Source organism: Lysobacter sp. KACC 24251, from assembly GCF_057747755.1.
The window spans coordinates 2,040,920-2,148,337 of the sequence record NZ_CM173222.1 but is presented as its reverse complement, the minus strand read 5'-3'; the positions used below and the strand labels follow the sequence as shown (position 1 = coordinate 2,148,337).

Sequence of the window (107,418 nt, the reverse complement as noted above, 5' to 3'; positions counted from 1 at the left end):
CCCAACGACGGTAGCTCCCCCTGTTCACTGAGGGCATCGACGGCGTCGGGCAGCATCGCGGCCGCCAGCTCGCCGACGGTCTGCACTGGCAGGCCTACCCGGGTGGCGATGCCCTGGATCGCATCGGCACCCAAGGCGGTCTCCAGTTCGTGGGCGGTGATGGGCCGGTTCTCGCCATGCCCCAGCCAGGAGCTGACGATATCGCCCAGGCCCACCTCCCGGAAAGCCTGCAGGAACCCCTCGGGCCCGCCGTGCTTGGGGTTGAAGGCCAGTCCGATGACCTCGCCGAGGACCTTCTTGACCTGATGCCGGTCCACGCCGAAGTCCGTGGCGCCCTGTTCGACGATCTTCTCGTACATGAGGCAAGTCCTTGACGACTAAGGGATTTGTGCGCGCGAGAGGAGGCTCCCGGCGTTCCGGGTCACTGCTCAGGTGAACGCTGCCCCGTGTCACGGGCGGTCACCACGGGGCGGGGGTGCGCAGTAGTTGCCGTAACCCGCTGAAACCCCTACAATTCCGCTTCTGTCCGCCCACGAAGGCGGCGCAGGCGACCAAAATAACTACAGAGGAATCTGGTCAATGTACGCAGTAATCGTCACTGGCGGTAAACAGTACCGCGTGATGCAGGGTGAGACCCTGCGCGTCGAGCTGCTCGAGGCCGAAGTCGGCAGCGAGTTGAAGCTGGACAACGTCCTGATGTTGGGCGGCAGCGATGGCGTGAAGGTCGGCGACGCCCTGAAGGGTGCCGTTGTCTCCGCCAAGGTGGTTGGCCACGGCCGCGCCGACAAGGTGCGCATCGTCAAGTTCCGCCGTCGCAAGCACCATCGCAAGCAGATGGGCCACCGTCAGCATTTCACCGAAATCGAGATCACCGGCATCGCCGGTGGCAACAAGTAAGGAGAAGCCGCCATGGCACAGAAAAAGGCTGGTGGTTCTACCCGCAACGGCCGCGACTCCAACCCGAAGTACCTGGGCGTCAAGATGTACGGCGGCCAGGCCATCGAGGCCGGCAACATCATCGTGCGTCAGCGCGGCACCCAGTTCCATCCGGGCGCCGGCGTCGGCCTCGGCCGCGATCACACCCTGTTCGCGCTGGTTGATGGCAAGGTCGAGTTCACGACCAAGGGCCCGAAGAAGCGCCGCACCGTCAGCGTCGTCAGCGAGTAATCGCGACGCACTGGCTGCGAAGGGCCCCGCTTCCTGCGGGGCCTTTTGCTTTCTGGAACACTGAAAGAGGTTTGCATGAAGCTGGTTGATGAGGCCGAAATCCTGGTCACCGCGGGCGATGGCGGCAACGGCTGCATCGGGTTCCGTCGCGAGAAGTTCATTCCCCTGGGCGGCCCCGACGGCGGTGACGGCGGCGCGGGCGGCAGCGTGTGGCTGGTTGCCGACGAGAACCTCAACACCCTGGTCGACTTCCGTCACGAGACCAGGTTCAAGGCACAGCGCGGCGAGAACGGCATGGGCCGGCAGGCCTATGGCAAGGGCGGTGCCGACCTGACCATCACCGTGCCGGTCGGCACCGTGGTCATCAACGTCGACACCGACGAGGTGATCGGCGACCTGACCCGCCACGGCGAGCGCCTGCTGGTCGCCAAGGGCGGCAAGGGCGGCCTGGGCAACATGCACTTCAAGAGTTCGATCAACCGCTCGCCGCGCAAGGCGTTGCCGGGCCTGCCGGGCGAGGAGCGCACGCTCAAGCTGGAGCTCAAGCTGCTGGCCGATGTCGGCCTGCTCGGCTTCCCCAATGCTGGCAAGAGCACCTTGATCCGTGCCGTTTCGGCGGCTACGCCCAAGGTGGCCGACTATCCGTTCACCACGCTGTATCCCAACCTGGGAGTGGTCAGCGTGGAGCCCCATCGCAGCTTCGTGATCGCCGATATCCCGGGCCTGATCGAGGGCGCGGCGGAAGGCGCGGGACTTGGCACCCAGTTCCTCAAGCACCTGCAGCGCACCCGCCTGCTCTTGCACCTGGTCGACATCGTGCCGATGGAGGGTGGGGTGGAGATGAGTCCGGCCGATCAGGTGCGTGCCATCGAGCGCGAGCTGGAGCGACACGACCCCGAGCTGTTGAAGAAGCCGCGCTGGCTGGTGCTGAACAAGGCCGACCTGCTGCTGGAGGAAGAGCAGAAGGAAGTCGCCGAAGCCATCGTCGCCCAGCTGGGCTGGACCGACCGCTGGTACCTGGTCTCGGCCATCAGCCGCGAGGGCACGTGGCCGATCATGAAGGACATCATGGCGTTCTTCGACCGGCAGCGTGAGGACGCGCTTGAGGCCGAGGCCAATGGCGGCGATCACTCGCCCACCTGATCCCGAATTGCGCAACCTGACGGGATTGGGCTGAATCTGGGGCCGGCGGAAGCTGGCCCCATTGTTTTGGTAGGGCACCGGATCAGGAATGGCAATGAAGGGGGCGGGAGGCGACGTGTGCCAAGCAGGACGAGGCACAAAAAAACCCGGCCGGAGCCGGGTTTCTTCGTGTCGCATGCAACCGAACGATCAGGCGGCCTTGAGGGCCTTGATGCGAGCGGTCAGGCGGCTCTTGTGACGGGCAGCCTTGTTCTTGTGGATCAGGCCGCGCGAGCTCAGGCGGTCCAGGACCGGCTGGGCCACGGCGAAGGCGGTTTCGGCGCCGGCGGCGTCGTTCTCGCCCAGGGCCTTCAGCACCTTCTTCACGGCGGTGCGCAGCATCGAACGCTGGCTGGCGTTACGGGCATTGCGCACGACTGCCTGCTTGGCGCGCTTCTTGGCGGACTTGATGTTTGCCACGGCAAATTCCTGAAATTTTGAAGTTGAAGCTGGGTAAAATGGGGAAACGTAAAATCAGACGGGAAAGTATGGCCGTTTCAGCAGCTTGCGTCAACTCTGGCGGGTTCGGGAATCCTTCGCTGGCCGCCGGGGCGGAGCGATGACGGCCCCCCTGGGAACGGGAGGCCCAACAGACCCGCCGTCCACGTCCCGGATCAGTGTTCCCGGCCCGGGAATGCCAGCCCCGCAAGTGCCAGGGCCCAAACGGCAGTCGGGCATGCTGCGTTCGACCGCCGTGTTCAGCGCCATGACGCTGATTTCGCGGGTCGCAGGCTACCTGCGCGACTGGCTTCAGGCCAGCATGTTTGGCGCCGGACCGGCCGTCAGCGCGTTCGTGGTGGCCTACCGCATTCCCAACTACCTGCGCAGGATCTTTGCGGAGGGCTCGTTTTCGTCAGCCTTCGTCCCCGTCCTGTCCGAGCTCAAGCAGAAGGGTGACGAGAAGGCCCTGCAGGACTTCCTAGACCATGTCGCCGGTGCGCTGCTGGCCGTGGTGGTGGTTGTCAGCGGGCTGGGCATGTTGGCGGCGCCGTGGATCGCCAAGCTGTTCCTTGCGTTCGCCGACGAGGGAGCCGGCACCGTGCCGCTGGCGGCGGAGATGCTTCGGATCACATTCCCGTACCTGGTGTTTATTTCCATGACCGCCCTGGCCGGGTCGGTGCTCAACAGCTTCAAGCAGTTTGGCCTGCCTGCGCTGGCGCCGGTGCTGCACAACCTGATGGTGATCGCCGCGATGCTCCTGCTGGCCAGCCACCTGGCGGTGCCGGAGAAGGCGCTGGCGTGGGGCGTGCTGGCGGCGGGCATCGCGCAGATGTTGCTGCTCTGGCCTGCCATGGGGCGGCTAGGGGTGCGTCCACGCCTCCGCTTCAACCTTCGCCACGAGGGTGTGCGGCGGGTGTTCAAGTTGATGCTGCCCACGATCTTCTCGTCGTCGGTCGCGCAGGTGAACCTGCTGGTCGGCACGGTTTTCGCCTCGCTGCTGGTGCCTGCGGCGCAATCGTGGCTGTACTACTCGGATCGCTTGACCGAACTGCCGCTGGGGCTGTTCGGGGTGGCCATCGGCACGGTGATCCTGCCGCAACTGTCCCGCCACCATGCCGATGCCGACGCGGAGGGGTATTCGCGGTCGCTGGACTGGGGCCTGAGGGTGGTGATGCTGGTGGGGACGCCCGCGGCGTTGGGGCTGGCGCTGCTCGCCGAGCCGCTGACCGCCTCGCTGTTCCGTTATGGTGAGTTCACCGTCGAGGACACGCGCATGGTGGGCTATGCGCTGACTGCGATGAGCCTGGGAATTCCCACGTTCATGCTCAGCAAGGTGCTGCTCCCGGCGTTCTATGCCAGACAGGACACGCGGACGCCGATGCGTGCAGCGGTGATCACGGTGGTGGCCAACGTGGTGCTGACCGTGGCGCTGGTGACGCCGCTCTGGGCTTCGGGGATTGCCTTCGCCCACGTGGGTATTGCCGCGGCAACGGCGTTGGCCGGCGTGCTGAATGCCGGGCTGTTGTGGCGCTACCTCCGTCGCCAAGGGCTGTATGTCGCCCGTCCCGGCTGGGGCGTTTGGCTGTTGCGCATCGCCGTGGGCCTGGTTGCCATGGCGGTGGCGGTGCTGGTCGTGCGCGAACATGTGGGCGAATGGGCCGGCCTGACGGTCCTCTGGCGGTGGGTCTGGTTGCTGGCCGCGGTGGGCGCCGGTGCGCTGGCCTATGGCGCGGCGCTGCTGGCCATGGGATTGCGTCCACGCCATCTCCGCCATTGAGTGTGCACGCGCCGGCTATACTTTGAATAATGAGCAGGCTGTTCCGTGACGTCGAGGGTGGGCCCCGGTGCCCGCGCGGCAGTGTGGTCTGCATCGGCGCCTTCGACGGCCTCCACCTGGGGCATCAGGCACTGGTGCGCCACGCTGTGGCCCGCGCACGCCTGTTGGGCGTGCCCGCCGTGGCGCTGACCTTCGAGCCGCTGCCACGGGAATTCTTCGCCCGGAGCGCGCCTCCGCCGCGCCTGTTGTTGGCGCGAGCCAAGGTCGAAGGCCTATGTGGCCTGGGTATCGATCAGGTCGGCCTGCTGCGCTTCAACTCGGCGCTGACCGCATTGCCCGGCGCGGAATTCATCCGCAAGGTGCTGGTGGAGCGCGTTGGCGCGCGCGAGGTGTGGGTCGGTCCCGAATTCGGCTTCGGCAAGGGGCGCGATGGCAACCTGGCGCTGCTGCAGGCGTTGGGTGCGGAATGCGGATTCACTGCCGGTGAGATCGCGCCCGTGCTGCAGGATGGCGAGCGGGTTTCCGCCTCGCGCATCCGCGTGCTGCTGCAGGCGGGCGATTTCGAGGGCGTTGCGCGCCTGCTCGGCCGCCCCTATGCGATTGGCGGCCGCGTGGTGCGCGGCAAGCAGCTCGGCCGCACGCTTGGGTTCCCGACCGCCAACCTGCGTTTTGCCGGCAAGGTACCAGCGCTGCAGGGCATCTACGCGACGCGTGTGCATGGACTGGAAGGTATGCCGGGCGTGGACGCGGCAAGGGCCGCCGCAGGCTGGCCATCCGTGTCCAGTTTCGGCACCCGGCCCACGGTGGATGGCGTGGAGCCGTTGCTGGAAGCCCACCTGTTCGACTTCGCCGGCGACCTGTATGGGCGCCGTATCGAAGTCGAGTTTGTCGCCAAGCTGCGCGATGAAGAAAAGTTTTCCGATCTGGCGGCACTGACCGCACAGATGCAACGCGACGCCGTGCAGGCGCGTGCCCTCCTTGAACAAGACCAACAACGAGCCTTCGCGTGACTGCTGACGCCAATCCCTACAAGAGCACGCTGCACCTGCCGGCGACCGACTTCCCCATGCGCGGCGACCTGCCCAAGCGTGAGCCGATCGCACTGGCGAAGTGGGAGCAGGACGGGCTGTACCAGCGCGTCCGCGAGAAGACCAGGGGCCGCGACCGCAGTTTCGTGCTGCACGACGGACCGCCGTATGCCAATGGCGCGATCCACATCGGCCACGCGGTCAACAAGGTGCTCAAGGACATCATCGTCAAATCGCGGCTGATGGACGGCTATGACGCGCCGTATGTGCCGGGTTGGGACTGCCACGGCCTGCCGATCGAGATCGCCATCGAGAAGAAGTTCGGCAAGGTGGGCGAGAAGCTCAACGCCGCCGAGTTCCGGCAGAAGTGCCGCGAATACGCTGCCGAGCAGATCGACCTGCAGCGCAATGATTTCAAGCGCCTGGGCGTGCTGGGCGACTGGGACAACCCGTACCGCACCATGGACTTCCGCTTCGAGGCGGATATGTTGCGCTCGCTGGCGAAGATCGTGGAACGTGGGCACCTGTCGCGCGGTGCCAAGCCGGTGTACTGGTGCTTTGACTGCGGCTCGGCGCTGGCCGAGGCCGAGATTGAATACGCCGACAAACTCTCCCCTGCGGTGGACGTGGCCTACAGCGCGCAGGACGCCGCCAAGCTGGCTGCGCTGTTCGGCATGGCGCTGGAGGCGGGCGTGGAAGTGGCGGTGCCGATCTGGACAACCACACCGTGGACGTTGCCCGCCAGCCTCGCGGTGAGCATTGGCCCTGAACTGGAATACGCGCTGGTCGAAGGTCCCAAGCGCGCTGACGGTGGGCGCCGCCTGCTTGTGCTGGCCGAGGCGCTGGCGACCAAGGCATTGGCGCGCTATGGCATGGACGACGTCGTGGTGCACGGCACCACGATGGGCAGCGAGCTGGAGGGCGAACTGCTGCGCCACCCGTTCTATGCCGAGCGTGACATCCCGCTGATCGTGGGCGACCACGTGTCGGCCGAGGACGGCACCGGCGCCGTGCACACCGCGCCCGGCCACGGCCAGGAAGACTTCGTGGTCAGCCAGAAGTACGACCTGATCGATCGCTACACCGCGGCACAGATGAACCCGGTCGATGGCCGCGGCGTGTACTTGCCCAGCACCCCGCCTGCCGAAGGCGTGGAGTTGGCCGGCCTGCACATCTGGAAGGCCAACGACGCCATCGTCGAGCTGCTGCGCGGCAACGGCCACCTGCTGGCGTTGGCCAAGCTCAACCACAGCTACCCGCACTGCTGGCGCCACAAGACGCCGGTGGTGTTCCGCGCCACGCCGCAGTGGTTCATCTCGATGGAGCAGGCCCACCTACGCCGCGACGCGCTGGCCGCCATCGGCAAGGTGGCATGGGTGCCGGAGTGGGGCGAGGCGCGCATCTACGGCATGATCGAAGGACGTCCGGATTGGACCATCTCGCGCCAGCGCACCTGGGGCGTACCGATCGCGTTGTTCATCCATCGCGAGACCGGCTCGCCGCATCCGCGTTCGCCCGAGCTGATGCGACAAGTCGCCGAGCGCGTGGAGCAGGCCGGCGTCGACGTGTGGTACGACCTGGACGCCGCCGAGCTGCTGGGCGACGAGGCGGCGCAGTACGACAAGGTCACCGACATCCTCGACGTGTGGTTCGACTCCGGCGTCACCCACGAATGCGTGCTGGCGCAACGTCCGCAGGACGGGCTGCGCAAGCCCGCCGACCTGTACTTGGAAGGTTCCGACCAGCACCGCGGCTGGTTCCACAGTTCGCTGCTGACTGCGGTGGCGATGGACGGTGTGGCGCCGTACCGCCAAGTGCTGACCCATGGCTTCACCGTCGATGCCGACGGCCGCAAGATGTCCAAGTCGCTGGGTAATGTCATCGCCCCGCAGAAGGTGATGGATGCGATGGGTGCGGACGTGCTGCGCCTCTGGATTGCCTCCACCGACTACCGCTACGAGATGGCGGTGAGCGATGAGATCCTCAAGCGCAGCGGCGACGTCTACCGCCGTGTGCGCAACACCGCGCGCTTCCTGCTGGCCAACCTGCACGGCTTCGAACCAACGCAGCACCTGCTTCCACTGCAGGACATGGTCGCGCTGGACCGCTGGATCGTGCATCGCGCGCACGAGCTGCAGGAGAAGATCCAGGCGGCGTACGAGCGCTACGACTTCGCCGAGATCGTGCAGTCGCTGGCCAACTTCTGCAGCGTCGACCTGGGTTCGCTGTATCTGGACGTGACCAAGGACCGCCTGTACACGATGCAGGAGGATTCGCGCGGCCGCCGTTCGGCACAGAGTGCGATGTACCGCATCGCCGAGGCGTTCGTGCGCTGGGTGGCGCCGATTCTGACGTTCACCGCGCAGGAGATGTGGGCATACCTGCCGGGGAAGCGCGACGAGCACGTGCTGTTCGCCACATGGTACGACGGGCTGGCGCCGCTGATCGGCGACGCCGACCTGTCGGCCGAGGACTTCGAGCGGCTGGTGGCGCTGCGCGAGCAGGTCAGCAAGACCCTGGAGCCGCTACGTGCCGCCGGAACGATTGGCGCGGCGCTGGAAGCGGAGATCGGCTTGCGCTGCGGCGTGGCGGACCAGAACTGGCTGTCGCCGCTGGCCGATGAACTGCGCTTCCTGTTCATCAGCGGTGACGTACGGTTGATCGCGGATGACACGGTGAAGGACATTGCGGTGGAGGCCTCGGCAACCACCAAGTCCAAGTGCGTGCGCTGCTGGCACCACCGCGTGGACGTCGGCAGCGTGCTCGCCCACCCACAGCTGTGCGGCCGCTGCGCGGACAACGTGGATGGCGAAGGCGAGAACCGTCGCTGGTTCTGAGCCCGTTGCCGTTCCCAACCCCCCCCATACAACCGGAAACATACCTTGACCGTTCCCCGTCCCAAGCCCAATGCCCTTGTCTGGCTCGTTCTGTCCGTGCTGGTACTCGTGCTGGACCAGGCCACCAAGGCATGGGTGCTGGCCGACCTGCCGGAATACACCGCGATCCCCGTGATCGAGGGCTTCTGGAACTGGTACCGCACCTACAATACCGGCGCCGCGTTCAGCTTCCTGAGTGATGCGGGGGGCTGGCAGAAGTACTTCTTCGTGGTGCTGGGCATAGGCATCAGCGGCATGTTGGGCTGGTGGCTGAGCCGCACCGCGCGCCGTGACTGGAAGTCGGCCCTGCCGTATTCGCTGGTGATCGGCGGTGCGATCGGCAACGTGATCGACCGACTGCTGCACGGGCACGTGGTCGATTTCATCCAGTGGCACTGGCAGGACTACTACTGGCCCGCGTTCAACGTGGCCGACATGGCCATCGTCGGCGGCGCCATCGGCATCGGCCTGTTCGGCCTGCTCGGCGGCCACGACGGCAAGACCGACCCGGGCCGCAGGGGGTAAAATCGGCGAATGGACGTACTGCTCGCCAATCCCCGCGGTTTCTGTGCCGGCGTTGATCGCGCCATCGAGATCGTCAAGCGTGCCATCGAGACCCTCGGCGCACCGATCTACGTGCGCCACGAGGTCGTGCACAACCGCTTCGTGGTCGATGACCTCAAGCACCGCGGCGCCATCTTCGTCGAGGAGTTGGACGAGGTGCCCGATGGCGCCACCGTGATCTTCAGTGCGCATGGCGTGTCCAAGGCGGTGCGCGCCGAAGCCGACCGCCGTGGGTTGAAGGTGTTCGACGCCACCTGTCCGCTGGTGACCAAGGTGCACCTGGAAGTGTCGCGCCACTGCCGCGCCGGCAGGGACGTGATCCTGATCGGCCACGAGGGTCATCCCGAGGTGGAAGGCACCATGGGCCAGTGGCAGCGCGAAGCGGGCACCGGGAAGATCTACCTGGTGGAGGACGTCGCCGATGTCGAGGCGCTGCTGGTCGACCAGCCGGAGAACCTGGCCTACACCACCCAGACCACGCTGTCGGTGGACGACACCAAGGCGGTGATCCAGGCGATGCGGGCCAGGTTCCCCGCGATTCTGGGACCCCGACACGACGACATCTGCTACGCCACCCAGAACCGCCAGGACGCCGTGCGCGAGCTCGCCAAGGCCTGCGACCTGGTGCTGGTGGTGGGGTCAGTCAACAGTTCCAACTCCAACCGCCTGCGCGAGCTGGCCGAGCGCGAGGGGGTGGAGGCGCACCTGATCGACGGGGCCCCCGAGATCAACCCGTCCTGGGTTCAGGGCAAGCGACATATCGGCATCACCGCGGGCGCCTCGGCGCCGGAAGTGCTGGTGCGCGGCGTGATCGAGCGCCTGCACGAGTTGGGTGTCAAGCAGGTGCGCGAGCTGGACGGGGAGCCCGAGGACATGGTTTTCGCCCTGCCCAAGGAGCTCCGCCTGCAGTTGGTCGATTGACCCCCGCGGGAGCGATCCTTACAATTGCCGGTCTTCGCCGGAATAGCTCAGTTGGTAGAGCGGCGCATTCGTAATGCGTAGGTCGTAGGTTCGATTCCTATTTCCGGCACCATCTTCAAAGTCCCGCTCCGGCGGGATTTTGTCGTTATGGGCATCGGCGCAAGGTTGGTTCGCTGCAGGCTACTGCCAGCGCAGTGAAAATCGGCCGCCTGCACGCATCTCCACGCCGTTTCCAAAGCGCCGGCATTCGCGATGCAGTCGCTCCTGCAGCCAGCGGCGATCGGCCTCCCCGGCCAGGTTGACCCGGAACCGCTGCAGGCGCGTCGGGGTCATGATCAGTTCCACCAGGCGGCCGCTGCCGCGGGCCAGCACCGGGAAGAACATCAGGCCCAGTTCGCCGCGGAATTCCTCGTGGCCTTCGATGCCCTCGTAGTCGTTGATGAAGTCGCCGCAGCCGTAGAGGATCAAACGGTCGTGATGGACTTCGATGGCCTTGGGATGGTGCGAGGAGTGGCCGTGGATCACGTCCACGCCGGCTTCGTCGATCAGCGCATGGGCAAACTCGCGCTGCTCGGGCGGGATGGCGTAGCCCCAGTTGCCGCCCCAATGCAGCGAGAACACCACGCAGTCGCCCTTGCGCCTGTGGTGTCGGACCAAGGCTGCAATCTGGCCCACGGTCGACGCGGACAGATCTGGCAGCCGGTTCACGCCAGATCGCGCCGCATTGGCCGACCAGGCCGCAGGCACCCCGGAATCGCCGGTTGCGGCGGCGAACACCAGCATGCGCGAGTTGTCGTCCAGCGGCAGGATTGCCGGTGCCTGCGCGGCGGCCAGGTCAGCACCCGCGCCGGCGGGGGCGATCCGGCCGCGGTGCAGGGTCGCCAGCGTCTCGCGCAGGCCGTCGCGGTCCCAGTCCAGCACGTGGTTGTTGGAGAGCACGCAGCAATCGATCCCGGCCGCGGTCAGGCAGGGCAGGTTGTCCGGATGCATGCGGTAGTTGATGCCTTTGGGCCAGTTGCGGTCGCTGCGGGTGATCGCGGTTTCCAGGTTGACGATACGGACATCCGGGTGCCGCCGTTCCAGCTCGGTCAGGGCATCGCCCCACACGTAAAGGTAGGAAACGGGGCGTGGAATCTCGCCGTTGCGCCACTCGGCCAATGCCACGTACCGACGCGCATTGCGGACGTGGGCTTCGTGCAGGGTCGGGTCCGACGGGTGCGGCAGGATCTGGTCGATGCCACGGCCGAGCATGACGTCGCCGCACAGGAACAGGCGGATCGAGCGTGAGGCGCGCACACCTCCGAATGATGGGCGCGATGGAGTCGCCGCCAGCAACGCGGCCGCCGGCCCCCGCGTCGCCACGCCCAGCGCCAGGCCGGTCGAAAGCTGCAGGAAGTGTCGTCGGCCACGCATGCGAGGTACCCGCGTCGAGGTTGCAGCGTAGGGGCTTCCTATCGCGCGAGATCCCCGGACGGCGCAAGTTCATTGATGCAGCGGTAGACGCAGACAATGCCGCCGGTGTCGCAGAAGCTCTCGTCCATGTCGAGCAGGCAGAACCTTCCCGGTTGAATGTCGAACGTGTCGCACTCGTTGTCGATCTCCTCGGGGGTCGGTGTGCCGCTGCATGTGCCCGAACCGCTGTTGTTCATGCGTGCCACCGAAATGCGGGAGTGATCGCCTGAGGGGTTGAACGCACCGACATCCGACGCGAGGCGCTCGAAGGCCTGGCGCTGTGCCGCGCTCACCTTGTCCGTTTTGCTGATTTCGTCCTGCAACGCCCGGGAGCGCGCCACGAGTTCGGCTTGGACGCCATTGGGTGGCTGGGGTTCGCGTGGGCCGGCGGCGCAGCCGAGGACCAGCATGACCGGCAACAGCATGAACACTTTCGACTGCGGATTCCATTTCATATCCGACCCTCCAAAGGGTGGCTTCCAGGAACTGTTCACCTGATGCTGCCAACGGCAACGGGGGCTGCGAACAGGCCAACCCGGAAGGAGAGCGGGTCTCGCGTCAGGTCGCCGACGCTTCGGAAGGGATCGACGACCCTTCGATTGAGGTCGCCGCTGCCGCCGGAAGGGTCCACAAGCCCTCGTTGGAGGTCGCTGGCGCTTCCGAAGCGGTGCTCGATTCCTCACACGCAGTCGCCGTCCGCAGATTGGTTCTCGCCCCTTGCGACAGCGGCCGGCTACAGTGACGACATCCCTCCGCCGCGATCCGTCCACGCCCCATGGCCAAGCCCGCCACCAAGTCCCGCACCGCCTATGTCTGCTCGGAATGCGGCGCCGACCACACCAAGTGGCAGGGCCAGTGCGCCGAGTGCGGGGCGTGGAACACGCTGAGCGAGTTCGTGGTTCAGCCGGCCAATCCGGCGGCCAAGGCCGGGGTCGCGGCCTCGCGCCGCAGCAGTTGGGCGGGCAAGGCCGACGCGCCTGCCGTGACGCCGCTGAAGGACGTGCGCCACGCCGAGGACAACCGGGTCAGCACCGGCATCGGCGAACTGGACCGGGTGCTGGGTGGCGGGCTGGTGCACGGCGCGGTGGTGCTGGTCGGCGGTGACCCGGGTATCGGCAAGTCCACGCTGCTGTTGCAGGCGGTGGTGAAGATGGCGGGCGAGCTGCCGGCTCTGTACGTCACGGGTGAGGAGTCGCTCGCTCAGGTTGCCGGGCGGGGCGCCCGCCTGGGCCTGCCGCTCGACGGCGTGCACGCGTTGGCCGAAACCGGCATCGAACGCATCCTCGAGCACGCGGCGGCGATGCAGCCCCGCCTGATCGTGGCCGACTCGGTGCAGACGCTGTGGACCGAGGAGTTGAGTGCCGCGCCCGGTTCGGTCAGCCAGGTGCGCGAGAGCGCGGCGCGGCTGGTGCGCTACGCCAAGGAGACCGGTACGGCGGTGTTCCTGGTGGGCCATGTGACCAAGGAAGGCGGCATCGCCGGCCCGCGCGTGCTGGAGCACATGGTCGATGCGGTGCTGTATTTCGAAGGCGAGAGCGGCAGCCGCTTCCGCGTGCTGCGCGCGTTCAAGAACCGCTTCGGCGCGGTCAATGAGCTGGGCGTGTTCGCGATGGGTGACAAGGGCCTGCGCGAGGTGCCCAATCCGTCGGCGATCTTCCTGTCGGGCAGCGAGCGCCCGCAGCCGGGCAGTTGCGTGATGGTTACTCGCGAGGGCACGCGCCCGCTGCTGGTGGAAGTGCAGGCGCTGGTGGATGCCTCGCCATTGTCCAACCCGCGCCGGGTGGCGGTGGGCATGGAGGGCAACCGCCTGGCCATGCTGCTGGCGGTGCTGCACCGCCACGGTGGGGTGGGGGTGGGCGACCAGGACGTGTTCGTGAACATCGTGGGTGGCATCCGCGTGCAGGAAACCGCGGCCGACTTGCCGGTGCTGCTGTCGGTGCTGTCAAGCCTGCGTGACCGGCCGCTGGCCGAGCGCACCATCGCGTTTGGCGAGGTGGGCCTGTCCGGGGAGATCCGCCCCGTGCCCAATGGCGAGGATCGCCTGAAGGAGGCGGCCACCCACGGCTTCAAGCGCGCCATCGTGCCCAAGGCCAATGCGCCCAAGTCCGGGCGGATTGGCGATCTGGAAGTGGTCGCCGTCGAACGGTTGGCCGAAGCGCTGGAAGCCGCGCGGGACGCGTAACGGCCGCGCGCGCGCCGGCCAGGTCAGCGACGGGCGCCGTGGGCTGGCGGCTGAACCGACGGCTCAGCGCCTGAGTACCAACTCCAGCATGAACTTGCTGCCGAAGAACGCCAGCACCAGCAGCACCATGGCGGTCAGGGTCCAACGCACTGCCGTGGCCCCGCGCCAGCCGTAGCGCCAGCGTCCGACCAGCAGCGCGCCGAAGGTCAGCCACGACAGCAGGCTGAGCACCGTCTTGTGCACCAGATGCTGGGCCAGCAGGTTCTCCACGAACAGGATGCCGGTCAGCAGCGTTGCGCTCAGCAGCACGAAACCCGCGCTGATGGTGCGGAACAACAAGGTCTCCAGCTCGACCAGCGGCGGCAGCGCGCGTAGCCAGCGATGGAACTCGCGGCGGCGCAGGGCGCGTTCCTGCAGCCACAGCATGATCGCCAGCAGCGCGGAGACGGCCAGCGTCGCGTAGGCCAGCAGTGCCAGCCACGCGTGCAATTGCAGGCGCCAATCCAATGGCGCCGAAGTGGCCGCGCCATGGCCCTTGGCGGCACAGAGCAGCAGCATGGTCGAGGCCAGCGGGTAGACCACCACGCCCAGCGCGGCCATGCGGCCACCCAGGCCCACCAGCGTGGTCAGCAATGCCATCCCCAGGCCGACGAGTGACAGCGCGGCGAAGAAGTGCATGTCGGCGCCGCCGCTGTCCTGCCAGGCGTGCGCATGCACCAGTGCATGGGCCACGAGTGCGACCACGGCCGGCCCAGCCCAGTATCGTGACCGGGAGCGGTTGCCTTGAAGGCCGGTGACAAGCAGGCCCGTGGCCAGCAGGTAGAACAGGACGGAAACGAGAACGAGTGTCATCGTCGAAGTGTCGCATAGCCACGCGACGGCCGGTGGGGCCGGGGGGCGCGGAGGGGCGTTGATGCGGTGCTATGCTCGATGCCACCTACCGTCTGGAGGCACAGGCCATGCACGCATCGCATGCGACGCATTCGTCCGACCAGAGCCCGCTGTGGAAGGTGTTCTGGCTCTACGGCGTGATTCCCAGCAATCTGCTGTGGATTGCCGCGCTCTGGTTGATGTCGCGCGGCGGACTGCCCGGCGCCACCCTGGGCCTGCTGGTTTTCCTGCTGGTCTACACGGCGTGGATCGTGGTGGCCGTGTGGCGCGCGGCGCCCAATGCCAAGGACCCCCGCTATGGGGTGCTCGCCCGCGCGCTGACCGTGGCGTGGGCCATCAACACCGTATTGCTGGTGTTCTTCCTCGGATTGCCGCTGCTGCGCTGAGCGTCAGCCGAACTGCAGGACTTCGCCGGTGCGGTCGAATGCGGCGAACTCCGAAACCCGGCCGTTGTTGATTGCGTTGACCATGAAGCGCAGTGGCTGCGCCGCCTCATCGGCGTTCGGGGCGATGCCGGCGCGTCCGGCCAGGCTGCCGACGAAGACGATGTCCCAGGCCTGTCCGGTGGTGGCCGACTCGGCGGCGAGCGCCTCGAAGTTGGCGATCTCCGCCGGGGCCTTGTCCACGCACAGGCAGGGGGAAAGCGTTCCGCCTTCGCGCTGCTCATAGCGCTGGCGCTGGTCTTCACGGGCGTTCTCGGGCAGGTCCACCCGCGCGAACACGAACAGCAGCCGTTGCGGCTCGGGCTGGCGGCGGGCTGCTTCGAGAAGGTCCTGGAAACTGGCGAGGCTCATGCTGGGAGGCGGTCTTGGGCGTTGGCGCGACGCTACCATGCCCGTAGACGCCGACGGCATTGCGGCCGCCGGTTTCACAGGCACAAACCGGCCGGTCTTGACGCCAATCAAGCGCCGGCCCTTCACATGGGACTAAGCTACTCTGCAAGCAGGGGTTCGCCCCTGTGACACCTCCAAGCCCGGCCGCCTGCGTCCACATGGATATGGCAACCGGGCCGTGGCACCCGATTCCACCGGGTGCCACCGGGTCGGACGGGAAACGGTCCGGCTTCCCTGTACCGGACTGGAGCGAAAACATGCAGACCCTCGTCGACGGCTTCGGGCGGGCGTTTCCGTACCTGCGTCTTTCCTTGACGGAGGCCTGCAACTACCGGTGCAGCTATTGCCTGCCGGACGGCTACCACGCGGACGGACGGCCGACGTTCCTCGCCCTGGACGAGATCCAGCGACTGGTGCGCGGTTTTGCGGCGCTGGGCATGAGCAAGATCCGCCTCACGGGTGGCGAGCCCAGCCTGCGCAAGGACCTGCCGTCAATCATCGCGGCGGTGTCGGCCGTGCCCGGCGTCCGCAAGGTGGCCATCACCACCAACGGCTGCCTGCTGCCACGCCACGTACGCATCTGGCGCGAGGCTGGGCTGACCGCACTCAACGTCAGCCTGGACAGCCTGGACCGGGCGCGCTTCCACGCGATCACGGGCCACGATCGTTTCGACGAGGTCACCGAGGGTGTCGAGATCGCACTCGGCCTGGGGTTCGACTCGGTCAAGCTCAACGCCGTGCTGCTGCGGGGGCTCAACGACGATGAGTTGCCGGCCTGGTTCGACTACCTGCGCGAGCGGGATGTCGCCATCCGCTTCATCGAGCTGATGCGCACCGGCGACAACGGTGCCTACTTCGAGCGCCACCACGTGCGTGCGGAAACGCTGGAGGAGCAGCTGGCGGTGGCCGGCTGGTCACTGCGCCCGCGCGCGCCCGATGCGGGACCGGCGCGTGAGTACACCCACCCCGATTACCGTGGGCGGATTGGCGTCATCGCCCCGTACTCGAAGGATTTCTGCGCCGGCTGCAACCGGCTGCGTGTCACCGCACGCGGCGACCTGCGCCTGTGCCTGTTTGGCGATTTCGGCATCGCGCTGCGGCCACTGCTGCAGTCCGACGCCGACCATGACGCATTGGTGGCGCGCATCGCCACGCAACTGGGACTCAAGGCGGCCGGCCACGGCCTGCACCAGGGGCAGACGGGGATCACCCCGCACCTGGCATCGATTGGAGGATGAGCAAGCTATGACGACGGACCGTACCGCGGCCTTTTACATGGCCGACATCCGCAACAAGCGCCCGACGCGGCGGCGCGCGGTGGCGGTGGGCGAGTTGAAGGCGGGCCCGGTGGCCTACCCGCTGATCGTGGAGCGGCGCTTGCCCAAGGGCGACGCACTGGTGATGGCCGAAGTGGCGGGGCTGCAGGGCGCGAAAATGGCGTCGGCGCTGATGCCGCTGTGCCACCCGCTGCCCCTGGAGCTGGTGCGGGTGCGCTGCGAACCGGTGCCCGAGCGGCACGCGATCCGCGTGTACTGCGAATGCGCCACCGAAGCCCGCACCGGCGTGGAGATGGAGGCGCTGGCGGGCGTGAATGCGGCGTTGCTGACGCTGTATGACCTGAGCAAGCCGGTGGAGCCGGCCTTGGGCATCGACGCAATGCGCCTGTTGTTCAAGGAAGGCGGCAAGAGCGGGTTGTGGCTGCATCCTGAAGGCATGAGCGATGCGGAGCGCGAGCACTACCGGCCGCGTGACGTGCTTCGGCTGACTGACGTCGCCTGCGCGGTAGTCACGCTCAGCGACCGCGCCAGCCGCGGCGAGTACGAGGACCGCTCGGGCCCGGTGCTGGTGGAGGGCCTGCGCCGCCTCGGGGCTCGCGTGGACCACATCGAGGTGCTGCCCGACGGCATCGACCCGTTGGCCGAGCGGCTGCGTTCGCTCGCGGCGCATGGCGTTCGGATCTGTCTGTGCACCGGTGGCACTGGCCTGGGGCCGCACGATGTCACGCCCGAGGCATTGCGACTGGTCGCCGACCGCCGCGTCGACGGTCTGGCCGAGATGTTCCGCAGCGAGAGCGCCAAGCACACGCCGCTGGCATGGCTGAGCCGCGCCGACGTCGTGCAGGTCGGGCGCATGCTGGTTTTCGCGCTGCCCGGCAGTCCTCGCGCCGCGCAGCAGGGCATGGACATTCTGGCGCCCCTGCTGGCGCATGCGCTGGCGATGGTGGATGGCGAGGCCCACGCATGATCGGCTACGACGAGGCGCTGGCGGTCATCCTGCGCGAAGCCGCGCGGCTTGAGGTGCGTCGTTGTTCACCGGAGCAGGCGTTGGGCCACGTGCTGGCCGAGCCGGTGACGAGCGACGAGCACCTGCCGCCATTCGACAACTCGGCGATGGATGGCTTTGCACTTCACGTGGGCGGGGCAACGCTGCGCACCGGCACGGAATTCGATGTGGCCGGTGCCCAGGCCGCGGGCGATGCCCGCGTGGAGGCGGCCCACGGTGCGTGGGAGATCATGACCGGGGCACGCCTTCCGGAAGGGTTGGATGCCGTCGTGCCGGTGGAGCAGGTGGAAGTCCTGGATCGGGACGCCGACGGCCGGCCGTTGCGCATCCGTCTCTCTGCTGAAGTGGAGGCGGGGCAGCACGTGCGCCTGCGTGGCGAGGACGTGATGCGGGGTAGGCAGGTGGTGGAGGCAGGTACGCGCATTGAAGCGCGACACCTGATGGTGATGGCGGCGCTGGGCGTGCAGGCGGTCAGTGTGGCGAGACGCCCGCGCATCGCGATCATCACCACGGGGCGCGAGCTGGTGGACGACCCGGCCCAGCCGCTGGAATCCGGTGAGATCCGCAACAGCAATGGCCCGTTCCTTGCCGCCCGCGCAATCGAGGCGGGCGCCGACGTAGTGTTCCGTGAAACGGTGAGCGACGAGCCATCGACATTCCTGGTGGCGCTGGAGCATGCACTGGGCGCTGGGGCCGACGTGGTGCTGAGTACCGGCGCGGTGTCGATGGGCCGCTACGATTTCGTCCCCGACACGCTGCGCGGCATCGGCGCGACGATCCATTTCCACAAGGTGCGCATTCGCCCCGGCAAGCCGTTGTTGTTCGCGCGGCTGGCGGGCGGGCAGCTGTATTTCGGTCTGCCGGGCAATCCGGTATCGAGCGCGGTGGGCTTGCGCTTCTTCGTTGAGCCAGCGTTGCGCGCCCTGACCGGAATGACGCCCGAGCGGCCGATTCGCGTGCCGCTGGCTGCCGCATACCGCAAGCGGGCCGCGCTGCGTTTTCATCTCAAGGGCCGGCTGGAAGTGGACGGGACCGGGCGCCTGCAGGCGCGCGTGTTGCCGGGGCAGGAGTCGTTTCGCATCCTGCCGCTGCTGGCCGCCAATGCATGGATCGTGGTGCCGGAGGACGCCCCGCCACCGGAGGCCGGAGACTTGGTTGACGTATACGGACTGGGGCATCGCGAGGCGCCACTCATGAGTGAGGTGCAGGCATGAAGGTAAAGGTGAGCCTGTTTGGCGCCTTCCGCAGTTTTGATCCGGGCGCCCTGGTGGAGCTCGAAATGGCGGAGGGCGCGCGCGTCGCCGACTTGCGTCAGGCGCTGGAAGAGTACGGCGCCGCCCACTGGCAGGGCTTCGTTCCCGCGCTGTTGCGCCGGTCGGCGTTCGCCAGTGAAACCACGGTGTTGCGCGAGGCGGATGCATTGCCATCGGACGGACGGATGGCAGTGCTCCCACCGGTGAGTGGAGGTTGAGCATGGACAGGCATCTTTGCGCCGTTGTTGACATCGCTTCAGGACCGCTGGACCCGGCGGCTGCGTTGGACTTCGTGTCAGACCCGGGCTTCGGTGGCATCACGATGTTCGTCGGCCGGGTACGGGACCTGAACCACGGGCGGGCGGTGACCGGCGTCAGCTACGACATGTTCGAGCCGCTGGCCCTGAACGGATTTCGCGAAATCGCGGCGCGCGCCGAAAGTGACTTCGGCCCCAGGCTCAAGCTCTACATTGCCCATGCGAAAGGACGGCTGTCGGTAGGGGACCTGGCGGTGGTGGTCGCGGCAGGCACGCCGCATCGCGATGAGGCGTTCCGCGCCTGTCGACAGGTGATCGAGGCGGTGAAGCACACCAGCCCTATCTGGAAGCAGGAGCATTACGAGGACGGCGACAGCGTGTGGAGCGAAGGCTGTTCGTTGTGTGGCGGTGCAGGTGCCGCCGATACCGCCGTGAACGATGCCGTCCCCGAGACGGCCCAAGGCCACGAATCTTGCGACCACCCGCATGGGCATCACGGACACTGAGCCCACCCCATGGGTCGGCGTGGTCCTGGCCGGCGGGCGCTCCTCCCGCATGGGCCGCGACAAGGCCCGACTGGCGTGGCGCGACCAGTCCCTGCTGGCGCATGCGTGCGCCACGCTGCAGGCGGCAGGGGCCTGCAAGGTCGTCGTCAGTGGCGATTACCCCGAGTACGCGGGCATTCCCGACGCGTTGCCCGCCCTGGGCCCGCTGGGCGGGTTGGCCAGCGTAGTCGACGCGCTGCCTGACGGCGTGCTGCTGCTGGTGCCGGTGGACATGCCCCTGCTGACGCCCGAGCTGCTGGACCGACTCGCACGCCATCAGGCCACGCCGTGCGTCACTTACCGCGACCACGTCCTGCCGATGCGGCTGGTCGTGGATGCCAGCACCCGCGGCGTCATCACCCGGTTGCTTACGGATACCGCCGCGCGACGGTCACTGCGGGCCTTGCACGCCGTTTTGGGCGGCGAAATCATCGAGGCCAGGACCGGGCAACTGGCTGAACTGGTCAATTGCAACACGCCGGAACAATGGCAGGCGGTGGCGCCATGAAAGTGCAGATGCAGGGGCAGGTCCTGCGCATTCGAATCGACGAGGCGGAACTGGCGCGGCTGCAGGCCGGGGAGACCATCGAGAACCTGACCCGGCTGCCGGGAGGCGAGAGCGCCCGGCACGTTGTGAGTGTCGCGCCAGGTGGTCCTTCCCTGAGTGTCACCCGCGACGGATGGACTTTCGTCCTGCCCGGCGCGCTGCTGGAGCCCTACGTGGCCCGTCTGCCGTGCCGGGACGGTCTATTGGTCCGGCTGCCGGTGGCAGGGGGTATCGAACTGGAGGTCGATTTCGAGGTGGATGTGCGGGACAGCGTCCGCAGCAGAGGCACGGGCAAGCGCGGGGCGCAATCCCCCGCCGAACCTGACCGGGAATCTGGTTGATCTGCGTCAAGAGGGTGTGAAGGCCGCACCTGAATTTGATCCTGATCAATCTGGGGTCGCGGGATAGGGAGCACGCTGGCGCCGTCGTGAAGACGCCGCGCTTCTGCAGCGGCGGCGTCGGCACATCCGGCTTTCCCTACCGCAGGTACGTCCCATGAACGCCCGACTGGCACACAAGCCACGCAGCGTTGGTTCCCTGATTCACGATTGGAAACCGGAGGACGCCGCGTTCTGGGCGCGCACCGGCAACCGCATCGCCAACCGCAACCTCGCCATCTCCATCCCCGCGCTGCTGCTGGCATTCGCGATCTGGATGATGTTTTCCGCGGTGACCGTGAGCCTGCCGCAGGTCGGCTTCACCTTCACCACCGACCAGCTGTTCTGGCTGGCCGCGCTGCCGGGCCTGTCCGGCGCCACCTTGCGCATTTTCTATTCGTTCGTGGTGCCGCTGTTCGGTGGCCGCCGTTGGACCGCCATCGCCACCGGCTCGCTGCTGATCCCGGCGGTCTGGCTGGGCGTCGCCGTGCAGGATTCCACAACGCCGTACTGGCAGTTCGTCGCCATCGCCATCCTGTGCGGATTGGGCGGCGGCAACTTCGCCTCGTCGATGTCCAACATTTCGTTCTTCTACCCGAAGGCCAAGCAGGGCTTCGCGTTGGGGATGAACGCGGGACTCGGCAACCTCGGCGTGTCAGTGACCCAGTTCGTCATCCCACTGGTCATTACATTTGGCCTGTTTGGCACGCTGGTGGGTGCACCGCAGGTAACGGCTGACGGCAAGCTGCTGTTCCTGCAGAACGCGGGCTTCGTATGGGTGCCGTTCCTGGTGGTTTGTGCCATCGCCGCCTGGTTCGGGATGAACGACCTGACCGCCGCGCGCTCGTCCTTTGCCGAGCAGGCGGTGATTTTCAAGCGCAAGCACAACTGGCTGATGTGCTGGCTGTACATCGGTACGTTTGGATCGTTCATCGGGTTCTCGGCCGGTTTCCCGATGCTGATCAAGACCCAGTTCCCCGACGTCAACCCGATGACGTACGCCTTCCTCGGGCCGCTGGTGGGTGCGCTGATGCGCTCGGTGGGTGGTTGGCTTTCGGACAAGCTGGGCGGCGCGCTGCTGACTTTCTGGGTGTTTGCGCTGATGGTGGTCGGCGTGTTCGCGGTGCTGCATTTCCTGCCGAGCGGCGGGCAAGGCGGCAACTTCCACGGCTTCCTGGCCAGCTTCATGGCGCTGTTCGTGCTGACCGGCATCGGCAATGCGTCGACGTTCCGCATGATCCCGGTGATCTTCCGCACGCTGCATGAGCGCTGGTCGGCCAATGCCGACGCCGACGGCAAGACCGCGGCCACGCGTCAGGCCGGCATCGAATCCGCCGCGGTGATTGGTTTCAGCTCGGCCATCGGTGCCTATGGCGGGTTCTTCATCCCGAAAAGCTACGGCTCCTCGATCGCGATGACCGGCGGCCCCGAAATGGCCCTGTATGGCTTCATCGCCTTCTACATCAGCTGCCTCGTGGTCACGTGGTGGTGGTACTTCCGCCGCGGTGCCGAGACGCCCTGCTGACCGCCAACAACTCAATACGGGCTGGAGCTTCCAGCCGTGCAACAGGATGCGTGACACCGCGATGCAATCGATTGCCAAGAGGGTCTTCCCATGAGTTATTTCCTTGACCGGCTGCAGTTCTTCAAGCGCAGCCCGGACACATTCTCCGACGGCCACGGCGTTACCAAGACCGAGAGTCGGGAGTGGGAAAACAGCTACCGCGCCCGCTGGCAGTACGACAAGATCGTGCGCTCCACCCACGGCGTGAATTGCACCGGCTCGTGCAGCTGGAAGATCTATGTCAAGAACGGGCTGGTCACCTGGGAAACCCAGCAGACCGACTACCCGCGCACGCGGCCCGACCTGCCCAACCATGAGCCGCGCGGTTGCCCGCGCGGCGCCAGCTATTCCTGGTACCTCTACAGCGCCAACCGCCTGAAGTATCCGCTGGTGCGGGGCGCGCTGCTGCGGATGTGGCGCGAAGCGCGCAAGACCCAATCGCCAGTGGACGCGTGGGCGAGCATCGTCAGCGACCCGGCCAAGGCCAAGGACTACAAGTCCCGCCGCGGCATGGGCGGCTTCGCCCGCGTGCGCTGGGACGAAGCCAATGAAATGATTGCCGCAGCCAACCTGTACACGGTGAAGCAATACGGCCCCGACCGCGTGGTTGGCTTCTCGCCGATTCCGGCGATGTCGATGGTGTCGTATGCGGCCGGTGCGCGTTACCTGTCGCTGCTGGGTGGCGCATGTCTGTCGTTCTATGACTGGTACTGCGACCTGCCGCCGGCCTCGCCGCAGGTGTGGGGCGAGCAGACCGACGTGCCCGAATCCGCGGACTGGTACAACAGCCGCTACATCATCGCGTGGGGCTCCAACGTCCCGCAGACGCGCACGCCGGACGCGCATTTCTTCACCGAGGCGCGCTACAACGGCACCAAGACCGTTGCCATCACCCCGGACTACTCCGAGGTGGCCAAGCTCACCGATCACTGGCTGCACCCCAAGCAGGGCACCGACGCGGCGCTGGCGTTCGCGATGGGCCACGTGATCCTCAAGGAGTTCCACGTCGACAATCCGTCGGAGTACTTCACCGACTATTGCCGCCAGTACTCCGACATGCCGCTGCTCGTACGCCTGGAGAAGCGGGAGGACGGTCGCCTGGTGCCTGAGCGCTTCCTGCGCGCCAGTGACCTGGGCGGGCTCAATGAGACCAACAACCCCGAGTGGAAGACGTTGGCTTACGACGAGTCCACTGGCGAGATGGTCGTGCCCAACGGCTCGGTGGGCTTCCGCTGGGGCGAGAAGGGCAAATGGAACATCGAGGAGAAGGAAAGCGCCGGCCGCGAGACCCGGTTGCGGCTGACCCTGAAGGAGGCGAACGACGGCATCGAGCCGGTCAGCTTCCCGTACTTCGGCGGCATCGAGCACGAGAAGTGGACTGCCTCCAAGTTCGACGAGGTGCTGGAACGCAACCTCCCCGTGCGCCGCATGACCCTCGCCGATGGCAAGGAATGGGCGGTGGCCACCGTCTATGACCTGCTCCTGGCGCAGTACGGCGTGGACCGCGGCTTCGGCGGCGGCAACGTGGCGACCAGCTTCGATGACAACGTGCCGGGCACCCCGGCATGGCAGGAAACGATCACCGGCGTGCCGCGGCATGACGTGATCGAGATCGCCCGTGAATTCGCGCGCACCGCAGACAAGACCCGTGGTCGCAGCATGATCATCGTCGGCGCGGCTATGAACCACTGGTTCCACAACGACATGAATTACCGCGGCCTGATCAACATGCTGGTCATGTGCGGCTGCATCGGACAGACCGGCGGTGGCTGGGCGCACTACGTGGGCCAGGAGAAGCTGCGTCCCCAGACGGGCTGGCAACCGCTGGCGTTCGCGCTGGACTGGAACCGCCCGCCGCGCCACATGAACGGCACGTCGTTCTTCTACTTCAACTCCGACCAGTGGCGTTACGAGAAGCTGGACGTCAAGGAGATCCTGTCGCCGCTGGCCGATGCCAGCAAGTACAGCGGCAGTCTGGTCGACTTCAACCTGCGCGCGGTGCGCATGGGCTGGCTGCCCAGTGCGCCGCAGTTGGATCGCAACCCGATCGAGGTGGTGCGAGACGCCGAGAAGGCCGGAATGGCGCCTGCCGAGTACGCCGTCGCGCAGTTGAAGCAGGGCACGCTGGATTTTGCGTTCTCCGATCCAGACGCGCCGCAGAACTTTCCGCGCAACATGTTCATCTGGCGCTCCAACCTGCTGGGTTCGTCCGGCAAGGGCCATGAGTACATGCTGCGACACCTCCTCGGCACGCGCCACGGCCTGCAGGGCAAGGACCTGGGCGAGCGCGGTGCGATCAAGCCCGAGGACGTGGTCTGGCGTGACGAGGCGCCGGAAGGCAAGCTCGACCTGCTGGTCACGCTCGACTTCCGCATGTGCACCACCGCGCTGTACTCGGACATCGTGCTGCCGACGGCCACCTGGTACGAGAAGAACGACCTCAACACCTCCGACATGCACCCCTTCATCCACCCGCTGTCGAAGGCGGTGGACCCGGCGTGGGAGTCGCGCAGCGACTGGGACATCTTCAAGGGCATCGCGCGCACCGTCAGTGACCTGGCGCCTGGCGTGCTGGGCGTGGAAAAAGACCTGGTGCTGGTGCCGACGCTGCACGACACCCCCAACGAGCTGGCCATGCCGTTCGGCGTGGCTGACTGGAAGAAGGGCGAGTGCGAGCCGGTACCGGGCAAGACCATGCCGTCGATGGTGGTGGTCGAGCGCGATTACCCCAACCTGTACAAGAAGTTCACCTCGCTCGGTCCGCTGATGGACAAGCTGGGCAACGGCGGCAAGGGCATGAGCTGGAACACGCAGGATGAGGTCGAGTTCCTCGGCGACCTCAACCACCGCGTGCGTGAGGAAGGCGTCAGCCAGGGCCGTCCGGCCATCGAAAGCGCCATCGACGCCTGCGAGGTCATCCTGCACCTGGCGCCGGAAACCAACGGCCACGTGGCGGTCAAGGCCTGGGAATCGCTGGGCGAGTTCACCGGCCGCGACCACACGCACCTGGCGGTCGGCAAGGAACACGAGGCGATCCGCTTCCGCGACATCCAGGCCCAGCCGCGCAAGATCATTTCTTCGCCGATCTGGTCAGGTCTGGAAGACGAGCACGTCAGCTACAACGCTGGCTATACCAACGTCCACGAGCTGATTCCGTGGCGCACGCTCACCGGTCGCCAGCAGTTCTACCAGGACCACGAGTGGATGGTGGCGTTCGGCGAAGGCTTCATGGGCTACCGCCCGCCGGTCAACACCAAGACCATCGCGCCGATCCTTGGCAAGAAGCCCAATGGCCACAAGGAAATCGTGTTGAACTGGATCACCCCCCACCAGAAGTGGGGCATCCACAGTACCTACAGCGACAACCTGATCATGCAGACGCTGTCGCGCGGCGGCCCGATCGTGTGGCTGAGCGAGACGGATGCGCGCGAAGCGGGCATCGAGGACAACGACTGGATTGAGCTGTTCAACGTCAACGGTGCCATCGCGGCCCGCGCGGTGGTGAGCCAGCGCGTGATGTCTGGCATGGCGATGATGTATCACGCGCAGGAACGCATCATCAACACCCCGGGCTCCGAGATCACCGGCACGCGCGGTGGCATCCACAACTCGGTCACCCGCGTGGTGGTCAAGCCGACGCACATGATCGGCGGCTACGCGCAGTTGGCATACGGCTTCAATTACTACGGCACCACGGGCACAAACCGTGACGAGTTCGTGATCGTACGCAAGATGGACAAGATCGATTGGCTGGATGGCGAGCCGGTGCCGGCGAACGCCCAGGAGGTGGTGTGATGAAGGTCCGTGCACAGATCGCGATGGTGCTCAACCTGGACAAGTGCATCGGGTGCCACACCTGCTCGATCACCTGCAAGAACGTCTGGACCAGCCGTGAGGGCGTGGAATACGCGTGGTTCAACAACGTCGAGACCAAGCCCGGCGTGGGCTATCCCAAGGAGTGGGAGAACCAGGACAAGTGGAACGGTGGCTGGGTGCGCACCCAGGCCGGCAAGCTGGTGCCCCGTGCCGGCGGCCGCTGGCGCATGCTGGCCAAGATCTTCGCCAACCCCGACCTGCCGCAGATCGACGACTACTACGAGCCGTTCGACTTCGACTACCAGCACCTGCACGAGGCGCCTGACGGCAAGCACCAGCCGACCGCGCGTCCGCGCTCGCTGATCAGTGGCGAACGCATGCAGAAGATCCATTGGGGCCCGAACTGGGAGGAGATCCTCGGCACTGAGTTTGCCAAGCGCTCCAAGGACCGCAACTTCGACAACGTGCAGAAGGAGATCTACGGCGCGTTCGAGAAGACCTTCATGATGTACCTGCCGCGCCTGTGCGAACACTGCCTCAACCCGGCGTGCGTGTCGGCGTGCCCGTCCGGCGCGATCTACAAGCGTGAGGAGGACGGCATCGTCCTGATCGACCAGGACAAGTGCCGCGGCTGGCGCATGTGCGTCTCGGCCTGCCCGTACAAGAAGATCTACTACAACTGGAAGAGCGGCAAATCCGAGAAGTGCATCTTCTGCTACCCGCGCATCGAGATGGGTGAGCCAACGGTGTGCTCCGAGACCTGCGTGGGCCGCATCCGTTACCTCGGCGTGATGCTGTACGACGCCGACCGCATCGAGGCAGCCGCATCGGTGCCCGCGGAAAAGGATCTGTACCAGGCGCACCTCGACATCTTCCTCGACCCATTCGACCCGAAGGTGATCGAAGCAGCGCGTGCGGAAGGTATTCCGGATAGCTGGCTTGAGGCCGCCAAGGCATCGCCGGTCTACAAGCTCGCCATCGATTGGAAGCTGGCGCTGCCGCTGCACCCGGAATACCGCACGCTGCCGATGGTTTGGTACGTGCCGCCGCTCTCGCCGATCCAGTCGGCGGCCGAGCGTGGCCGGGTGGGCATGAACGGTGAGCTGCCGGACGTGGCATCGCTGCGCATCCCGGTGCGTTACCTGGCGAACATGCTCACGGCGGGCGACGAGGCCCCGGTGGTGCGCGCGCTGGAGCGGATGATGGCCATGCGCGCCTGGCGCCGCGCCATGAACGTCGATGGCGTGGAGGACCTCGCGGTGCTCAAGCAGGCCGGCCTCACCGTGGCGCAGGCGGAGGACATGTACCGGTACCTCGCCATTGCCAACTACGAGGACCGCTTCGTCATCCCGTCGGCGCACCGCGAGTATGCCAACGACGCCTTCGGCGAGCGTGGCGGTTGCGGCTTCACCTTCGGCAATGGCTGCAGCAGCGACAGCCCGGCGGACCTGTTCGGGCAACGCAAGGGCACCAGCTACGCGGTGCACCCCAACCGCCAGGAAAAACACGAGGTGGTGGAATGAGCCTGCTCAAACTGGTGGGAGTGTTGCTGGACTACCCACAGGACGAACTGTGGCGTCATGGCGAGGAGTTGCTCGCGGCCGCGGATGATCCTGGACTGCCCAAACACCGGCGTGCGGATCTCGCGCGCTTCGTCCGTGGCCTGCTAGACACCGACCCGCTGGTGGCGCAGGACCAGTGGCTGTCCACCTTCGACCGCGGCCGCGCCATGAGCTTGCTGCTGTTCGAGCACATCCATGGCGAGTCCCGCGATCGCGGCCAGGCCATGGTCGACCTGATCGAGGCATACCGCAAGAACGGCTTCGAACTGTCGGCCAAGGAGCTGCCGGATTATCTGCCGCTGCTGCTCGAATACCTTGCCCAGCGACCGACGGCCGAAGCCCGCGAATGGCTTCACCACGTGAGCCACATCGTGGGGCTGCTGGCGGCAAGGTCAGGCGAGCGGAAGAGCCCGCAAGCGGTGCTGTTCGAGATCCTGGTGGAGTTCGCCGACGGCAAGCTAGACCTGGGCGCCCTGCGCCAGCGTGCCAGTGAGGAGCCGCGCGACGACACGCCCGAGGTCATGGACCGGCTATGGGAAGAGGAGGCGGTGCGCTTCGGGCCCGATGCGCCCGGTGAAGACTGTGACCCACCGCGCCGCCTGCCCGATGGTGCGCGCGCAGTGAACGCGAAGATGGAGGCTGCCCGATGATTTCCCTGTCCAATATTGAGCTGGCCGTGCCTGCCGACGTGCCGGCGGCCGCCGAGCCGCTGGTCGCGCCCCTGCTGGATGTGTTCCTGTTCCAGGTCTACCCCTATATGGCGCTCGTGGTGTTCCTCGTGGGCTCATGGGCCCGCTTCGACCATGCGGCCTACAGCTGGCGCGCCAGTTCCAGCCAGCTGGTCTCCGGCGGCAAGTGGCAGCGGGTGGGAAGCAACCTGTTCCACGTCGGCATCATCGCCATCCTGCTGGGCCATATGGTTGGCTTGCTGACCCCGCATGGCTGGTACGAGTGGTTCCTGAAGCCGGGCGACAAGCAGCTGATGGCGATGGTGATAGGCGGCATTTTTGGCGTGCTGTGCTTCATCGGTCTCACGATCCTCATCGTGCGCCGATTGTTCGACCCCCGCGTGCGCGCGACCGGAACGTGGCGCGATACGGCATTGCTGTTCTTGCTGCTGGCGCAGTTGTTGCTGGGGATGTGGTCGATCAACATCTCGCGTACCCACCTGGACGGTGAGCAGATGATCCGACTCTCGCACTGGGCGCAGGCCATCGTATCGATGCGACCGGATGCCACGCAGTACATCTGGGATGCGCACTGGGTATACAAGGCGCACGTATTCCTGGGGCTGACGCTGTTCCTGATCGCGCCCTTCACCCGCCTCGTGCATGTGTGGAGCGTGCCTGTCAGCTACCTCTGGCGGCCGTACCAGGTGGTGCGCCGTCGCCAGCCCGCGTTGCGCTACGGGCCGAGGGCCTGAGCCATGAGCGAAGCCAAGGCTGGGCTGCGCGCCCTACCGATCACCGTCATCGACTCGCAGAAGCCGGTGGCGGAAGAGGCCCACGCCCACCACCATGACCACGCCGAGGAGGGCCCCAGGTCGTTGGGCAGGCCGGCACCATGCCTGCTGTTCGTGGCCGATACGGCCATCAGCGAGTCTGACATCGCACGCGAGATGCAGTTCCACCGGTCGATGAAACCCGAACAGTCGCGCGCCGCCGCCGCCCGGGCGCTGGTGGTTCGCGAGTTGCTGCGTCGCGAGGTGCAACGGTTGGGACTGGACGATGAGGTGCAACCGATGGGCAACGAGCCCATCGAAGAGGCGCGCATCCGGGCGCTGCTGGAGCGCGAGGTGGAGAACCAGGTTCCGACCGAGGACGACTGCCGTCGCTACTACGAGCAGAACCGGGAGCGTTTCCACTCCCCGGACCGCATTCGCGTTCGCCACATCCTGCTGGGCGCATCGGCCGACGATGTCACGGGCCGCTTCAACGCACGCAGTGAAGGCGAACGCCTGATCGGCGAACTCAAGTCCCACCCGGTGCTGTTCGCCGACTTTGCCATCCGCCATTCCGATTGCCCATCCAAGGACCAGGGCGGTGAGCTGGGCTGGCTGGAGCGCGGGCAGACCACGCCGGAGTTTGACCGTCAGGTGTTCCGCTTGCGCGAGGGTTTGGCCGGCTTCCCGGTGGAGTCGCGGTGGGGCTATCACGTGGTCAGCGTGGACGAGATCGCTGCGGGTGAGCCACTTGCGTTTGATCAAGTCCGCGAGCGGATTTCGGACTACCTTGAGTTGCAGGTCCGGCAGCGCGAGCTGCAGCACTACCTGCTCGAGTTGCAGGATCGATACGAAGTACGCGGGTTGGATGCGATCGAGGCCGAAGCGGCTTGAGTCCAGCCCATTGATGCGCCGGCGTCGTCGCCGGTCGCACGCCGCGGCGCCTTGGCCGGCGACGGACGTGCATCCGGTGGCGGAGTCCGCCTTCCGCGTGGGGCGCGGCAGGCATGGCAACGATTCCCAATCCCGACCGGAAGCACGTCCATGCAGGACCTTTCCCAGATAAGCGGAGCCCGCCAGCAGCGCGCGCTTTGGCTCAGTACCTTCGCATTCACCACCTGCTTTGCGGTGTGGATGATCTTTTCGATCATCGGCATCCAGATCAAGCAGGACCTCGGACTGAACGACACCCAGTTCGGCCTGCTAATCGCCACCCCCGTCCTGACGGGCTCACTCATACGCCTGTTCCTCGGCGTGTGGTCCGACCAGTTCGGCGGCCGTCGCGTGCTCTTGCTGGTCATGCTTGCGGCTGCCGCGGCGACATGGGGGCTGACCTGGGCGCGGACCTATCCGCAATTCCTGTTCGGGGCGCTGCTGGTGGGTATTGCCGGTGGCTCGTTCTCGGTCGGCGTTGCGTATGTGTCGAAGTGGTTCCCGCTGGAGCGGCAAGGCACGGCACTGGGCATCTTTGGAGCCGGCAACATTGGTTCGGCGGTGACCAAGCTGCTCGCGCCGATGGTGATGGTGGCCTACGGGTGGATGACCGTGGCCAAGGTCTGGGCCGTGGGCCTGGCCGTGGTCGGCATCCTCTTCTACCTGCTCAGCGAGGACGATCCGTCCCTGGCGGAGCGCCGACGCACTGGCGTCAAACCCATTCCGTTCCGCCAGCAGATGGAGCCGCTGCGCAACCTGCAGGTCTGGCGGTTCTCGCTGTACTACTTCTTCGTGTTCGGCGCGTTCGTGGCGTTGGCGCTGTGGCTGCCGCGCTACCTGATCGGTGCGTACGGCATGGACGTGGCCACCGCGGGCATGATCGCCGCGGCGTACTCCATCCCCGCCAGCCTGTTCCGGGTGGTGGGTGGGTGGTTGTCCGACCGCTGGGGCGCTCGCAAGGTGATGTACTGGACGTTCAGCGTGTCGGTGTTGTGCACCTTCCTTCTGTCCTACCCGGATACCACCTACACCATCCGCGGCATCGAAGGTGACAAGACGTTCCATCTCGCCATTGGACTGGTGCCGTTTACCGTGCTGGTCTTCGTGCTCGGCTTCTTCATGTCGCTGGGCAAGGCGGCCGTGTACAAGCACATTCCGGTGTACTACCCGCAGCACGTGGGGGCTGTGGGCGGCGTGGTGGGCATGATCGGTGGCCTGGGCGGCTTCGTCCTGCCGATTGCCTTCGGCGCCATGAATGACCTGGTGGGCGTGTGGACCAGCTGCTTCATGTTGCTGTTCGTGCTCGTGTCCATCGCGCTGGTCTGGATGCACTTCGCCATCCGTCGCATGGAACGCCGCGAGTTCCCGCAGATCGATCGTGAAACCGACCTGCCCGAGATCATCAACGCGCAGCGGCCGATCGCCGGCTCCCGCTGACGCTGGCTCGTCGGGGGCGCGGCACTGGTCGCCGCGCCCATGGGGGTCACACCAGCAGGGCCACCGCCTTGATCTGGGCCCAGAGGGCCAGGCCCGGACGCAGGGCCAGGCGCTCAACCGAACGGTGCGAGACCCGGGCCAGCAATGGGACGCCCGAAGCATCGAGTCGTGCCTGCACCTGCCCGCCGGGAACATCCCTCAGCTCCACCAGCGTTGCGGGCACCAGGTTGAGCAGGCTGGAATCGTCGTGCCGTTGCAGTGCCAGGCTTACATCGCGCGCTTGTACGCGCACGCGCAGGGAGGTACCCGGGGCGTGGTCGTGGCCGTGCGCATGCAAGGGTCCAGCCCGGGTTTCCAAGGTCAGCAGCCCGTGGATATCCCGTTCCCGCACGCGGGCTTCCAGCACCACGCCTGCGTCGTCGCGCAGCACCAGCGGCAGGTCAGGGCGGTTCAGCACTTCCAGCGCCGGGCCCGCGGCGGTGACCGTCCCTGCTTCCAGAAGTACCAGGTGGTCGGCCAGCCGCGCCACTTCTTCCACCGAGTGGGTGACGTAGAGCATCGGCACCCCCGCATCGCGCCGGACGGCCTCGAGGAAGGGGAGGATTTCCGCGCGCCGTTGGGCGTCCAGCGCGCTGAGCGGCTCGTCCAGCAACAACCAGCGGGGCTGGGTGACCAACGCGCGTGCCAGGGCAACACGCTGGCGCTCCCCTCCCGACAGCGACTCGGGGCGCCTGCCGAGCAGCGGCGACAAGGCCAGCCGCCCGATCCACATCTCCAGCAGCTCCGGTGGCGATCCGGCCCGACGCCAACCGTAGCGCAGGTTGCCCTCCACGCTGAGGTGCGGAAGGAGCGCCGTCTGCTGGAATACCACGCCGGTCTGGCGTCGGTGCGCCGGAAGCCAGGTGTGGTCGTTCTGCCAAACCTGGCCTTGGACCCGAACCGTGCCCACGGCCTCGCGGACAAGCCCGGCAACAGCGCGTAACAGGGTGCTCTTTCCGCTGCCCGAGGGGCCGAATACAGCAGTCGTGCCCTGACCGGGCAGCGTCACGTCCACATCCAGCCGAAAATCGCGTCGCGGCACGTGGAGACGCACCAGGATGTCATTGAGCCCCTCAGGCATCGGCCACCGCCGTGCGTCGTCCCAGCCACTGCATCACCAGCAGCAGGGCGAACGAGAACAACAGCAGCCCGGCCGCCAGTTTGTGTGCATCGACATAGGCCATGCCTTCGACCTGGTCGTAAAGCAGCACCGACAGCACCCGCGTTTCGCCCTCGATGTTGCCGCCCACCATCAGCACCACTCCGAACTCACCGACGGTGTGGGCGAAGCCGAGCAGGGTGGCCGTCACCAGGGCGGGACGAGACAGCGGCAATGCCACGCTGAAGAATCGGTCGAACGGCGACGCGCGTAGCGTGGCCGCCGCTTCCAGTATCGCGGGCTGCACGGCGGCAAAGCCTGCCTGCAGCGGATGCACCACGAACGGCAGTGAATACAGTACGGACGCCAGCAGCAGCCCCTCGAAGGTGAAGGCGAGTGTGCCCAAGCCCAGCGTATCCGTCAGTTGCCCGAGCGGCCCGTCCGGCGCCAGCCCCAACAGGAGGTAGAAGCCCAGCACGGTAGGGGGCAGCACCATCGGCAACGCCACGACGGCGCCTATCGGTACCCGCCACGCCGAACGCGTAAGCGCCAGCCACCATGCCAGCGGCATGCCCAGCAGCAGCAGGATGAGCGTGGTGAGTCCTGCCAGCTTCACCGTGACCCACGTGGCTGCAATCCACGGGGTTGCGTGCCAGGCAGGGGCGGCGAGCGTGGGGTCCATCACGGTCGGTCAGTCGTAGCCAAACGCGCGGATCCGCGCGCGTGGGCCCGCGGTGCGAAGGTATTGCAGGAAACCGCGGGCGGCGGCATTGTCGCGGCCCCGGTTGAGAAGCACGGCGCTTTGCAGGATCGGCGAATGCCATGCCGCGGGGATCTCCCACCCGGAGCCGGGCGTGGTCCTGCGCGCCTCAAGCACCAGCGAGCGCGGCAGCAGGCCAAGCGGAGCGGCGCCACTGGTCACGAACTGCGCGGTCTGGCCGACATTCTCGCCAATCACCAGCCGGGGCTGCAGCGCATCCCAGCGGCCGACCTTTTGCAGCACCTCCCGCGCTGCGGCGCCGTAAGGGGCGAGGGCGGGATTGGCGATGGCCAACCGGTCGATCCGGCCTCGGCGGAGCAGGGCCTCGCCGTGCCTCACCGTGGCGGGGTTACTGCTCCACAGCACCAGCCGGCCGACGGCATAGTCATGCAGGGACGCACCGTCGGCCCTGCCTTCGGCCACCAGCTTGCGGGGGGTGGCGGCGTCGGCCGACAGCAGCACGTCGAACGGTGCGCCGTTGCGGATCTGGGCATACAGCTTGCCCGTGGAGGCAGCGCTGACATCGATGCGGTGGCCGGTCTGGCGGCCGTAGTCGCCAGCCAGTTCGCGTGCGGCGTCGGCGAAGTTGGCGGCCACGGCCACGCGGGCTTGGCCCGCCAGGCCGGCCGTGGGGGCCAGTCCGGCCAGTGCCACGAGGACGACCAGGACCCGTGTGAAACGCATGTCGCTTCATCCCTCCGTGCGGTCGCGGCGAGTCTAGCGCGTTTGCCCGCCAGCCCGGCTGACAGAGGTCAACCGCTATACTGCGCAGTCTGCTGTTCCCCTTGCTCCCCGCACCCAGGTCCCGCCCCCATGTTCGAATCCCTCACCCAGCGACTCTCCGGCACCATCGAGCGCCTGCGCGGCCGCGGGCGGCTGACCGAGGAGAACATCCGTGAATCGCTGCGCGAGGTGCGCATCGCCCTGCTGGAGGCCGACGTGGCCCTGCCGGTGGTGCAGGCCCTGATCGAGCGCATCAAGGTCCGCGCGGTCGGCCAGGAAGTGCTCAAGTCGCTGACTCCGGGCCAGGCCCTGATCAAGATCGTCCGCGACGAAATGACCGCGGTCATGGGGTCGCAGGCCGCCGACCTGAACCTCAACGTGCCGGCGCCCGCCGTCATCCTGATGGCCGGTCTGCAGGGCGCGGGCAAGACGACCACCGTCGCCAAGCTTGCCAAGCACCTCAAGGAGAAGCGCAAGAAGAAGGTCATGGTGGTGTCGGCCGACGTGTACCGCCCGGCCGCCATTGAACAGCTGAAGACGCTGGCGCAGCAGGTGGACGTGCTGTTCTTCCCGTCGACGGCCGACCAGAAGCCGGAAGCCATCGTCAAGGCGGCGATCGACGATGCCCGCAAGTCCTACGTCGACGTGCTGCTGGTCGACACCGCCGGCCGCACCAGCATCGATGACGCGATGATGGCCGAGATCAAGGCTCTGCATGCCGCCGTGAACCCGGTCGAGACCCTGTTCGTGGTCGACTCGATGACCGGCCAGGACGCCGCCGTTACCGCCAAGCACTTTGGCGAGGCGCTGCCGCTGACCGGCGTGGTGCTGACCAAGACCGACGGTGACGCCCGCGGCGGCGCCGCGCTATCGGTGCGCTACATCACCCAGCGCCCGATCAAGTTCATCGGCGTGGGCGAGAAGCCCGATGGCCTGGACGTGTTCCACCCCGACCGCATCGCCAGCCGCATCCTCGACATGGGCGACGTGCTGTCGCTGGTCGAGCAGGTGGAGCAGCAGGTCGACAAGGACAAGGCGCAGAAGCTCGCCGAGAAGGTCGCCAAGGGCAAGAAATTCGACCTCAACGACATGCGCGACCAGCTCGAGCAGATGCAGAACATGGGCGGCATCAGCGGCCTGATGGACAAGCTGCCGGGCATGGGCAAGATCCCCGACGAGGTGAAGAACCAGGTCACCGGCAAGGAAGTGCCGCGCATGATCGCCATCATCAACTCGATGACCAAGAAGGAGCGCCGCAACCCGGGCCTCCTCAATGGCAGTCGCCGTGCGCGCATCGCCAAGGGCTCCGGCATGACTCCGGCCGACGTCAACAAGCTCATGAAGCAGTTCCAGCAGATGGAAAAGATGATGAGCAAGCTGTCCGGAGGCGGCATGAAGGGGCTCATGCGCGGCATGAAAGGCATGATGGGCGGCCGCGGGCCGATGCCGTTCCGCTGAGGGCTGACAGCCTCCCCCTGATCGCGTAAGGTCGGTGTCAATGCCGGGCTGGGGAGCCGGGCAGAAGGTGCTGTACTTCAGGGAGTGAACGCCGACCCGGTCGGCTTCCAGGGGGATTTCATGCTTGACACCATTCCGGCCGCACCGGCCGGTGATTTCTTTGCGCCTGCGGAGGCGCCCACCATCGAGCGACATACCGCCCAGTTCAGCGGTCGCGCTGGCGAGTATTTCGGGATCTGGTTCGTCAACCTGCTGCTCAGCATCATCACGCTGGGCATCTATTCGGCGTGGGCAAAAGTGCGCACGGAGCGCTATTTCTACGCCAACACTTCGTTGGCAGGTGCGACATTCGAATACCTTGCGTCACCCATCGCCATCCTCAAGGGCCGGCTGATCGCCTACGCGGTAGTCATCGCACTCGTCCTCAGTTCGCGGTTTTCCCCAGGTTTGTACCTGCTGCTCATCGTGGGTGTTGGCGCCCTTATGCCGGCGCTCATCACGTGGAGCCTGCGGTTCCGCGCGCGCAACTCGGCATGGCGGGGATTGATGTTCCGTTTCGACAACGGCGCCCCCGAGGCCTATGGCCCCTTCATGCTGTGGGCCTGGATCAGCGGCCTGACGCTCTCGTTGCTCTACCCGGCCATGAAGCGCCGCCAGCATGAATTCGTGGTGGAGGGTCACCGCTACGGCGTCAAGCGCTTCAGCTTTCAAGGCACGACGGGGCAGTACTACGGTCCCTATCTGGTGGTGGCCGGTTTCGTGGTTGGCGGCGCGATCCTGATGACGGTCGTCACAGGCATGCTTTCCGATAGTGGCCTGGTGGGCAAACAGGCCATGGGCATGGGTTTCGTAGCGGCCCTGCTGGGGTTCTACCTGGCCTTCTTCGCCCTCATCGTCTCGATGCGCGTGCGCTATACCAACCTCATGTGGAACAACACCCGCTTGGGGCCGCACAAGTTCGTCAGCACGCTTCGCGTGCGCGATCTGCTGTGGATCTACGCCTCCAACCTGTTCGTGATCCTGTTCACCGTCGGCCTGGCAGTGCCGTGGGCGATGGTGCGGTTGGCCCGTTACCGTGCCGACCACTTCACGCTGGTGGCCAGCGGTGAAATGGATGAGTTCGTCGCGGCCTCCGAGAGTCGTGCGGGCGCTGCCGGTGCGGAACTGGTCGACGCTCTCGACGCCGGGTTGGATCTGGGCCTGTGAGCGAAGTGGAAGGGCGCTGGTCCGACGGCCGCTCCAGCCGGATCCGGCCCGTCCGGGTCCGGCTGGTCGATGCAATGCTGCAAGTTGAGCTGGCCGATGGCGATTCGATGTTGTGGCCGGTCTCGGAGACATCCATCTCGCCACGGCTGGGGCGCACGCCGCGGGTGTTGCGTCGTGTTGGGCATGGGCAGGTTGAATGCCCAGATTCCCCCTTGCTGGACCAATGGTTTCCAGGCGGTAGTGGCTGGATCGAGGGCTTTGCCGACTGGCTTGAACGTCGTCGTGCGGCCATCGTGGTCGCGGCCACGGTGGTGCTGGCGCTCACCGTGGGTTTTGTCCAGTTCGGTTTGCCCGCAGTCGCCAAGGTAGCCGCGGTGCGGATGCCACGTGCCGTGGAACGGCACGCAAGTGACCAAGTCGTGGCGCTGCTGGAGCGAATGCACCTGGAGCCCTCCCGATTACCCGAAGCGCGGCAGCGCGAGCTCCGGGCGGCGTTCTCGCGACTGGTCGCTCGCGAACCGCGCGCTGGCGAAATGGGGCTTCATTTTGCCCACGCTCCGGGAATTGGCCCGAACGCGTTCGCCCTGCCGGATGGACGCATCTACATGACCGATGCCCTCGTGGCGTTGGCTGGCAATGATGCCGAGGTGATGGCGGTGCTGGCGCACGAGGCCGGCCACCACGTCCATCGCCATGGGATGCGCGCGGCGCTTGAGAGCTCGTCGGTCTTCCTGTTGGCGGGCGTACTGTTTGGGGACGCCTCCGGCTCTTCACTGGCGGTTTCGATACCCGCCACCCTGCTGAGCAATGGATTCTCACGGTCGCATGAGCGGGAGGCCGATACCTATGCCTTCTCCCTGCTCAAGCGTAGGGGCCAGTCGCCGCAGGCCTTCGCGGACGTCATGCGCAGGCTGAGCAAAGACGTGGCGAAGGATCTGGAGCATGGCGCGATCGGTTACCTATCCAGCCATCCACCTAGCCCCGAGCGCATCGCGGCAGCCGAATCAGCGGCCCACTAACCGGGGGAGGCTCGGTCGGTCCCCTGATGGGGGCACAGCGGCGCGTTGCCGCACTGCCGCAAATTCCACTATAATCGCCGGCTTACCCTGCCATCCCGGCAGCTGGGCAACACAGAGAGCAACCTCATGGTCAAGATTCGACTGACCCGCGGCGGCGCCAAGAAGCGTCCGTTCTACCACATCATCGTTACCGACAGCCGCAGCGCCCGTGATGGCCGCAACATCGAGCGCGTCGGTTTCTACAACCCCGTTGCCCTGGGCAACGAGAAGCGCGTCGAGCTGAACGTCGAGCGCGTCAAGCATTGGATCGCCAACGGCGCGCAGCTGACCGACAAGGTCGCCGTGCTGTACAAGGAAGCGGCCAAGGCCGCGGCCTCGGCCTGATCCCCTGGCTGCGCCCGAGCGCGTAGCCATGGCGATGAAAGAACCCGGGCGCCACATCCTGCTGGGCAGGATGATTGGCGCCCTTGGTTTACGTGGGGACGTGAAAATCGAGTCCTGGACCGAGCCCCGCGACACCATCTTCCGCTACCAGCCCTGGATCCTGCGCTCTCCGCAGGGCACACAGGATGTCGTGTCCGGCATCCGTGGCCGTGACACGGGCAAGCATGTGCTGGCCCAGGTCCCGGGCGTGGCCGACCGCGACGCCGCCGAGGCGCTGCGCGGCACCGAGATCTATGCTCCTCGCTCCGCGTTGCCCCCGCCCAAGCCGGGCGAGTACTACTGGGTCGATCTGGAAGGCCTGCGGGTGGTCAACGCCGAGGGTGTCGAACTGGGCACCGTCTCGCACTTGTTTGCGACAGGGGCCAACGACGTGCTTGTCGTTCGCGACGACGAGCGCGAACGCATGATTCCGTTCGTACAGCCGCGGTACGTCACCGGCATCGATTTCGATGCAGGCGTGATCAGCGTCGACTGGGATCCGGATTTCTGAAGCCATGCGCTTCGACATCATCAGCCTGTTTCCCGAGTTCGTCGCCCAGTGCGCCGCCGTTGGCGTGGTCGGGCGGGCAGGGGAGCGTGGCCTGCTGTCGGTGCATGGCTGGAACCCGCGCGATTACGCCGAGGGCAACTACCGCCGGGTGGACGACCGCCCCTTCGGCGGCGGCCCCGGCATGGTGATGATGATCGAGCCGCTGCGCGCCTGCCTGGCAGACGTGCGCGCGGCCGATCCCGCGCCCGCTCGCGTCGTCTACATGAGCCCGCAGGGCGCGCCGCTGACCCAGGCGAAGGTCCGCGAACTGGCCGCGCAGCCGCGGCTGGTGCTGGTCTGCGGGCGCTACGAAGGCGTGGACGAGCGCTTCCTGCAGGCCGAAGTCGACGAGGAGATCTCGATCGGCGACTACGTGCTTTCCGGCGGGGAGCTGGCGGCGGCGGTGGTGCTGGACGCGGTGGCCCGGCTGCAGGAGGGCGCCCTGAACGACGCCGAGTCGGCGGTGCAGGACAGCTTCGAGGACGGCCTGCTGGACTGCCCGCATTACACCCGCCCGGTGGAGCATCCGCTGGGCAACGTGCCGCCGGTCCTGCTCTCGGGCAACCACGCCGAGATAGCCAAGTGGCGCCGCCAGCAGTCGCTGGGGCGGACCTGGTTGCGCCGCCCGGACCTGCTGGACCAGACCACCCTGTCCAAAGCGGACCGCAAGCTGCTGGAGGCCTTCCGCGTGGCCCATCGAGCGGGCGCGGAAGGTGTCTCGAACGCTGCTGAGACTGGGGTTGGGGCAGACGCTGCTTCCGGCACCGCTTCGCTCGCCACGCCCAGTCCAACTCCAGATACGCCGCCCGCCGGCTAACTACTAGCCAGCAAAAGGAAAACGCCGCTATAATGCGCGGCTTAGCTACACCCTTGCTCCATCCAAAAGCTCCATCCACATGCCAGACGCGGGTCCACGTGCACTCGCGCTACAACGAATCCAACAGGCCGGACCATGAACAAGCCCTCGATCCACACGCTGCTGCAGACCTTTGAAGCCGAACAGATCCAGCGCAAGCTGCCCGACTTCGCCCAGGGCGACACCGTTGTCGTCAACGTCAAGGTGAAGGAAGGCAACCGTGAGCGCGTGCAGGCTTACGAGGGCGTGGTCATCGCCATCAAGAACGCCGGCCTGAACTCGTCGTTCACCGTGCGCAAGATCTCGCACGGCTTCGGCGTCGAGCGCGTGTTCCAGACCCACAGCCCGACCATCGACTCGGTCGAGGTCAAGCGCCGTGGTAAGGTCCGCGCCGGCAAGCTGTACTACCTGCGTGGCCTGGAAGGCAAGAAGGCGCGCATCAAGGAAGACCTGGCCGGCAACGCCAAGGCCAAGGCCGCTGCTGCCGCCGCTGCCGCCAAGTAATCCGCGCGTTCCATCGCGCAGCGAACGGCCGCCCCAGGGCGGCCGTTTTCGTTTCGTTTCCCCGATCCCGCTGGGAGGGTGAACGGACGCTTTGCGCGCTAGCTGCAACGGTTTGATACTGGCGCCATCGTCACCATCTCGTGCCCGTGAACCACGACATCGCTTCCGCCGCCGACACCGTCCGCCTGGACCTCTGGTTGTGGGCGGCACGCTTCTTCAAGACGCGCGCGCTTGCCAAGCACGCCATCGAGACCGGCAAGGTCGAGGTTGGCGGACAGCGGGCCAAGCCTTCGCGCGCCGTACGCGTGGGTGACGCGCTCAGGGTCAGTCGCGGGGAGGAAGTATTCATCGTCGAGGTTCGCGATCTTAGCGATACGCGCGGCCCGGCCAGCGCGGCCCAGCTGCTGTTTGCGGAAACCGAGGCCTCGCGCCTGCAGCGTGAGCAGGCGCGCGCATTGCGCATCGCCGAGCGTAATGGTTACCGCGCACCGGAGTCGAAGCCGGACAAGCGCGCACGGCGTCTGATCCGCGCGCTCGGCGACATCGACGCGATGTGAGCGGGCGAGGCGGCCAACCGACCGCCCGGTGGAGCATCGCCGCTCAGCGCTTGCCGCCCAGCATGCCGCCGCCGAGCTTGAGCAGGTCGCCCAAGCCCAACTGGCCGTCGCCATCCTGGTCCAGGACCGCGCCGAGCAGGCCGCCGCCCACGCCGCCTTGCTGGCGAATCTGCTGCTCTTCCTCTCCCAGGATGCTCCCCAGGCCCTGCGGCGATCGGGTGGCGGCCTGACCCTGGCCGAGCATGCGCTTGGCGAGGTACGCCATGACGATCGGCGCCAGGACCTTCAGCAACATGTTGGCCTTGTCGCCCTGCAGTCCGGTCGCGGCGCCAAGACCCTGGGCCGCGCCCTGCTGGCGGGCTCCGAAGATGTGGCCGAGGATCTGGTCCCCCTGTCCGCCGCCGCCCAGCACCGAGCCCAGTAGACCGCCCAGGTCGCTGCTGCCCGCATGGTCGCGCTCCAACGCGCCGAACAGGGATTCGGCTCCCGCGGGCTGGCTGGCGTTCCGGCCCAGCGCGCCCAGCAGCAGTGGGAGCGCTGCGGCGACCGCGCCCGAGGCCTGCGCCTGCGGAAGGCCCAGTTGCTGGCCGATCTGCTCGATCGGCTGGCCCTGTAGTTGGCTGAGAAGGTCGTTGGCGAGAGAGGTGCTCATCGTGGTCTTCCTTGGGGGTGAAACCCCATCCTAGCCCTTGGGCGCTGCGGTCATCGTGACGGCTGTCGGCGCCGCCGCTCGGGGGCTGTTGGCCGCCCGGATGACAGTTTGGCGTCGCTGTTATCAAGGTTTACGACTACCGGATGCCCGGATTGGCAGTCAACAACAACGGTGGCCCCATGGCAGATTGCGGTCCGCTCGGGATGTTGCAGCAGATGGCCGGTGGCTACTGTGTGGCGCGCTGCCTCCACGTTGTAGCGGAGTTGGGTGTGGCGGACGCGCTTGGTGAGCAGCCCAGGGATGCCGGTACGCTGGCAACGGCGGTTGGCGCCCATCGCGACGCCTTGGGCCGAGTGCTGCGCCTGCTCGCGGCCCACGGTGTGTTCGAGCTGCACCAAGGCCGCTTCCGGCACACGGCCGCGTCGCGCCTGTTGCGGGAGGACCATCCGGATTCGATGCGCGCGTTCGTGCGCCTGTTCGGCCTGCCGCTGTTCTGGGACGCATATGGGGTCTTCGGGCATTCGGTGCGCACCGGAGAGCCGTCAACTGAGTTGTTGTACCCCGAAGGCCTGTGGAGCTGGTTGTCGCATACGCCGGAGGCTGCGGCCATCTTCAATGCCGCGATGGCGGCCAAGGCCCGCGGGCAGGTGGCGGCCGTGCTGGCCGCCTATGACTTCCGGGCATTCGCATTGATCGGCGACATCGGTGGAGGCAGCGGTCACCTGTTGCGCGCGGTGTTGCAGGCCTGCCCCGAGGCCAAGGGCATCCTGTTTGACCTGCCGCATGTGGTGGCCACGGTTGAGCCCGCACCCCGCATGGCCTGCCAAGGGGGCGACTTCTTCATCGATCCGCTGCCCAGTTGCGATGCCTACCTGCTGATGGAGGTGGTCCATGACTGGGACGAGGACGAGGCGCTGGCGATCCTGAAGTCGGTGCGGCGCGCGGCCCCGCCGGCGGCGAAGCTGCTGCTGATCGAGGCGCTGATCCCCGACGTGCCGGGCCCGGATCCGGCGCGCATGCTGGACATTCACATGCTCGCCCTGGTGGGCGGCCGCCAACGAACCGCAAACGAGTATGCCTACCTGCTGCGCAGCGCGGGCTTCCAACTGCTGCGGACCGTGGACACCCACGGTGGCGTGTCGATCCTGGAGGCGGTGGCACGATGAGTGTGCCTCACCTCCATCGCGGCGGGGAGTCTGGGCTCCGGACTCGCGGCCAACGCTTCTGACCGTGGCGGCGTCAGCACACCTCAGGCCAGCGCTTTCAACCGGTACAACGCTTCCAGCGCCTGTTTCGGTGTCAGGTCGTCCGGGTCAATGGACGCCAGTGCATCCAGCGCTGCGGAATTCGGTGCGAACAGGCCAAACTGCTGCGGCTGGTCCAGTGCGGGCGCGCTCATGGACGGCGCCGGGGCATCCCGGTTCTGCCGCTCCAGTTCGGCCAGCCGGCCGCGCGCCTGCTTCACCACCGCCTTAGGCAGGCCGGCGAGGGCGGCCACCTGCAGGCCGAAACTGCGGTCGGCGGGTCCTTCCTTCACGGCATGCATGAACACCAGCTGGTCACCGTGTTCCACGGCATCCAGGTGCACGTTGGCGATGCCACTGCCCGGCTCCGCCAGGGTGGTCAGCTCGAAGTAGTGCGTGGCGAACAGCGTGTAAGCGCGATTGGCCTGCGCGAGGTGGCGCGCACAGGCCTCCGCCAGGGCCAGACCATCGTAGGTGGAAGTACCGCGGCCGATCTCATCCATCAGCACCAACGACTGGTCGGTGGCGTGATGCAGGATGTAGCTGGTCTCGCTCATCTCCACCATGAAGGTGGACTGGCCGCGGGCGAGGTCGTCGCCGGCACCGATGCGGGTCAGGATGCGGTCGATCGGGCCGATTTCGGCACGCGATGCCGGCACGAAGCTGCCGATGTGCGCCAGCAGCACGATCAGCGCGTTCTGGCGCATGTAGGTGCTCTTGCCGCCCATGTTCGGGCCGGTGATGACCAGCATGCGCCGACGACCAAGGGCGTCGCTGTCGCCCAACACCAGGTCGTTGGGCTCGAAGGGGTCCTTGCGCACGGCCTCGACCACCGGGTGGCGCCCGCGTTCGATGCGCAACCCGGGGTCGGTGCTGAGCTGCGGTTGCGACCAGTCCAGCGACTGCGCGCGCTGGGCAAAGCACACCAGCACGTCGAGCTCCGCCAACGCGCCGGCACAGCGCTTGAGGGGCTCAAGGCAGGCGTTGAGCACGTCGAGGATGCCTTCGTACAGCAGCCGTTCGCGCGCCAGCGAGCGCTCCCGCGCGGACAGCACCTTGTCCTCGAACTGCTTGAGCTCCTCGGTGATGTAGCGTTCGGCATTGGCCAGGGTCTGGCGACGCGTGTAATGCGTCGGCGCCCTTTCCGCCTGCGCCTTGCTGATCTCGATGTAGTAGCCGTGGACACGGTTGTAGCCCACCTTGAGGGTGGGAATGCCGCTGGCCTCGCGCTCGCGCGCCTCCAGGTCCACCAGGAACTGGTCGGCGTGGGTGGAGAGACGCCGAAGTTCGTCCAGTTCGTGGTCGTAGCCCTCGGCAAACACGCCGCCGTCGCGGGCAAGCACGGGGGGGTGCGGCACGATGGCGCCGCGCAGCAGGTAGGCCTGCTCGTCGTGTTCGCCCAGTTCGGTGGCAAGAGCGGCCAGAAGCGGAGAATCAAGAGGTGCCAGTTGCGCGCGCAGAGCCGGCAGCATGGCCAGGCCATCACGCAGGGTGGAGAGGTCACGCGGCCGCGCGCTGCGTAACGCGATGCGCGAGAGGATGCGTTCAAGGTCGCCGATGGCGCGGAATTCGTCGCGCAGCGTGTCGCCCGCCCGTGACTCCACGAGCGTGGCCACCGCGTGGTGGCGCTGGCGCAGCAGCGACTGTTCGCGCAACGGCCGGTGCAGCCAACGCCGCAGCAGGCGCCCGCCCATGGGCGTGATGGTGGTGTCCAGCACGCCCAGCAGCGTGTGCTTGCTGTCGCCGTCCACGCGGCTGTCCAACTCGAGGTGGCGGCGGGTGGCGGCATTCATCGCGATGGCGCCGTCTCCCGACTCCACCGCAATGGAGGTCAGGTGCGGCAGGCGCTGTTTCTGCGTCTCCTCGACGTAGCCCAACAGTGCGGCGGCAGCCGCGACCGACAGCGGCTTGTCCTCCAGCCCGAAGCCGGTCAAATCGTGCAGGTTGAAGAATCGCAGGAGCTGCCGGCGGCCGCTGTCGGAATCGAACAGCCACGGCGGCCGGCGGCGCATGCCCAGTCGGGTCTCGACGAAGTCCGGCCAGCCCTCCTCATCCGCCACCAGCGTTTCGGCCGGTTCCAGTCGTGCCAGCTCGGCTTCCAGTGCGTCCTCGCTGGCTACTTCGTTGACGAGGAACCGGCCGCCGGCAAGGTCGGCCCAGGCCAGGCCGTAACCAGTCTTTCCACGCGCGATCGCCAGCAGCAGGGTGTCGCGCCGCTCGTTGAGCAGGGCCTCGTCGGTCACCGTGCCGGGCGTGACGATGCGCACCACCTTGCGCTCGACGATGCCCTTGGCCAGCGCCGGATCCCCGATCTGCTCGCAGATCGCCACCGATTCACCCAACGCCACCAGCCGCGCGAGGTAACCCTCCGCCGCATGGTGCGGCACGCCGGCCATTGGTATCGGCTGCCCCGCGGAACTGCCGCGCTGGGTCAGGGTGATGTCCAGCAGCCGCGCGGCCTTGCGTGCATCGTCGTAGAACAGTTCGTAGAAGTCGCCCATACGGAAGAACAGGAGCACGTCGGGGTGCTCGGACTTCGCCGCGAAGAACTGTTTCATCAGCGGGGTATGCTCAGTGGCTCCCTTGGAAGCGCTTGAAGTTGCTGGTGTGTCTGACATTAAGGCGAGTTCTTCTCAGTAAAACGGCTATTTAGAGTGTTCGTGACAAGAAAGAAGCAGGAAAACTAGGGGTTTAAACGCATTTAGGTGAATCACTTCGGGCGGCAGTGGTGCTTGAAATCCTGCCTCTTGGCGTGGCAGAGTGTCCATATGGCGTCCACAAAGTCCCGAGGCTTATGCGGGTGGGTGTCCATAAGGCCATAGAGGGCTGCGATATGGGCACCAAAGAACAGAAGTATCGCCTGACCCAAGCGCAGTTGCGCGAACTCGACGTGGGCAGGCGCCCGAGCCATAGCGAAAGCGGCAAGGCGATCTTGGTCGAGAACAAGGACGGGAAGCCTTACCGCTTCCGCGACGGCACTCCTGGAGCGCCGATTGGGTTCGGTTTCTATGTCGGGCCCCAGGGGGCTTTCTACGAGGTCCGGATTAAGCACAACAAGGCCGCGAAGAGGATCAGCCTCGGGTCGGTCAATGATCTTTCCCTGGCGACGGCCCACGCGCTTGCCAGCGCCCAGCGGGCCCACATTCGCCAGACGGGCGAGGATCCGCGCGAACGCGTAAGGATCACCAGCGCCCAGCAGGCCATGAAGCGCAAGACCGTCAGGGAAGCGATGAAGGACTACATCGCCGATCTGGAAGACAAGCGCGTTGAAGGCAAGGTCAAGGCAAGCAGCGTCCGAGCGGTCGAACTGTCCTTGGAGCGGCTGGCCCGGGAAAAGGTCAAGTTGGCCGACAAGGAGATTGCCACTCTTCGCGATAAGGACGTGGTGGACGCCTGGTATGCCCTTCGCCACTCCTCAATGATGCTCTCCAACCGGCTATCTCCGCAGATCAAGACGCTGCTGGAGGGTCAGAAGGAGTGGTGGAAGCTCGACTTGGCAGCACTGGTCAAACTGGGGCTGCCGGCCAAGCAGGCCGCGCTGGCTAAGAGCGCGGGTCTGGCCGCGACGGAATACACCATGGGCGATGCCCGTCGAGCGGTGGATATGGCACTCAGTCAAGCCCGCAAACTTGCTGCGCAAACCGACCGTCAGCCCGCACTGGTCTACAACCCGTTCGAAGTCCTGAACGAGAAGGAGATGTTTCGTAGCAACTCAGAGCTCAATAAACACTACGAGCAGGCCAAGGTGCGAAACCCCCTGGGCATGGACGACGCCCAAACGGGCCAGCAGACCTTGCCGGCCGTGCTCAAAGCCCTCGTGGGGCGGCGAGCGCTTCAAGGTGGCAACAACGCAACCGGCGTGGACTATCTCTTACTCACGCTGCTTTGGGGCGCTCGACGAGGCGAAAGCTCCGCGGTCCGGTGGTTCGAAAATTGTTCCAAGGACGAGCTTGAACTCAACCTCGCGTCCTGGGTGTGGCTCACCCCGGAAAAGGAGGGTGTTGTCAACGACCAGGCCATCAACCCGGTTACCGGTTTTCGGGGCTCGCAAGTCTTCTTCCACGACACCAAATCGGGGGAGTTCCAGCTGTTGCCCGTCTCCTACTTCGCCGAGAGGATTTTGCGCTGGCGCTGGAAGACACGCGAACTGGAAATGAAAGACCTTCCGTTGCGGATCAACGCGGCCAAGAAGACCCTAGCCGACCAAAAGCGCCGACAGGCCGGCCCATACCCTATCGCTCGAACCGAGAAAGACATCGCGCAGATGGAATACCTCCTGGCGGCAACCGCCCGCTGGGTCTTTCCGGCACGTAATCAAAGCTCCAAGAGCGGGCACCACACCGACAGCAAAGCCATGCTTGAAAACATCCGGCTCGATGCCGGGCTGTTCAACCCTGAGAAGGGGGTCGACATCAACCTGACGCCTCACGATCTACGGCGGACCCTGGCCCGCGTGGCGGCTAAGCTCCTGCCGGGGCATAAGGTCAGTCAGCTACTCAACCACCACCCCGATACGGTGGACGATAAGGACAATGGCAAGCGTATCGCGAAGGTTACCGAGCGCTACAGCCAGCAGGACTGGCCGGAACTTCGGCGGATGATGGCGGTGTGCGAGGACGAAATCATTGGCAGTAGCCCTCGCGTCTGGAATAGTCTCAGGGGACCTGACCGGCCAGCCTTGGACGAGAAGGACGATCCGCCCTTGGAACTGCCAACGATCCGGCCCGGGAATGTCCGTCGCACGAAATACGCGCAAACCTGAGACAGTCAAAGCCGACCTGGCCGAGCGCCGGGCGGCTGCCGAGAAGCGCGCCAAAGCTCAGATCGCAGTCCTACACGCTGAAACGCTCCTGCGCCGTTGCCGGGACACTGCCGAGGCGCTGGAACGCCTGCAGATGCGCATGCCGCTCACTTTTGCAACGCTGGCCGACCTCATGGCTCCTCAGCCCTGGGCCGTTGCCGAAGGGGTGGTTCTCGGGCACCTGCTCACAATGGAGGAGGGTGCCTATCGCGCGGCGATCGACGCAGATGCTTATGACGTGTTCAGTCTGGATGGGGCCTTGCGCATGGATTGGGCCATTGCGGACGAATACGAGGCCTGGGCGCGGATCTACGCCGACACGCTGCGCACGCTCGTCGAGGAGACCGAGACGCTCGTCGAGACGTTCCGGCAGCGCGACCTGCTGCGGGAAACGACGGGCGAGGTGGGCGGAGGAGAGAAGGGGAGCGGCGGCAGGCTATGACGACCAATCGTTCGCTCGCCATGGAGGCAGGCTTTGAACAAGCGGTAAAGACCTACTTCGATGCAGCCATAAAGGCGGCAACCGCAGGGCACGCGACGCGGGCCCTCGAAGTCCAGCGAAGCGCCATGCTGACGACCAAGCGAGGGATGGGCGACATGCTCGCGATCCTCGACGAGCAGGACGCCGACTACGTGATGACGATTGGCATCGCGCAGTTCTACACCGGATGGGGTCCGGACACTTGGAAGCCCCGATCCAAGCACCCCCTCTATCCGTTTAAGGACAAGGTCAAGCAAGCCAGAAAGGGCTCAATCGATCAGTGGGTGCTCGCCTGCATTGAAAAGAAACACCCCGAAGAGTTCAAGGCGATGCGGGATCCGGACTGGGGGCGGGATCCGAGCACCTGGCATCCCTATCTGATGGATAAGGCAACGGGCGTTGTCGTGTGCGATGGACTGGTGTGCGGTATATCGAAAGACCACGTGGCCGCCGTTGCTGAGTCGGGCGGTGAGATCCGCATCCTTCGGCTTGATGACGCCCTATCTCAGCCTTGGCAAAGCGAGCCCATGCGCGCGATCTGGGCCAAGCACTACCGCCGCTACTTGGTCCGAATGACCAAGCTCGCTGAGAAGCAACTGGCAGCCTTTGACAAGAACCAAGTCGCGGCCGACTTGCAGCGAAAGACCGGCGCGGCCATCGGTAAGGGCGAGCCCATCCGCTTCTGATCCGTCGCCGGATCACACCTTTTCCAACCTGTCAAAGGGGCTCCCCCGGTATGTCCGGGTAGGGGGCGCGAGACCCTACGCTCGAAATCTGCCGCGGTGGTGGATATCGGAGATGACAGTGAAAGAGTTCACCAAGACGCATGTGGCTCGGCTGATTTCCGTGCTCTCAACCGCGCAAGCGGCCTAGTTCACGGGTGGACGTGAAAGCCCGTGAAGGGAGCGCTCACGAAAAATCTAGCCGTATCAGTGAGTTGTTTCCACTTCACGCCCTTTCACGACTTAACGGCCAGTTTGAACAATTTTCATAGCTTGAGTAATACGGGGGGCATCGAAGGCCCAGTCCTCCGGAAATTCAATTCTCGCGCGTAGGTTTCTTTATTTAGCCCGTTAAGTCGTGAAAGCCCGTGAAGTTCATACGTATCAACGCTTTAGCTTTCACGGGCTTTCACGTCTGCCCGTGAAGTGAAATGAGATCAAGAAAATCGATGTTTGGACGTTGACGGGTGGCGATCTTTTGCTTTGCTGGAAGTGTTCCTCAACAACGCAGGAAGACTTCATGAATACCGAGCAGCATGAGCAGAAGAACAACACCGCGAAAGAGACGAAAGAGAAGTTCTTCCAGTTCGCATGCGACGAAGCGTTTCTGGAACTTCTAGCTGCGCTGGCGAAGAAGCACCGTGCGAGTAAGGCGCATGTGGCGCGTCACGCCATCTTCCAGTTGGCAGAGAAAGAAGCGGTATCGATCTAAAAGAAAACCCCACCTGGCAGGGTGGGGTCTGGGGCACATCATTCTAGGGAGACGCGACATGGGGCACATGTCTACAACTACCATCGGGCAAAAATCGGCAACTGTCAACGTGGATCCGTTGGATCAGGTTGTAGAGATGCGACGTGCGTTCCGGCCTGTGATCAACGGGCAGGAATACCTGCATACGTCCTCTCCGGTCTACACCGAGAGTGCGACGCGGGCGGAGGTCAAGAAAGCGCTCAAGGCTGGTTTCGTGCTCGTGGTCGAGGCTGAGGCCAAGCAGAGCGAAGAGCTCCTGTATCAGTGGGAGCTTGAGGCCGACGACGACTTGCGCATTGGTGGCGAGGTCGAGAACGGGTTTGACAACTCGTTTTACCGCTGGACCCAAGACAAGAAGGGCGCCTGCTTTTGGCAGCCCCAGCCGGACGAGCGTTCGATCCATCACGCACTCGGCTGGCTCCGTGAGCATCGCCCTGAAAAATACAGCAAGGACAAGGCCGAGAAGATGGTCGATACCTCCCGCGCCGGCATGCTGCTCGATTACAACAAGACCCTGATCCAGTCGCCTATCGCGGAGGCGGTGGTGCTGGGTGTGCAAGGCGCTTATCTTTCCATCGATACCAAGACGGGCACTATCACCGCCAAGAGGCCGAACAAGGAGGACGGGCTGACGAGCTGCATCCCGGCCGACTTCGATTGGGATCGGGTGAAGCAGGATGGCACCTACACTCCGCGCCCGTTGGATCCGGAGAGCTACTTCGGACGCTACATCCTGACTTTTTTCCCCGATCCTGCTGTCCGCGCGCTGGCGCAGGAATGCTTGGCCTCGACCTTCCTCCCGGTCTGCTACGAGAAGATTTTCGTTCTCTATGGCGACGGGTCCAACGGCAAATCGACTTTCAACCACCTGTTGAGGGCGCTGCATCCGGGTCCGCGCACGGCCTCATTCAACATGTCCGAGCTCTCGGATCAATACGGCATTTCGAACTTTCTCGGAGCTCGGATCGCCACCTGCTCGGAATGCCCGAAGCACATCGACGACAACACGGCCAACCGCTTGAAGGCCCTCTCGTCGTGGGATCCGGTGCCGCTTAACCGCAAATACAAGGATCGCGTGACCATCGTTGCCCGGATTACCGCATGGCTTCTGACCAACCACGTCATCACTTTCCAGGACCACACCTACGGCATGCAGCGCCGTCTCCTGTATATCCCTTTTCAGTTCCGCATGCCGGACGGAGATCCGCGCCGCATTACCGATTACCACTTGCTCATCACCGGCAACCCGGCGGAAATGTCGGGTTTGATGGATTGGATGCTTGAAGGGGCAGTTCGGCTGGTGCAGCGTGGCGCGCTGCCTCCGGCACCGGATGCGGTCAAGGCGCTTGCGGCGAAGGTCGCTTTGCAGACCAATCCCGTGTTGGCGTTCCTTGATGAAGAGGAAGCGACAGTCACCGAGACCCACTGGACGAAGAAGGACGATGTCTACGAGGCCTTCGTTAAGTTCTGCGTAAAGCGTGGCAACAAGCAGTGCTCGGATCAGAAGTTCTGGGAGCAGGTCAAGGCGAAGTTCCAAAACACGCCCTACGACACGAGGCAAATGACCTGCGACAAGGAAAAGAAGGTGCGGCGCTTCGTTTCCATGAGGTTCAATGATGTTCCTGGGGTTACGGCGATGCAGGCTGCCAAGGTCCAGGCCAAGCAGAAGCGTGTGGAGAAGGAAATCGAGCAGGTCTTCAACAATCAGGTGCCCGATCCCGTTACTGCCAGCTGGGAGGCTGCATGATCAACGATGAGACTCCCGACTACCCCAGCCTCGAAACCCAGCTGTTCCATGCCATTGCTATCGACGATTGTTGTCGCGCCTTCGACCTCATTCGGGCGGGTGCCGATCTGTCAGCCTTCGATTGGTTCGGATGGACGCCGCTCCAATGTGCCGAGACCTACGAGATGGTCGAGCTCCTGATCCAAAATGGGGCCGACCCCGATCAGCTGGACAACAAGGGGAGAACTGCTTGGAAAACCGCTTCGCCGAAGGTGCGGGACTTCATCTTTAAAGCTCAGTTCAATGTCGCTTTCGACGCTCTGGCCGCGGCAACACTCGATTTATCTCGCACTGCCACTTCTCGCAGGCTCTAAAACGTTGACGCGCACGGCTTCGGTGGTAATTGTGGTGTATCTCCATCCGTTTCTCCGTCATGCACACAACCGCGCTCCATCAAGCGCCAAACCACACTTATTAGTGATCCTGAAACCATGACGAAGCGCTTTCCGACTAATGATGAAATCCACCGCTGGTTATCCGATACCGCCAGCGGCGATTTGCAGGCGGTGGAAGCCTTCCTCGACCGTGGGTTCAATGTGGACTCAACTCCAAATGAAACCTGCGAGACAGCGTTGATTGTCGCGTCGGGTAGAGGGCACGAGCAGATCGTTGATCTGCTGATTGCACGTGGGGCAAATGTAAATCTGTCCAACGAACATGACGCTTCGGCACTTCATTTTGCCGCATTCAACAACCAAGCCACGATTGCCCAAAAGTTGATCGACGCTGGCGCAACGGTGGATGCCGTGGATGATTTCGGCCGATCGGCGCTTCATTACTCTGCGGAGAGCCGACAACGCGACGACACGACCCGTTTGCTTATCCAGAATGGCGCGGATCCGTCGATTCGGGACCTTGAAGGCGTTACGCCGTGGAACGTCGCCAAGGGGCGGACGACGGAGGACGTGATGCGCGCGGAAGTTCAGGCGCGAAAGCTCTCCGAAGCAACGCCAGACATCCTCTCCCGCGACCCTCGCTCCATGCTCGCCGGCATGAACCACGATCAAGCTCCAGTCGCATCCAAGGCGCGCCGCCTATAACGTTGACGCGCGCGGCCCGGGCCTTAGCCTATCGTTAGATCAATGTTCAACGCCTATTTGGCGGTTTCCTAAGCCATTTATGGAGGTTGAGCTATGTTCCATTTTGTTCGAAAAATCGATGACGATCTATTCCAGGCAGCGAGGCGTGGCGAAGTCGGAGAATGTCGATCCCTGATCTCGAACGGAGCCGATCCGAGGGGGCAAATGCTGCATGAGTTGGTTCATGAGCTGATGCTCAACGGTGGGAACGAGCAGACCGTTGAAGTATTTCAGGCCCTTGTAGATGGCGGCGCCGATCCAAATGCACGGGATTACTACGGGCGAACGCCCTTGTATGCGTCAGTCGAAAATGAGAATAGTGAAGCGGTCTATGCCCTGGCATGTATAGGAGCGGATCCTGAGGCTACCTCTAAGGTGTATGTTCGAGAAACATACGATGGCGAATACCGAGATCAATATTGGTCCCTGGAACCAACAGGGTCTGACGGCGAAGTTGAAAAGGATCTATCCACGCCGCGGGAGCTCGCTTACAAAGCCGGTCAATCAGATTGGTTTGAAGCGAATATGGCGGCGGGTCAAGCCCGAAGGCTCTCCGAGGCTACGCCCTCCATCCTCTCCCGCGACCCTCGCTCCATGCTCGCCGGCATGAACCACGATCAAGCTCCCGTCGCCTCCAAAGCGCGCCGCCTCTGACGTTGACGCGAGAGGATCTCCAACTACACGTTGGAGATGTCGAGAGAGAAATACACCCCCCGCAAGCGCTACCTCTACGCCTTGATGTTCGACCACAAGCGGGTCTACATCGGCCAGTCGATCGATCTTCGGCGTCGCAATCGAGAGCACGAACGCGATTGGTCCTGGCCGTTCAAGATGGTGCCGCTCGGCTCCTTGATCGGAACCCGCGCTGACGCTGAGGAATACGAATACGCCTGGCGTTACCGTGCTGGGCGGGAGGGCTTCCGGGTCCTCTGTAAGGCCCAGGACGGCCACGACATCTTCGAGATTGATCCGAGGCAGCGCATGGACCGCCATAGACTGCGGATTGCCTCAACGCTCAAATGGCCCGCCGAGCACAAGCGCAAGCTCCGGTGGTGGCCGTGGCTGGCGGGCGCAGCACTCTTGCTCCTGCTGCACCTGATCCGCTGATATCAGGTGATATCACTTGCCACGTCTCATACCCTGCGATCCATTATTGCCAGCGTTGACGCACCGCCATTCCTGCCGATACTGATCCCATGAAGCTCCTCCAAGTTCCCTTCGACGAGAAAGACCAAGCCAAGGCCCTCGGGGCCAAATGGGACGCAGCCGCGCGGCAATGGTTCGTGCCCGATGGGCTCGACGAGTCAGCTTTCGCGCAGTGGTTCCCCGCCGATCTGCCTCTGGCCTCTGGCGGGGAGGGCACGCTAAGGGCCGAGCGCTTCGCACTGCTGACCGGCACCGTTGCCTGCTGGAAGTGCAAGAAGCAGACCCGTGCCTCCACGCTGCTCCTGCGTGGCTACACCGAAGAGGACGAGGACGGCAACGAGCTCGACGAGCGCCAAGACGCCGTTCTGTCCGCCATCCTGGCGCTGGATCCGGCCACGCGAAAGGTGTTTACAGATGCGGCGCCGTGGATGCGCCCCGGCCATAGCAAGACCCGCGATCAGGTCTATCTCGCGGCCCACTGCGAGCACTGCAATGCCTTGCAGGGCGCATGGTTCCTCTCCGAGCCCGGTAGCGCCTTCTTCCCCCAGTCGCCGCAGGAAGCCGCGCGTCTTTCGGTTCAGTGGTTCCATCAGCCTGTCACCGCGGAAGGCAGCCCCAGCTGGTCCAGTTGGACGGATTGGGTCGAGGGCCCCTAAGTCGCAAGCCCAATTCTCCCGTGGCGCCGGGCGCTCTCGTCGGGGGAGCGTGCGGGCCTGTCTGTGGCTGCAACCCAAGGGGTTTTCCAATCGGCTCGCCGTTAGACCCTGCGGGCCACTGGCCTCATTCCAACCTGCGGTGCATCCCATCCCGAGCGGCCCTGCCATTCCACCCCACGAGCGCCACGGCGGCGCGATTGGGAGAAAGCGATGGGCTACGCACGCGACAACCAGGGCGTCTATCGCCTGAGCAATCCGATGACCGAGGAAGACCTGCTGGCGGCTGCCGCCGATGTCTTGAAGCGTCGGCTGCTCGATGGACCGAAGATCTCTGACCCGCAGGACGCCGGTAAGCTCTTCCAGGTGCGGCTGGCGGGCCTCGATCACGAGCGCTTCGAGGTGGCCTACCTCAGTTCGCGCCATCAAGTAATCGCAGTGGAAACGCATTCGATTGGCTCGCTCGACGGCGCAGAGATTCATCCGAGGGAAATTTTGAAGGCCGCATTGAAGCACGGCGCAGCTGCCTGCATCCTGGCCCACAACCACCCGTCGCATAACACCGAGCCGAGTGCGGCGGACAGGGCGGTAACGGCACGCTTGAAGCAAGCTTTGGCACTGATCGATTGCCGAGTGCTCGACCACTTCGTTGTCGGTGCTGACGGCTGGACGTCGATGGCGGCGAGGGGATGGGTCTAGCCCATCCTTACGTTGACACGAGCCGTTCCTTGGCTACTGTCAATGTGCAGTCCATTTTCCACTCCGTTAGGTGGACAGCATGAAGCTCGGCGCGTGGAGCCCGCCGGGCTTCGCCTTTTTCTGCACTCTGATTACGTCGTTGTAAGCACTACATCTTTCGTGCCACTGGTGCCGCAGGCACCGATGACATCGGCAGGCACGCTAGTCTTTGTAAGCGAAGTAGCGCCAACCACAACCGTGTCGAAGTTCGACAGCACGCCGGGAATGAGCTTCTGGCAGATATCGAAGGGCATCGCCTCATAGGTGAGCGCGAACGCCGTGCCGCCACCTCCACCTGCAACGGTTTCAAGCGCAACGCCACCACCCCACGAACTGGTGATGACGGCCGTGCCTGAAAAGTCCCCACCGTTCATTGAGTTTGGGATGCCGCGAGCCTGGTTGACGATCGGAAGCAGGTCGGTGCCTGCCGCCCCATAGCGCCCCTGGTAGAGGTTCTTGGTCGCAGCGGTGATGCTCATGATGTTCGATTGCTCCGTGTTAGCCCGAGAGCTCGACATGACTTGCGGATAGATGATGAAGGCAGCAATAGCAAGGATCGCGATGATCCCGAGCACCAGCAGCACTTCGACGAGGGAGAAGCCCCTCTGTTGATAGGTTTTCATGACAACTCCAAATGGCGGAAAGAAATCGCCGCTCGGCCTGCTGGTCAGGCAAGGGAGTGCATGAACTCCAAGTTTCCGAACTGCCTACCGACGTTATGGAGGTAATCCACGCTGTCAAGCAAAACGGCTACGTTGACGCGAGCGGCTGGCGAGGTAGACGTGGTGTATCCCCCACGGAAATCCACTCATGAGATACACCTGCATCGCGATCGCCGCGCTTCTATTTGCCTCACCGGCCATCGCTGACGAGGCCGTTTATGACCTGGGCACCATGAAGCTTGCTTCCAAGCAAGCCTTCCTCATGGCGAACTCGGCGCGCGTCTGGGCCAAGGCCACGGGGAGCAAGGAATGCATGGCAACTGCGCACGAAGCTATGACCCGCGCCGCCGATGCGGCTCTGTTTACCATCCAGGCCATTGATAGCGACGATCAGGAGGTAGAGGACAGGGCCATACGGAACGGCAGGATTAACGCCAACCGTTCAGTGAAGCTTTCCGCAAGTTGCCTGCAACCCAACTACAAGTTGCCCGTCCAAGTCGTTATCCCTTACGGGGTGCACGAGGTCGAAGAGGTGCGCCCATGAGCCCCTCCACCCTCTTCGCCGTATGGCCCGACCGCAACCACCCTTGGGAAAGCCTTCTCGTCTCAGCCGAAGAAGGCCAGGTCGGCATCGACGCCATCCACACGTTCTTCCCTGATCTCATGCTCGCCGCAAATGGCCGCGAGCTAATGGTTAGCATCCAACGGTTCAGGACCGCGAGGCGCCTCTACCACTGGTCCGCGATGCAGCGGCACGGCAAGCAGTATCTCTTCGTTGTCATCGAAGACGGAAAGCCGGTGGGCCTGGTCAATGTGCGCTCGGAGAAGGCAGCCGATGCGCTCACCGTTGCAAGCCGGGCCTACCCCGGCGCCAAGTTTCAGCCGCTCGGAGATCTGGCCCAGTATGTGGAGTTGGCGGCGCGGATGGCGAATGTAATGGAGGGCAGGGGCAGCGTCGATTGGGATCTGGTATCCAGCTCAGGGGCTTATGGACAACGCATCCACACGGTTTAGCTAGACGGTTGCGTCATGACGCGTGTTCCTGAAAAATCCCGGGCAGGAACCCCGTTTGATTGAAAGACGTTGATCCATGGCCTACTTGCCGCTTGAACACAAGTATCTAATCCAATCTTCCTATGTCCGGTATCGGGAGCTTGCCAAGGAGATTCCGGATATCGATCGGCAAGTGCTGCTCTTGCAATGGGTGCACTGGGGCAGCGTGGCGGGCTTGATCTGGGGGTTGGTCCGGGAGGTGCTGGACAAGCCAGGCCTGCCCAATGCCGTCGGTGGGCTGTTGCTCCTAGGGCTTATTTTTGGCTGGGCAGCTAAATCTGACGCCAAGAAGAAGCAGAGGAAGCTTTTTACGGAGAAGCACGAGATCTGGAAGGCGATGGACGACCTTGGTGTGCATTTCCCCCTCTCGAGTGTCAGCACCCACGTGTATGCGGGAAGCATTGCCGACGAGAACATTGTCTCCCCGCTTCACGACAGCTCCTATCGCTGACCGCTTCCCGCCGCAGAGGTGGGAAAAAACCCTACTAACGCGCCCCCCTCAAGCCAACGTCCCTGCGGCATAATCGGGGGGTCTAAGGGGGTGCCTGATGCCGTGGTTGGAGTGGCTGGATCGCAAGCAGGATGTAGGGAAGGCGGGGCAGGCCCCGTATCGATTGCTCGAGCCGGTCCACAAGCTGGACGCCGGTGCCGAAGACGCCCCGAACATGCTTATCGAGGGCGACAACCTGGACGCCTTGAAGGCGCTGTTGCCCTACTATGGGGGGCAGGTCAAGTGTATCTTCATCGATCCGCCTTACAACACCAAAAGTGCGTTCGAGCAATATGACGACAACTTGGAGCACGCTCAGTGGTTGTCGTTGTTGTATCCGCGCTTGGAGTTGCTGCGGAACCTGATGCGTCAGGACGGCTCGATTTGGATCACGATAGACGACAATGAAGCCCATTACCTGAAAGTCATTTGCGATGAGGTCTTTGGACGCAAGAACTTCATTGCCAATGTCATATGGCGCAAGAACTACGCCCCGAAATCTTCGGCGCGGCATTTCTCGGTTGATCATGACCACATCCTGGTCTACGCCAAGGACGCTGATCAGTGGGTGCCGAACTTGGTCAAGCGCAGCGCCGCGCAGGACAAGATCTACAAGAACCCCGACAACGATGCGCGGGGCCTTTGGCGACCGGACAATCTGACAGCTCGCAACGCATACAGCCTAGGCACCTACGGGTTGACCACACCCGGCGGGCGTGTCATCGCGGGCCCGCCGAAAGGTCGCTACTGGGCCATATCCAAAGCGAAGATGGACGAGTTGGATCGAGACGGCAGGATCTGGTGGGGCAGCGACGGGAACAATGTTCCCGCCCTTAAACGCTTTCTTTCGGAGGTCAAGCAAGGTCGGGTTCCCCAGACCTATTGGTCATGGGAGGAGGTCGGGCACACCCAGGATGCCAAGAAAGAAAGCGTGCTGCTATTCGGTAGCGCACCCTTTGGCACTCCAAAACCCGAAAAGCTGATGCAACGGATCGTGGAGATTGCCACCAATGAAGGCGACATTGTCCTCGATAGCTTCTTGGGCTCGGGCACGACCGCGGCCGTCGCTCACAAGATGGGTCGGCAATGGATCGGCATCGAAATGGGCGATCACGCCCGGACCCATTGCCAGCCACGCATGGTGAAAGTCATCGACGGCGAACAGGGCGGCATCTCAAAGGATGTTCAGTGGCACGGCGGTGGCGGTTTCCGCTACTACAAGCTCGGCCCCGCGGTGTTCGATGACGAAGGCCGCATCCGGGAGGGCATCAAGTTCGAATGGCTGGCCGCTCACATCTGGTTCGCTGAAACCGGCACGGCGCGGTCTACTCGCGCCAAGAAGTCCCCATTCTTGGGCGAGCATGACGGCACCGGCTACTACCTGCTTTACAACGGGATCTTGGGCGACAAGAGCGTGGCGGGCGGCAACGTCCTGACCTTGAAGCTTTTGTCGGAGTTGCCGGCACACGAAGGCCGCAAGGTTATCTACGGCGAAGCCACCCGGTTGAGCCCCGAACGGTTGGCAAGTCTCGGGATCGTGTTCAAGCAAACCCCCTACGACATCAAGGCGCGCTGAAATGGACTTAAAGGAATACCAACAGCGCACTTTGCAGCGCCTGGCCCTGTTCCTGGCTCAAGCGCGGGTGGAAGGCCCTGCCAAGGCGTTTGAAGCCACCGCTCAAACGGACGGCCAGGCGATTAGCTACCGCCCGATCATGGACGAGCAGCACGCGCCCGTGCCCGAGCTTGAAGCCGTGCCCTATGTGTGTCTTCGCATCCCAACCGGTGGCGGCAAGACGGTGCTGGGCGCACACATCATCAAGAAAGCCGCCAGCACCTACTTGGAGCGGGAGTTCCCGTTGGTCTTGTGGCTGGTGCCCAGCAAGCAGATCAAGACCCAGACGCTTGACGCCTTCCGCAATCCCAAGCACCCCTATCGCAAGGAGCTTGACGAAGCGTTTGGCGTGGGGAAGGTCGCGGTGTTCGATATTGCCGACAACGCCCAGATCCGCCCGCAGGACCTGTCCGACAACCTCTGTTTGGTCATCGGCACGATGGCGTCGGCGCGTGTAGGGGACACCGAGATCCGCGACTTCTACGCGGATAAGGAAGATCTGGAGCCACACTTCATCAAGGTCTCGGACCTGTCGGACCTGGAGATGAAGGAAGGGGCTGCCCGACCCAAATACTCCTTTGCCAATCTGTTGAAGCTTCATCGCCCCCTGGTCATCACCGACGAGGCGCACAACGCGAACACCTCGCTTTCATATGAGGTTTACAAGCGCCTGGCGCCGTCGTTGATCGTGGAGCTCACCGCCACGCCGGATCTTGTGAGCAGTAATATCTTGGTCCGCGTGTCGGCAAGCGAGTTGAAAGCCGAGCACATGATCAAGTTGCCGGTGGTGCTCAAAGAGCACATCGACGGCTGGGAAGAATGCTTGCAGGCTGCGCTGCAGCGCCGGGCCTATCTAGCCACGCTTGCCCCCGGTGAGGCCCCGGACTACCTGCGGCCGATCCTGTTGATCCAGGCCGAGAACAAGAACATGACGGCCACGGTCGAAGCCGTGCATAAGCACTTGGTGGAGAACGAGCAGATCCCCAAGGAGCAGATCGCCATTGCCACGGGCGATCAGCGGGATCTGGACAACATCGACCTGTTTGATCCGACCTGCCAGGTCAACATCATCATCACCAAGGATGCGTTGAAAGAAGGCTGGGACTGTTCGTTCGCATATGTCTTGTGTTCGCTCACGCAGCAACGCTCCGGCACCGCCATTGAGCAGCTGTTGGGGCGGGTCTTGCGCATGCCCTACGCCCGGCAGCGTAAGCAAGACGAGTTGAACAAGGCCTACTCGCATGTGGTGAGCGCAAGCTTTGGCCAGGTTGCCCAGGAGCTCACCGATGACCTGGAAGCCATGGGCTTCAACCCGGTCGAAGCGCAGCAGGCCATCGCACCGGATCTAGGCTTGAAGGGCGGGGCCACAACGACTTTTTCCCAGCCCACGCTGACCCTGTTGCTTCCCAAGGCGCCGGATCTGACCAACATCCCCGCCGCCGATAGATCCAAGGTCCAGGTGCAGCCCAGCCAGGACCAGAAGGGGTTCGTCATCACCGTGCAGGGGCAAGTGGACGAGGCGACCCAAGAGGCCATCGTGGAAACGCTTCCTAAGCGGCTGCAGGCCGAGGCGAGCAAACGCTTGGCGCATCACAATGTGCGTGCCGCGGCCGTGCGAGAAACGCCTGCGCAGAACCAGGTGGCCTTTGAGGTCCCAAGGCTCATCTATCGCCAAGGCGAGCTCGCGCTTGATATCAGCCCTGATCTGTTCCTAGATCTCCACGGCTGGTCGATCAACGACTACCCGGCGGACCTGTCGAGCTTTCGCTACAACGAGCAGACCAAGACCTTCCTGGTCGATATCGACAATCAGGAAGTAGGTTGGACCCCCGTGGCCGAGCCGCAGGTGGCATACATGCAGGGCTTGGCGGGCGATTGGACCGAGAAGGAGCTGGTGGACTTCTTGGACCGTCGCGTGCGCCAGCCGGACATCACCCAACCGGAGCTTGTGGAGTGGATCCGCCGCGGCGTGGCGCAGCTGTTCCAACGCGGCTTTGATCTGGCCCAGGTGGTGCGGGGCAAGTATGTGATTGCCCGCAAGCTAGACGCCCAGATCGCCGAGGCGCGGAAGCAGGCGTCTGAACGCAACTACCAGACCACGCTTTTCGCCAATGATGCACCCGTGGAGGCAAGCTTTGAGCATGCCTTCAAGTTCGACCCCAACGCCTACCCAATGCGCTATCCGTGCGAGGCGAAGGTGAAGTGGCAGAAGCACTACTACGCCATCCCGGGCGATCTACCCCACAAGCGAAAAGACGGACAGCTGGCAGAAGAGTTCACCTGCGCCTTGGCACTGGACATGCTCGATGAGGTGGAGTTCTGGGTGCGCAACTTGGTTCACAACACCCAGTTCTCCATCCCCACCGCCACGGGCAATCACTACCCGGACTTTGTTGCCAAGCTCAAAGACGGGCGGTTGCTGGTCGTGGAATACAAGGGCGGGGATCGAGTGTCCAACGACGACAGCAAGGCCAAGGCCCAGATGGGGCACTTGTGGCAGAAGGCGTCGAAGGGGAAAGGGATCTACCTGATGGCAACCAAGAAAGATGAGAACGGCCGGGACATCACCGGCCAGTTACTCCACGCGATCGGCGTCGGACCGTAAGGGGGAAGAAAATGCCAACAGCACGCAAGCGGGTGGCCGACGCCGCCTACGAAATCATCAAGGCCAATCCGACGGGTATTCGCTGGTCGGACCTGCACCGAGCCGTCCGCGCGGCGCTACCAGACGAGAACCCGAATACGGTCAACGGATCGCTGCACCACTTCCGCAACCACATGCCAGACGATGTTGTCCGGCCAGACCGTGGCATTTACGCGATCGAAGGCACCGCCCAGGCAGATGCAGTGCCCGTGTCAACGCCTGCCGCAGTAGCGGCCAAGCTGCGCGAGTCGGACTTCTACCAGCCCTTTGCGGATTGGCTGGAAAACGACTTGGAAGAGGTCACCGTCGCCAAGCCTATCGGCGGAAACGGTGTTGGCGGAAAGTGGGGCACACCCGATGTCATTGGGTTGTATGCCGCCAAGCCCAGTGATCCGGTCAAGTTCACGACCGAAGTCCTGGCAGTGGAAATCAAGATCGACACCCAGAGCCTCATCGTGGCGTTCGGCCAAGCGTGCGCCTACAAGCTCTTTGCGCATCGGGTCTACATCGCCGTGCCGCGCAACTCCAATCAGTCCGACTTGAAGCGCCTGGATGCCTTGGCGGGCGTGGTGGGCATTGGTTTGGTGAAGTTCAACTCGGATGACCCGGAGAACCCGGAGTTTCAAGTGATGGTTCGCGCTGCCAAGCACGAGCCGGACTACTACTACACCAATGAAGTGCTATCGAACTTCAAGCGGGAGTTCGGCTTGTAGGTTGAGATCTCGCCTAGGGGAGGCGGCATGGCAGGAAGCAATCCATTTCTTGAAGGCCTCCGCGTCAAGCTCGCGCGGATGCAGGCGGGGGAAGAGCCTAACGACAAGATGAGCACGAGCATCATCCTTGGGATGATCAAGGCTCTGGAGAAGGCGGACGAAGCCGCGGCCAAGACTGCCGAGAAAGCTGCTCCGCCCACTGTCGAAGCGACCGTTCACGATGAGGATGATTACGAGCCGATCCAGTCTCCAATCCGGCTCTGCCTGTTTGATCTGGACGACACGCTGATCCGCACTGGCGACCTCGAACCATTCCGAGGCCACGCCAACCTCCACGATACAAGCAAGGACTACACCAATAGGTTGCTAGGCACTTACGGCACCTATTCCAACCGTCTGATCCATACCCGAGAGCACCACCAGGAGCTTCGCCGCACCTACCCCGATATGAAGTGGGGCGTATTCACTCGATCCCCACGGCACTACGCTGCGACCCTGTTGGCGGCGGCCTATCCGGAGTTCCACTGGGACGTTGTGGTTGGTCGGGAGGATGTTTCAAACACCAAGCCTTTCCCCGATGGGGTTCGGCTTGCCATGGCTCGGTGCGGTATTCGTGACCCGCGCGAGGTCGCCATCGTCGGCGATGATAAGAGCGATGTTTCGACGGCTTATTTCTCTGGCTGCTGGATCATCCTGGACCGTTCGGACTGGGAACATCCCTGGAATAGCTCGCGCTACTGGGCCATGGAGCGTATCCCTGATGCGCTGTTGGACGATCCCGGCGATCTCGTGAAGGTTCTTGAGCACCCGTCTGCCTACTGGCCCGAACTTGAGTATCGAGGCTTCGGAGTGGCGGGCATCCGAAAGTTCCGGTGGGATCGCCAGAACCATTTCTTCCCGCGGCCAGACAATGGGCGTGCCCCCATCACCATGCTTGGGAGGCTCTTTGGAAGATACGCCGAACTCCAACCTCGTGTGGCGTGGCATGGACTAACAGAACAAGTCCTGTCGTTGAAGGACGCAAAGGTTTTTCCCCCGTCCTGGATTGGTGCGCTTCGGGACTTTTTTCTACATCATGCGCCAGTTTCAGCGGAGCCGAGGGTGATTACAGTCGTTCCATTTAAACCAGGACGCACCCCCCGATTGGAAAACCTTCTGGCGCAGTTGGAAACGGCTGAGCGCGATGAGCCTTATCATGAGGCGCAGGAGTTCGAGTTCATCCCGGATCTTTTGATGTTCAGCGAGGGCGCCGCATCCAGCCATGGCGATCACCTGACCCGTGAACAGCGGTTTGCCAATGTGGGAGAACACCTCCATGTAAATCGGCCAGATCTGGTGAATGGGCGACATATCGTAGTGATCGATGATGTGGTGACCACGGGTGCATCGCTTCTTTGGGCGGATCGTAAGCTCAGGCAGTGTGGGGCGAAGTCAGTAAACTGTGTGGCTATGACGAAGGCGATAGGCATCGGATGAGCGAGATTTCTGCCAGCACGGGGAAGGCCCTTGCCCTGTCGATGCTCTCGGGCGTCGGCCCGGTGGCACTGCGTAAGGCCGCCCAGGTCTTCGACTTTGAAAACAAGCCTGTTGAGGCCTTGGGTGTGGAGGTTCCCGCCATTGGTCGCGCACTCGCGATAGCTGACGCATGGTCTAAGGCCCTCGAACAAGCCGAAGAGCAATTGGACAGGGTTGAGCGCAGTAGCGCTCGTATCCTGTCGCCCTTAGACGCGGAGTATCCCAAGCTCCTTGCTGCGACCAAGGATGACCCGTTCCTGCTCTGGGTCCGCGGCGAGATGGCGCCATTTCCGGAGAGGTCAGTCGCGGTGATCGGCACCCGCGAGCCCACTGCACACGGCGAAATCATCGCTAAGCGCATCACGCAGTTCTTTGTTGAGCAAAAGTGGAGTGTGGTCAGCGGTCTAGCGCTTGGGTGCGATGCCCTTGCGCACCGAGCAGCGCTCGAAGCTGGCGGGCATACCGTGGCTGTGCTAGCCCATGGGCTTCAAACGATCGCGCCCACGCAGCACCGCAGGTTGGCCGAAGAGATCCTGGAAAAAGGCGGGGCGCTGGTATCCCAGTATCCGATTGGCCGCGAGCCCATACCGCAGCAGTTCGTGCAGCGAGACAAGACGCAGGCCGGCATGGCCCAAGGGGTGGTCATGGTCCAGTCCGATTTGCAGGGCGGCAGTCTTCACGCCTCGCGTGCAGCCATCGATTACGGCAGGTGGCTGGCCGTTCCGTATCCAACCGCAGCAGACCTGGCGAGCAGCGCGCCGAAGGCCAAGGCGAACCTCTTGTTGGCCGATGGAACCGACAGCGAACGAATGGATTTGCTGCGGCGGAAGGGAGGCGGGCTGGAGAAGCTCTTCATTCTGCGCAGCAAGGAGGACTACGCGCGATGCCTGACTTCCGATGCCAGCGCAGTCGTCGCTGAAGGGCCTGCGGTTCAGGGCAGCATTTTCTAGGGTTTGAGGGGCGATGTCCGATCTAAATTCTCGAGAACGCAGGAAGCTGGAACAACTGCTCGACATGGGTGGTGGATACGTCCTCAACTTCTCAGATCGGACCTATTTCGAGTTCTTTGACGAGTTTGTCGGTAAGAACATCGCCGACCAGCGCTACAAGACGCGGGGCACCTCCAAGGCCAACCGCATGCGGGCGTTCTGGGACAAGGAGTCGAATGTCGTCGTCGCCCGTTGCCTGGCCGAACTGATCGAACATGCCAAGAGCTGCAACATCCTGACCAAGGATCGACATTTGTTGGACGATTGCCAGGCGATCATCCAGCGGCTCGCCCAGGACAAGCCTGTGGCCGACATTGAGGCCATTTGTGCCCATACGGATGATCGCGATTTCGAGCTTGTGGCGAAGGCGGCGCGAGAGAGCATCGACAAGAACCAACCCGAGCAGGGCTTGGATCGCCTGCATACCTTCGTCGTCAAGTTCGTGCGCGTGCTTTGCGAGGACAGGAAGTTGACGGTTACCCGCGACACGCCGCTCAATGGGCTGTTTGGCGCCTACGTGAAACATCTAAGGGACAACGGGCAACTTGGATCGGAGATGTCGGAGAAGATCCTACGCTCCAGTATTTCCAACCTGGAACAGTTCAATCACGTTCGCAACAAGCACTCCTTGGCGCATGACAATCCGATTTTGACCTACGACGAGGCGCTGCTGATCTTCAACCATGTCGCAAGCACCGTTCGTTTTGTGAAGGCCGTTGAGGACCGGCTCAAACTTGCATCGACGCCTGTTGAACCTGAAGACGACTTCGACATTCCCTTCTAGCGTCGGAAGTGTTCACTAACGAAAAGGCCCCGATAAGGGGCCTTTGTCTTAGATGTCCAGGTAATCCGGCGCCGCGACCATTCGGCGCTTGGCGTATCGCCGCAGTTCAAACAATCCGTAGAGTGGGATCAGCAGAACCACCGCCAGCACGGGGCCCGAAGCGAAGAAGGCCACGAAGGTCCAGAAGCCGCCGAAAAGTAGGCCGACGAATGCCAGCGCTTGCACGACGTTCCACACCTTTGCCGGGGTTTCCTTGGAGGCGTTCAGGAGCCACCACGCGAACACGCCGCCCAGGAACACGACGAGGAAGCCGATGGGGCCTACTTGGCGATAGGCGATGCCGGCCAGGAGAAGAATGCCGAGGAAGAGTGCGAAGCGTTTCATGGTGGGTCCTTGATAGGTCTTGTTGTCAGTAGAAGGTCAAATCCGCGCGCGTCAACGTCTGCCCGTTAAAGCGATTGCAGCGCTGCTGGCACTTTCATGCCGAGCGCCTTTTCCGCGCATGCCCGGGTGCAGGGCTTGTCCCAGTCGTATAAGGTCAGCTGGCGCATAGTTCCCGTGTCGATGATTTGGTAGTTCACTTCCGGGCACTGGCTGGCGGTGCACCACGCAGCAAGGATGAGCATCGGACCTTTGGGCGTTGCCAGGCAGGCAAGCTCGTTGGCGCTGTCGAGAAAGAACGAGTCGCGCTCTCCGGTCGCGAGCGTTCCTTTGGCGCTGTTGATCGTGAGCGAGGATTGATCAGTGGCGGCGAGCTCGCCATCGACCTGTCGCACATTGGAAAACCTCACCGCGGCAGCGCCGCACTTCCCCGTTACCTCGACGAGCTGCTCGCCAACATCGCTCTTGCCGGCAGGGCGCACGGTCTTTGCGTCCAACTGGATCTCGCCGGCATGCGCCGCGCCAGCTGCCAACGCTACGGCCAGCACTAGGAACTTCTTCATGTGTTTCCCCTTAGGCCCCTGCCTGGTCGTCCCTGCCCGGGGGCCTCCGGGGTAGGGCTTGTCGCCAATACTACGAGAAACGTAGTATCACATCCGAGGGGGTATCGGCATCCTTTTCCGGATGATTAAGACCCCCGCCAGCGCCGTATTCGCTGCTCGCCTGAAAGCCAGGCGGAAGGAGCTCGGCCTGTCCCAGGCGGAGTTGGGGGTCAAGATGGGTCTGCCGGAAGATGTGGCCTCAACCCGGATCAATCGCTACGAGAAGGGCGTTCACGCGCCTGATCTGGACACCATGGAGCGCATGGCGAAGGAGCTCGGAGTGCCGCTTCCTTATCTGCTGGCGCAGGACGAACGGCTAGCCACTGCGATCCTGGGGTTTTCGCTTCTGGACAAGGATGCGCAGGAGAAGATCCTGGCCGAGATCGAGGCGTGTCAGGACCGACCCAAGCCCACTAAGAAGGGCTAGGGGCTGCGAAAGCGGCCAGATCTCAGCGAGTGCGACGGGGCTCGATCAAAGTCATTCGATGGCCTCGCTACTCGTTCAATCCCCCGAGATAACCCATCTGATCGAGGATCAGACCGGCCGCGCCAGGAATGCGCCGGAGGTTGTTGGGGATAACCGCGATCATGTCATGGTCCTTTACAAGTCCCTCCACCTGTCGCGTAAGACAGGCCAGAACAGACTGCTTTGCGCTCTGTGCGGTGTGCCCGTCTATCTGTGTTCGGCTCCTGATCGCCAGCACTTCTACTTCAGGCACTTCCAAGAAGGTGGCAACTGTCCGGCGGCTACGCGCGCGGGCCTGACCGAGGCCCAGATCAACGCCCTGCGGTATCAGGGTCAGCGGGAGAGCCAGCGCCATATCCGCATCAAGAACTTGGTGGCCGAGAGCCTCAGGGCGGATCCGGCGTTCTCGCAGCCGACCATCGAAGGCACCTGGAAGGGGCGGGATGGCAAGGAGTTCCGGCGCCCGGACGTTCGATCACGCTACCAAGATCGCGTTGATGTCGCGTTCGAAGCCCAGCTATCGACGACCTTCGGGCGTGTCATGGCGGAGCGCGAAGTGTTCTACAAGGCAGAGGGTGGACTGCTGCTTTGGATCTTCGGGGAGTTCGATCTCGAACACGCCCGGTTGATGATGGAAGTCATCTTTGCCAACAACAACCGGAACGCATTTGTGGTCAACGAGGCCACGAGGGAGGCGTCGGTTGCCGAAGGTGCCCTGATGCTGGAATGCCATTGGGCCCAGCCGGGGAGGGTCAACGATCGCATTGTATGGACGCAACAGCGCAAGCTTGTTAGGTTCGACGAACTCACCGTCGATCTGGAACGCCAACGGGTGTTCTATGTCGATACGGATGCCTTAGAGCTCAAACTGCGCCAGGCAATCGAAGGGCCGCCCTTGGCCGAGGCATTCCAAGAGTTCTGGCTCACCTACGAGTGCTTTGAAGGTCTGGAGCGGCCGGATCTGGAAGCGCTCTCGAAGCAGTGGAGCGCCTTGCAGCTTCGCTTTGCCGAGGCGGGCGTTCGACTTCCCTCCCGGCATGAAGACACCTTCATTGGCATGCTCCGGTCGGTGTTTCTCGCCAAGCTTGGCAGGGCCGTTGGCTGGCGCTACCAGACGCTCTGGCCGGCGGCGCACCATGTTCACGATGCGGAGAAACCCAGTCTATGGCTGTTCATGGCGGCACTTCGGCACTACGGGCGGCTGGCCGAGATCGAAAGTCAGGACTCGAAAGGCCGCTGGGCCGAGAAGGTGGCGAAGTGGAGCAGAGGCGTGGCATCGGGCGATGCGGCGTTTGTGGAGGAGCACCGCTATGACGGCGTTCTCCGGTTGGCTTTCCCAGAGCTTGCCGCCTGTGTCCCCGAAGTGGCGCGGGACTTCTTCACTGAAGACGACCCGCCGCCGTTCTAGTCATCACGTGCCGGGCCAATGTGTGTGATGTGCTTTTGCCTTGGCGAGCACCTGCAGCAACCGAACTAGCGCTTCATGGGCCGCCAGCGCTTCCTCACTGGTGCTTTTTTGCTCGCCATATCGGACAGCGGGCGAGCAATGCACGGCGGCGAGGTCGACAGCAGGGAGGTCGAAGCCGAGCTTGCCCTTCACCAACTCGCCAAGGTGCTCGATGTCATGTCCCTTGCTCCCGAACGTCGGATATGAATGTCCGTCGCGTGCCAGCAGCCCCTTTAACACTTTCTCTGCGCATTGCGCTGTGTCCCATCGGGCTTTACCCAGCTCGCGGCCGGTCAAGAGGGCATCCACGCTATGGCGGTAGTCGCCGCGGGCTTCCTCGAAAAGATCGTGCCCCTTCAAGTCGTCCAGGCAAACCACGGCTTCATAGCCGTTGATGAACCGGCCGGCCAGTGACGCCATTTCTTCACGCGTAAGGCGGTTTGCGTAGGTCTGGGTCATCCCCTGCACGGAGCAGAGAATGTTGTGAGACACGGGAGGCGACCCCTTGGTAGCTATTGTGTTGCCCCGGTTAGTCAGGTCAGGCCGGATGAACAACTGGAAGCTGCCCCACACCCTGGGCATTTTCATTTCCCAGAGGTTGCCGTGTAGCGAAACAACAATGCTTCCCGGGGAGAAGTCGATCTTGGTCTTGTCGCCGTAGCTCTCCTCATACCAATCGTGCACACGTGCGAGCAGGTCTTTGGGCGAGAACGGGGCGCCGCGATCGGCCGAGCCCCCGACGATCGGAGTTCCTGAGAGACCCAATGTGGAGGAGACAACGAGGGCGGCGTTCATCGGGCGCTGAGCAGGGCCCAGCCCCAAGCTCGCCAGGTGTCCATCCAGCGAGATCATCATCCGATCGTATTCTTCAATGGTGGCCGGACGCATATCCCACGACCACTCAAACAGGCCATCTCTCCCCACCTCAATCCCCTATCTGACGCGCAGCAGCTGATCCCAGCGGGTAGTGTAGGCCGGCGACAAGTTCTCCTGCCGCATCGTCCACTGCGGCTTACCCTTCGGGCGCCACGCGGCCGACGCCATGCCCATGGCGCCGCGACCGAACTTCCGGTTCGCAGCATCCATTACCTCCATGAGCTTGGCGGCGCGGGGATCGATCCGTGAAAACAAGTCGCCTTGGTGGGTGTCGCAGTGGGTCAGGTCCAGCAATCCCACGCCTGCTTTCTTGTAGCGGTAGCCCTTGCGATACATCGCCCGAGTCAGCGCTTGGGCGACGGACAGGACCTCGCGTGTATCGGAAGAGGGGGCGATCAGGTTGAACGCCTTGCTGGGGTGATACTGCTTCGCACCCTCCTTGAATGGGTTGGTGTTTAGCCAGACCCACACGCCACTGGCCTGCAGGTTGCGTGCTCGGAGCTTCTCGCAGGCGCGAATGGCGAATGTAGCCACGGCTTGGGACAGCTCATCGAGCTCGACGACCTCGCGCCCGAAAGAGCGGCTGCATACGATCTGCTGTCGATCGGGTTCGCTCTCCATCAAGTCAGAGCAGGGCATCCCTAGGAGCTCTGCCTGGGTGCGAGCCAACGCAACGCCATAGCGGGCGCGCAGGGTCTCAGGATCGGCGCGCATGAGATCGACTGCCGAGAGGATCCCTTCCGCGCCAAGCCTGGCGGCCCAGCGCCTGCCGACACCCCACAAGTCGCCGACCTCATAGCCCACAAGCTGCGACCACGGATCGGAGAGCTCGACCACTCCACCGGGGGTCTTCTTCGCCAACTTGTTTGCGGCCTTGGCTAGGGTCTTGGTGGCGCCCACCCCAACGCAGCACGGAATGCCGGTCCATCGCAGGATCCTGGCCCTGGCCTCGCGCGCGGCCCGGTCGCGATCCTGGATCCCGTCGAAGGAAACGAAGCTCTCGTCGATGGAGTAGACCTCCACCTTGGGGAACAGGTCGCGCAAGATCGAAACAATCCGTCCGCTGATATCGCCGTAGAGCCCGAAGTTGGCCGAGCGGACCACGAGTTGGCGGCGAATGTCGCGCGGCACTTCGTGGATGGGCTGGCCCATCTTGACGCCCAGGGCCTTGGCCTCAGCCGAGCGCGCGATGGCGCACCCGTCGTTGTTGGATAGCACTACAACGGGCCGATCAATCAGGCGTGGATCGAATGCACGTTCGACCGAGGCGTAGAAGTTGTTCCCGTCTACCAGGCCAAGCATGTTATTGGCTCCGCGGGTCTACGGCATGCCATTGCCCCATCTCACGATCGAGCCCATCCCAGAGCGTTTGAAGGTCGGCGGTGTTGCCCCCAAACAAGGGTTGGTCAAGGTGCTCGAACTGATTGAACTGCGGCGTCGGCAACACCGTGCCGATACCACTGAAACAAAACCAGTTCCCCACGAGTTCGGCGAGTTCCGCCAGTTCCTTGATGGCTGCCTTCGCGTCGGCAAGCCCCCAGCGCTCCAGGACTCGGCCCTCCCGGCTGGCTTGGGTTGCCGCGTGCGCAATCTCGACATTGACGTGCTCGACCACGCCTTCCAACTGGGACAGGCGCTGCTCGAGCCGGTCGAAAACTTCCTCCCGGATCAGATCAGCCGGCGAGGACGTGCCTGGCGTGGTTCCGCTTAACCAGTCGAAGAGGGCATGGCGTTGTTCGGACGGCTCGTAGTGAAGTTCGCGGGGCACCCAGAAAGCCCCGCCGGAGGGTTGAGCGAGGACAAACTCCCAATGCTTGGCCCGCGTCGCCTCGTAGTTGTATTCGAGCCCCGCGATGTCCCGCACGAAAACCTCCCGGGTAAGACGGTTGCGCGCGGCCTTGGCGTCTTGGATCAAGCCCCCCAGCGAGCAAACGCCACGGGGCCCGTTGATGGGCATCGTTTCCGCGAGCTTGCGGACCCCTTGCATGGTCGTGCTCCAAAAACCGGTCGCCAGCATGTCCAGATACATGCCATTGAGGCGCTTTCCCTCACCGTGATCCGGGGCCTGCCGAACCATTTCGACCAGGCACGTGAATGCCGCCAGATCCCACGCCATCCGCGACAGCGTCTGGGTGATGGCATTGGCGTCGGTTTCGTAGATGCGCTTCCAAAGCTCGATACGTTCGCGCACTAGGGCCTCCGGAACTGCCTGCGGAACGACCAGGTAACCACGCCCCATACCAAGAGTTCCGTCTCGGGCGGAACGACGATGGGCGGGTTCTCCGGGTTCCCGGAGTGAAGCTCCACCCGTTGGCCGCGGATCCTCAGCTGTTTGACCATATAGCCCCCCTCCCATAGCACCATCACGATATCGCCATGCCTGGCTTCGATTGACCGGTCCACCACCAGCGTGTCGCCGGGATAAATACCGAAATCGACCATGGAGGTGCCCGTGTCGGCCTCCACAAAGTAGGTCGCCACGGGGTTTCGGATGCAGCGCTGGTTGAGGTCGAGTTCGTCGCCCAGGAAATCTTCGGCGGGGGAGGGGAAGCCGCAGCTGGCCCGGGTGCCCAGGACGGGGCGGGAGAACGGGCGGGGTTCTAGGGAGGCAGGACCCAGCAGGCCCGGTGGGTCAGGCAGGCGGCTGGGTAGGCGGTATACGGCGGCGGGTTCGGACATGGCGGCGATCTTCCCGGGAAGCGTTATCACCCAGTGAGACGGCCACTGGGGACAAGAGCTTACGCCCGCCCAGCGGGCCGGCTGAAAGCGGCTGCTATGGCGCGGCCTTGCGGCCCACTGCTGAGCTGCCGGCACCGGTTGGTCGGCCAACCCGAGGGCCAGGCTGGAAAAGTCGGCTCACCAAGTTGCGGGGACCATAAATACAGACGAGCAATGACATTGGATCATTGCTCACATATTCATCTACTTAAGAGGAAATAACCCATGAATATCGACATATACGCAACAACAACCAGCACCTCCTTCATCGCCGTTTGCTCGGGGTCGTCGGTTCCGGAGGGACTGCCGGCAACTCGCTTGTTCAAGTCCATTGAACTGGACCCAGCCACGCCCCGTATCGCCTTGGACCAGGCGCAGGTTATCGCCGACATCGAAACCCAGGGGTGGGCAGTTCTCAATGTCGGGTGGGAGACGAAAGTCGTGATGTAACGACAACCAGCGAGCCGGTCCCCAACGGGACCGGCAGCGCGGCACAATGGGGTCAGTTCAACAGGACTGCCCCATGGCCGCTGCACTCCACGAACTCGATAGCTTGCTGGACCAGTTGCAGGCGAAGCTTCCGCAACTGGTAGCCGACTGCCCCGATGACGGGCACTTCTGGATGGCGTTTGCCGGCGAGGCTGATGTCATTGAGGACAAGGCCGACGAGCACACCCGCAGGCATGTGATGCAACGCATCAACGCTATGCTCGCTGAGCACGGGCGCTACATCGCGGGCATCGAACTGGAGGAGTAGGGATGGAGGCGAGAGACGAGCTAGTGATGGATATCAAGGAAGCGCTCGGCGCCATGACCGGCGATCCGGTGCTGGTGGCCGAGGGGATCGACGCGGCGTTCATCGACATGTTCGCTCGGAACATGAGCCACTACGACCAGCTGCCCGAAGCGACCCGGGCGAAGATCGCAGAGCAGTGGCTGGAAATGGCGTTCGAGAAATCCTATCGCTCGGACGTTGCGCGCAAGACCAACGCTGACAAGTCCAAGATGATGGCCGACTGGATCAAAAGCGTGAACCTGCTTTTGGCGATGAAAAAGCACGGGATGACCTGACCGCGAACAACTGCTTGGGAGGAATAGTGATGCCGATGTTTCAAATCTCTGCGATCGAGTGGGATACCGACGGCCTGAAGATTAAGGGCTTGCCCGAGACCGCGACTGTCGAAGCTGACGACGACGAGGAGGCGCTGGACCGGTTATCCGATGAGCACGGCTGGTTGATCGCTGACTGCAAGATCGAACTGGTCGCCTAATGTGCTACTCCGCCCAAGTCTGGGCCGACTATCGGGACTATCAGCGGGCGTTCCCAGGCTCGTTGCTTCACATTCGTGATTTCGTTGATCTGTATGTGCAGCGCCGGACGAGCCCGAAGCTAAAACTGCCCAAGGGCATGGATCGGGCGTTCAAAAACCCCCAGACGCCCGAGCAAGCGCAGATCAAGTCCCTGATCGATGACTACAACGCGTCGCTCATTGCCGAAAGCGAGCAGGAGCTGTTCAAGCAGGTCAAGCGCCTGGCTGACGCGGAGCGCAAGTTGGCCGTGAAGGAGACCAAGGGGGCGTTGAACGACCAGCGCATTGCGGGCAAAAAGATCAAGCAGCTCAAGCGCTGGATTGCCGATGCCAAGCGCAGCGAGCCCGAACCCGTGCGCGATGACCGGATTTTTCCCGATTGGTATGCGCCCGTGTTGATCATGGAGAACGGCCAGAAAGTCATCCGCCCCATGCGCTACCACTGCCGTCCCGCGGGGATGGACCCGAGCATTGATCGCACCAAGACGGGGCAGGTGTCCGGCACCTACAACGCTCGGCGCGACAACCTCACCCGCTTCTGGCGCAACCAGTTCGGCTATACGCATGGGCTGATGCTCGCCGAAACCTTTTACGAGAACGTCGACGACGGGAAGGGGGGCAGCAAGGAAATCCAGTTCCGGCCGCGCACGGGGGATGCGATGTATATCGCGTGTCTTTGGTCCCATTGGACTGACCCCGCAGGGCAAGAGCCAGATCTGTATTCCTTCGCCGCCATCACCGACGAGCCCGAGCCGGAAGTGGCCGCGGCGGGGCATGATCGGACCATCATCAACATAAAGCCCGAGCATGTAGACGCATGGCTCAACCCGGATCCGAACAACCTTGATGCTTTGTTCGCAATCTTCGACGACAAACGGCATCCCTACTACGAACTGGTCAAGGAAGCAGCATGAAGCAACAGGATTACCAAACGCTTTTTGACCTGGTGTCCAACGCCGTAATCACCAAGCGCACCGGCGACCTCAAGAAGGCCTTGGCCGGCGGTCTGGATCCCGACAGCCCCAATCCCGACGACAACGGTCGCACCTTATTGTTCAACTACCACCTGACCCCAGCCGTGGCGAAATTGCTGCTCGCCGCTGGTGCCAACGCCTCCTACCCCGACGCCAACGCCTTCCAGCCGCTTCACTCCACCAACCCTAAGGTGGCGATCTTGCTGCTGGCGGCCGGCGCGGACATCGAAGCGCGCGTGCCCGCACTCGGGTTCACCCCGTTGATCGCACACGCCGCCCGTGGCGACGCCAAGATGGTGAAGTTTCTACTAGACAAGGCGCTGATGTCCTGGCGCGCTGGGAGAACTATTCCAACGATGTCATCGGCGCGGCAGCGAGCAGTGCTCATGCTCCGAACGGCATGGGTGGGCGAGACAAGATCTACCGGCTTGTAGAAACGCACATCGCTGAAGGCTTGATCTCGCGCCGTTTCAAGCTGCGCAGCCTGATGGACATCCGCGCATGAGCGATCTGCGCCTCACCGCCCTGCGGCAGTATCTCGCCCAGGCCCAGGGCGCGCCCACGGTGTCCTGGTTCGGCTCGAACCACCTCGATGCCTTGTTCGCGATCTTCGACGACAAGCGGCATCCCTACTACGAGCACCGGAAGGCGGCATGAGGCACAACCCTTTCCCCAAGAAGAAGAGCAAGCTACCACCCGCTGGCAAGGCGATAGCCGCGGCCATCGCATTGCTTGCCGTGCGCGACGGGAAGATGGACGCCAAGGGCGCCGGACAGTTCCTGCGGTCCGAGGTGGGGCTGCAATGGACCGTGCTCACCGCGGCTCAGTATTTGACCGGCAAGGAGGCCATGCAGGCACTGGACAGCCTACCGCCGGACTGGTCGGGGCAGGGCCACACTCGAAAGCAAATGGTTGAGGCGGTGCTGTTCGCCAACCTCTTTTGTGCCCAGGCGCATCCATCGGGCTCATCTTTGAGCAGCGGAGCGTTGGTCCCCGCGTTCAAGTCTGACGGGGAAATAGGAAAACTCCTACGCGAACTCGGGGCAACGCCTGATGGCGCGGGTCCAAGCGGGAAGCCACACTAAGCTCGTCGTCAGGCTACCAACACCCGATCAAGGAATGAGACCGGAGCAACGCTGGCTGTCATCACGGCCGGCGCCGGGAAGGGGGTTCGGGGAGGTAACAGACCCCATCAAAACGCCGACGACGCAGGGGCCCCGGAAGGGGCCTCTTTTTGTATGCGGCAGTGCTGGCAGGACTGGTCCGCAGGGAGTGTGGCTCTTGAGGCGTGTCCGCTCTTGCCTGAATATCGGTTTTCATGAGAACCCCATATGTGCCCCACGTCTTTGGGGAAGCTGTCGATCGAATGCTGCGAGGCCGGCTTGGCTGGATTTCCGCAGCCGTCGCATCGTCCATTCCTTGGCCCGAAAAGGATGTTTGGGTGAAATACGCGGGCGACGACTTCATCCTCCGCGGCACGAACAATGGACCACAACCGACCGCGCCGGCCATTACGGTTCCCGGCACCCAAAGCGATGTCGAAGCCTGCCTCGGGAACATCTATCGCTTCACATCTGTGCTTGGCTGGTTTCTTGGCGGATACGTGGATGTGGTTGAAGTTGTGGGAGGGACACATGCAATTGGCTTCGGTGCGCAAATGCGCAACGCGTATACGACGGTAGGCCAAGCGGGTGCGCGGTCATTCGACTGCAACCACATGCCGGTGATCGATGACGAAAACACTCGGATAGCGCTTGCCTTTTGGCGCGAGGGTGAGCGCCTGTCCCACGTCCATGACAGCTATGCATTCCTTAGCTATTTCAAGGTTATCGAGTCGCAGTATGGAAGCGGTCGCCAACGGGAGGCTTGGTTTAATAGAAACATCGATCATATGACCGGTAGGGCAGCCGCGCGTGTCGCGGAACTGCGGGCGACAGAGGGAGATGTCGGCCTGCATCTTTATGACAGTGGACGCAATGCGGTCGCTCACGCCTCGTTCGGCGGAGGGATCGTTGATCCCGATATTCCCGCAGATCGCCGGCGCATCTCGGCCGATCTGGTGCTGATGAGGGAACTGGCAAGGAAATACCTTGCGGATGAACTGAAGGTTCCAACCGCTCGAACGCTCTATGCCACCCGAAACCGGCTAGAGCCGTGGGAAGCACTCATCGATCCCACTGCCTTGGCAGTGTTGAAGGCCGGGGGCAGTCCAGATCCAGCAAGCCTCGGCCTGGATGGTGTTCGCGTAGACCTGGCTCTCTGGCCCGATCCACCGATGGAGGGACTGACGAACCTTACGATGCACGCGGACGCGGCTCAAGAAGGCGCCGTGCGCATCCTATTGGTCAATGATCGGGCTACGATAGCGTTTGTATTCGCTCTAGATTTCAGACAAGGACGAGCCCATACCCGGCTAGAGGACAGTGGTTTCCCGCGCAGTGGACTTGGCGAGCGCACCGAGCAGGACGTGCGTGAGTTCCACACGGTGTTCCATCGGGTCATCGGAAACGCGGTAGTTGAGCTGCACGTGGCGGGGGTAGAGCCCGTGGACTGCGAAGTGGTCATACCCGTGAACGTCATTCCACGCAGCCCAGAAGAGGCGGTGGAGGAAGCGGTAGATGCGTTTAGGCGGCAGCGGGCCGCGAGCACGACGCAGGGCGCCGCCCCGTATAGCGTCGAATAGGTGGCCTACACCCCCACAAGCGGGCAGGCCATACTAGGACGCCTGCGCTCCCCTTTTCATATCTACCGGAAGCGCAGCATTATGCCGATTGGGTAGATTTGCTCAAGGTGATCGGGAAGGGCGGTTGTTGTAGGCATGCGCTAGCAAAGGGACAAGCTCTAATAACGCCCGATGCGCCGCGAACGCATCCTCCCGAGTGGCCTCGATGTCGGCGTAGCGCACATCGGGCCTGCAATCGATGGCTTGCAGGAGATCGACAGGCAGCTCGACACCGAAATAGTCACCGAACACCTTCCCGACATGGGGGATGATGTGTCCCTTCTGTCCTGTCGGGTAGGGTTGCCTCTCTTTGGCCAGCAGACCCTTCATCAGCTTCTCGACGGTCTGCGCCGTCTCCCACCAGGCCTTGTTCCACGCGATGCCAGAGATCAGGGCATCGACACTATGGGCGTAGTCAAGGCGCGCCTGATCGAACATGGCGTGCCCGCCAAGATCATCCATGGCATTGAGTGCAGGAATGCCAACCCGGAGAGCTGCTTCGATGGCGTCCAATTCCTGGGCCGTCAGGCGCAGTGCCGCGGCAGGCGTGAAGTCCTCGATTCCGTGAATGAGGTTCAACGAACGCTCCATGGGCTGGCCGCCGGTGTTGCTCCAGTCGGGGTCGAGGAAGACAGGCGGGTTACCAAATGCGATACCTACGCTCATTCGCCAGAGCGTGCCGCGCAGATCGACAGCGAACGAGCGCGCATCGAAATGCGGATTGAAGCGCTTCTCGTAGATGGCTTTGAACCACTCCGACACGCGCCCGAGTGTCGGATCGATCTCGTCGGCACCAATGCCAAAGATCGAGCCGGCAAGAGGGGCGTGGATCTGCAACGCTTGGGCGACCAGGCTCTTGCCCACAAAGGAGCGCTGATGCGGGAGCACTTCTTCCGAAGCAAGGTAGGCGTCGAGCGACGCCATCATGGCCTCAAATTCGGCGTCGGAGGTGGGCCGCTTCGTCCAGCCCCAGTTGTTTGCGTCCAGCGTGGGCATGTCAGTTTCCGTTGTAGCCGGTGGTGCGCGTCATGAGGATCTTCTTCCAGTGGCTCTCGCGGGCGTCGATCTCCCCCGGCGCGGATTGCAGGTCTGCGATTTCCAGCAGTGAGAACCGAAGGTCGCGCTGCCTTTCGCTTGCCTTCAAGCCAAGCTCCTTGACCAAGAGCTTGTTGCCGCCGTGTCCGGTTGAGGAATACATGCACCACCGGCCCCAGATGCCGGCCTCGCCGTCGGCCTTTCCGACATAGAGCTTGCCGGTCTGCGTATCGGTGATGAGGTAGATGCCCTTGACGCTGGAAAGGGCCGTGCGCCATGACTCAGTATTGCTGCGCACGATGAGGTCGAGATCATCCTTGGAGATATCCACCAGCTTGTAGCCAGGGAAGGTTCCGACGCTCAGCCGTTCGCGCAGGATCTCCGATACGGCCATGTCTTCCACCGTGGAGCAATACACATATGAGTTGCGCTTGGTGTAGCTGCTCGTGCAAAACAACCTGCCTTCGAGCTCCGCCGTGCTCTCCAAGCGCTCCAAGTCGTAGTAGTAGTGGTCTCGCTTATCGCCTTGCTCGATGGTGTGGCCGGTGGGCTTGAAAAGCCCAGCGAACATCCAACGGGTGGCTGATCCGTCCTGGATAAGTGCCACTACGAACGGGCAATTAAAGTTGTGGCCGTTCTGCCAGCGCTGCCACTCGTCGAACTCCCCGCGCTTGTAGACGTCTATCGGCTGGTCAACCTGGTTGTAGCGAGCCAGATGCACCTTGGCCTTGGACGGGTCGAAACTCGGCTCCTGCATACGGAGCAGATCGAACAGCAGCATGCCTATCCCCTGAAAGCGACGCAGGCCACCATTTTCCCTTCTTGACCCGCCGTCGCACCAGCGCTTTGTAGGCATCGGGGGTAGGCGGGGATTTGCGCTTATGGCGCCGGCCATTACACAAGCGGCAAGCGGCCACGATATTCCCTCCGACATCCTGTCCGCCGTCTTGGCGCGCGATGAGGTGCTCGGCAGTGCACTGGAAAGGGCGCGCCGCGCGGGACCGGAGGCCAATCTCGGACGGACAGGCAAGCCACATGACGCGTCCGCAGTAGTAGCAGCGGCCAGACTGGGCGTGGAAGGCGAGGGTGCGTAGACGGACGAGTTTCGGCATCTGGGCTCCAGGGAAGGGTTCCCGTCGCCTCGATAGAGGACGAGCGGGCACCTGGAGCCGACAGGCTATGCAGGCACAACACCGGGGCGATAGCCGAACCGGCAGGGGAAGTTATAGCGCTGGGGAGGGCTAGGAGCAAGAGCGGGGGAATGAGCCGTTGGCCCGCTGAAGAGCCAGGGCAAGAGCGGATGGACGTGCAGACGTTGACGCGCGCGGATTGGGCTTCGTAATGGAGTAAGGCGCACCCGGAGAGTTCTATGGACAACAACCCCTATCAATCGCGGCCCGGCCGCAATCCATCGATCATCTTTGGCTGGATCTTCGTGTTAGGCGGTCTGTTGAGTGTCTACTTGGCTGAGGCCTGGGCAAGCGCAGGAGGCAGGCAGGAAGAAGAGCCTTCGCTGGTAAGTGAGGCCTGGATGGTCCATCACGGCATCGAGACCAGTCAGTGGAAGGACCCACGCTGCAAAGCTCGCGCTCTCGAACTGGTTGATGAAACCAAGCTCACCCGAGCGCGCCTGGATCAAGCCCTGCAACTGGCACTGAATGCGGCTACGGCGGATTGCAGGCGTGCACGGGACGGCGCTTCTCCGGGCGCTCCGCGAGTCGTGAGGCGGCAATGAAGGCCCGCGTCGGTAGGCTAGGGGACTGGCACGACCTCCCCCGCTGGCAGGAATACTCAACGACGGCTCGGACGTTAAAGAGGATGCGCCAAGGCGACATTTTGGACTTCCAGACGATCGAGCTATTCAAACTACACCTGAAATGGAGCCCCTCCATCGGTGAGCTGGATAGGAAGTATGGCGTTCCCGGCAATAGCTCTTGGTTGCGGCGGCGCGCTGAGTGGTTAGGGATCCGGCACGAGGAATACCAGCAGTGCCTGGACAACTATCGGGTGTCAAGGGATGTTCTCTTTGAGCGTCAGATCCGCGGCGGTTGCACGAGTCAGCAGATTGCCAATCACATGGACCGGTCACTTGCATGGGTGCGGGCCAAGGCCGTAGAGCTGGGCTTGAACCCACTACTTAAACGAAACAACCAGAGGAAGCACCGGATGAAACGGGGCTCGTCGGAGCGCGTGCAGAAGCGACGCGAGAAGGTGAGAGAGCTCATGGAGCAGGGCATCGGGCCGCGCGTAGGAGCGAGGATGCTTGGAGTGAGCGAGGCGACCTATTACCTCGATAAGGCTCATGTCGAGCGGTCGAGTTTGTGCAACGGGCCTCTCGGCCTTCTTTTGTAGATCAAGAGCATAAGCGGTTAATGGGCCGTCGGCCCCTCGAAAAGCAACAGCAACAGCGCGTAAGCGTAGCGATGTGCCGCGTTCACCGCAGAGCGAATAGCGAGAGAAATGTCTCACAAAAAGAGCGCGGGTTTCGTTCAAAACCCTTGACGGTTTCCGACTTTGCCTTTGAATGAATATAGGCAAACAGCAAGGCTCCTCAATGATCTTCATCCACGCCATCCCCTTCACCGCCCTCATCGTCGCTGCCGTCTACTGGGCGATGAGCGAACTCGCCGTCAACTACCCGGAGATCTTCTAATGGACACACTGACCAACCTCGCCGACTTCGCCCATGACCTCATCCAAGAGGGAGCTCAGCGGCTCATCGACAAACCGGCAATCATCGTCGGCATTGCCATCGCTGCCTTCGGTGGCGCGCTTCTCGCCGGTTTCCTTCTGTAAGGGCCGCTGATGAGTGCCCTTAGCGCAATCCTCATCCTGCTCGCAATCGCATTCCCTTTTCTGGTTGGCGCATGGCCTGCACTGGGCGTGTCGCTTGCCTTGGTGCACCTCAACCAGCGACTGCGCGGAAGTGCGGTGTGAACGTTGACGCGGGCGGACCGTGTGCTAGGTGTAGTCTTATGGATAAGCACACCCGTGAAACGCGTCGGAAGCAGCTCTTGGCCCTGCACAATCGAGGCCTGGGCGGGCCGGCCATTGCCCTTGAAATGGGAATTTCCCGCCAGCGCGTTCACCAGCTGCGCCGTGCGATGGGGCTTCCGACCCTTTCCCAAACCGACGAGGCGAACCTTCGTCGGCAGGCGATCGAACCGCTAATCCGCGCCGGCCATCCGCCCCACATCATCCTGCGCAAGTTCAAGTGGCTGTCTCACGACCAGCTCTACCGAGACGCGCGTGCACTGGGCCTTTACGACACACTGCGCCAATCGTGGCTTGACGCCGTGGCCGCGGGCTACCAGCCAAAGCGCAAGACCCAGGCGCCCTGATCCGTCTGTTCCACCGATTGGAAAACCACGCCACCGAGCAGGGCAGTAGCAGGCTGCCTCCCTAGGTGCAGCCACGCCATCATCCAGTCAATCGCCGATCACTTCTCGCAAGGGAAGGCTAGGCAGGTCAAGGCAACCGGGTTGAACTCACTCACGGGCACTCGTTGTCGGCACTGATGGCATGCGGGGCACTATCGCTACGCCCGCCTCGCGCAAGTCCTGGCGGACTGCTCCACTGCGCCTACGCTCCACTCGGAGCCGCTAACCCTGCACTGGGATTGTGCAGGAACGCTGGTCTCCTCCCAGGGCTGTCTGCGTTGCGCCCCCACTCGCTGGCCTACGGCACTCGCTAGGGGTGCTGCTTGGCTGATGGGCTTCGCTGGTCGTTGATCCCGCGCAATCCGCGCTAACGACTGCGAGCTAGATCATGAGCAAGAAGAACACCGCCCCGGCTGCCGAGCCGACCCGCCTCGAAGCCTTCACCGTCCGGGAATACGAAGTGAACGGCGAGAAGAAGAGCGACTGGACGAAGATCGGCGTGGCCTGGCCGCACCAGGACGGCAAGGGCTTCCGCCTGCAACTGCAAGCGCTGCCGGTCGATGGGATCGTGGTTCTCCGCACCGTCGAGTCCAAGGCCGACTAATCAAGACGGCCGCCGGGGCCTCGCGCCCCGGCTGGCTCGGGAGACCGACATGCAGAACTGGAGACAGCTCTTCAATGCGGCCCTCGTGGACCGCTTCCTCATCACCATCGCGGACGCTGGCCTCGACGAGTTCGAGCTTGCTTCCTGGGAGCGCGACTACCCGGAGGACCCGCACGAGGCGGCTCGAGCGTTCGGCCGCGAGCACGATCTTACGGATATCCAGGAGTGCAGCTACGGGCGCTGCGGTTAGTCGTGCAGGGCCTTGCGGAACTGGGCCAAGCGCTTCTCCAGGTGCTGGTCCTCCTCATCTATGCCTAGCTCCCCCATGGGCGGAGCGGGCGGCGCGCGGTCGAGCAGGCCGTGGAGCGTGAAAGCGGCGAACAAGGCGACCAAGGGGGCGAGCCAGACAGACTCAGTGATGAGCATGGCAACGGCCGAAGCCAAGAACAGGAATAGGGAGGGCTTGAACATGGTCAGTTCCTTGAAGTGATGTTGTCGATGGCGTTGGAGGCTATGCCGATCTGCTGGCTGGCGCGCTCAGACAGGGCGTTGAAGCCAAAGAGCGCGATGCCCAGCAGGGCCAGCTTGACGAAGAGACGGATGCGCATGGGGATCTCCGTTAGGTGGGGAAGTAGAGGGAGAGAGCAATCAGGGAGCAGGATGAAATCCCAACGATCCATACGGCCAGGTTGTCGCAGCACCACTGGCCGGCGTCGTAAAGAACCCGTGCCAGGCCCTCTGCAGGGGGTGTGATGGGTGCGAAGGGTTTCTTTATGAACGTCATGCTTGGCTCCTGATATCAGGTGATATCAACTGCTATCACCTGATATCAGCGATACCTCCAGATCCGCGCGCGTCAACGTTTGCGCGCCAATCGCTCGCAAGCCGGTGTCTTGCTCGCGCGGACCGCAAGGGCAACCGCAACGGCGTTGCCAGGGGATCGGCTTCTTCCGTCAAGGGCCGTTCCGGGGCCCGTGTAGTCGTGCACAAAGAACGTGTGCACTCCGGCCCGCGCCAGCCCCTGCACTGCGCCCTACGGGCGCCTTCCTTGACGGCGCCTCACCCCCGGCTCTGGGTTCCGCATGGACGCGGAAGTGTTCCGCGCCCTGCCTGAGAGGGCGCAACTACAACTGATAGCACCTGCTATCACCACCCGGAGAAGCGCATGTTTGACCTGATCCATTCCTGCACCCGCCGCGAAGCGCTGGACGACGGCGTTTTGGTGGAGGTCCCCCCAGGCCTGGCCGCAGAGGCGGGGTTCAAGTGCCATGTGGCCCTCACGGCCGCTGCCTGGGTCGAGTGCGTTGAGTGGCGCGAGGAAGACACCGAGCGCAAGGGCATCCCGCAGGATCTCAATGGGCGCTTGTGGGATGTGCTCTGGATGGCGCGTTGTGCGGCCGTTGCCAACCCGGACACCCACCAAACCCGCTTCGCGGTCTACCGGATCCCGCGACAGGGCGCGACCACGGCCGCGGTCAAGGAGTCGCTAGTCCTGCACATCGGCCCCGGTGATGCGGGGGAACCGGTGGCAACCATCATGCGCCTCGGCGAGGACTGACGTTGACGCGCGGGCACGGTGCGGTAGACGTGGATAGCAACTGATATCACCTGATATCACCCGATAGCAGAGGACACATGGAACTTTCAATCTGGATCCCCAAGGGCGGAACCGGCAAGACGATGACGGCGCTCACCATCGCCGCAGGACTGGCAGCGCGTGGCCGTCGCGTCTTGGTGGTCGATCAAGACCCGCAAAGCGGAAGCCTGGTCTGGGCCAAGCGTGCAGACGACCGGGGCATGGAAACGCCCTTTGTGGTGGCCGCGGCACGCTCCAAGGGCTTTGACGACATCATCTATGACCACGCGCCCGTGCCGCCGGAAACCGGGTTGCCGGGGCGGCTGGTGCTGATGCCAGTGCTGCTCGACGCAACGACCTATCCACTGTATCGGCGCGGCCGAACGATGCTGGAAGGGCTGGCGCTGCCGCATATCGCCGTGCCTACGCGGGTGCGAACCGATCGGGCTGAGCAGCGGGTGCTCCTGGATCAGGTGTTCAAGAACTGCCCCAAGTATCGAGACCGGGCGTGCTACCCCAAGGCCTACGGGCGCGGGCAGACGGTCTACTCGGAGGGCCTTGCAATCTCCCATGCCTTGCAGGCTCGGAGTGAAGCTGAGGCGGTGCTGGAACACGTGCTCGCGGCCTATGCGGCCGTTGAAGCCCCGCAGCTTAGGAGCGTTGCATGAGCAAGAAAGAAGATTGGATGAACGACGATGCGGCGGATGCCGCCTGCTCCGTCGCATTTCCCACGAGCAAGCCAACCAAGTCATGCTTTCGCCTGACTAAACGTCAGGGCGAGCCCGGGGTGCAGGTGTTCGCGCAGACGCGCGGGCCGACAACGGGTCTTTTCATGCGCATGCCGCGGCAGACACTGGCGCGCTTGAAGAAGCTCTCTAAGGGCGGTCATACGGTGGCTATCGCCGCCATCGTGGAGCAAGCCCTCGACGAAATCGAGGCGGAGGGCATGCAACTCATCGTCGAACAGGCCTAACGGGCGAGTGTGAGAAATCTCACACTCTTCGCTGATGAGTTTCGCCCCAAACTCTTGACGGTTTCCGAGTTTGGCTTTGACTGAGGGTAGGGAAGCGAAGCGCTTTCCATCCCCCACAAACGGAGCCAAACCCATGCAACTGACCATCGACGAGCGCTACAACAACCTTCGGATGAACGCCATCGCCCGCCAAGGCGCGCCGAAGACCAAGTCCATTTCACGCCAGCCGGGCTTTGAAGAGCAGTTGGTCGCAGTCGCTGACCGGAAGCTCGCAGTGTCGGGCAATGCTGATGAGCACGCTCTCCTGATCCGCCGTGCGCGCCGTCAGCACACGGAAGTGCACGATGCCGTCATTCGCGGTGACCTCGAAGCTGTCCGCCGCCACCTCACTGATGAGAATGTGGACCTGGCGACCGTGAATGGCCTGACGCCTCTTCACCTGGCCGTGTTCGCGTTCGGACAAGTGCAGAAGTCCGTCCGTTGGGATCGTCTGGTTCGCACGGGCGAGAAGTGCGTCGAGGAGCAGATCATGAACTACCTGCTGGAAGCGGGCGCCCCGGTTGATGTGCTCGACGATATGAAGCGCCTTCCTGCTGCTCTTGTTGATGGCGGCAGGATCCCGCCGATGCTGGCCCACGCCATGGTCGCCAAGCGCGAGCGGACGGAGCGGATTGCTCCCGGAACACCGGATAGCAACGACAAGCCCACGACCTACAACGCCTTCTATGACGAGTCCGACGTTGACCGCATCGGCCACCGCGGCGGGCCGGGCAACAAGTCAGGCAGGGGTGGCAACCCTCTGGGCATCACCAAGATCAAGGGGCAGTTCCGCGCTCCGGTGAACCCGGACAATGAGGGGTGAACTAGAAACGGTTGCGCCACGCACGATCGAGGCGCTGGCGCTCTACCGCAATGAACGCTTCGTCGGCATGCCGATGATTCTCCAGCCACTCCTGATCGAGTGGCTGGTTTGTTTTTAGGGCCAGCATCGCGGCCAGATGGCGGCGCTGACGCGGGTCCATCGGCTTCTCGTGCCAGGGCGTGGGGGCGACGAGGCCGCGTTGCGACCTCCCGCGGCGGGCGATGTCGTGAACCGATGAGTAGGTTTCATGCCACCGGCTGGCCCCGTCATCATCCGGGGTGGGGTCTGGAAATCCCTCGGGTGCCATGCGGCGAAGCCACGCGTTTCGCTCGATAAGGAGCCAGGCCAGGTCGTGGAAGCCCTCGGGCTTGGTGTGGAAGACGCGGGGCGCGCCTCGAACCGGCTGGCCTCCATTGAGCCGTATCAGGGTGGCGATGCCCTCTGGGATGGGGGTGTGCTGGGCGAAGGCCAGGAGCCCGCCTTGCTCCGTTAGACAGGCTCGCACCAGGAAGCGGGGATGCTGCCAGCGGCCGTGCAGGAGCTTCACCACATAGGGCTTGGTCTTCGCTTCCTCCCGGGTGCGCAGCAAGTGGTTCTGAGCAACGGCGAGCGCTTCCAGGCGTCGGGCGGCGAGGGAAGGGATGAGATCTCGTGGGGTGGTTTTCCAAGTGATGGGGTCGGAAACCTGGGCACGCTGCAAGCAGGCCTTACAGCCGGGAACCAGGTTTTCCTTGCCGTGGCTGCCGCCGAGCTCTAGTGAAACGGTATGGGCCAGCACGAGGGGCTCGTCGGGAACCTGGCCGCAAAACTGACAGGGCGAGCCTGGGACAGGTGCCGCCAGCTTCTTGCGCCACTTCTCCATCGCAGGCGTGCGGAGCGTCCATAGATCGGCCTCCACTTCACGGAGGAAGGCGGCCAATGCGTCATTCATGAGCGGCTCCCTTCCGGTAGCGACCCGCTCGGACCCTCGACACGCGGCCAGTGTCCGGGTCCTCGATCTGCACGCGCAGCCCGTGCAGCTTACCGTGCGCCGCTGCCAGTTCCTGCAGGCGGAGCCCGTCCGTCTCGCTCAGGAAGTCGAGGCAAGCGAGCAGTAGGCCCGACATCGACAAGCCCGACTTTTCCCCGGCCTGTTGCACGAGTTCATGCGCCGTCCGAGGTATGACGAAGGCTAGCTGCTTGTTCCGGTTAGCGTTCCTTACTCGCCATTCCTTGCTTCGCTCGGTGCTGGTGAGTGAACGCTTTCCTGATGGGTTGATGGTCATGAGGTGATCCGATTTCGTTCGTCTTCCCTCATACAAGCAGACAGTCTTCGAGCGTCAAGGTTGTTCAGTTGCTGCCAGTCCAACCCCAAAAATCGAAAGCAAGAGCGCTGTCCTGCTCCGTGCAGTCCATACCAAGAGCCATGAAAAGATCTTCTAGCGTTCCTGCCAATCCCACGGTCTAGGCAAATCTCTACTAGAAGCTCTTTTCCTTACACACCAACCGCACCTTCGGTGATTGCGCGGTTGGCGCCAAAAGCCAGGCAGAAGCCAAGCACGTAAAGGCTTTGAGCGCGATGCGCGGCGCGATGCGCCGCAGAGGCAAGAGCGGCCCTGCGGGCCCTGGAAACAATGGGAAAACCCTGCGATGCGCCCGGGACGTTGACACGGGCCGATGCTGCATTACCACATAGGGATGCAACCCATAACTGTTCGGCTAACCGAATACGACTACGAGCGAGCTGATGCCTGCGCTAAACGCGCCGGTCTTTCCGTCGCCGCCCATATCCGCTCAGTTTACAAGCGTGAGCTCGACGGAATCGATGCCGCCTCTGTAATCCGCGAAGAACTCGAACGCGAGCTGATGACCCTTCGGGCTGAGAACGCCCAACTGCAAGAGCAGGTCATCGAAATCGTCGTTGCGCTTCGCGACTCGATACGCAACTCCCAGACCGAACTCCTCGAAGGCTTCCGCGAAGCCATCGCCGGGAAGACGAGCGGCCAGTCCGGGTTGCTTCAAAAGTTGCACGGCCGTCCTTCCACTTCCACATAACAGGAGATCAAAAATGAAACAGCACATCATCCTTGCCGCGGCCATCGCTACCGCGCTCGCGGGCTGCGCCACCACCGGCACCTTTCCTGGCTCGAAGCCAGCAACGGCCAAGCCCACCGTCTCTGCCGACGAGAAGGCCGAAGCCCGTCGCTCGGCGTTCAAGGCAGGTGCTAAGGGTTGTGGCACTGCTGCCGCTATGACTGTCGGGCTTGGAGTTCTCGGCAAGGTCTTGGGTATCGGTGGTGGCCCCGACTTGGCATCTGCCGCTCTCGCATGCGGTGCCGCAGGCGTCACCACCGGTATAGCCGACTACCGTAACCAGCTTGACCAGTTCCGCGCCTTGAAGGGCAAGGTCACCGTCGGTGCCGTGGTATCGGTCAAGGAGAGGGACGTCCAGGTTGCCGGCGAAACCACCAAGGCCGCTGAGAGCCTGACCCTCAACCTCGACGCGAAGAAGGTCGCTGCTCGCCACGCGGACATCTCCCGCGTGATCGGTGAGCTTGTCGCCGTGCTGAACAAGCAGACGATGCCCATCACCGCTTCGGTGTCCGGCAACGCGTCCGACCGCGCTTGGGTTGCCGCCCAGCTGCGTGCCCAGGTGAAGAACGACAAGGTCACCATCGCCGACGCCGCCGGCTCGGCTCCGGTCATCGTCGTCTCGCCAGTGCCGGTGATCAAATGAGCAGGCGCGATCTCGGCTCCCTCTTCGAGGAGGAGGGCCAGGGGGCAACCCCTGCGCCTTCCGCGGCTCCGCGCCCAGCGCCCGTTGAAGAGAGCCTTATCAACGACGAGGCACGCCAGATGCTGGAGGAGCGCTCCCGTGCTGCCCGTGAAGCGACGGCGCGTGCGGCTGAGATCGCGGCGCAGAAGGGCAAGGAGTTCGGCAAGGCTGCGCTCGGCGCCCTGGGTCGATTAAAGGAGGAGCACCAACGGCGGGCGCAGGCCAAAGCCCAAGCGAAGGCCGCGGCTCCGGAAGAAGTAGCGCCTCTGGAAGGCATCACGCCCGAGGAGGTTCGCTCGGTTCTCCCAGTTCCAGAAGAGCCCGCCCGTGAACCTAAAGGCGTCCCGATCTTCAACGGAATGGGGCAGCTGCCGGATGTAATCGAGCCGCTGAGGGGTGAAGACATCACCATGGCCGCCCCTATGTCGGTGTCGGTTGCGTTCGACTCCACTGACGATGAGGCACGAGAGGTGCACCTTGGCGCTCACCAAGAGAGCGTTGAGGCGTTCGCGGGTCGCCAGCCCGTCGCCGATCCGGTGGCAGTGGTCGAGGTAGACAGCGAGCGTGCGGCAGATCGACCAGCGCAAGCGCGGATCGAAGCGCAGGCCGAGAAGCGCACCAATAAATACGTGTGGATCGCGGGCGGGTTGCTCGCCCTGGCCGCTGCCGGTGGCGGTGCCTACTGGTGGAGCACCCTTCCCGCGGGCGAGCACGTTGGGCCGCCGAAGGTAGAGGCCACGCCGGCACTTATTTCCGTCCAGCCTGCGACCGCTTCCGAGATCGAGGCTCCGGTTTCCGTGCCCGCCCCAGTTGAAGAGGTGGCGCCAGCACCGGCTTTCGTCGAGGAGGTTCCGCGTCCGCCGGTTGTCGAGCAGTCCGCGCCCGACACTGCGCCTGCACCGAAAGAAGAGCCCGCTCCGGTGGTCACTGCGTCCAAGCAGACTCCGAAACCCGTGCCCAAGCAGAAACCGAAGAAGATCGAACCGGCTCCCACTCCGGCTGCGCCGGCGAAAGAGGAGCAGCAGATCGAGCAGATCCGCGACTTCGGGAAGCAGCTTGAACAGTTCGGCAAACGTTGACGCGCGCGGATCTCGAGCTACGAAGAGAGATATCCACTGACGGAGATTGAGATGGTTGTTTTTGCGCGTTTAAAGGAGGTGTTCGGAGACGTCCGATCTACCTACGCCTCCAAGGCCATGCAATGGGTCGGCGACCGACTGATTGTTGATGCCAAAGACAAGGGGATGCCCTACAACTTCTGGTGGGATCAAGAAGACCGCCATGTGTTGAAGGGGGACGAGTCCAGCGATCCTCGATACCAGCGATTGCAGGTTCGGACCGACGACTTCCGTCGTTACCTGAAATATGGCGTTGGGCGGCTAATGCCAGTTGCCGTCCCCTTGCTTTCCCTTCCCATAATCCTCGCTGGCTACCTCGCCTTGTCCGTCTTGTCGGGTGTGCATGGGGGCAACCAGAGCGGCGCGCATATGCGTCCTGGCGTATCGGCGTCCGTAGAAGCGGTGGGCAGACCGCCGGCCGATATGGAGGACGCGGAGATTGCCCAGGCCGTCCGAGCCATGGGCTCCGCCGGCAAGACCGAACAAACCCTTAATGACGATGAGCGGGCGATTGTCGCCGAGGCACGTCGCCGCGGACTGATGAACTAAGGAGACCTATGAAGACCTTCATGAAACTCGGCGACTGGCTTCCGGTGGACGACTGGCTTGAAAAGGCTAAGACGGACGCCCTCGAGAAGGCGGGGCGCCACGATGTGCCCAAAACCGTAGGCGCGGTAGATCTCGATGGAAAGCCCGTTATGGTGCCCGTGATCGGGAGCAATGGCGTTCCAGAGAAGAACGAAGACGGCTCGATGAAGCTCGTTCCCAAGATCATTCCGGTGAAGCCAGACCTGCGGGATGAGAAGAGCCGCTGGTGGGGCGCACCAGGCGGCGGTCGCTTGGCGGGACAGGTCTTGCTGAGCGACCTGAGCCAGGGCTCGAATAGCGCTGCCATTCCGCTGATCCGGGGCATCGTCATTCTCCTAGCCGTCCTTGGCGCTGTTGCTACGGTGGTATCAGGGCTTGCGGGCCGAACGGATCATGACTTCCTTGCCGCGGTCTGCACGGGGATTGCGGCTCTCTCGGCTGTCGGCGTGTTTGGTTGCCTTGCCGTTCTTTGGCACGGGATCTCCAAGACGGGCGTTTGGAGTTCCTTCATCTGGGATGCCTGCCTTCCGTTCTTCGGCGTCTCGGCCTCGATGGCGGGCGCATCGAAGTTCGCAGGCGCCGCCAAGGGGTTGCTGGGTGGCGGGTCTGCAGGCCTGGGATTGAAAGGGGCGATGATCGCGCTTGCTGGCCCGTTGCTCCTGCTCGCGGTTCTGTTTTGCGCCGTGTTTCTATTCACCGGGAAACGCGACAAGTCGCAGTCCGTGGTTCTCGGTCTGGCTAAGTTCTGCTTCTTGGTTGGCGGGTCCATGGTTGTGTGCGCAACGGTGCTGCCTGGCTTCTTGCAGCCTATCTATTGGGTTTGGCTGGCAGCCATCATGGGCCCATACATGTGGGTTAGAAAGGAGCGGAAGATCCGCGCCTATAACCTGGCGTTCATGGCTGCTCGGTATGGTGGTGACGTAGGACGCCAAGCGAACACGGATCTCGTAGAGCGAACCAAACAGGCCGTCAACGCGGAAGCCGATAAGACCGGCTTCATTGAATACGGCATTGCGATGGGTATCTTCACTCGCTACGGCGATGGATTCGCGCCGGACAAGGGGTTGGTTGTCGGCCAGTCGCCGAAAGATCAGATGACCCACAAACACGTCTTCGGCAAGACTGGCTACGGCAAGACTGAGTGTGAAATGAAGCCTACCGCTTACGGCTGGATTCTGAACGACGCGGGCGGCATCTTGATCCTCGACGGCAAGGGCACTTTGCCCGAGCAGATCTTGAGGCCTTTCCTTGGGCTGCCGAATATCTTGCTGATCGTGCCGGGTGTGAAGCTGGGCCTTCTCGAAGGACTGGCGCCAGAAGAGGTGATGACGGCGATCTCCGACCTCGCCGGCGCGGGTGCCACCAAGCAAGAGCAATCGGCTGACAGCGAGAAGTTCTTTAATAGCTCAGCCAAGACGCTGCTGCTGAACGTCGGCCTCGTGCTTCGCGCGCTGGTTGAATACGGCAAGCTCATGGAGAAGCAAGGCGAACAGCGTCAATGGTTCTGGACGCTGGAAAACATCGACATGATGAAGACGCTAATCAAGGATAAGAGCGAAGACGCCGAGGGGATCTTGAAGGCCGTGGAGCAGGTTGTTGATCTGCTGCCTCAGGACCTTGGTAAGGGCGATGGCGCCGATAGGCGCCCCATGCTCTCTGCTGCATTGATTTACTTCTCGCACAAGCTCTGGACCATGCCTGCCGATACCCGCGGTTCCGTGGTTGCCGTGATGGAGACCTGGATCGACCCCCTCATGCGCAGCCCGGAGCTTCGCCCCTGGGCCTGCACTGAAACCGGGGTGGATCCGACCATTTGCCTGCGTGGCGGCAAGGTCGGGATGAGCCTGCCCGAGTTCCAATACGGAGAGGCGGGCAAGCTCTGCCAGAACCTCATCCGCCACCGCGTGATGTCGGGTGTCCGTCGTCGCCAGAACTCCAACTGGCTTGAAGAGGGGCAAACGCCAGTTCTCTTCCTCGTGGACGAGGCGCAGGAGATGGTGGGTATCGAGGATAGGAACTTCCTCGGGGTCGCGCGCGAGCACGGCGGGGCATGCGTCTATGCCACGCAGAACGCCGAGGCCTACCTAGCTCGCATGGGCCGCGAGGCTACGCTCAACTTCCTGGACAACTTCCTGTCCAAAGCAATCCTGGTGTCCAGTCATGGCACCTATGAGATCTTTGCCAAGGAACTGCCTGAAGGTAAGTATGTATCCTGGATGGGTTCTAACGAGCGTGTGATTGGGTTCGAGCAGAGCATCCGTGAACAAGGCAACCATGTGGTCTTTGACGAGAGCCACGAGCTCGCTAAGGAAATGCGTTGGCTGCGCCGTAATGGTGCGGGCCGGATTGTGGTGCCTGAGCGTAGGAAGCTCTTGGATACCTATCACCCTTCGGCCATGTTCGACACCTATCACGGTATGGATGCCATTGAAGAGATGGACAACCTAAACGCTCATGCCGTCGTGAGTGGTGAGTCTAAGGTGCGTCCTCTGCTGACTATCGAAGATTGCGGGCGGCACCTGAAGCGGCAGACGGCCGTGGTGAAGCTGATGCGCGGTGGCGTGCCCCGCTGGGACTTCATCGAGTATCCGCAGTTGACCGACGAAAAGATCGCCACGAGGACGGCGCTTGTCCGGGATGCCATCGTGGCAAACCACATGAAGGCCATCATTCGGGATCTGCTCAAGGCAGAGTGGACTTCCAAGGAGCCCCTGACCAAGACCGAGCTTCACAGTCTCTTCCTGAGCTTTGTCGCAGCGCTCACGGTCAACCCTGGGATCGATGAACTGGTGGGAGCTGCCTTATTCGAGGCCATCGCGAAGGCTGATCAGGCCCAGGTGGCCCAGCTGGAAGGCAACCGGGATTTGCTCAACCGAACGCTTGCCAAGGCGTGGTTCGCTCGAAATCCGGTCGAGCAGGCAGCGTAAGTGTGGAACGAGAACGGGCCTTCGGGCCCGTTCTTACGTTGACGCGCGGGGACGTTGCCTTAGGTTGAGGGTAGGCCTATCCGGAGATCCAAATGAACCTTCAAGAACGAATTGCAGCACGCCGCGAGCAGCAGGCAGCTACGCAGCATTCTGCGCCCACGCAGGAGTCATTGCAGCAGGAAGTGAAGGGGCAGGTCATCAACAGCGCAATCATCAAGGGCGAGCAGGAACACAAGCAGCAGTTCGACGCCTTTAAGACGGCTCACGGACGGCACGCCACCTCCGAGATGGAGTTCGATCAGTGGCACGCCAAGCAGCAACAGGAGCCAAAGCAGCAGGCCGAGGCGAAGGGCTATGACCGAGAGTGGGACGTGGCCATGCGGAAGGAAGTCGCTGCGCCTGTAATGAAGGACAACAAGCCGATTGTGCCGGATCGACAGGACGCATTAGACCGCGTCGCGGGCCAGCGCCAGGAGCAGGCCAAGCAACTCGACATGGATCCGAACACCAAGAAGCACCGATTGAGTCGCTGAGCCTCGATGCGCACGCAGCCACGGCCTCTTCATGAGGCCGTTGCCATTTTGAAACCTTGACCGAAACCTTGACGCGCGCGGATCTGGAGTTTCGATGGATACAAGGGCAGCCAAGACCTGCTCGTTCCATCTACTTCCAGGAGCCCATGCAATGATCCCCGATCTACCCCCGCAGCCCACCATCCACGAGGCTGTCCCGCAGCTTTCAGAAAGAGTCGCCATTCGCGCCCAGTCCGCAATTCTATGCGCTCGTGCCGCCGGTCAGGAGGTCAAGAAGTTCGTGATCTTCGATGCTTCGCGTAAGGCCTCAGAGAAGCGCCTGTTCGTGCTGGATGTTGCGGGGTCGCCTCGCCTATTGATCGAAGACTGGGTGGCGCATGGCTCCGGTTCTGACTCAGATCGCGACGGGCGCGCGGAGCGGTTTTCCAACACGCCAAACTCAAACGCAACAAGCCTTGGCCTCTATAAGGTCTCGGAGCGCTACCAGGGCAAGAACCCTGGGTGGAGCTACCGCCTCGATGGCCTGACCCCCGGCTTCAATGACAAGGCCCGTCAGCGCGCCGTCGTCATCCACGCGTCGAACTACGTCTCTCCGGGGAAAGTCGGTCGCTCCTGGGGTTGCCCCGCGGTGCGCCCGGAGATCATGCAGAAGCTCGACAAGCTCGGGATGCAGGACACGATGCTTTGGATCGACGCAGAGGGGCAGGGGTTGGATACGGTGGCGATCTCCTGTCCTGCGGCCTTGGAGTTCGCCCAGCAGATGAAGCAAGTCGAAGACCCGTTTGCTCGCCAGTTTGCTATGACTGCGGCTCCGGCGATGGATGCAGGTCTGATCTGCCAAGCTTGATCCTAAACCCCACAAGACACCCCTTGGCGGTGTGCGCCCGTGGGCAAGGAGCTTTACCGGGATAGGCTCTCCAGGCGCTTCATCGCCTCGCGCTTACCCAGTCCTCGGACTGAGGCAATCGCGGTTAGCTGACCTTGGCGAGGAACAGTCTTGCCGGCCTCCCAGTTGTAAACCGATTGCCCACTTGCGCCCACGAGAAGCCCGAAGTCCGCAGCGGATAGGCCCAGGCGCGAACGCAAGGACTTCAACCCTTTCGCAACGAAGCGTGTCTTCTTGCCATCGCTCGCCTCCTGCGGCTGAGCTCGTGGCGCACGGGAAGCAGACTTTAGATCGCGCTGCAGTGCTGCGACCTGGCGCTTTAACTCAGCAATCTCCCGGCGGTAGCCGGCGCCTGCTTTACGCAGAGGATCAACAGCGGCCTTGATCTCCTTGCGAGCCAAACGAGTGATCTCGCTTTTGATGACAGTGCTTAGGTTCGGCATTCGGTTTGCCCGACAACGAGGCGTTCCAGTCTATACGACTCCGTGTTATCAAAAGCACGGGCCCCATAGGAGCCCGTGTGGCGTTAAAGAGTCTGACCGTGCTCTCTCCCGCCTGCCGGTATCAATCCCCGGGCACCGGCTGCCCAGCGCGGTCCATGCACCGCGCGGAACCCTCCTAGTCCAACCTTGACTCTCCGCCTATCTCCACGAAGTGCTTGCGCATCCTGGCAAGCACGTCTTCGGTCTCGGCATACCACGCCCGTGCTGCTGGATCCCATCCTGCGCCGAACTTCTTTGCGAACTCTCGTCGCATATAGGGAACGATGAAGTAAATGCGAGCCATCGTTCAGATCACCGCAGGCGATAGGAGAAGCCGATGCCACCCATCGCTTTGCCGTTAGGGGCAATGCTGAAACCCATCGTCATCGACGAGCGCTCTGACAGCCGCGCTTTCAACCCGACCGCGAACGCTGCCTTGTTGCCATACTGGCCCCAGGCGCTTGCAAACTCGACTTCACCTGGCGCCAAGCCAGAAGAAGTTCCTGCCATTAGGGACATGGCCGCAGCTTGGGCGCCGACCGTGTCAATGCGACCCTCAATACCAGTCAGGCGGTTCTCAACGTTGGTAACGCGGGTGTTGACGTTATCCCAACGGTCGTTCCAGTCTTGCTGGATTGCCCAGATTTGGCGGCCATTGATGGCATCCGTTGAGTTCTGTTCGATCCGACCGTCGGCTACATTGGTAACCCTCCGCTTCATTGTGGCGTTGCCGACGCTGTATTCATTGACCTGCGTGCACTCGCTGTTTGCTCCAATAGCTACACAGTTGTGGGCCCGAGCCTTCGCATAAGCGCCTTGGGCGGTCGATTTTGATGCACTGGCTTCGGCAAAGGCGCCGCTGGCAGACGCTCCGACGTTCGTAGCGCGGGCACCCGTGCCGTCCGCCGTGGTGTCAATGTCAGTGGCCTGCGAACCCGCGCCATCGGCCTTCGCGTTGGTCGCAGATGCATTAGCGAGCGCGCCATTCGCAGTTGAGTGATCGCCCGAAGCATTCGCCAATGAACCATTGGCCGTTGATAGGCATCCGGACGCGTTGGCCTGCGCACCATTGGAGGTTGCACCGTCATCCAGCGAGGATGCGTTGGCGCCGTTAGCGGTTGTGTTGCTGCCGCGTGCCTGCGCGCCAGCGCCGCGTGCCGTAGCTCCTACGTAGCCACCGGGAGTGGCGCCAGAGCGGCCATTTCCATCGGCGACGGCCCCGCGTCCGTCAGCCATGGAACCGGGGCCTTGCGCATATCCACCGTTGGTGGACACAGGGGCGGGGTTTGTGGCTGTCTTCATGATCACGCATCCATCTTGCGCGGATGCTGCGAATGGAAGTGCAGAAAGCAACAGCACGGTAAGTGCAATCTTAAGTTTCATCGGTTGATCCTTGTGGGGATGGGCTACACCTCATCGATACCTCTAGATCCGCGCGCGTCAACGTCTCGCCGACTGCATGCCTTGACGCGAGCCGATCCTTTGCTTTGCTGATTGGATGGATAACTACGCACTGCACGAAGCCGTTAGGCGCGGATCACTCGACGAGCTCAACGAAGCCCTCGATGCCGGCGCCAACATCCACGCAACGCTCGACAACGGGGAGACGGCATTGCACTTAGCCGTGAGGGCTCGCCGCCCCGATCTCGTGTGCGCGCTGCTCTTCGCAGGCTGCGATGTTCACGCCCGCGATCACTTGGGCCGAACGCCGCTAGACATGGACGAGTGGCCCCATGGCTAACGCCAAGCCCAGGGACGTCATGGGCGCAAGCGACGCTGCGCTTGTCAGTGCGTCTGAAACCGTCAGGCGTTGGGATATCGCCTTCGTTTCGGCTGGCCTAGTCCTGGGTCTCGCGTTCTCGCTGTCGCTCGCTGCACTCTGGGCCATCGGACAGCCCGAGCTAGCTCGGGTCCCTTCTCTCCGGGTGGCCGCTCACGCCGTGAACGAGATCGCGCTGATGGGCCGGCGAGGGTGGACGGCGTGGACCTGGCTTGGTGCCCATCCATGGATCGCACTGCGCCTGGGCCTGCTGGGGGTGATATCAGGTGCTATCAGTGGGTGGGTCTTCGTCGTGTCCATTCGACCCACGAGCCGCGTCCGCCACATTGAGGGCGACCGGCTACTGGAGGGCCAGGAAGCGGAGCGGACAGCCCGCAGGGGAAGCGACAAGGATGTGTGGGTCTTCCTTCACCCGCTGCTCGGGCTCGCCAAGGGCCGCTTTACACGACACGGGATGATCTCGGGTGGCGTAGGAAAAGGGAAGACACAAATTCTCTGGCCGCTCATCGAGCAAATCGCGATCAAGAAGAACCGCAAGGCCGTGGTCTATGATGTCAAGGGCGACTACACGGCAGCGATGCCGGATGCTTTGCTGCTGGCGCCAGCGGATGCGCGGTCGGCCTATTGGGACATTGCGGCCGATATCAGAACACCCGAAGCCGCCGAGACCCTGGCCCAATCGCTCATCCCCTCCAAGGACGGGGAGTTTTGGGGGCCGGCTTCCCGGGCCATCGTGGTCGGTGTGCTGATCTCGCTTATCTACGAGCGCCAGCACGAGGGCAAGCCCTGGGGCTGGCGAAGCCTGGCGGATCGGCTGATAGCATCCGACCCCTACGAGCTGCACGACTTGATGGCGACCTACTACCCGCCTGGCCTGCGCCTATTGGCTGATCCGTCTAGCACTACGGCGCTCAATGTCCTGCAAACCATCGCGGCCCATACCCGCATCATCGAGCAGCTGGCCGTGGCCTGGGGTAATGGGGAGGGGCGACAGGGATTTTCGTTCCGCCGCTGGGCCCATGACGGCTACAAAGGGTCACGCCAGGTCATCCTGCAGGCGGGCAAGGACAGGGAGCTCACCTCCAAATCCATTGCGGCCATGCTCAACACCTTGATCCCGCATGTGATCAATCCGAGCCTGAAAGACGCCGAGCAGACCCGGACGCTGGCATTCTTCATCGACGAGTTCACCAGCCTTGGGCGGATTGACGAGATCGGCTCCCTCATCGACAAGGGCCGGTCCAAGGGGTGCGTCGTCTGGCTGGGGTTCCAGTCCATCGAACAGGTCAAGGAGCGCTACTCACCCAACTTCGCTTCGGCATTGATGTCGATGGTAGGCACCCACGTTGTCTGCGGCATCTCCATGGGCGAAACCCAGACCTTTATCGCCAATCTCTTCGGGAAGCGCAGGGTGGCGATCACCAGCTTCAGCCAGTCGCCAGGAGCGCCGGGACCGTCCAGTTCCCAGCACGAGGAGACGCGGCCCGTGGTGCTGCCCTCGCAAATAGGCGCGCTGGGCGTGGTGAAGAAGGCCAAGGGCCACATCGTTCAGGCGATCGTGAAGACCTCGGGTATCAGCGATCCTCTGCTCTTGGAGTTCCCCGTCAAATCGTTGCCTAAGCTCAGGCCCGAGTTTGTGCCCGCCGAGTGGACCAAGGGCGTTCCCAAGCAAGCCAAGCGAAACGCTGCCCCCCTGGACGCCAGCGGTGCCCGCTTGAACCGCGGCACGCCAAAGCCTGAGCTGGAAAGGCCGCAGGAGAAAAACCAGACCGTCACCGACGACTCTGTTGATCCACTAGACCGCGTGCTCAACAAGAATAGCGGGCAGGCACGCGTGCGGTGATATCACCTGATATCAGCTTGCCATCTCTGGCTGCTGCCTTAGGAGTAGTGGAGCCTCAAACCGGAGTTCCACATGACCCGCAACCGAACCCCAACCCCAGAACAACTTCACTGGCTTGACCAGTGCGAGCCCATCCGTGCGGTCGATATTCGCGACATGGGCCTGCCGATGGAAGACAACCATGCCGTCGAAGACATGGACGACCTGCTCGACCTATTCGAGGGGATCGATGAAGAAGGTCGCGCCCTATGAGCGCATTCATCGACCAGCACACCGCGGCGCTCGCCGACTTTTTCATCCAGGGGCTGGAGTCGGGCAAGGGGCCGATCCGCCGCAAGTGGGACGCCGGCACCATCCCCGGCTACGCGCACAACTTCACGACCGGCCAGCCCTACAGAGGCGCCAACCAGTGGTCGCTGCTCTGGGCGCTGGAACAACTCGCAGAGCGGGGCGTGGACACGACCGACACTCGCTTTGGAACCTACAAGCAGGCCCTCTCCGTGGGCGCCCAGGTGCGTAAGGGGGAGAAATCCTTCGTCGGCGTGAAGTATGTCGAGGTCAAGCAGGGGCAGAAGGTCGATAAGACCGAGATCGTCGAGCCCGAAGAGCCGGGACGGCCCCGCATGGTCGCCGTCCCGTTCTTCGTCTTCCATGCCTCCCAGATCGACGGCCTGCCGCCCATGCAGAAGCTCGAACAGCGCGACTTGGACGAGCGCATTGGGGAAGCCCAGAAGATCGTGAACCAGCTTGGTGTTCCTATCGACCACGGCGGGGATCGGGCCTACTACTCACCCAGCCGCGATCAGATCCAGATGCCGCAGCGCTTGGCATTCGCCTCAGATGGCGACTACATGTCCGTTTTACTCCATGAGTGTGCCCATGCCACCGGTCATCCATCGCGTCTGAATAGGAAGTTCGGGGAGCGCTTCGGGGATCCGGGGTATGCCTTGGAAGAGCTTCGAGCGGAGATGGCTTCGTTCGACATCTGCCGGCGAACTGGCGTGCCGTTCGATCCGGGCGATCATGTTCAGTATGTGAATCACTGGATCGCGGCCTTGAAGAACGACCCTCGCGAGATCATGCGCGCTGCCCAGGACGTCGACAAGATCCTTGCTTACATGAAGGTGCCTGAGATCCAGTATGAGAAGGTCCCGGTCATCGAGCAGGCCAAGGAGCAGACCGTCGAACTCCCGGATCCTAAGGCCAGCCTGGACCGCTTGCGCTCGCGCACGCGGAGTAAGGGTCAAGGGTTGGAGCTTACGCTCTGAACGTTGACGCCCGCGGTCCGCGCATTAGCTTGGAGGTAAGCCGTTTTGGAGCCTTGAATGCTATCGCCCAATGAACAGTGGAAGGAGTTCGAGTATCGCCATGGCGAGTATCTGACGCAGGGGCCTGACAAGAACGGAAATACGGCATTGCATCAGGCGGCATCGGGCGGCTTTGAGCATGTTGCCCAAGACTTGATCAAGCAGGGGCACGACATCAACGCCAAGAACATGTTTGGCGAGAGCGTGATGCAGATGGCCGTGGCGCCCATTCGGGAGCCTCAGAGTGAACCGCGAGCCATCCAGCAGACCTTGATTGATGCTGGAGTAGATTTGCAGGGCCGGGACAATGCCGGTAACACCCTGCTACATGTGGTCGCCTACGCTGGCGATGGCGAGATGTGCAAGTTCCTCGCCGATCGCGGGGGGCTGGACGTCGATGCCCGGACGGTGGAAGGGGCGACTCCGCTCCACTGCGCAGCTTCCATGGGTAAGAGCGAGGCCATCGATCAGCTCTTGAAGGACGGCGCAGACCCAGCGATTACCAACGGTGATCGTAAGACGGCTCGCGATATCGCCGTTGGTGAGCAAGCCAAGGTCGCGCTCGACAATCACGCTCTCGAGCAGCGCATGCAGCGCGTGCAACTTCCAGACCCACACGCAGCCCTTGGTCGCCTGGTGTCTCGCCAGGCTTCACCCGAGCTTTCAGCCAAGGCTCGCAAACTATGAGCCCGAACCAGGATCTTCGCGCTGCGATCTACTCGGACGCCGAGCTTGCCGAGGTCATGACCTGTCTCCATCAAGGGGCAGATCCCAACCTGCCGCTTCACCACGGATCCAGCCCCTTGCTTGAAGCGGCGACGTTTGAGGTCGCGGCAGTGCTGCTGGACCACGGGGCGCACATCGACGCTGAGGACGATTTCGGGCGCGGGGTGTTGCATGCGCTGGCCTACGCCACCCAGGCCCGGGCGATGGCAAACCTCTACCAGGAACACGGGGCCAACCCGGAGATCAGGGATGTGGATGGGCGCACTGCGCTCTTGCACTGCCTAGCTAGCCCGCAGGGGGCGAAGGATGCGCCCCTCGCCCTGCTGGCGATCGGAGCGAGTGCTCAGGCTACTGACGCGCAGGGCAACAACGCCTTGCATTGCTGGGCGATGGGGCGGGCTGACAATCCCACGGGACAGCGACTGCTGGAACTTGGGGTCGATGCGACTGCCCGTAATCGCCTAGGGCAGTCCGTCTCGGATCTGCTATGCGACAACCTCCATGGCGACCGGATCATCGCGCAGAAGGTCTTGGGATCACACTTCGACCGCATCGAGCTCGAACAGGCAACGCCTGAAGTTTCGCTACGCGCCAGCCCAAGGAGGATCTGATGCTGGCGAACATGACCCGTCTGAATGCCAAGGGAGTTGATACCCGCAACGGTGCTGCGGTGCTCGAATACATGAAGCAGACGGCGACCGAGTATTACATCGGTGCGGACGGCAAGGAGAAGTCGAGCAGCCGGTGGCTCGGGCAAGGTTCCGCCGCGCTTGGCCTATCTGGCCGGGTGGACGTCAAGCACATGGAGCTGCTCGCAAAGGGCATCGCACCGAATGGCGCCAAGCTCCGCAAGAACAGCGGGGATGCTACCCGCATGGGATGGGATCACACGTTCTCGTCGAACAAGTATTTCTCGCTGCTGATCGCGGGCAGCCCGCAGGCATCCAAAGAGGCGAACATGGAAGCCCACCATGCCGGCGTCGAAGCCGGGATGAACTACTACGCCAGCATCATGCAGGTGCGCACGGGAAAGGCCGGCATGGGCGAGAAGCTCGCCATCCAAGGCGTTGTAGCGTCGGGACACACGCACTACTGCTCGCGTTCGCACGACATGCAGATCCATACCCACGTGCTCCAATACAACGTAGCCCAAGGTTCAGACGGAAAATGGCGGGCCCTGGACACGGAAGTTGCCAAGGACCACATCAAGACCGCCGGTGCCTTGGCCCGCGTGCAGGAAGCCTGGGAGTTGAAGCAGCGGGGCTACGGGATCATCAAAGATCGAGAACTTGACGCTGACGGGCGCGAAACCGGCAATGTCTTTTACAAGATCGCCGGTATTTCCGAGGAGCTCTGCGACCGCTACTCCAAGCGCCGCAACGAGATCCTCGAACACCAGATGAAGAACGGCGGCTCCGAGCAGGAGGCCTGCCTAGCCACGCGGAAGGACAAGGACGAGCCGAGCTACGCAGAGCTAACGAAGATCTGGGATCAGAGCCTGGCTCAGCTCCGCAAGGAAGAGCCTGGGCTGGTTTTCCAATCGGTGGAGAGCTTGAAGGGGCTGCCCGATGAACTGGGGCAGTTCACCGATCATGACATCTTGAAACACCTCCACAAGCACGAGTCTAGCTTCACGATGGCCCATGTCGTCGAGCGCGTGGCCGTTGAGAACATCGGGCGCATGGACGCGCAGGGTGTCTTGAAGGAGGCCGAGGCCTTCATGCTTCGCAATCAGATCGTCGAGCTCGAACCGCCCAAGCGCGGGCGCCTAGACGCTGGCGAGCAGCGCTTCGCCGCCCAGTGGATGATCGACATGGAGCAGCGGATCAAGACCCGTGCGGAGAGCCGGATCGAGGACAAGACCGTGCGACTGGATCCGCAGCTTGTGAAGGAGACCATCCTACGCTGCGAGCAAGAACAGGGCTTTCCCCTAACGCCCAATCAGCGCCAAGGCGTGATGTTCCAGACATGTGAGACGGGCGGAACATGCGTGATTGAGGGCCGGGCGGGCGCTGGCAAAACGACGATCAGCAAGCCCGTAGTGGAGTCCTTCCGCCAGTCGGGCTTCCAAGTGATCGGTGTTTCCACCTCATGGGACGCGGCCCTGAAACTCCAAGCCAGTGCCGATATCGAGAGCTTCTCGGTGGAGAAGCTGCTCCACGACCTGGATAAGGGTCAGCGGAAGCTCACCAACCGGGACGTGCTCATCTTCGATGAGGCCGGCATGGCCGGCACCGAAGCGATCGATCGTATCCAGGGCCACGTCGACGCCGTGGGCGGGAAGCTGATCATGCAGGGTGACGCCAAGCAGATCCCGCCCGTTGTGGCCGGCAATCCGTTCGTATCCATGAAAGAGAGTGTGGGGTCGGTCGAGATCACCGCGATCCAGCGACAAAAGGTCATGACCGACCTTCAAACTGCCTACCTCATGTATTCCGATGCCGACCACCTGGGCGCGCGGTTTATGGATCGTGTTCGTCAGCAAGGACAGGTCTCGTCTCACGGGACCCGCAAGGAAGCCATCGCTCAACTGGCCCAGGACTACGTGGCTAACCACCGTGAAGGGAAGGACAAACTGGTGATCGGCGGCACCAACGCCGAGGTGTCGCTCCTGAACCACGCCATCCGCGGCGAGCGTTTGCGTGCCGGGGAGCTTGGAGCGGAGGAGGCTAGCTTCATCGCCAAGGCTGGCGGCAAGTGGCACGACCTCACCCTTTCAACGGGGGATCGGGTTCGTTTCTCCGCCCGCGAGAAGGATCTCGGGGTGGTCAACGGGTTGTTTGGCGTCGTGGAGGGCTTGGAGAGGGGTAGGGAAGCCCACAGCTGGCACCTTCGGATCCGCACTCAAAGCGACTCCCCTGAGCTAGACGGCAGGCTCGTCCAGTTCGATACCGCGGACTTCCCCTCGTTGACTTACGGCTACGCTGGCACGGTCCACAAATCCCAGGGGCAGTCGATCCCTGATGTCTACCAGCTCGCCAACCCTTCTATGACCGATCGGAACATGCAGCTGGTGGCTTTCACCCGTATGAAAGAGAACTACCGGCTCTACGGCTCACAAGACGATCTGGACCAGATGGCAGGGCGGATCAGCCAGGTTCGCCCGAAGCTCAACGCTATCGATCAGCTACCCAAGCCCAAGGTCGAAATCGTGGTGCCGCAATCCGATCCGGCGAAGGATCTTGGGCGGCAAATGGGCGCGGTAGTTCGCGAGCAGCAGATGCAGTTGAAGGGCAAGGCGCTGCGGCGGTAGCTGCTAGCGCGGTGAGGGTGCACAGGATTGCGCAGAGGTCGCCATCCCCATAAGCGCGGCCACGGTAAGAACGACAGTCCAGCGAGTTTGAAGCGTGAGGGTCAGTGTTGCCTTCATGTTCGTAGTCTCCTGGTTGTGTCGTGTCTTGCAGTGTTCCTCGCTTGCCGGATTTGAGGCCGGCTCCTCGGTGGTGGATTGGTGGACTACCGCGGATGCGGTTGCAGTTGCTTTGGCGTGTATTGCGGTGGTCTGGACCGTGTCCTTACCGAGCCACGCAAGCTTCTGCACCCTCGAAAAAACAGCATACCGGATTACAAAATTCAGGTGGTAGTGCTATCGCACGACGATGCGACGCCCAAGCCCGGGGCGCACAAGTGCATTGGATCCGGCTTTGCCTTCGGTGATGACGCGGATCAAGTATTGGCCCGTCTGGCACAGTCGAAGCGCCTCGGCTTCTTCGTCCACCTCGACGCTGTCGCTCTTTGTATTTCCGAGCTTGGACAGCCGGAACGCCACTCGGCCCGTGTCCTGGTTCTTCATTCGCACCGGGATCTGTTTGGCTCCGGTGTCGGTCAGGAGATAGAAGGTCTCCGCCAGCGTGGATAGTTTGGCGGGGCGGGTGGTCAGCGGCACCGCCTCGGGAACGCTCCGCGGCGTTGCATTGGTAGTCCGGGGCGGGGCGGGGAGCCTAGCCGGGGTGGGCTCGGCCGGACGGGTTGGAGTTGATCGACCCAGCGCTAGCAGCGCCAGATGCCGCTTCCTGCCCGAACCCTCAGATGGACTGCCAGTCAGCCAGTTCTTGAACTCCCCATTGGCCGGGCTCGGGTGTGCTGCGAAGACCCACAGTCGGCCTTGGGCCGAAAAGGCCACGTCATTGACGGTGCGGTAGTCGGGGAAGCGATCAGCGAAGAGGGAACGCACTCCTTTCATATAGGCATCCGTCGTGCCAAGCAGGACGACCAAGCGAACGCTTTCAGGGAGGGGGTCCAGGTGCCGTTGAATGCAAGTGGCCATGAAACCACGAGTAGCGGGAGAGCTCAGGGCCTTGGGCATGATGGTGCCACTGGTGACAAGCCGGCCCCCGACATCCAGAGACAGGCCGCACCTGACCAAAGAGGCGGCCCCCAAGGTTTTGCTCTTGGCAGTGAGGGCCTCATCGATGGATTGGCCTTGCAGGCCCACCCCTAGGGCATCGAGCACTTGGGTAAGGCGGGTCCGCATCCCGGCAAAAGCCACTGCATCAAAGTTCGCCTGGCTCGCCGCGGCCATCTGAGTGGCTCCCTTGGAGAACCCCAAGACCAAAACCTCGGGGTTGGAGCTTCCCCAGTAGCCAGGGTTCGCGCGCATGTGCCACGACCCTTCAATGCGCACCTCGGCACCTGCTGAGTGGCATGCCCGACAGGGTTGCCAGCCATGGCTATAACCACTCACCGCCACTTGCCGTGCTCCATATCCTGCGCCTCTTGGTGGTTCGTCTTCTTACCGCTCAAATGAAGGAAATCGAGGTGTCCACAAGGCGTCCATATCGGTGCCTATGTTATGGACAGATGCGGGAAATGCCTAAAAAGTAGCTTAAAAAGATGAAGTGACTTAGATACCGACAAACTGGCGCATCAGCGGGGTGTGTTCAGGCGTCTTCTCGGCGGTCTGGGTCATTCGATGAGGTGGCTGCGAAACGGAGGCGCGGCGTGCATGCACGCGCCGGAAGCTGATTGTAGCGATTGTCAGTCTCCGGCCGGCCGGCGGGGGCTGGCATCGCCCGCCGTGTGCCCCTGGTCCTGCCAGGTCTGGTTGCTGCTTTGCAGCGTGTAAACCTGTGACGGCGTGCTAGGTTCGGCCTCAGGACCGGTGGGCGGCAGCCTTGGCGCGATACCGGCTTGTATCGGGGAAGGGCGGCACGGGGCGGGGGCCCCTGCGTCCAAAGAATGGGGGAAGCACAATGTCAGCACGCACGCCGCAGCATCATGGCCTGGCCAAGGCCGTCGCCGCCGTCCTGGTGATGGCGTTCGCCACGCCGCTGGTGGCGCAGGACGCGCCCGGGCAGCAACGCGAAGAAGAGGAGGCCACCACGCTCTCCGCGGTCACCGTGACCGCGCAGAAGCGCGAAGAGGCCATGCAGGACGTGCCGATCATGGTCACGGCCCTGCCGGAGCAGTTGCTCCGCGATACCGGGGTGCGTGACGTGAAGGACGTGCAGGTGCTGGTGCCGGGCCTGACCGTGACGAGCACCCAAAGCGAGGCCCAGACCACCGCGCGCATCCGCGGCATTGGCACGGTGGGCGACAACGCCGGGCTGGAGTCTTCCGTGGGTGTCCTGATCGACGGCGTCTACCGCCCCCGCAACGGCGTCGGTTTCGGCGACCTGGGCGAGCTGGAGCGGATCGAAGTGCTCAAGGGGCCGCAGGGCACGGTGTTCGGCAAGAACACCTCCGCTGGCGTGATCAACGTGGTCACGCGCAGGCCCGACTACGAGACCTCCGCCGAAGGTGAGCTGACGTTCGGCAACTACGGCGCGGTCGGCGCGGCCGGCAGCTTCAACAGTGCGCTTGGTGAGAGTGCCGCGTTCCGTGTGTACGGCGCCAAGCGCAAGCGCGACGGCTTCAGCGAGGTGCGGACCGGGGAGGGGCCGCGCCGCGAGACCGAAGATGGCGACCAGAACTTCCACACCCTGCGCGGACAGCTCCTGTTTGAGCCCAGCGACCGACTCGATATCCGCCTGAGCGGCGACTTCACCAGTCGCGAGGAGAACTGCTGCGTCGGCATGACGGTGGTACGCGGCGCTACCGCGCGCATCATCGACGCGCTGGCCACGGACGAGGGCGTGGTCCCCGTGGCGGACCCGTTTGCCCGGGTTGCCTACAGCAACCGCAGCACCGAGCAGGACATCAAGGACAAGGGCGTGGCCGCCCACCTGGACTGGATCACGCCGTGGTTCGGCGAGGCCACGCTGACCTCGATCTCCGCATGGCGCGAATGGGGCTCCATCAACGGCCTGGACTTCGACTTCAGCAGTGCGGACATCCTGTACCGCAATCCCGAGAAGGATGAATCCTTTACCGGTTTCGAGACCTTCAGCCAGGAACTGCGCCTGACCGGCTCCACTGAACGCGTGGACTGGATGGTGGGCGCGTTCTACACCGACGAGGACCTGACCCGCAACGAAACCTATCGCATCGGGCCCGACTACGAGCCGTATCTGTCGATCGCGCTGTTGTCGATGATCAACCCTGCACTGGGCGCGTCGCCCACCGCGCCGCTGTTCCTGTCACAGGCGAGCGGGCGCCCGTTTGGTACGGTGTTTGCCGGCTTCGGCGCCGACGACCGCTACCAGCAGAACGCCAAGAGCGCTGCGTTGTTCACCAACAATACCTGGCATGCCACCGATGCCCTCGATCTGACGCTGGGCCTGCGCTACACGCGTGAGAAGAAGCAACTGCATTCGGTCTACAGCAACCCCAATGGCGGCGCCGGGTGCGGCGCGATGTTGACCAACCCGGCACAGGTGGTCGGAGCGCTGGTGGCGCGGGGGTTGACCGTGGCCCAGGCCAGCGCCGCGGTGCCGAACGTGATCGGCTTCAGTTGCCTGCCTTGGGCGAACCCACGGCACAACGGCCGTGTCACCGACCAGGAGCGCGAAGAGAAGGAATGGTCCGGCACCCTGAAGGTGGCCTACCGCTGGAACGAGCAGCTGATGACCTATGCCTCGGCGGCCCGCGGGTACAAGGCCGGCGGTTTCAACCTGGACCGCGTGCAGTCCAACACGGGCTTGTCCAGCGGCACTGCGGGCATCGTGCCGGTGAACGACACCTCCTTCGAGGGGGAGTTTGTCGACAGCTACGAACTCGGCGCCAAGACCACTTGGCTGGATGGCAACCTGCTGCTCAATGGCACGCTGTTCCACCAGACCTACGACGACTTCCAGCTCAACAGCTTCCTCGGCACCAGCTTCGTGGTGCGGTCGATCCCGGAGGTCACATCCAAGGGTCTCGATGCCGAGATGATGTGGCAGGCGACGAAGGGTTTGCTGCTGCAGGGCGGCGTCACCTACGCACGCACGCGCTACGCCGACACCATTCCGGGCGCCGACTTCGTTGCCCCCAACGGCGCGCTGTACAAGCTGCCGGGCTCGCAGGTCAGCTTTGCTCCGGACTGGTCTGCCTCCCTGGGCGCGACCTACGAGCGCGGCATCGGCAGCGGGCTGGTGGGGCGCTTCAACGTCGGCGCGAAGTACATGTCGGAATACAACACCGGCT

Annotated in this window: 118 protein-coding genes, 1 tRNA gene, 1 pseudogene and 1 riboswitch (2 of these 121 only partly in view); of the genes and pseudogenes, 91 read left to right on the top strand and 29 right to left on the bottom strand. The window is 63.4% G+C overall.

Features of this window, described 5'->3' with window-relative positions:
• Window positions 1-359: the 5' portion of a YidB family protein gene (locus AC3ARF_RS10135; RefSeq protein WP_498927575.1), read on the bottom strand. Its footprint begins 85 nt before the window's first position; 359 of the gene's 444 nt are visible here — the first part of the coding sequence; it begins with the start codon at window positions 357-359; the stop codon falls past the left edge of the window.
• 220 nt (window positions 360-579) lie between these two features.
• Here AC3ARF_RS10135 and rplU point away from each other — a divergent pair, with 220 nt between their 5' ends.
• The 3 genes from rplU (at window position 580) to obgE (ending at window position 2,310) form a co-directional block, all read left to right on the top strand.
• Entirely contained in the window at window positions 580-897 is a 318-nt protein-coding gene (gene rplU, locus AC3ARF_RS10130) for a 50S ribosomal protein L21 (protein ID WP_036134229.1), read from the top strand.
• Window positions 898-909: 12 nt separating this feature from the next.
• Window positions 910-1,167, top strand: coding sequence for a 50S ribosomal protein L27 (rpmA, locus tag AC3ARF_RS10125; protein ID WP_498927573.1), 258 nt, complete (start codon window positions 910-912; stop codon window positions 1,165-1,167).
• 75 nt (window positions 1,168-1,242) lie between these two features.
• Window positions 1,243-2,310: a GTPase ObgE gene (gene obgE / locus AC3ARF_RS10120; RefSeq protein WP_498927571.1), complete on the top strand. Its 1,068-nt coding sequence runs from the start codon at window positions 1,243-1,245 to the stop codon at window positions 2,308-2,310.
• A 189-nt stretch (window positions 2,311-2,499) separates the two neighbouring features.
• On the opposite strand, the gene rpsT is transcribed toward obgE, so the two are convergent.
• Window positions 2,500-2,769, bottom strand: a complete 270-nt coding sequence (gene rpsT, locus AC3ARF_RS10115) for a 30S ribosomal protein S20 (protein WP_460822831.1) — start codon at window positions 2,767-2,769, stop codon at window positions 2,500-2,502.
• A gap of 256 nt (window positions 2,770-3,025) precedes the next feature.
• On the opposite strand from rpsT, the gene murJ reads away from it, so the two are divergent.
• From murJ to AC3ARF_RS10085, 6 genes are all read left to right on the top strand, one after another.
• Entirely contained in the window at window positions 3,026-4,567 is a 1,542-nt protein-coding gene (murJ, locus tag AC3ARF_RS10110) for a murein biosynthesis integral membrane protein MurJ (RefSeq protein ID WP_498927568.1), read from the top strand.
• Between the two features lie 29 nt (window positions 4,568-4,596).
• Window positions 4,597-5,577 (top strand): bifunctional riboflavin kinase/FAD synthetase, encoded by a 981-nt coding sequence (locus AC3ARF_RS10105; protein ID WP_498927566.1) that lies wholly within the window; start codon window positions 4,597-4,599, stop codon window positions 5,575-5,577.
• Window positions 5,578-5,633: 56 nt separating this feature from the next.
• Window positions 5,634-8,432, top strand: coding sequence for an isoleucine--tRNA ligase (gene ileS, locus AC3ARF_RS10100; RefSeq protein WP_498931830.1), 2,799 nt, complete (start codon window positions 5,634-5,636; stop codon window positions 8,430-8,432).
• 45 nt (window positions 8,433-8,477) lie between these two features.
• Entirely contained in the window at window positions 8,478-8,996 is a 519-nt protein-coding gene (gene lspA / locus AC3ARF_RS10095) for a signal peptidase II (protein WP_498927565.1), read from the top strand.
• A gap of 9 nt (window positions 8,997-9,005) precedes the next feature.
• Window positions 9,006-9,956 (top strand): 4-hydroxy-3-methylbut-2-enyl diphosphate reductase, encoded by a 951-nt coding sequence (gene ispH / locus AC3ARF_RS10090; RefSeq protein ID WP_498927563.1) that lies wholly within the window; start codon window positions 9,006-9,008, stop codon window positions 9,954-9,956.
• A 36-nt stretch (window positions 9,957-9,992) separates the two neighbouring features.
• Window positions 9,993-10,068 (top strand) — tRNA-Thr (locus AC3ARF_RS10085).
• Between the two features lie 68 nt (window positions 10,069-10,136).
• On the opposite strand, the gene AC3ARF_RS10080 is transcribed toward AC3ARF_RS10085, so the two are convergent.
• Both AC3ARF_RS10080 and AC3ARF_RS10075 read right to left on the bottom strand, forming a co-directional pair.
• A complete protein-coding gene (locus tag AC3ARF_RS10080) occupies window positions 10,137-11,369 on the bottom strand; it encodes a CapA family protein (RefSeq protein ID WP_498927561.1) in 1,233 nt (410 codons plus the stop codon).
• 38 nt (window positions 11,370-11,407) lie between these two features.
• Window positions 11,408-11,863, bottom strand: coding sequence for a hypothetical protein (locus AC3ARF_RS10075; protein ID WP_498927559.1), 456 nt, complete (start codon window positions 11,861-11,863; stop codon window positions 11,408-11,410).
• Between the two features lie 320 nt (window positions 11,864-12,183).
• Between AC3ARF_RS10075 and radA the strand changes: the two genes are divergently transcribed.
• Window positions 12,184-13,590 carry a DNA repair protein RadA gene (gene radA / locus AC3ARF_RS10070; protein WP_498927557.1) on the top strand — a complete coding sequence of 469 codons (1,407 nt, stop codon included), beginning with the start codon at window positions 12,184-12,186 and terminating at the stop codon, window positions 13,588-13,590.
• Between the two features lie 63 nt (window positions 13,591-13,653).
• On the opposite strand, the gene AC3ARF_RS10065 is transcribed toward radA, so the two are convergent.
• On the bottom strand, window positions 13,654-14,442 hold the full coding sequence (locus AC3ARF_RS10065; RefSeq protein WP_498927555.1) for a cytochrome C assembly family protein: 789 nt from the start codon (window positions 14,440-14,442) through the stop codon (window positions 13,654-13,656).
• 107 nt (window positions 14,443-14,549) lie between these two features.
• On the opposite strand from AC3ARF_RS10065, the gene AC3ARF_RS10060 reads away from it, so the two are divergent.
• Window positions 14,550-14,867 (top strand): hypothetical protein, encoded by a 318-nt coding sequence (locus tag AC3ARF_RS10060; protein WP_498927553.1) that lies wholly within the window; start codon window positions 14,550-14,552, stop codon window positions 14,865-14,867.
• 3 nt (window positions 14,868-14,870) lie between these two features.
• On the opposite strand, the gene AC3ARF_RS10055 is transcribed toward AC3ARF_RS10060, so the two are convergent.
• The gene (locus tag AC3ARF_RS10055) at window positions 14,871-15,275 is read right to left on the bottom strand and encodes a ribonucleotide reductase subunit alpha (protein ID WP_498927551.1); all 405 of its coding nucleotides are present in this window, start codon (window positions 15,273-15,275) and stop codon (window positions 14,871-14,873) included.
• A gap of 159 nt (window positions 15,276-15,434) precedes the next feature.
• Window positions 15,435-15,580: riboswitch (molybdenum cofactor riboswitch) on the top strand.
• Between AC3ARF_RS10055 and moaA the strand changes: the two genes are divergently transcribed.
• The 14 genes from moaA (at window position 15,572) to AC3ARF_RS09985 (ending at window position 31,329) form a co-directional block, all read left to right on the top strand.
• Entirely contained in the window at window positions 15,572-16,552 is a 981-nt protein-coding gene (gene moaA, locus AC3ARF_RS10050; RefSeq protein ID WP_498927549.1) for a GTP 3',8-cyclase MoaA, read from the top strand. Its footprint overlaps the riboswitch before it by 9 nt.
• A 7-nt stretch (window positions 16,553-16,559) precedes the next feature.
• Window positions 16,560-17,558 carry a bifunctional molybdenum cofactor biosynthesis protein MoaC/MoaB gene (gene moaCB, locus AC3ARF_RS10045; RefSeq protein WP_498927547.1) on the top strand — a complete coding sequence of 333 codons (999 nt, stop codon included), beginning with the start codon at window positions 16,560-16,562 and terminating at the stop codon, window positions 17,556-17,558.
• Window positions 17,555-18,811: a molybdopterin molybdotransferase MoeA gene (locus AC3ARF_RS10040; RefSeq protein WP_498927546.1), complete on the top strand. Its 1,257-nt coding sequence runs from the start codon at window positions 17,555-17,557 to the stop codon at window positions 18,809-18,811. The genes moaCB and AC3ARF_RS10040 overlap by 4 nt, the downstream gene beginning before the upstream one ends.
• Window positions 18,808-19,068: a MoaD/ThiS family protein gene (locus AC3ARF_RS10035; RefSeq protein WP_498927544.1), complete on the top strand. Its 261-nt coding sequence runs from the start codon at window positions 18,808-18,810 to the stop codon at window positions 19,066-19,068. The genes AC3ARF_RS10040 and AC3ARF_RS10035 overlap by 4 nt, the downstream gene beginning before the upstream one ends.
• Before the next feature lie 2 nt (window positions 19,069-19,070).
• Window positions 19,071-19,613 carry a molybdenum cofactor biosynthesis protein MoaE gene (locus tag AC3ARF_RS10030; RefSeq protein WP_498927542.1) on the top strand — a complete coding sequence of 181 codons (543 nt, stop codon included), beginning with the start codon at window positions 19,071-19,073 and terminating at the stop codon, window positions 19,611-19,613.
• Entirely contained in the window at window positions 19,594-20,160 is a 567-nt protein-coding gene (mobA, locus tag AC3ARF_RS10025) for a molybdenum cofactor guanylyltransferase (protein WP_498927540.1), read from the top strand. Before AC3ARF_RS10030 ends, mobA begins: the two co-directional genes overlap by 20 nt.
• The gene (locus AC3ARF_RS10020; RefSeq protein WP_498927538.1) at window positions 20,157-20,540 is read left to right on the top strand and encodes a hypothetical protein; all 384 of its coding nucleotides are present in this window, start codon (window positions 20,157-20,159) and stop codon (window positions 20,538-20,540) included. The genes mobA and AC3ARF_RS10020 overlap by 4 nt, the downstream gene beginning before the upstream one ends.
• 154 nt (window positions 20,541-20,694) lie before the next feature.
• On the top strand, window positions 20,695-22,101 hold the full coding sequence (locus tag AC3ARF_RS10015) for a NarK family nitrate/nitrite MFS transporter (protein ID WP_498927536.1): 1,407 nt from the start codon (window positions 20,695-20,697) through the stop codon (window positions 22,099-22,101).
• 90 nt (window positions 22,102-22,191) lie between these two features.
• A complete protein-coding gene (locus tag AC3ARF_RS10010) occupies window positions 22,192-25,935 on the top strand; it encodes a nitrate reductase subunit alpha (protein ID WP_498927534.1) in 3,744 nt (1,247 codons plus the stop codon).
• Entirely contained in the window at window positions 25,935-27,479 is a 1,545-nt protein-coding gene (gene narH / locus AC3ARF_RS10005) for a nitrate reductase subunit beta (protein ID WP_498927533.1), read from the top strand. Before AC3ARF_RS10010 ends, narH begins: the two co-directional genes overlap by 1 nt.
• On the top strand, window positions 27,476-28,168 hold the full coding sequence (gene narJ / locus AC3ARF_RS10000; RefSeq protein ID WP_498927531.1) for a nitrate reductase molybdenum cofactor assembly chaperone: 693 nt from the start codon (window positions 27,476-27,478) through the stop codon (window positions 28,166-28,168). The genes narH and narJ overlap by 4 nt, the downstream gene beginning before the upstream one ends.
• Window positions 28,165-28,941, top strand: coding sequence for a respiratory nitrate reductase subunit gamma (narI, locus tag AC3ARF_RS09995; RefSeq protein ID WP_498927529.1), 777 nt, complete (start codon window positions 28,165-28,167; stop codon window positions 28,939-28,941). The genes narJ and narI overlap by 4 nt, the downstream gene beginning before the upstream one ends.
• 3 nt (window positions 28,942-28,944) lie before the next feature.
• Entirely contained in the window at window positions 28,945-29,853 is a 909-nt protein-coding gene (locus tag AC3ARF_RS09990; protein ID WP_498927527.1) for a peptidylprolyl isomerase, read from the top strand.
• A gap of 150 nt (window positions 29,854-30,003) precedes the next feature.
• Window positions 30,004-31,329, top strand: a complete 1,326-nt coding sequence (locus AC3ARF_RS09985; protein WP_498927525.1) for an MFS transporter — start codon at window positions 30,004-30,006, stop codon at window positions 31,327-31,329.
• 46 nt (window positions 31,330-31,375) lie between these two features.
• Here AC3ARF_RS09985 and modC read toward each other — a convergent pair whose 3' ends face one another.
• From modC to modA, 3 genes are read right to left on the bottom strand one after another with little or no spacing between them, the layout of a single operon-like run.
• Window positions 31,376-32,449: a molybdenum ABC transporter ATP-binding protein gene (gene modC, locus AC3ARF_RS09980; RefSeq protein ID WP_498927522.1), complete on the bottom strand. Its 1,074-nt coding sequence runs from the start codon at window positions 32,447-32,449 to the stop codon at window positions 31,376-31,378.
• The gene (modB, locus tag AC3ARF_RS09975; protein WP_498927521.1) at window positions 32,442-33,149 is read right to left on the bottom strand and encodes a molybdate ABC transporter permease subunit; all 708 of its coding nucleotides are present in this window, start codon (window positions 33,147-33,149) and stop codon (window positions 32,442-32,444) included. The genes modC and modB overlap by 8 nt, the downstream gene beginning before the upstream one ends.
• Window positions 33,150-33,158: 9 nt before the next feature.
• Window positions 33,159-33,911 carry a molybdate ABC transporter substrate-binding protein gene (gene modA / locus AC3ARF_RS09970; protein ID WP_498927519.1) on the bottom strand — a complete coding sequence of 251 codons (753 nt, stop codon included), beginning with the start codon at window positions 33,909-33,911 and terminating at the stop codon, window positions 33,159-33,161.
• A gap of 129 nt (window positions 33,912-34,040) precedes the next feature.
• Here modA and ffh point away from each other — a divergent pair, with 129 nt between their 5' ends.
• The 8 genes and pseudogenes from ffh to AC3ARF_RS09930 all read left to right on the top strand — a co-directional run bounded on the left by ffh (window position 34,041) and on the right by AC3ARF_RS09930 (window position 40,523).
• Complete coding sequence (ffh, locus tag AC3ARF_RS09965) at window positions 34,041-35,408, top strand: signal recognition particle protein (protein ID WP_498927517.1); 1,368 nt, start codon at window positions 34,041-34,043, stop codon at window positions 35,406-35,408.
• Between the two features lie 120 nt (window positions 35,409-35,528).
• Window positions 35,529-36,614, top strand: a complete 1,086-nt coding sequence (locus tag AC3ARF_RS09960) for a YjgN family protein (RefSeq protein WP_498927515.1) — start codon at window positions 35,529-35,531, stop codon at window positions 36,612-36,614.
• Complete coding sequence (locus AC3ARF_RS09955) at window positions 36,611-37,633, top strand: M48 family metallopeptidase (protein ID WP_498927513.1); 1,023 nt, start codon at window positions 36,611-36,613, stop codon at window positions 37,631-37,633. Before AC3ARF_RS09960 ends, AC3ARF_RS09955 begins: the two co-directional genes overlap by 4 nt.
• A gap of 126 nt (window positions 37,634-37,759) precedes the next feature.
• Entirely contained in the window at window positions 37,760-38,017 is a 258-nt protein-coding gene (gene rpsP, locus AC3ARF_RS09950) for a 30S ribosomal protein S16 (RefSeq protein ID WP_498927511.1), read from the top strand.
• Between the two features lie 34 nt (window positions 38,018-38,051).
• Window positions 38,052-38,567: a ribosome maturation factor RimM gene (gene rimM / locus AC3ARF_RS09945; RefSeq protein WP_498931828.1), complete on the top strand. Its 516-nt coding sequence runs from the start codon at window positions 38,052-38,054 to the stop codon at window positions 38,565-38,567.
• Between the two features lie 4 nt (window positions 38,568-38,571).
• Window positions 38,572-39,294, top strand: a pseudogene (trmD, locus tag AC3ARF_RS09940) (tRNA (guanosine(37)-N1)-methyltransferase TrmD); the annotation flags it as partial.
• A gap of 264 nt (window positions 39,295-39,558) precedes the next feature.
• Window positions 39,559-39,966, top strand: coding sequence for a 50S ribosomal protein L19 (rplS, locus tag AC3ARF_RS09935; protein WP_498927509.1), 408 nt, complete (start codon window positions 39,559-39,561; stop codon window positions 39,964-39,966).
• 146 nt (window positions 39,967-40,112) lie between these two features.
• Window positions 40,113-40,523, top strand: a complete 411-nt coding sequence (locus AC3ARF_RS09930; RefSeq protein ID WP_498927507.1) for an RNA-binding S4 domain-containing protein — start codon at window positions 40,113-40,115, stop codon at window positions 40,521-40,523.
• A gap of 43 nt (window positions 40,524-40,566) precedes the next feature.
• Here AC3ARF_RS09930 and AC3ARF_RS09925 read toward each other — a convergent pair whose 3' ends face one another.
• Window positions 40,567-41,175: a DUF937 domain-containing protein gene (locus tag AC3ARF_RS09925; RefSeq protein ID WP_498927505.1), complete on the bottom strand. Its 609-nt coding sequence runs from the start codon at window positions 41,173-41,175 to the stop codon at window positions 40,567-40,569.
• A gap of 179 nt (window positions 41,176-41,354) precedes the next feature.
• Between AC3ARF_RS09925 and AC3ARF_RS09920 the strand changes: the two genes are divergently transcribed.
• Window positions 41,355-42,341, top strand: coding sequence for a methyltransferase (locus tag AC3ARF_RS09920; RefSeq protein WP_498927503.1), 987 nt, complete (start codon window positions 41,355-41,357; stop codon window positions 42,339-42,341).
• A gap of 83 nt (window positions 42,342-42,424) precedes the next feature.
• On the opposite strand, the gene mutS is transcribed toward AC3ARF_RS09920, so the two are convergent.
• Entirely contained in the window at window positions 42,425-45,037 is a 2,613-nt protein-coding gene (mutS, locus tag AC3ARF_RS09915; protein WP_498927501.1) for a DNA mismatch repair protein MutS, read from the bottom strand.
• 215 nt (window positions 45,038-45,252) lie between these two features.
• Here mutS and AC3ARF_RS09910 point away from each other — a divergent pair, with 215 nt between their 5' ends.
• The 11 genes from AC3ARF_RS09910 to AC3ARF_RS09860 all read left to right on the top strand — a co-directional run bounded on the left by AC3ARF_RS09910 (window position 45,253) and on the right by AC3ARF_RS09860 (window position 54,537).
• Window positions 45,253-47,181 carry an integrase arm-type DNA-binding domain-containing protein gene (locus tag AC3ARF_RS09910; protein WP_498927499.1) on the top strand — a complete coding sequence of 643 codons (1,929 nt, stop codon included), beginning with the start codon at window positions 45,253-45,255 and terminating at the stop codon, window positions 47,179-47,181.
• A complete protein-coding gene (locus AC3ARF_RS09905; protein ID WP_498927497.1) occupies window positions 47,150-47,662 on the top strand; it encodes a hypothetical protein in 513 nt (170 codons plus the stop codon). Before AC3ARF_RS09910 ends, AC3ARF_RS09905 begins: the two co-directional genes overlap by 32 nt.
• Window positions 47,659-48,387 carry a hypothetical protein gene (locus AC3ARF_RS09900; protein ID WP_498927495.1) on the top strand — a complete coding sequence of 243 codons (729 nt, stop codon included), beginning with the start codon at window positions 47,659-47,661 and terminating at the stop codon, window positions 48,385-48,387. Before AC3ARF_RS09905 ends, AC3ARF_RS09900 begins: the two co-directional genes overlap by 4 nt.
• Before the next feature lie 556 nt (window positions 48,388-48,943).
• Window positions 48,944-49,135 (top strand): hypothetical protein, encoded by a 192-nt coding sequence (locus tag AC3ARF_RS09895; RefSeq protein ID WP_498927493.1) that lies wholly within the window; start codon window positions 48,944-48,946, stop codon window positions 49,133-49,135.
• A gap of 58 nt (window positions 49,136-49,193) precedes the next feature.
• Complete coding sequence (locus AC3ARF_RS09890; protein WP_498927491.1) at window positions 49,194-50,921, top strand: phage/plasmid primase, P4 family; 1,728 nt, start codon at window positions 49,194-49,196, stop codon at window positions 50,919-50,921.
• Window positions 50,918-51,274, top strand: coding sequence for a hypothetical protein (locus tag AC3ARF_RS09885; RefSeq protein ID WP_498927489.1), 357 nt, complete (start codon window positions 50,918-50,920; stop codon window positions 51,272-51,274). The genes AC3ARF_RS09890 and AC3ARF_RS09885 overlap by 4 nt, the downstream gene beginning before the upstream one ends.
• A 117-nt stretch (window positions 51,275-51,391) precedes the next feature.
• The gene (locus AC3ARF_RS09880; protein WP_498927487.1) at window positions 51,392-52,000 is read left to right on the top strand and encodes an ankyrin repeat domain-containing protein; all 609 of its coding nucleotides are present in this window, start codon (window positions 51,392-51,394) and stop codon (window positions 51,998-52,000) included.
• A gap of 93 nt (window positions 52,001-52,093) precedes the next feature.
• Window positions 52,094-52,693 (top strand): ankyrin repeat domain-containing protein, encoded by a 600-nt coding sequence (locus tag AC3ARF_RS09875; protein ID WP_498927485.1) that lies wholly within the window; start codon window positions 52,094-52,096, stop codon window positions 52,691-52,693.
• A gap of 36 nt (window positions 52,694-52,729) precedes the next feature.
• Window positions 52,730-53,146 carry a GIY-YIG nuclease family protein gene (locus AC3ARF_RS09870; protein ID WP_498927483.1) on the top strand — a complete coding sequence of 139 codons (417 nt, stop codon included), beginning with the start codon at window positions 52,730-52,732 and terminating at the stop codon, window positions 53,144-53,146.
• 89 nt (window positions 53,147-53,235) lie between these two features.
• Window positions 53,236-53,841, top strand: coding sequence for a DUF5710 domain-containing protein (locus AC3ARF_RS09865; protein WP_498927481.1), 606 nt, complete (start codon window positions 53,236-53,238; stop codon window positions 53,839-53,841).
• 210 nt (window positions 53,842-54,051) lie between these two features.
• Window positions 54,052-54,537: a JAB domain-containing protein gene (locus tag AC3ARF_RS09860; RefSeq protein ID WP_498927479.1), complete on the top strand. Its 486-nt coding sequence runs from the start codon at window positions 54,052-54,054 to the stop codon at window positions 54,535-54,537.
• A 131-nt stretch (window positions 54,538-54,668) separates the two neighbouring features.
• On the opposite strand, the gene AC3ARF_RS09855 is transcribed toward AC3ARF_RS09860, so the two are convergent.
• A complete protein-coding gene (locus tag AC3ARF_RS09855) occupies window positions 54,669-55,199 on the bottom strand; it encodes a type 4 pilus major pilin (protein ID WP_498927478.1) in 531 nt (176 codons plus the stop codon).
• Window positions 55,200-55,386: 187 nt separating this feature from the next.
• Between AC3ARF_RS09855 and AC3ARF_RS09850 the strand changes: the two genes are divergently transcribed.
• The 9 genes from AC3ARF_RS09850 (at window position 55,387) to AC3ARF_RS09810 (ending at window position 65,041) form a co-directional block, all read left to right on the top strand.
• Window positions 55,387-55,782, top strand: coding sequence for a hypothetical protein (locus AC3ARF_RS09850; RefSeq protein ID WP_498927476.1), 396 nt, complete (start codon window positions 55,387-55,389; stop codon window positions 55,780-55,782).
• Window positions 55,779-56,252 (top strand): hypothetical protein, encoded by a 474-nt coding sequence (locus tag AC3ARF_RS09845; protein ID WP_498927475.1) that lies wholly within the window; start codon window positions 55,779-55,781, stop codon window positions 56,250-56,252. The genes AC3ARF_RS09850 and AC3ARF_RS09845 overlap by 4 nt, the downstream gene beginning before the upstream one ends.
• Before the next feature lie 76 nt (window positions 56,253-56,328).
• Window positions 56,329-56,742 (top strand): hypothetical protein, encoded by a 414-nt coding sequence (locus AC3ARF_RS09840; RefSeq protein WP_498927473.1) that lies wholly within the window; start codon window positions 56,329-56,331, stop codon window positions 56,740-56,742.
• A gap of 97 nt (window positions 56,743-56,839) precedes the next feature.
• A complete protein-coding gene (locus tag AC3ARF_RS09835) occupies window positions 56,840-58,357 on the top strand; it encodes a site-specific DNA-methyltransferase (protein WP_498927471.1) in 1,518 nt (505 codons plus the stop codon).
• A gap of 1 nt (window position 58,358) precedes the next feature.
• On the top strand, window positions 58,359-61,001 hold the full coding sequence (locus tag AC3ARF_RS09830) for a DEAD/DEAH box helicase (RefSeq protein WP_498927469.1): 2,643 nt from the start codon (window positions 58,359-58,361) through the stop codon (window positions 60,999-61,001).
• A gap of 11 nt (window positions 61,002-61,012) precedes the next feature.
• Window positions 61,013-61,753 (top strand): hypothetical protein, encoded by a 741-nt coding sequence (locus AC3ARF_RS09825; RefSeq protein ID WP_498927467.1) that lies wholly within the window; start codon window positions 61,013-61,015, stop codon window positions 61,751-61,753.
• A gap of 27 nt (window positions 61,754-61,780) precedes the next feature.
• Window positions 61,781-63,229 carry an HAD family hydrolase gene (locus AC3ARF_RS09820; protein WP_498927465.1) on the top strand — a complete coding sequence of 483 codons (1,449 nt, stop codon included), beginning with the start codon at window positions 61,781-61,783 and terminating at the stop codon, window positions 63,227-63,229.
• Window positions 63,226-64,218, top strand: a complete 993-nt coding sequence (locus AC3ARF_RS09815) for a DNA-processing protein DprA (protein ID WP_498927462.1) — start codon at window positions 63,226-63,228, stop codon at window positions 64,216-64,218. Before AC3ARF_RS09820 ends, AC3ARF_RS09815 begins: the two co-directional genes overlap by 4 nt.
• A gap of 13 nt (window positions 64,219-64,231) precedes the next feature.
• Entirely contained in the window at window positions 64,232-65,041 is an 810-nt protein-coding gene (locus AC3ARF_RS09810) for an abortive infection family protein (RefSeq protein ID WP_498927461.1), read from the top strand.
• Window positions 65,042-65,089: 48 nt separating this feature from the next.
• Here AC3ARF_RS09810 and AC3ARF_RS09805 read toward each other — a convergent pair whose 3' ends face one another.
• Together AC3ARF_RS09805 and AC3ARF_RS09800 are read right to left on the bottom strand one after the other, a co-directional pair.
• Complete coding sequence (locus AC3ARF_RS09805) at window positions 65,090-65,425, bottom strand: hypothetical protein (RefSeq protein WP_498927459.1); 336 nt, start codon at window positions 65,423-65,425, stop codon at window positions 65,090-65,092.
• A gap of 65 nt (window positions 65,426-65,490) precedes the next feature.
• Window positions 65,491-65,985 (bottom strand): hypothetical protein, encoded by a 495-nt coding sequence (locus AC3ARF_RS09800; protein ID WP_498927457.1) that lies wholly within the window; start codon window positions 65,983-65,985, stop codon window positions 65,491-65,493.
• A 121-nt stretch (window positions 65,986-66,106) separates the two neighbouring features.
• Here AC3ARF_RS09800 and AC3ARF_RS09795 point away from each other — a divergent pair, with 121 nt between their 5' ends.
• Both AC3ARF_RS09795 and AC3ARF_RS09790 read left to right on the top strand, forming a co-directional pair.
• A complete protein-coding gene (locus AC3ARF_RS09795; RefSeq protein ID WP_498927455.1) occupies window positions 66,107-66,451 on the top strand; it encodes a helix-turn-helix domain-containing protein in 345 nt (114 codons plus the stop codon).
• A 58-nt stretch (window positions 66,452-66,509) separates the two neighbouring features.
• Window positions 66,510-67,898 carry a DUF6035 family protein gene (locus tag AC3ARF_RS09790; protein WP_498927454.1) on the top strand — a complete coding sequence of 463 codons (1,389 nt, stop codon included), beginning with the start codon at window positions 66,510-66,512 and terminating at the stop codon, window positions 67,896-67,898.
• Window positions 67,899-67,901: 3 nt separating this feature from the next.
• Here the strand turns inward: AC3ARF_RS09790 and AC3ARF_RS09785 are convergent, their stop codons facing one another.
• Genes AC3ARF_RS09785 through AC3ARF_RS09770 form a run of 4 tightly spaced genes read right to left on the bottom strand, consistent with a single transcriptional unit; the run spans window position 67,902 to window position 71,492 of the window.
• Window positions 67,902-68,825, bottom strand: coding sequence for a HEPN domain-containing protein (locus tag AC3ARF_RS09785; RefSeq protein WP_498927452.1), 924 nt, complete (start codon window positions 68,823-68,825; stop codon window positions 67,902-67,904).
• 45 nt (window positions 68,826-68,870) lie between these two features.
• Window positions 68,871-70,115, bottom strand: a complete 1,245-nt coding sequence (locus AC3ARF_RS09780; protein WP_498927450.1) for a Y-family DNA polymerase — start codon at window positions 70,113-70,115, stop codon at window positions 68,871-68,873.
• Window position 70,116: 1 nt separating this feature from the next.
• Entirely contained in the window at window positions 70,117-71,004 is an 888-nt protein-coding gene (locus AC3ARF_RS09775) for a hypothetical protein (RefSeq protein ID WP_498927448.1), read from the bottom strand.
• Window positions 71,004-71,492 (bottom strand): LexA family protein, encoded by a 489-nt coding sequence (locus AC3ARF_RS09770; RefSeq protein WP_498927446.1) that lies wholly within the window; start codon window positions 71,490-71,492, stop codon window positions 71,004-71,006. Before AC3ARF_RS09770 ends, AC3ARF_RS09775 begins: the two co-directional genes overlap by 1 nt.
• A gap of 264 nt (window positions 71,493-71,756) precedes the next feature.
• Between AC3ARF_RS09770 and AC3ARF_RS09765 the strand changes: the two genes are divergently transcribed.
• The 9 genes from AC3ARF_RS09765 to mauJ all read left to right on the top strand — a co-directional run bounded on the left by AC3ARF_RS09765 (window position 71,757) and on the right by mauJ (window position 76,498).
• Complete coding sequence (locus tag AC3ARF_RS09765) at window positions 71,757-71,981, top strand: hypothetical protein (RefSeq protein WP_498927444.1); 225 nt, start codon at window positions 71,757-71,759, stop codon at window positions 71,979-71,981.
• Between the two features lie 73 nt (window positions 71,982-72,054).
• Window positions 72,055-72,288, top strand: a complete 234-nt coding sequence (locus AC3ARF_RS09760; protein ID WP_498927442.1) for a hypothetical protein — start codon at window positions 72,055-72,057, stop codon at window positions 72,286-72,288.
• 26 nt (window positions 72,289-72,314) lie between these two features.
• A complete protein-coding gene (locus AC3ARF_RS09755; RefSeq protein ID WP_498927440.1) occupies window positions 72,315-72,602 on the top strand; it encodes a hypothetical protein in 288 nt (95 codons plus the stop codon).
• A 29-nt stretch (window positions 72,603-72,631) separates the two neighbouring features.
• Window positions 72,632-72,802 carry a hypothetical protein gene (locus AC3ARF_RS09750; protein WP_498927439.1) on the top strand — a complete coding sequence of 57 codons (171 nt, stop codon included), beginning with the start codon at window positions 72,632-72,634 and terminating at the stop codon, window positions 72,800-72,802.
• Window positions 72,802-73,755, top strand: a complete 954-nt coding sequence (locus AC3ARF_RS09745; RefSeq protein WP_498927437.1) for an SOS response-associated peptidase family protein — start codon at window positions 72,802-72,804, stop codon at window positions 73,753-73,755. The genes AC3ARF_RS09750 and AC3ARF_RS09745 overlap by 1 nt, the downstream gene beginning before the upstream one ends.
• Window positions 73,752-74,249 (top strand): ankyrin repeat domain-containing protein, encoded by a 498-nt coding sequence (locus AC3ARF_RS09740; protein WP_498927435.1) that lies wholly within the window; start codon window positions 73,752-73,754, stop codon window positions 74,247-74,249. The genes AC3ARF_RS09745 and AC3ARF_RS09740 overlap by 4 nt, the downstream gene beginning before the upstream one ends.
• Before the next feature lie 67 nt (window positions 74,250-74,316).
• Complete coding sequence (locus AC3ARF_RS09735) at window positions 74,317-74,472, top strand: hypothetical protein (protein ID WP_498927433.1); 156 nt, start codon at window positions 74,317-74,319, stop codon at window positions 74,470-74,472.
• Complete coding sequence (locus tag AC3ARF_RS09730) at window positions 74,469-74,900, top strand: hypothetical protein (protein WP_498927431.1); 432 nt, start codon at window positions 74,469-74,471, stop codon at window positions 74,898-74,900. The genes AC3ARF_RS09735 and AC3ARF_RS09730 overlap by 4 nt, the downstream gene beginning before the upstream one ends.
• A gap of 233 nt (window positions 74,901-75,133) precedes the next feature.
• Window positions 75,134-76,498 carry a methylamine utilization protein MauJ gene (mauJ, locus tag AC3ARF_RS09725; protein WP_498927430.1) on the top strand — a complete coding sequence of 455 codons (1,365 nt, stop codon included), beginning with the start codon at window positions 75,134-75,136 and terminating at the stop codon, window positions 76,496-76,498.
• 102 nt (window positions 76,499-76,600) lie between these two features.
• Here mauJ and AC3ARF_RS09720 read toward each other — a convergent pair whose 3' ends face one another.
• From AC3ARF_RS09720 to AC3ARF_RS09710, 3 genes are read right to left on the bottom strand one after another with little or no spacing between them, the layout of a single operon-like run.
• Complete coding sequence (locus AC3ARF_RS09720) at window positions 76,601-77,533, bottom strand: hypothetical protein (RefSeq protein ID WP_498927428.1); 933 nt, start codon at window positions 77,531-77,533, stop codon at window positions 76,601-76,603.
• A gap of 1 nt (window position 77,534) precedes the next feature.
• Window positions 77,535-78,353: a GIY-YIG nuclease family protein gene (locus AC3ARF_RS09715; protein WP_498927426.1), complete on the bottom strand. Its 819-nt coding sequence runs from the start codon at window positions 78,351-78,353 to the stop codon at window positions 77,535-77,537.
• The gene (locus tag AC3ARF_RS09710) at window positions 78,265-78,609 is read right to left on the bottom strand and encodes an HNH endonuclease signature motif containing protein (protein ID WP_498931826.1); all 345 of its coding nucleotides are present in this window, start codon (window positions 78,607-78,609) and stop codon (window positions 78,265-78,267) included. Before AC3ARF_RS09710 ends, AC3ARF_RS09715 begins: the two co-directional genes overlap by 89 nt.
• Before the next feature lie 332 nt (window positions 78,610-78,941).
• Between AC3ARF_RS09710 and AC3ARF_RS09705 the strand changes: the two genes are divergently transcribed.
• The 7 genes from AC3ARF_RS09705 to AC3ARF_RS09675 all read left to right on the top strand — a co-directional run bounded on the left by AC3ARF_RS09705 (window position 78,942) and on the right by AC3ARF_RS09675 (window position 81,806).
• Window positions 78,942-79,307, top strand: coding sequence for a hypothetical protein (locus AC3ARF_RS09705; protein ID WP_498927424.1), 366 nt, complete (start codon window positions 78,942-78,944; stop codon window positions 79,305-79,307).
• The gene (locus AC3ARF_RS09700; protein ID WP_498927422.1) at window positions 79,304-79,924 is read left to right on the top strand and encodes a hypothetical protein; all 621 of its coding nucleotides are present in this window, start codon (window positions 79,304-79,306) and stop codon (window positions 79,922-79,924) included. Before AC3ARF_RS09705 ends, AC3ARF_RS09700 begins: the two co-directional genes overlap by 4 nt.
• Before the next feature lie 300 nt (window positions 79,925-80,224).
• Window positions 80,225-80,368 (top strand): hypothetical protein, encoded by a 144-nt coding sequence (locus tag AC3ARF_RS09695; protein WP_498927420.1) that lies wholly within the window; start codon window positions 80,225-80,227, stop codon window positions 80,366-80,368.
• A 9-nt stretch (window positions 80,369-80,377) separates the two neighbouring features.
• Entirely contained in the window at window positions 80,378-80,509 is a 132-nt protein-coding gene (locus tag AC3ARF_RS09690) for a hypothetical protein (RefSeq protein WP_498927418.1), read from the top strand.
• A gap of 38 nt (window positions 80,510-80,547) precedes the next feature.
• Window positions 80,548-80,913 (top strand): hypothetical protein, encoded by a 366-nt coding sequence (locus AC3ARF_RS09685; RefSeq protein ID WP_498927416.1) that lies wholly within the window; start codon window positions 80,548-80,550, stop codon window positions 80,911-80,913.
• 427 nt (window positions 80,914-81,340) lie between these two features.
• Window positions 81,341-81,556, top strand: coding sequence for a hypothetical protein (locus AC3ARF_RS09680; RefSeq protein WP_498927414.1), 216 nt, complete (start codon window positions 81,341-81,343; stop codon window positions 81,554-81,556).
• A gap of 49 nt (window positions 81,557-81,605) precedes the next feature.
• The gene (locus AC3ARF_RS09675; RefSeq protein WP_498927413.1) at window positions 81,606-81,806 is read left to right on the top strand and encodes a hypothetical protein; all 201 of its coding nucleotides are present in this window, start codon (window positions 81,606-81,608) and stop codon (window positions 81,804-81,806) included.
• On the opposite strand, the gene AC3ARF_RS09670 is transcribed toward AC3ARF_RS09675, so the two are convergent.
• Both AC3ARF_RS09670 and AC3ARF_RS09665 read right to left on the bottom strand, forming a co-directional pair.
• Window positions 81,803-82,027 (bottom strand): hypothetical protein, encoded by a 225-nt coding sequence (locus AC3ARF_RS09670; RefSeq protein WP_498927411.1) that lies wholly within the window; start codon window positions 82,025-82,027, stop codon window positions 81,803-81,805. The genes AC3ARF_RS09675 and AC3ARF_RS09670 overlap by 4 nt on opposite strands.
• Before the next feature lie 2 nt (window positions 82,028-82,029).
• Window positions 82,030-82,164, bottom strand: a complete 135-nt coding sequence (locus tag AC3ARF_RS09665) for a hypothetical protein (protein WP_498927409.1) — start codon at window positions 82,162-82,164, stop codon at window positions 82,030-82,032.
• A 557-nt stretch (window positions 82,165-82,721) separates the two neighbouring features.
• On the opposite strand from AC3ARF_RS09665, the gene AC3ARF_RS09660 reads away from it, so the two are divergent.
• The 4 genes from AC3ARF_RS09660 (at window position 82,722) to AC3ARF_RS09645 (ending at window position 84,967) form a co-directional block, all read left to right on the top strand.
• Window positions 82,722-83,114, top strand: coding sequence for a DUF6573 family protein (locus AC3ARF_RS09660; protein WP_498927407.1), 393 nt, complete (start codon window positions 82,722-82,724; stop codon window positions 83,112-83,114).
• A gap of 77 nt (window positions 83,115-83,191) precedes the next feature.
• Window positions 83,192-83,800 (top strand): ParA family protein, encoded by a 609-nt coding sequence (locus AC3ARF_RS09655; RefSeq protein WP_498927405.1) that lies wholly within the window; start codon window positions 83,192-83,194, stop codon window positions 83,798-83,800.
• Complete coding sequence (locus tag AC3ARF_RS09650) at window positions 83,797-84,105, top strand: hypothetical protein (protein ID WP_498927403.1); 309 nt, start codon at window positions 83,797-83,799, stop codon at window positions 84,103-84,105. Before AC3ARF_RS09655 ends, AC3ARF_RS09650 begins: the two co-directional genes overlap by 4 nt.
• A 133-nt stretch (window positions 84,106-84,238) precedes the next feature.
• Complete coding sequence (locus AC3ARF_RS09645) at window positions 84,239-84,967, top strand: hypothetical protein (protein ID WP_498927402.1); 729 nt, start codon at window positions 84,239-84,241, stop codon at window positions 84,965-84,967.
• 1 nt (window position 84,968) lies between these two features.
• Here AC3ARF_RS09645 and AC3ARF_RS09640 read toward each other — a convergent pair whose 3' ends face one another.
• Window positions 84,969-85,898 (bottom strand): HNH endonuclease signature motif containing protein, encoded by a 930-nt coding sequence (locus AC3ARF_RS09640; protein WP_498927400.1) that lies wholly within the window; start codon window positions 85,896-85,898, stop codon window positions 84,969-84,971.
• Window positions 85,891-86,232: a hypothetical protein gene (locus AC3ARF_RS09635; protein WP_498927398.1), complete on the bottom strand. Its 342-nt coding sequence runs from the start codon at window positions 86,230-86,232 to the stop codon at window positions 85,891-85,893. Before AC3ARF_RS09635 ends, AC3ARF_RS09640 begins: the two co-directional genes overlap by 8 nt.
• A gap of 391 nt (window positions 86,233-86,623) precedes the next feature.
• Between AC3ARF_RS09635 and AC3ARF_RS09630 the strand changes: the two genes are divergently transcribed.
• The 7 genes from AC3ARF_RS09630 (at window position 86,624) to AC3ARF_RS09600 (ending at window position 93,735) form a co-directional block, all read left to right on the top strand.
• A complete protein-coding gene (locus tag AC3ARF_RS09630; RefSeq protein ID WP_498927396.1) occupies window positions 86,624-87,001 on the top strand; it encodes a hypothetical protein in 378 nt (125 codons plus the stop codon).
• A 13-nt stretch (window positions 87,002-87,014) separates the two neighbouring features.
• Complete coding sequence (locus AC3ARF_RS09625; protein WP_498927394.1) at window positions 87,015-87,683, top strand: hypothetical protein; 669 nt, start codon at window positions 87,015-87,017, stop codon at window positions 87,681-87,683.
• Window positions 87,680-88,801 (top strand): hypothetical protein, encoded by a 1,122-nt coding sequence (locus tag AC3ARF_RS09620; protein WP_498927392.1) that lies wholly within the window; start codon window positions 87,680-87,682, stop codon window positions 88,799-88,801. The genes AC3ARF_RS09625 and AC3ARF_RS09620 overlap by 4 nt, the downstream gene beginning before the upstream one ends.
• Before the next feature lie 51 nt (window positions 88,802-88,852).
• On the top strand, window positions 88,853-89,389 hold the full coding sequence (locus AC3ARF_RS09615) for a hypothetical protein (protein ID WP_498927390.1): 537 nt from the start codon (window positions 88,853-88,855) through the stop codon (window positions 89,387-89,389).
• 8 nt (window positions 89,390-89,397) lie between these two features.
• Window positions 89,398-92,355: a type IV secretory system conjugative DNA transfer family protein gene (locus AC3ARF_RS09610; RefSeq protein ID WP_498927388.1), complete on the top strand. Its 2,958-nt coding sequence runs from the start codon at window positions 89,398-89,400 to the stop codon at window positions 92,353-92,355.
• A gap of 92 nt (window positions 92,356-92,447) precedes the next feature.
• On the top strand, window positions 92,448-92,888 hold the full coding sequence (locus AC3ARF_RS09605) for a hypothetical protein (RefSeq protein ID WP_498927386.1): 441 nt from the start codon (window positions 92,448-92,450) through the stop codon (window positions 92,886-92,888).
• Window positions 92,889-93,039: 151 nt separating this feature from the next.
• Window positions 93,040-93,735: a murein L,D-transpeptidase catalytic domain family protein gene (locus tag AC3ARF_RS09600; protein ID WP_498927384.1), complete on the top strand. Its 696-nt coding sequence runs from the start codon at window positions 93,040-93,042 to the stop codon at window positions 93,733-93,735.
• A 53-nt stretch (window positions 93,736-93,788) separates the two neighbouring features.
• Here AC3ARF_RS09600 and AC3ARF_RS09595 read toward each other — a convergent pair whose 3' ends face one another.
• From AC3ARF_RS09595 to AC3ARF_RS09585, 3 genes are all read right to left on the bottom strand, one after another.
• The gene (locus AC3ARF_RS09595) at window positions 93,789-94,217 is read right to left on the bottom strand and encodes a helix-turn-helix domain-containing protein (RefSeq protein ID WP_498927382.1); all 429 of its coding nucleotides are present in this window, start codon (window positions 94,215-94,217) and stop codon (window positions 93,789-93,791) included.
• 175 nt (window positions 94,218-94,392) lie between these two features.
• Window positions 94,393-94,560, bottom strand: a complete 168-nt coding sequence (locus AC3ARF_RS09590; RefSeq protein ID WP_498927380.1) for a DUF5710 domain-containing protein — start codon at window positions 94,558-94,560, stop codon at window positions 94,393-94,395.
• Window positions 94,561-94,568: 8 nt separating this feature from the next.
• Window positions 94,569-95,639, bottom strand: coding sequence for a YadA-like family protein (locus AC3ARF_RS09585; RefSeq protein ID WP_498927378.1), 1,071 nt, complete (start codon window positions 95,637-95,639; stop codon window positions 94,569-94,571).
• A 115-nt stretch (window positions 95,640-95,754) separates the two neighbouring features.
• Here AC3ARF_RS09585 and AC3ARF_RS09580 point away from each other — a divergent pair, with 115 nt between their 5' ends.
• The 7 genes from AC3ARF_RS09580 to mobF all read left to right on the top strand — a co-directional run bounded on the left by AC3ARF_RS09580 (window position 95,755) and on the right by mobF (window position 103,165).
• Entirely contained in the window at window positions 95,755-95,997 is a 243-nt protein-coding gene (locus AC3ARF_RS09580; RefSeq protein ID WP_498927376.1) for an ankyrin repeat domain-containing protein, read from the top strand.
• Window positions 95,990-97,879 (top strand): type IV secretion system DNA-binding domain-containing protein, encoded by a 1,890-nt coding sequence (locus tag AC3ARF_RS09575; protein ID WP_498927374.1) that lies wholly within the window; start codon window positions 95,990-95,992, stop codon window positions 97,877-97,879. The genes AC3ARF_RS09580 and AC3ARF_RS09575 overlap by 8 nt, the downstream gene beginning before the upstream one ends.
• Before the next feature lie 72 nt (window positions 97,880-97,951).
• Window positions 97,952-98,131 carry a hypothetical protein gene (locus tag AC3ARF_RS09570; protein WP_498927372.1) on the top strand — a complete coding sequence of 60 codons (180 nt, stop codon included), beginning with the start codon at window positions 97,952-97,954 and terminating at the stop codon, window positions 98,129-98,131.
• A complete protein-coding gene (locus AC3ARF_RS09565) occupies window positions 98,128-99,147 on the top strand; it encodes an ArdC family protein (RefSeq protein WP_498927370.1) in 1,020 nt (339 codons plus the stop codon). Before AC3ARF_RS09570 ends, AC3ARF_RS09565 begins: the two co-directional genes overlap by 4 nt.
• A gap of 57 nt (window positions 99,148-99,204) precedes the next feature.
• Complete coding sequence (locus AC3ARF_RS09560) at window positions 99,205-99,873, top strand: ankyrin repeat domain-containing protein (RefSeq protein ID WP_498927369.1); 669 nt, start codon at window positions 99,205-99,207, stop codon at window positions 99,871-99,873.
• The gene (locus AC3ARF_RS09555) at window positions 99,870-100,523 is read left to right on the top strand and encodes an ankyrin repeat domain-containing protein (protein WP_498927367.1); all 654 of its coding nucleotides are present in this window, start codon (window positions 99,870-99,872) and stop codon (window positions 100,521-100,523) included. Before AC3ARF_RS09560 ends, AC3ARF_RS09555 begins: the two co-directional genes overlap by 4 nt.
• Window positions 100,523-103,165, top strand: a complete 2,643-nt coding sequence (mobF, locus tag AC3ARF_RS09550; protein WP_498927365.1) for a MobF family relaxase — start codon at window positions 100,523-100,525, stop codon at window positions 103,163-103,165. The genes AC3ARF_RS09555 and mobF overlap by 1 nt, the downstream gene beginning before the upstream one ends.
• Before the next feature lie 333 nt (window positions 103,166-103,498).
• Here the strand turns inward: mobF and AC3ARF_RS09545 are convergent, their stop codons facing one another.
• Window positions 103,499-104,512: a hypothetical protein gene (locus AC3ARF_RS09545; protein WP_498927363.1), complete on the bottom strand. Its 1,014-nt coding sequence runs from the start codon at window positions 104,510-104,512 to the stop codon at window positions 103,499-103,501.
• A gap of 592 nt (window positions 104,513-105,104) precedes the next feature.
• Here AC3ARF_RS09545 and AC3ARF_RS09540 point away from each other — a divergent pair.
• Window positions 105,105-107,418, top strand: partial view of a TonB-dependent receptor gene (locus AC3ARF_RS09540; RefSeq protein ID WP_498927361.1) — the 5' portion only. 251 nt of this gene lie beyond the right edge of the window; the window shows 2,314 of its 2,565 coding nt (coding positions 1-2,314); its start codon is at window positions 105,105-105,107; its stop codon lies off the right edge, out of view.

Excerpts from the sequence above, each read along its gene's own strand:
- rplU (WP_036134229.1), top strand. The coding sequence starts at position 580 with ATGTACGCAGTAATCGTCACTGGCGGTAAACAGTACCGCGTGATGCAG.
- rpmA (WP_498927573.1), top strand. The coding sequence starts at position 910 with ATGGCACAGAAAAAGGCTGGTGGTTCTACCCGCAACGGCCGCGACTCC.
- obgE (WP_498927571.1), top strand. The coding sequence starts at position 1,243 with ATGAAGCTGGTTGATGAGGCCGAAATCCTGGTCACCGCGGGCGATGGC.
- murJ (WP_498927568.1), top strand. The coding sequence starts at position 3,026 with ATGCTGCGTTCGACCGCCGTGTTCAGCGCCATGACGCTGATTTCGCGG.
- AC3ARF_RS10105 (WP_498927566.1), top strand. The coding sequence starts at position 4,597 with ATGAGCAGGCTGTTCCGTGACGTCGAGGGTGGGCCCCGGTGCCCGCGC.
- ileS (WP_498931830.1), top strand. The coding sequence starts at position 5,634 with ATGCGCGGCGACCTGCCCAAGCGTGAGCCGATCGCACTGGCGAAGTGG.
- ispH (WP_498927563.1), top strand. The coding sequence starts at position 9,006 with ATGGACGTACTGCTCGCCAATCCCCGCGGTTTCTGTGCCGGCGTTGAT.
- AC3ARF_RS10080 (WP_498927561.1), bottom strand. The coding sequence starts at position 11,369 with ATGCGTGGCCGACGACACTTCCTGCAGCTTTCGACCGGCCTGGCGCTG.
- AC3ARF_RS10075 (WP_498927559.1), bottom strand. The coding sequence starts at position 11,863 with ATGAAATGGAATCCGCAGTCGAAAGTGTTCATGCTGTTGCCGGTCATG.
- radA (WP_498927557.1), top strand. The coding sequence starts at position 12,184 with ATGGCCAAGCCCGCCACCAAGTCCCGCACCGCCTATGTCTGCTCGGAA.
- AC3ARF_RS10065 (WP_498927555.1), bottom strand. The coding sequence starts at position 14,442 with ATGACACTCGTTCTCGTTTCCGTCCTGTTCTACCTGCTGGCCACGGGC.
- AC3ARF_RS10060 (WP_498927553.1), top strand. The coding sequence starts at position 14,550 with ATGCACGCATCGCATGCGACGCATTCGTCCGACCAGAGCCCGCTGTGG.
- AC3ARF_RS10055 (WP_498927551.1), bottom strand. The coding sequence starts at position 15,275 with ATGAGCCTCGCCAGTTTCCAGGACCTTCTCGAAGCAGCCCGCCGCCAG.
- moaA (WP_498927549.1), top strand. The coding sequence starts at position 15,572 with ATGCAGACCCTCGTCGACGGCTTCGGGCGGGCGTTTCCGTACCTGCGT.
- moaCB (WP_498927547.1), top strand. The coding sequence starts at position 16,560 with ATGACGACGGACCGTACCGCGGCCTTTTACATGGCCGACATCCGCAAC.
- AC3ARF_RS10040 (WP_498927546.1), top strand. The coding sequence starts at position 17,555 with ATGATCGGCTACGACGAGGCGCTGGCGGTCATCCTGCGCGAAGCCGCG.
- AC3ARF_RS10035 (WP_498927544.1), top strand. The coding sequence starts at position 18,808 with ATGAAGGTAAAGGTGAGCCTGTTTGGCGCCTTCCGCAGTTTTGATCCG.
- AC3ARF_RS10030 (WP_498927542.1), top strand. The coding sequence starts at position 19,071 with ATGGACAGGCATCTTTGCGCCGTTGTTGACATCGCTTCAGGACCGCTG.
- mobA (WP_498927540.1), top strand. The coding sequence starts at position 19,594 with ATGGGCATCACGGACACTGAGCCCACCCCATGGGTCGGCGTGGTCCTG.
- AC3ARF_RS10020 (WP_498927538.1), top strand. The coding sequence starts at position 20,157 with ATGAAAGTGCAGATGCAGGGGCAGGTCCTGCGCATTCGAATCGACGAG.
- AC3ARF_RS10015 (WP_498927536.1), top strand. The coding sequence starts at position 20,695 with ATGAACGCCCGACTGGCACACAAGCCACGCAGCGTTGGTTCCCTGATT.
- AC3ARF_RS10010 (WP_498927534.1), top strand. The coding sequence starts at position 22,192 with ATGAGTTATTTCCTTGACCGGCTGCAGTTCTTCAAGCGCAGCCCGGAC.
- narH (WP_498927533.1), top strand. The coding sequence starts at position 25,935 with ATGAAGGTCCGTGCACAGATCGCGATGGTGCTCAACCTGGACAAGTGC.
- narJ (WP_498927531.1), top strand. The coding sequence starts at position 27,476 with ATGAGCCTGCTCAAACTGGTGGGAGTGTTGCTGGACTACCCACAGGAC.
- narI (WP_498927529.1), top strand. The coding sequence starts at position 28,165 with ATGATTTCCCTGTCCAATATTGAGCTGGCCGTGCCTGCCGACGTGCCG.
- AC3ARF_RS09990 (WP_498927527.1), top strand. The coding sequence starts at position 28,945 with ATGAGCGAAGCCAAGGCTGGGCTGCGCGCCCTACCGATCACCGTCATC.
- AC3ARF_RS09985 (WP_498927525.1), top strand. The coding sequence starts at position 30,004 with ATGCAGGACCTTTCCCAGATAAGCGGAGCCCGCCAGCAGCGCGCGCTT.
- modC (WP_498927522.1), bottom strand. The coding sequence starts at position 32,449 with ATGCCTGAGGGGCTCAATGACATCCTGGTGCGTCTCCACGTGCCGCGA.
- modB (WP_498927521.1), bottom strand. The coding sequence starts at position 33,149 with ATGGACCCCACGCTCGCCGCCCCTGCCTGGCACGCAACCCCGTGGATT.
- modA (WP_498927519.1), bottom strand. The coding sequence starts at position 33,911 with ATGCGTTTCACACGGGTCCTGGTCGTCCTCGTGGCACTGGCCGGACTG.
- ffh (WP_498927517.1), top strand. The coding sequence starts at position 34,041 with ATGTTCGAATCCCTCACCCAGCGACTCTCCGGCACCATCGAGCGCCTG.
- AC3ARF_RS09960 (WP_498927515.1), top strand. The coding sequence starts at position 35,529 with ATGCTTGACACCATTCCGGCCGCACCGGCCGGTGATTTCTTTGCGCCT.
- rpsP (WP_498927511.1), top strand. The coding sequence starts at position 37,760 with ATGGTCAAGATTCGACTGACCCGCGGCGGCGCCAAGAAGCGTCCGTTC.
- rimM (WP_498931828.1), top strand. The coding sequence starts at position 38,052 with ATGAAAGAACCCGGGCGCCACATCCTGCTGGGCAGGATGATTGGCGCC.
- rplS (WP_498927509.1), top strand. The coding sequence starts at position 39,559 with ATGAACAAGCCCTCGATCCACACGCTGCTGCAGACCTTTGAAGCCGAA.
- AC3ARF_RS09925 (WP_498927505.1), bottom strand. The coding sequence starts at position 41,175 with ATGAGCACCTCTCTCGCCAACGACCTTCTCAGCCAACTACAGGGCCAG.
- AC3ARF_RS09920 (WP_498927503.1), top strand. The coding sequence starts at position 41,355 with ATGGCAGATTGCGGTCCGCTCGGGATGTTGCAGCAGATGGCCGGTGGC.
- mutS (WP_498927501.1), bottom strand. The coding sequence starts at position 45,037 with ATGTCAGACACACCAGCAACTTCAAGCGCTTCCAAGGGAGCCACTGAG.
- AC3ARF_RS09910 (WP_498927499.1), top strand. The coding sequence starts at position 45,253 with ATGGGCACCAAAGAACAGAAGTATCGCCTGACCCAAGCGCAGTTGCGC.
- AC3ARF_RS09905 (WP_498927497.1), top strand. The coding sequence starts at position 47,150 with ATGTCCGTCGCACGAAATACGCGCAAACCTGAGACAGTCAAAGCCGAC.
- AC3ARF_RS09900 (WP_498927495.1), top strand. The coding sequence starts at position 47,659 with ATGACGACCAATCGTTCGCTCGCCATGGAGGCAGGCTTTGAACAAGCG.
- AC3ARF_RS09895 (WP_498927493.1), top strand. The coding sequence starts at position 48,944 with ATGAATACCGAGCAGCATGAGCAGAAGAACAACACCGCGAAAGAGACG.
- AC3ARF_RS09890 (WP_498927491.1), top strand. The coding sequence starts at position 49,194 with ATGGGGCACATGTCTACAACTACCATCGGGCAAAAATCGGCAACTGTC.
- AC3ARF_RS09885 (WP_498927489.1), top strand. The coding sequence starts at position 50,918 with ATGATCAACGATGAGACTCCCGACTACCCCAGCCTCGAAACCCAGCTG.
- AC3ARF_RS09880 (WP_498927487.1), top strand. The coding sequence starts at position 51,392 with ATGACGAAGCGCTTTCCGACTAATGATGAAATCCACCGCTGGTTATCC.
- AC3ARF_RS09875 (WP_498927485.1), top strand. The coding sequence starts at position 52,094 with ATGTTCCATTTTGTTCGAAAAATCGATGACGATCTATTCCAGGCAGCG.
- AC3ARF_RS09870 (WP_498927483.1), top strand. The coding sequence starts at position 52,730 with ATGTCGAGAGAGAAATACACCCCCCGCAAGCGCTACCTCTACGCCTTG.
- AC3ARF_RS09865 (WP_498927481.1), top strand. The coding sequence starts at position 53,236 with ATGAAGCTCCTCCAAGTTCCCTTCGACGAGAAAGACCAAGCCAAGGCC.
- AC3ARF_RS09860 (WP_498927479.1), top strand. The coding sequence starts at position 54,052 with ATGGGCTACGCACGCGACAACCAGGGCGTCTATCGCCTGAGCAATCCG.
- AC3ARF_RS09855 (WP_498927478.1), bottom strand. The coding sequence starts at position 55,199 with ATGAAAACCTATCAACAGAGGGGCTTCTCCCTCGTCGAAGTGCTGCTG.
- AC3ARF_RS09850 (WP_498927476.1), top strand. The coding sequence starts at position 55,387 with ATGAGATACACCTGCATCGCGATCGCCGCGCTTCTATTTGCCTCACCG.
- AC3ARF_RS09845 (WP_498927475.1), top strand. The coding sequence starts at position 55,779 with ATGAGCCCCTCCACCCTCTTCGCCGTATGGCCCGACCGCAACCACCCT.
- AC3ARF_RS09840 (WP_498927473.1), top strand. The coding sequence starts at position 56,329 with ATGGCCTACTTGCCGCTTGAACACAAGTATCTAATCCAATCTTCCTAT.
- AC3ARF_RS09835 (WP_498927471.1), top strand. The coding sequence starts at position 56,840 with ATGCCGTGGTTGGAGTGGCTGGATCGCAAGCAGGATGTAGGGAAGGCG.
- AC3ARF_RS09830 (WP_498927469.1), top strand. The coding sequence starts at position 58,359 with ATGGACTTAAAGGAATACCAACAGCGCACTTTGCAGCGCCTGGCCCTG.
- AC3ARF_RS09825 (WP_498927467.1), top strand. The coding sequence starts at position 61,013 with ATGCCAACAGCACGCAAGCGGGTGGCCGACGCCGCCTACGAAATCATC.
- AC3ARF_RS09820 (WP_498927465.1), top strand. The coding sequence starts at position 61,781 with ATGGCAGGAAGCAATCCATTTCTTGAAGGCCTCCGCGTCAAGCTCGCG.
- AC3ARF_RS09815 (WP_498927462.1), top strand. The coding sequence starts at position 63,226 with ATGAGCGAGATTTCTGCCAGCACGGGGAAGGCCCTTGCCCTGTCGATG.
- AC3ARF_RS09810 (WP_498927461.1), top strand. The coding sequence starts at position 64,232 with ATGTCCGATCTAAATTCTCGAGAACGCAGGAAGCTGGAACAACTGCTC.
- AC3ARF_RS09805 (WP_498927459.1), bottom strand. The coding sequence starts at position 65,425 with ATGAAACGCTTCGCACTCTTCCTCGGCATTCTTCTCCTGGCCGGCATC.
- AC3ARF_RS09800 (WP_498927457.1), bottom strand. The coding sequence starts at position 65,985 with ATGAAGAAGTTCCTAGTGCTGGCCGTAGCGTTGGCAGCTGGCGCGGCG.
- AC3ARF_RS09795 (WP_498927455.1), top strand. The coding sequence starts at position 66,107 with ATGATTAAGACCCCCGCCAGCGCCGTATTCGCTGCTCGCCTGAAAGCC.
- AC3ARF_RS09790 (WP_498927454.1), top strand. The coding sequence starts at position 66,510 with ATGGCCTCGCTACTCGTTCAATCCCCCGAGATAACCCATCTGATCGAG.
- AC3ARF_RS09785 (WP_498927452.1), bottom strand. The coding sequence starts at position 68,825 with ATGCGTCCGGCCACCATTGAAGAATACGATCGGATGATGATCTCGCTG.
- AC3ARF_RS09780 (WP_498927450.1), bottom strand. The coding sequence starts at position 70,115 with ATGCTTGGCCTGGTAGACGGGAACAACTTCTACGCCTCGGTCGAACGT.
- AC3ARF_RS09770 (WP_498927446.1), bottom strand. The coding sequence starts at position 71,492 with ATGTCCGAACCCGCCGCCGTATACCGCCTACCCAGCCGCCTGCCTGAC.
- AC3ARF_RS09765 (WP_498927444.1), top strand. The coding sequence starts at position 71,757 with ATGAATATCGACATATACGCAACAACAACCAGCACCTCCTTCATCGCC.
- AC3ARF_RS09760 (WP_498927442.1), top strand. The coding sequence starts at position 72,055 with ATGGCCGCTGCACTCCACGAACTCGATAGCTTGCTGGACCAGTTGCAG.
- AC3ARF_RS09755 (WP_498927440.1), top strand. The coding sequence starts at position 72,315 with ATGGATATCAAGGAAGCGCTCGGCGCCATGACCGGCGATCCGGTGCTG.
- AC3ARF_RS09750 (WP_498927439.1), top strand. The coding sequence starts at position 72,632 with ATGCCGATGTTTCAAATCTCTGCGATCGAGTGGGATACCGACGGCCTG.
- AC3ARF_RS09745 (WP_498927437.1), top strand. The coding sequence starts at position 72,802 with ATGTGCTACTCCGCCCAAGTCTGGGCCGACTATCGGGACTATCAGCGG.
- AC3ARF_RS09740 (WP_498927435.1), top strand. The coding sequence starts at position 73,752 with ATGAAGCAACAGGATTACCAAACGCTTTTTGACCTGGTGTCCAACGCC.
- AC3ARF_RS09735 (WP_498927433.1), top strand. The coding sequence starts at position 74,317 with ATGAGCGATCTGCGCCTCACCGCCCTGCGGCAGTATCTCGCCCAGGCC.
- AC3ARF_RS09730 (WP_498927431.1), top strand. The coding sequence starts at position 74,469 with ATGAGGCACAACCCTTTCCCCAAGAAGAAGAGCAAGCTACCACCCGCT.
- mauJ (WP_498927430.1), top strand. The coding sequence starts at position 75,134 with ATGAGAACCCCATATGTGCCCCACGTCTTTGGGGAAGCTGTCGATCGA.
- AC3ARF_RS09720 (WP_498927428.1), bottom strand. The coding sequence starts at position 77,533 with ATGCCCACGCTGGACGCAAACAACTGGGGCTGGACGAAGCGGCCCACC.
- AC3ARF_RS09715 (WP_498927426.1), bottom strand. The coding sequence starts at position 78,353 with ATGCTGCTGTTCGATCTGCTCCGTATGCAGGAGCCGAGTTTCGACCCG.
- AC3ARF_RS09710 (WP_498931826.1), bottom strand. The coding sequence starts at position 78,609 with ATGTGGCTTGCCTGTCCGTCCGAGATTGGCCTCCGGTCCCGCGCGGCG.
- AC3ARF_RS09705 (WP_498927424.1), top strand. The coding sequence starts at position 78,942 with ATGGACAACAACCCCTATCAATCGCGGCCCGGCCGCAATCCATCGATC.
- AC3ARF_RS09700 (WP_498927422.1), top strand. The coding sequence starts at position 79,304 with ATGAAGGCCCGCGTCGGTAGGCTAGGGGACTGGCACGACCTCCCCCGC.
- AC3ARF_RS09695 (WP_498927420.1), top strand. The coding sequence starts at position 80,225 with ATGGACACACTGACCAACCTCGCCGACTTCGCCCATGACCTCATCCAA.
- AC3ARF_RS09690 (WP_498927418.1), top strand. The coding sequence starts at position 80,378 with ATGAGTGCCCTTAGCGCAATCCTCATCCTGCTCGCAATCGCATTCCCT.
- AC3ARF_RS09685 (WP_498927416.1), top strand. The coding sequence starts at position 80,548 with ATGGATAAGCACACCCGTGAAACGCGTCGGAAGCAGCTCTTGGCCCTG.
- AC3ARF_RS09680 (WP_498927414.1), top strand. The coding sequence starts at position 81,341 with ATGAGCAAGAAGAACACCGCCCCGGCTGCCGAGCCGACCCGCCTCGAA.
- AC3ARF_RS09675 (WP_498927413.1), top strand. The coding sequence starts at position 81,606 with ATGCAGAACTGGAGACAGCTCTTCAATGCGGCCCTCGTGGACCGCTTC.
- AC3ARF_RS09670 (WP_498927411.1), bottom strand. The coding sequence starts at position 82,027 with ATGTTCAAGCCCTCCCTATTCCTGTTCTTGGCTTCGGCCGTTGCCATG.
- AC3ARF_RS09665 (WP_498927409.1), bottom strand. The coding sequence starts at position 82,164 with ATGCGCATCCGTCTCTTCGTCAAGCTGGCCCTGCTGGGCATCGCGCTC.
- AC3ARF_RS09660 (WP_498927407.1), top strand. The coding sequence starts at position 82,722 with ATGTTTGACCTGATCCATTCCTGCACCCGCCGCGAAGCGCTGGACGAC.
- AC3ARF_RS09655 (WP_498927405.1), top strand. The coding sequence starts at position 83,192 with ATGGAACTTTCAATCTGGATCCCCAAGGGCGGAACCGGCAAGACGATG.
- AC3ARF_RS09650 (WP_498927403.1), top strand. The coding sequence starts at position 83,797 with ATGAGCAAGAAAGAAGATTGGATGAACGACGATGCGGCGGATGCCGCC.
- AC3ARF_RS09645 (WP_498927402.1), top strand. The coding sequence starts at position 84,239 with ATGCAACTGACCATCGACGAGCGCTACAACAACCTTCGGATGAACGCC.
- AC3ARF_RS09640 (WP_498927400.1), bottom strand. The coding sequence starts at position 85,898 with ATGAATGACGCATTGGCCGCCTTCCTCCGTGAAGTGGAGGCCGATCTA.
- AC3ARF_RS09635 (WP_498927398.1), bottom strand. The coding sequence starts at position 86,232 with ATGACCATCAACCCATCAGGAAAGCGTTCACTCACCAGCACCGAGCGA.
- AC3ARF_RS09630 (WP_498927396.1), top strand. The coding sequence starts at position 86,624 with ATGCTGCATTACCACATAGGGATGCAACCCATAACTGTTCGGCTAACC.
- AC3ARF_RS09625 (WP_498927394.1), top strand. The coding sequence starts at position 87,015 with ATGAAACAGCACATCATCCTTGCCGCGGCCATCGCTACCGCGCTCGCG.
- AC3ARF_RS09620 (WP_498927392.1), top strand. The coding sequence starts at position 87,680 with ATGAGCAGGCGCGATCTCGGCTCCCTCTTCGAGGAGGAGGGCCAGGGG.
- AC3ARF_RS09615 (WP_498927390.1), top strand. The coding sequence starts at position 88,853 with ATGGTTGTTTTTGCGCGTTTAAAGGAGGTGTTCGGAGACGTCCGATCT.
- AC3ARF_RS09610 (WP_498927388.1), top strand. The coding sequence starts at position 89,398 with ATGAAGACCTTCATGAAACTCGGCGACTGGCTTCCGGTGGACGACTGG.
- AC3ARF_RS09605 (WP_498927386.1), top strand. The coding sequence starts at position 92,448 with ATGAACCTTCAAGAACGAATTGCAGCACGCCGCGAGCAGCAGGCAGCT.
- AC3ARF_RS09600 (WP_498927384.1), top strand. The coding sequence starts at position 93,040 with ATGATCCCCGATCTACCCCCGCAGCCCACCATCCACGAGGCTGTCCCG.
- AC3ARF_RS09595 (WP_498927382.1), bottom strand. The coding sequence starts at position 94,217 with ATGCCGAACCTAAGCACTGTCATCAAAAGCGAGATCACTCGTTTGGCT.
- AC3ARF_RS09590 (WP_498927380.1), bottom strand. The coding sequence starts at position 94,560 with ATGGCTCGCATTTACTTCATCGTTCCCTATATGCGACGAGAGTTCGCA.
- AC3ARF_RS09585 (WP_498927378.1), bottom strand. The coding sequence starts at position 95,639 with ATGAAACTTAAGATTGCACTTACCGTGCTGTTGCTTTCTGCACTTCCA.
- AC3ARF_RS09580 (WP_498927376.1), top strand. The coding sequence starts at position 95,755 with ATGGATAACTACGCACTGCACGAAGCCGTTAGGCGCGGATCACTCGAC.
- AC3ARF_RS09575 (WP_498927374.1), top strand. The coding sequence starts at position 95,990 with ATGGCTAACGCCAAGCCCAGGGACGTCATGGGCGCAAGCGACGCTGCG.
- AC3ARF_RS09570 (WP_498927372.1), top strand. The coding sequence starts at position 97,952 with ATGACCCGCAACCGAACCCCAACCCCAGAACAACTTCACTGGCTTGAC.
- AC3ARF_RS09565 (WP_498927370.1), top strand. The coding sequence starts at position 98,128 with ATGAGCGCATTCATCGACCAGCACACCGCGGCGCTCGCCGACTTTTTC.
- AC3ARF_RS09560 (WP_498927369.1), top strand. The coding sequence starts at position 99,205 with ATGCTATCGCCCAATGAACAGTGGAAGGAGTTCGAGTATCGCCATGGC.
- AC3ARF_RS09555 (WP_498927367.1), top strand. The coding sequence starts at position 99,870 with ATGAGCCCGAACCAGGATCTTCGCGCTGCGATCTACTCGGACGCCGAG.
- mobF (WP_498927365.1), top strand. The coding sequence starts at position 100,523 with ATGCTGGCGAACATGACCCGTCTGAATGCCAAGGGAGTTGATACCCGC.
- AC3ARF_RS09545 (WP_498927363.1), bottom strand. The coding sequence starts at position 104,512 with ATGCGCGCGAACCCTGGCTACTGGGGAAGCTCCAACCCCGAGGTTTTG.